At 60.8% G+C, this 98,572-nt stretch carries 89 protein-coding genes, 8 tRNA genes and 4 pseudogenes; 73 read left to right on the plus strand and 28 right to left on the minus strand.

From position 1 onward, the window contains the following. The first annotated feature begins 235 nt into the window (after positions 1–235). The 8 genes from BM300_RS13450 to BM300_RS13485 all read left to right on the plus strand — a co-directional run bounded on the left by BM300_RS13450 (position 236) and on the right by BM300_RS13485 (position 10,367). Entirely contained in the window at positions 236–718 is a 483-nt protein-coding gene (locus BM300_RS13450) for a sigma-70 family RNA polymerase sigma factor (RefSeq protein ID WP_058546861.1), read from the plus strand. A gap of 145 nt (positions 719–863) precedes the next feature. Further along, positions 864–2,198, plus strand: a complete 1,335-nt coding sequence (locus tag BM300_RS13455; RefSeq protein WP_092149209.1) for a lysine N(6)-hydroxylase/L-ornithine N(5)-oxygenase family protein — start codon at positions 864–866, stop codon at positions 2,196–2,198. Positions 2,199–2,473: 275 nt separating this feature from the next. Beyond that, positions 2,474–5,674: a transporter substrate-binding domain-containing protein gene (locus BM300_RS13460; protein ID WP_092463121.1), complete on the plus strand. Its 3,201-nt coding sequence runs from the start codon at positions 2,474–2,476 to the stop codon at positions 5,672–5,674. 127 nt (positions 5,675–5,801) lie between these two features. Then, positions 5,802–6,236: a response regulator gene (locus BM300_RS13465; protein ID WP_092149215.1), complete on the plus strand. Its 435-nt coding sequence runs from the start codon at positions 5,802–5,804 to the stop codon at positions 6,234–6,236. Positions 6,237–6,311: 75 nt separating this feature from the next. Next, positions 6,312–6,965, plus strand: coding sequence for a response regulator transcription factor (locus tag BM300_RS13470; protein ID WP_170845957.1), 654 nt, complete (start codon positions 6,312–6,314; stop codon positions 6,963–6,965). Between the two features lie 153 nt (positions 6,966–7,118). Continuing rightward, positions 7,119–7,985: a pirin family protein gene (locus tag BM300_RS13475; protein WP_063320281.1), complete on the plus strand. Its 867-nt coding sequence runs from the start codon at positions 7,119–7,121 to the stop codon at positions 7,983–7,985. 194 nt (positions 7,986–8,179) lie between these two features. Continuing rightward, positions 8,180–9,622 carry a mechanosensitive ion channel family protein gene (locus tag BM300_RS13480; protein WP_092149218.1) on the plus strand — a complete coding sequence of 481 codons (1,443 nt, stop codon included), beginning with the start codon at positions 8,180–8,182 and terminating at the stop codon, positions 9,620–9,622. 304 nt (positions 9,623–9,926) lie between these two features. Continuing rightward, the gene (locus BM300_RS13485; protein WP_092222556.1) at positions 9,927–10,367 is read left to right on the plus strand and encodes a carboxymuconolactone decarboxylase family protein; all 441 of its coding nucleotides are present in this window, start codon (positions 9,927–9,929) and stop codon (positions 10,365–10,367) included. A 12-nt stretch (positions 10,368–10,379) separates the two neighbouring features. On the opposite strand, the gene BM300_RS13490 is transcribed toward BM300_RS13485, so the two are convergent. After that, positions 10,380–11,144, minus strand: a complete 765-nt coding sequence (locus BM300_RS13490) for an AraC family transcriptional regulator (RefSeq protein ID WP_092149224.1) — start codon at positions 11,142–11,144, stop codon at positions 10,380–10,382. A gap of 99 nt (positions 11,145–11,243) precedes the next feature. Here BM300_RS13490 and BM300_RS13495 point away from each other — a divergent pair, with 99 nt between their 5' ends. From BM300_RS13495 to BM300_RS13510, 4 genes are all read left to right on the plus strand, one after another. Beyond that, positions 11,244–12,392, plus strand: coding sequence for an MFS transporter (locus BM300_RS13495; RefSeq protein WP_092463123.1), 1,149 nt, complete (start codon positions 11,244–11,246; stop codon positions 12,390–12,392). Positions 12,393–12,510: 118 nt separating this feature from the next. Next, positions 12,511–13,011 (plus strand): sigma-70 family RNA polymerase sigma factor, encoded by a 501-nt coding sequence (locus BM300_RS13500; protein WP_092149230.1) that lies wholly within the window; start codon positions 12,511–12,513, stop codon positions 13,009–13,011. A 37-nt stretch (positions 13,012–13,048) separates the two neighbouring features. Next, positions 13,049–14,032, plus strand: coding sequence for a FecR family protein (locus tag BM300_RS13505; protein ID WP_092463124.1), 984 nt, complete (start codon positions 13,049–13,051; stop codon positions 14,030–14,032). Positions 14,033–14,129: 97 nt separating this feature from the next. Continuing rightward, positions 14,130–16,568, plus strand: a complete 2,439-nt coding sequence (locus BM300_RS13510; RefSeq protein ID WP_092463126.1) for a TonB-dependent siderophore receptor — start codon at positions 14,130–14,132, stop codon at positions 16,566–16,568. Positions 16,569–16,772: 204 nt separating this feature from the next. Here the strand turns inward: BM300_RS13510 and BM300_RS13515 are convergent, their stop codons facing one another. After that, entirely contained in the window at positions 16,773–17,924 is a 1,152-nt protein-coding gene (locus BM300_RS13515; RefSeq protein WP_092463128.1) for an MFS transporter, read from the minus strand. A gap of 179 nt (positions 17,925–18,103) precedes the next feature. Between BM300_RS13515 and BM300_RS13520 the strand changes: the two genes are divergently transcribed. Continuing rightward, positions 18,104–19,105, plus strand: a complete 1,002-nt coding sequence (locus BM300_RS13520; RefSeq protein ID WP_092463129.1) for a diaminopimelate epimerase — start codon at positions 18,104–18,106, stop codon at positions 19,103–19,105. A gap of 56 nt (positions 19,106–19,161) precedes the next feature. Here the strand turns inward: BM300_RS13520 and codA are convergent, their stop codons facing one another. The 5 genes from codA to BM300_RS13545 all read right to left on the minus strand — a co-directional run bounded on the left by codA (position 19,162) and on the right by BM300_RS13545 (position 24,463). Beyond that, positions 19,162–20,409: a cytosine deaminase gene (gene codA / locus BM300_RS13525; RefSeq protein ID WP_072345859.1), complete on the minus strand. Its 1,248-nt coding sequence runs from the start codon at positions 20,407–20,409 to the stop codon at positions 19,162–19,164. 12 nt (positions 20,410–20,421) lie between these two features. Then, positions 20,422–21,693 carry a cytosine permease gene (gene codB / locus BM300_RS13530; protein ID WP_072345861.1) on the minus strand — a complete coding sequence of 424 codons (1,272 nt, stop codon included), beginning with the start codon at positions 21,691–21,693 and terminating at the stop codon, positions 20,422–20,424. A 186-nt stretch (positions 21,694–21,879) separates the two neighbouring features. Then, on the minus strand, positions 21,880–22,710 hold the full coding sequence (locus BM300_RS13535; protein ID WP_092347654.1) for an alpha/beta fold hydrolase: 831 nt from the start codon (positions 22,708–22,710) through the stop codon (positions 21,880–21,882). 232 nt (positions 22,711–22,942) lie between these two features. Next, positions 22,943–23,299 (minus strand): 6-carboxytetrahydropterin synthase QueD, encoded by a 357-nt coding sequence (queD, locus tag BM300_RS13540; protein WP_003203918.1) that lies wholly within the window; start codon positions 23,297–23,299, stop codon positions 22,943–22,945. Positions 23,300–23,383: 84 nt separating this feature from the next. Further along, positions 23,384–24,463, minus strand: a complete 1,080-nt coding sequence (locus BM300_RS13545) for a hypothetical protein (protein WP_092149248.1) — start codon at positions 24,461–24,463, stop codon at positions 23,384–23,386. A 143-nt stretch (positions 24,464–24,606) separates the two neighbouring features. Here BM300_RS13545 and BM300_RS13550 point away from each other — a divergent pair, with 143 nt between their 5' ends. From BM300_RS13550 to BM300_RS31750, 7 genes and pseudogenes are all read left to right on the plus strand, one after another. Continuing rightward, positions 24,607–24,915 (plus strand): PepSY domain-containing protein, encoded by a 309-nt coding sequence (locus BM300_RS13550; protein ID WP_063320292.1) that lies wholly within the window; start codon positions 24,607–24,609, stop codon positions 24,913–24,915. Beyond that, positions 24,915–25,226 carry a PepSY domain-containing protein gene (locus BM300_RS13555; RefSeq protein ID WP_063320293.1) on the plus strand — a complete coding sequence of 104 codons (312 nt, stop codon included), beginning with the start codon at positions 24,915–24,917 and terminating at the stop codon, positions 25,224–25,226. Before BM300_RS13550 ends, BM300_RS13555 begins: the two co-directional genes overlap by 1 nt. After that, complete coding sequence (locus BM300_RS13560) at positions 25,226–25,894, plus strand: response regulator transcription factor (RefSeq protein ID WP_063320294.1); 669 nt, start codon at positions 25,226–25,228, stop codon at positions 25,892–25,894. The genes BM300_RS13555 and BM300_RS13560 overlap by 1 nt, the downstream gene beginning before the upstream one ends. Further along, positions 25,891–27,204 (plus strand): sensor histidine kinase, encoded by a 1,314-nt coding sequence (locus BM300_RS13565; RefSeq protein WP_063320295.1) that lies wholly within the window; start codon positions 25,891–25,893, stop codon positions 27,202–27,204. The genes BM300_RS13560 and BM300_RS13565 overlap by 4 nt, the downstream gene beginning before the upstream one ends. 163 nt (positions 27,205–27,367) lie before the next feature. Then, entirely contained in the window at positions 27,368–28,684 is a 1,317-nt protein-coding gene (locus BM300_RS13570; RefSeq protein WP_161951748.1) for a Na+/H+ antiporter family protein, read from the plus strand. Positions 28,685–28,943: 259 nt separating this feature from the next. Further along, positions 28,944–29,765, plus strand: a pseudogene (locus tag BM300_RS31745) (cache domain-containing protein); the annotation flags it as partial. 102 nt (positions 29,766–29,867) lie between these two features. Then, complete coding sequence (locus BM300_RS31750; RefSeq protein ID WP_371856978.1) at positions 29,868–30,623, plus strand: methyl-accepting chemotaxis protein; 756 nt, start codon at positions 29,868–29,870, stop codon at positions 30,621–30,623. A gap of 186 nt (positions 30,624–30,809) precedes the next feature. On the opposite strand, the gene yegQ is transcribed toward BM300_RS31750, so the two are convergent. Beyond that, on the minus strand, positions 30,810–32,141 hold the full coding sequence (gene yegQ / locus BM300_RS13580) for a prephenate-dependent tRNA uridine(34) hydroxylase TrhP (protein WP_092149341.1): 1,332 nt from the start codon (positions 32,139–32,141) through the stop codon (positions 30,810–30,812). A 147-nt stretch (positions 32,142–32,288) separates the two neighbouring features. Here yegQ and BM300_RS13585 point away from each other — a divergent pair, with 147 nt between their 5' ends. Beyond that, the gene (locus BM300_RS13585; protein ID WP_092347648.1) at positions 32,289–33,350 is read left to right on the plus strand and encodes an AI-2E family transporter; all 1,062 of its coding nucleotides are present in this window, start codon (positions 32,289–32,291) and stop codon (positions 33,348–33,350) included. On the opposite strand, the gene BM300_RS13590 is transcribed toward BM300_RS13585, so the two are convergent. The 3 genes from BM300_RS13590 to BM300_RS13600 form a co-directional block, all read right to left on the minus strand. Beyond that, positions 33,347–33,529 (minus strand): hypothetical protein, encoded by a 183-nt coding sequence (locus tag BM300_RS13590; RefSeq protein ID WP_003203898.1) that lies wholly within the window; start codon positions 33,527–33,529, stop codon positions 33,347–33,349. The genes BM300_RS13585 and BM300_RS13590 overlap by 4 nt on opposite strands. A gap of 90 nt (positions 33,530–33,619) precedes the next feature. After that, the gene (locus BM300_RS13595; RefSeq protein WP_003203896.1) at positions 33,620–33,814 is read right to left on the minus strand and encodes a hypothetical protein; all 195 of its coding nucleotides are present in this window, start codon (positions 33,812–33,814) and stop codon (positions 33,620–33,622) included. 247 nt (positions 33,815–34,061) lie between these two features. Next, a tRNA-Asn gene (locus tag BM300_RS13600) sits at positions 34,062–34,137 on the minus strand. A 235-nt stretch (positions 34,138–34,372) separates the two neighbouring features. On the opposite strand from BM300_RS13600, the gene BM300_RS13605 reads away from it, so the two are divergent. Continuing rightward, a complete protein-coding gene (locus tag BM300_RS13605) occupies positions 34,373–34,600 on the plus strand; it encodes a hypothetical protein (protein ID WP_063320300.1) in 228 nt (75 codons plus the stop codon). A gap of 212 nt (positions 34,601–34,812) precedes the next feature. On the opposite strand, the gene BM300_RS13610 is transcribed toward BM300_RS13605, so the two are convergent. Then, positions 34,813–36,009 (minus strand): amino acid aminotransferase, encoded by a 1,197-nt coding sequence (locus BM300_RS13610; protein ID WP_014337444.1) that lies wholly within the window; start codon positions 36,007–36,009, stop codon positions 34,813–34,815. Between the two features lie 331 nt (positions 36,010–36,340). Here BM300_RS13610 and uvrB point away from each other — a divergent pair, with 331 nt between their 5' ends. From uvrB to BM300_RS13665, 11 genes are all read left to right on the plus strand, one after another. After that, entirely contained in the window at positions 36,341–38,356 is a 2,016-nt protein-coding gene (uvrB, locus tag BM300_RS13615) for an excinuclease ABC subunit UvrB (protein WP_063320302.1), read from the plus strand. Between the two features lie 224 nt (positions 38,357–38,580). After that, entirely contained in the window at positions 38,581–40,062 is a 1,482-nt protein-coding gene (gltX, locus tag BM300_RS13620; protein WP_014337445.1) for a glutamate--tRNA ligase, read from the plus strand. Between the two features lie 146 nt (positions 40,063–40,208). Then, positions 40,209–40,284, plus strand: a tRNA-Ala gene (locus BM300_RS13625). Positions 40,285–40,363: 79 nt separating this feature from the next. Continuing rightward, positions 40,364–40,439 (plus strand) — tRNA-Glu (locus BM300_RS13630). A 53-nt stretch (positions 40,440–40,492) separates the two neighbouring features. After that, positions 40,493–40,568: transfer RNA gene (locus tag BM300_RS13635), tRNA-Ala, on the plus strand. A 75-nt stretch (positions 40,569–40,643) separates the two neighbouring features. After that, positions 40,644–40,719: transfer RNA gene (locus BM300_RS13640), tRNA-Glu, on the plus strand. A gap of 181 nt (positions 40,720–40,900) precedes the next feature. Next, positions 40,901–41,440, plus strand: a complete 540-nt coding sequence (locus BM300_RS13645) for a TetR/AcrR family transcriptional regulator (RefSeq protein WP_092463131.1) — start codon at positions 40,901–40,903, stop codon at positions 41,438–41,440. 28 nt (positions 41,441–41,468) lie between these two features. Continuing rightward, complete coding sequence (locus BM300_RS13650) at positions 41,469–42,302, plus strand: alpha/beta fold hydrolase (RefSeq protein WP_092463133.1); 834 nt, start codon at positions 41,469–41,471, stop codon at positions 42,300–42,302. A 45-nt stretch (positions 42,303–42,347) separates the two neighbouring features. Next, complete coding sequence (locus BM300_RS13655) at positions 42,348–42,797, plus strand: acyl-CoA thioesterase (RefSeq protein ID WP_063320305.1); 450 nt, start codon at positions 42,348–42,350, stop codon at positions 42,795–42,797. A 113-nt stretch (positions 42,798–42,910) separates the two neighbouring features. Further along, positions 42,911–43,870 (plus strand): tRNA dihydrouridine synthase, encoded by a 960-nt coding sequence (locus BM300_RS13660; protein WP_092463135.1) that lies wholly within the window; start codon positions 42,911–42,913, stop codon positions 43,868–43,870. A 120-nt stretch (positions 43,871–43,990) separates the two neighbouring features. After that, the gene (locus BM300_RS13665; RefSeq protein ID WP_063320307.1) at positions 43,991–44,443 is read left to right on the plus strand and encodes an Hsp20 family protein; all 453 of its coding nucleotides are present in this window, start codon (positions 43,991–43,993) and stop codon (positions 44,441–44,443) included. Between the two features lie 237 nt (positions 44,444–44,680). Here the strand turns inward: BM300_RS13665 and BM300_RS13670 are convergent, their stop codons facing one another. Then, the gene (locus BM300_RS13670; RefSeq protein ID WP_063320308.1) at positions 44,681–47,959 is read right to left on the minus strand and encodes a sensor domain-containing protein; all 3,279 of its coding nucleotides are present in this window, start codon (positions 47,957–47,959) and stop codon (positions 44,681–44,683) included. Between the two features lie 69 nt (positions 47,960–48,028). Continuing rightward, the gene (locus BM300_RS13675) at positions 48,029–48,919 is read right to left on the minus strand and encodes a LysR family transcriptional regulator (RefSeq protein WP_092149266.1); all 891 of its coding nucleotides are present in this window, start codon (positions 48,917–48,919) and stop codon (positions 48,029–48,031) included. 157 nt (positions 48,920–49,076) lie between these two features. On the opposite strand from BM300_RS13675, the gene leuC reads away from it, so the two are divergent. The 18 genes from leuC (at position 49,077) to BM300_RS13765 (ending at position 68,141) form a co-directional block, all read left to right on the plus strand. After that, positions 49,077–50,495 carry a 3-isopropylmalate dehydratase large subunit gene (gene leuC, locus BM300_RS13680; RefSeq protein WP_092149269.1) on the plus strand — a complete coding sequence of 473 codons (1,419 nt, stop codon included), beginning with the start codon at positions 49,077–49,079 and terminating at the stop codon, positions 50,493–50,495. A gap of 11 nt (positions 50,496–50,506) precedes the next feature. After that, entirely contained in the window at positions 50,507–51,151 is a 645-nt protein-coding gene (leuD, locus tag BM300_RS13685) for a 3-isopropylmalate dehydratase small subunit (RefSeq protein WP_003203864.1), read from the plus strand. Between the two features lie 138 nt (positions 51,152–51,289). Then, the gene (locus tag BM300_RS13690) at positions 51,290–52,054 is read left to right on the plus strand and encodes a class I SAM-dependent methyltransferase (protein ID WP_092412843.1); all 765 of its coding nucleotides are present in this window, start codon (positions 51,290–51,292) and stop codon (positions 52,052–52,054) included. Between the two features lie 62 nt (positions 52,055–52,116). Further along, complete coding sequence (leuB, locus tag BM300_RS13695; RefSeq protein ID WP_063320312.1) at positions 52,117–53,199, plus strand: 3-isopropylmalate dehydrogenase; 1,083 nt, start codon at positions 52,117–52,119, stop codon at positions 53,197–53,199. A 54-nt stretch (positions 53,200–53,253) separates the two neighbouring features. After that, positions 53,254–54,366, plus strand: a complete 1,113-nt coding sequence (gene asd, locus BM300_RS13700; RefSeq protein ID WP_063320313.1) for an aspartate-semialdehyde dehydrogenase — start codon at positions 53,254–53,256, stop codon at positions 54,364–54,366. A 153-nt stretch (positions 54,367–54,519) separates the two neighbouring features. After that, positions 54,520–55,530, plus strand: a complete 1,011-nt coding sequence (locus BM300_RS13705; RefSeq protein ID WP_092463137.1) for an aspartate-semialdehyde dehydrogenase — start codon at positions 54,520–54,522, stop codon at positions 55,528–55,530. 210 nt (positions 55,531–55,740) lie between these two features. Next, on the plus strand, positions 55,741–58,335 hold the full coding sequence (locus BM300_RS13710) for a FimV/HubP family polar landmark protein (protein ID WP_092149278.1): 2,595 nt from the start codon (positions 55,741–55,743) through the stop codon (positions 58,333–58,335). Between the two features lie 372 nt (positions 58,336–58,707). Next, positions 58,708–59,532 carry a tRNA pseudouridine(38-40) synthase TruA gene (gene truA, locus BM300_RS13715; RefSeq protein ID WP_018610821.1) on the plus strand — a complete coding sequence of 275 codons (825 nt, stop codon included), beginning with the start codon at positions 58,708–58,710 and terminating at the stop codon, positions 59,530–59,532. Positions 59,533–59,595: 63 nt separating this feature from the next. Then, the gene (locus tag BM300_RS13720; protein ID WP_092463139.1) at positions 59,596–60,228 is read left to right on the plus strand and encodes a phosphoribosylanthranilate isomerase; all 633 of its coding nucleotides are present in this window, start codon (positions 59,596–59,598) and stop codon (positions 60,226–60,228) included. 252 nt (positions 60,229–60,480) lie between these two features. Continuing rightward, positions 60,481–61,401, plus strand: a complete 921-nt coding sequence (gene accD, locus BM300_RS13725; protein WP_058546590.1) for an acetyl-CoA carboxylase, carboxyltransferase subunit beta — start codon at positions 60,481–60,483, stop codon at positions 61,399–61,401. Continuing rightward, on the plus strand, positions 61,398–62,705 hold the full coding sequence (gene folC, locus BM300_RS13730) for a bifunctional tetrahydrofolate synthase/dihydrofolate synthase (protein WP_092463141.1): 1,308 nt from the start codon (positions 61,398–61,400) through the stop codon (positions 62,703–62,705). Before accD ends, folC begins: the two co-directional genes overlap by 4 nt. Beyond that, on the plus strand, positions 62,689–63,363 hold the full coding sequence (locus tag BM300_RS13735; RefSeq protein WP_092463143.1) for an SPOR domain-containing protein: 675 nt from the start codon (positions 62,689–62,691) through the stop codon (positions 63,361–63,363). Before folC ends, BM300_RS13735 begins: the two co-directional genes overlap by 17 nt. 89 nt (positions 63,364–63,452) lie before the next feature. Next, the gene (locus BM300_RS13740; RefSeq protein ID WP_030142022.1) at positions 63,453–64,013 is read left to right on the plus strand and encodes a CvpA family protein; all 561 of its coding nucleotides are present in this window, start codon (positions 63,453–63,455) and stop codon (positions 64,011–64,013) included. A gap of 41 nt (positions 64,014–64,054) precedes the next feature. Continuing rightward, positions 64,055–65,560, plus strand: a complete 1,506-nt coding sequence (gene purF, locus BM300_RS13745; RefSeq protein ID WP_063320319.1) for an amidophosphoribosyltransferase — start codon at positions 64,055–64,057, stop codon at positions 65,558–65,560. Positions 65,561–65,618: 58 nt separating this feature from the next. Next, positions 65,619–66,830 carry an O-succinylhomoserine sulfhydrylase gene (locus BM300_RS13750; RefSeq protein ID WP_092463145.1) on the plus strand — a complete coding sequence of 404 codons (1,212 nt, stop codon included), beginning with the start codon at positions 65,619–65,621 and terminating at the stop codon, positions 66,828–66,830. Next, positions 66,827–67,600 (plus strand): SDR family oxidoreductase, encoded by a 774-nt coding sequence (locus BM300_RS13755; RefSeq protein WP_063320321.1) that lies wholly within the window; start codon positions 66,827–66,829, stop codon positions 67,598–67,600. Before BM300_RS13750 ends, BM300_RS13755 begins: the two co-directional genes overlap by 4 nt. Positions 67,601–67,768: 168 nt before the next feature. Further along, positions 67,769–67,844: transfer RNA gene (locus tag BM300_RS13760), tRNA-Val, on the plus strand. Positions 67,845–68,064: 220 nt separating this feature from the next. After that, positions 68,065–68,141: transfer RNA gene (locus BM300_RS13765), tRNA-Asp, on the plus strand. A 207-nt stretch (positions 68,142–68,348) separates the two neighbouring features. Here the strand turns inward: BM300_RS13765 and BM300_RS13770 are convergent. Continuing rightward, the gene (locus BM300_RS13770; protein ID WP_092347624.1) at positions 68,349–69,632 is read right to left on the minus strand and encodes an NAD(P)/FAD-dependent oxidoreductase; all 1,284 of its coding nucleotides are present in this window, start codon (positions 69,630–69,632) and stop codon (positions 68,349–68,351) included. A gap of 183 nt (positions 69,633–69,815) precedes the next feature. On the opposite strand from BM300_RS13770, the gene BM300_RS13775 reads away from it, so the two are divergent. Continuing rightward, a tRNA-Val gene (locus BM300_RS13775) sits at positions 69,816–69,892 on the plus strand. Positions 69,893–69,977: 85 nt separating this feature from the next. Next, a complete protein-coding gene (locus BM300_RS13780) occupies positions 69,978–70,622 on the plus strand; it encodes a hypothetical protein (protein WP_092222580.1) in 645 nt (214 codons plus the stop codon). Positions 70,623–71,077: 455 nt separating this feature from the next. On the opposite strand, the pseudogene BM300_RS13785 reads toward BM300_RS13780, so the two are convergent. Continuing rightward, positions 71,078–71,494, minus strand: a pseudogene (locus BM300_RS13785) (type II toxin-antitoxin system HicB family antitoxin); the annotation flags it as partial. 544 nt (positions 71,495–72,038) lie between these two features. Beyond that, on the minus strand, positions 72,039–72,908 hold the full coding sequence (locus BM300_RS13795) for an AraC family transcriptional regulator (protein ID WP_092463149.1): 870 nt from the start codon (positions 72,906–72,908) through the stop codon (positions 72,039–72,041). Positions 72,909–73,235: 327 nt separating this feature from the next. Here BM300_RS13795 and BM300_RS13800 point away from each other — a divergent pair, with 327 nt between their 5' ends. Next, the gene (locus tag BM300_RS13800; RefSeq protein WP_092463179.1) at positions 73,236–73,508 is read left to right on the plus strand and encodes a hypothetical protein; all 273 of its coding nucleotides are present in this window, start codon (positions 73,236–73,238) and stop codon (positions 73,506–73,508) included. A gap of 127 nt (positions 73,509–73,635) precedes the next feature. On the opposite strand, the gene BM300_RS13805 is transcribed toward BM300_RS13800, so the two are convergent. From BM300_RS13805 to BM300_RS13815, 3 genes and pseudogenes are all read right to left on the minus strand, one after another. Continuing rightward, a complete protein-coding gene (locus tag BM300_RS13805; protein WP_038858737.1) occupies positions 73,636–73,944 on the minus strand; it encodes an addiction module antidote protein in 309 nt (102 codons plus the stop codon). 2 nt (positions 73,945–73,946) lie between these two features. Continuing rightward, positions 73,947–74,239 (minus strand): annotated as a pseudogene (locus tag BM300_RS13810) (type II toxin-antitoxin system RelE/ParE family toxin). A gap of 156 nt (positions 74,240–74,395) precedes the next feature. After that, positions 74,396–75,232 carry a hypothetical protein gene (locus BM300_RS13815; RefSeq protein ID WP_139232362.1) on the minus strand — a complete coding sequence of 279 codons (837 nt, stop codon included), beginning with the start codon at positions 75,230–75,232 and terminating at the stop codon, positions 74,396–74,398. Positions 75,233–75,592: 360 nt separating this feature from the next. On the opposite strand from BM300_RS13815, the gene BM300_RS13820 reads away from it, so the two are divergent. Both BM300_RS13820 and BM300_RS13825 read left to right on the plus strand, forming a co-directional pair. Further along, complete coding sequence (locus BM300_RS13820; RefSeq protein WP_092347459.1) at positions 75,593–75,982, plus strand: Rap1a/Tai family immunity protein; 390 nt, start codon at positions 75,593–75,595, stop codon at positions 75,980–75,982. Positions 75,983–76,184: 202 nt separating this feature from the next. Further along, positions 76,185–76,730 (plus strand): DUF4410 domain-containing protein, encoded by a 546-nt coding sequence (locus tag BM300_RS13825; protein ID WP_092347456.1) that lies wholly within the window; start codon positions 76,185–76,187, stop codon positions 76,728–76,730. Between the two features lie 175 nt (positions 76,731–76,905). On the opposite strand, the gene BM300_RS30265 is transcribed toward BM300_RS13825, so the two are convergent. Continuing rightward, positions 76,906–77,571: a hypothetical protein gene (locus BM300_RS30265; RefSeq protein ID WP_139232363.1), complete on the minus strand. Its 666-nt coding sequence runs from the start codon at positions 77,569–77,571 to the stop codon at positions 76,906–76,908. A gap of 418 nt (positions 77,572–77,989) precedes the next feature. Here BM300_RS30265 and BM300_RS13830 point away from each other — a divergent pair, with 418 nt between their 5' ends. From BM300_RS13830 to BM300_RS13845, 4 genes are all read left to right on the plus strand, one after another. Then, on the plus strand, positions 77,990–78,190 hold the full coding sequence (locus BM300_RS13830) for a hypothetical protein (RefSeq protein WP_072339873.1): 201 nt from the start codon (positions 77,990–77,992) through the stop codon (positions 78,188–78,190). Between the two features lie 197 nt (positions 78,191–78,387). After that, positions 78,388–78,825, plus strand: coding sequence for a hypothetical protein (locus BM300_RS13835; RefSeq protein WP_063320330.1), 438 nt, complete (start codon positions 78,388–78,390; stop codon positions 78,823–78,825). A 361-nt stretch (positions 78,826–79,186) separates the two neighbouring features. Continuing rightward, positions 79,187–79,693, plus strand: a complete 507-nt coding sequence (locus tag BM300_RS13840; RefSeq protein ID WP_092347446.1) for a P-loop nucleotide/nucleoside kinase family protein — start codon at positions 79,187–79,189, stop codon at positions 79,691–79,693. A gap of 63 nt (positions 79,694–79,756) precedes the next feature. After that, positions 79,757–80,194, plus strand: a complete 438-nt coding sequence (locus BM300_RS13845; RefSeq protein WP_256575832.1) for a GNAT family N-acetyltransferase — start codon at positions 79,757–79,759, stop codon at positions 80,192–80,194. 127 nt (positions 80,195–80,321) lie between these two features. Here BM300_RS13845 and BM300_RS13850 read toward each other — a convergent pair whose 3' ends face one another. Then, positions 80,322–81,206, minus strand: coding sequence for a LysR substrate-binding domain-containing protein (locus tag BM300_RS13850; RefSeq protein WP_092463155.1), 885 nt, complete (start codon positions 81,204–81,206; stop codon positions 80,322–80,324). Positions 81,207–81,312: 106 nt separating this feature from the next. On the opposite strand from BM300_RS13850, the gene BM300_RS13855 reads away from it, so the two are divergent. Both BM300_RS13855 and BM300_RS31055 read left to right on the plus strand, forming a co-directional pair. Further along, the gene (locus tag BM300_RS13855) at positions 81,313–81,762 is read left to right on the plus strand and encodes a PACE efflux transporter (RefSeq protein WP_092463157.1); all 450 of its coding nucleotides are present in this window, start codon (positions 81,313–81,315) and stop codon (positions 81,760–81,762) included. Positions 81,763–82,237: 475 nt separating this feature from the next. Then, a complete protein-coding gene (locus BM300_RS31055; protein WP_170862055.1) occupies positions 82,238–82,390 on the plus strand; it encodes a hypothetical protein in 153 nt (50 codons plus the stop codon). Between the two features lie 100 nt (positions 82,391–82,490). Here the strand turns inward: BM300_RS31055 and BM300_RS13865 are convergent, their stop codons facing one another. After that, on the minus strand, positions 82,491–82,919 hold the full coding sequence (locus BM300_RS13865; protein WP_092463159.1) for a DUF2628 domain-containing protein: 429 nt from the start codon (positions 82,917–82,919) through the stop codon (positions 82,491–82,493). Between the two features lie 294 nt (positions 82,920–83,213). Further along, on the minus strand, positions 83,214–84,128 hold the full coding sequence (locus BM300_RS13870; RefSeq protein ID WP_092463161.1) for a LysR family transcriptional regulator: 915 nt from the start codon (positions 84,126–84,128) through the stop codon (positions 83,214–83,216). Positions 84,129–84,237: 109 nt separating this feature from the next. On the opposite strand from BM300_RS13870, the gene BM300_RS13875 reads away from it, so the two are divergent. The 4 genes from BM300_RS13875 to BM300_RS13890 all read left to right on the plus strand — a co-directional run bounded on the left by BM300_RS13875 (position 84,238) and on the right by BM300_RS13890 (position 87,201). Then, on the plus strand, positions 84,238–85,323 hold the full coding sequence (locus BM300_RS13875; protein WP_092463163.1) for a TauD/TfdA family dioxygenase: 1,086 nt from the start codon (positions 84,238–84,240) through the stop codon (positions 85,321–85,323). 4 nt (positions 85,324–85,327) lie between these two features. Continuing rightward, positions 85,328–86,092 carry a sulfite exporter TauE/SafE family protein gene (locus BM300_RS13880; RefSeq protein ID WP_072339857.1) on the plus strand — a complete coding sequence of 255 codons (765 nt, stop codon included), beginning with the start codon at positions 85,328–85,330 and terminating at the stop codon, positions 86,090–86,092. A 93-nt stretch (positions 86,093–86,185) separates the two neighbouring features. Then, a complete protein-coding gene (locus tag BM300_RS13885) occupies positions 86,186–86,896 on the plus strand; it encodes an AzlC family ABC transporter permease (protein ID WP_092463165.1) in 711 nt (236 codons plus the stop codon). Further along, the gene (locus BM300_RS13890; RefSeq protein WP_063320341.1) at positions 86,893–87,201 is read left to right on the plus strand and encodes an AzlD family protein; all 309 of its coding nucleotides are present in this window, start codon (positions 86,893–86,895) and stop codon (positions 87,199–87,201) included. The genes BM300_RS13885 and BM300_RS13890 overlap by 4 nt, the downstream gene beginning before the upstream one ends. Positions 87,202–87,254: 53 nt before the next feature. Here BM300_RS13890 and BM300_RS13895 read toward each other — a convergent pair whose 3' ends face one another. Beyond that, the gene (locus BM300_RS13895; protein WP_027912993.1) at positions 87,255–87,461 is read right to left on the minus strand and encodes a hypothetical protein; all 207 of its coding nucleotides are present in this window, start codon (positions 87,459–87,461) and stop codon (positions 87,255–87,257) included. A 232-nt stretch (positions 87,462–87,693) separates the two neighbouring features. Continuing rightward, positions 87,694–88,905, minus strand: coding sequence for an MFS transporter (locus tag BM300_RS13900; protein WP_092149328.1), 1,212 nt, complete (start codon positions 88,903–88,905; stop codon positions 87,694–87,696). Between the two features lie 128 nt (positions 88,906–89,033). On the opposite strand from BM300_RS13900, the gene BM300_RS13905 reads away from it, so the two are divergent. Beyond that, positions 89,034–89,540: an anti-virulence regulator CigR family protein gene (locus BM300_RS13905; protein ID WP_092222598.1), complete on the plus strand. Its 507-nt coding sequence runs from the start codon at positions 89,034–89,036 to the stop codon at positions 89,538–89,540. A 33-nt stretch (positions 89,541–89,573) separates the two neighbouring features. On the opposite strand, the pseudogene BM300_RS31755 reads toward BM300_RS13905, so the two are convergent. Together BM300_RS31755 and BM300_RS13915 are read right to left on the minus strand one after the other, a co-directional pair. Beyond that, a pseudogene (locus BM300_RS31755) lies at positions 89,574–89,663 on the minus strand (metal ABC transporter ATP-binding protein); the annotation flags it as partial. A 215-nt stretch (positions 89,664–89,878) separates the two neighbouring features. Next, complete coding sequence (locus BM300_RS13915) at positions 89,879–91,723, minus strand: sigma-54-dependent Fis family transcriptional regulator (RefSeq protein WP_092463169.1); 1,845 nt, start codon at positions 91,721–91,723, stop codon at positions 89,879–89,881. Between the two features lie 355 nt (positions 91,724–92,078). Between BM300_RS13915 and BM300_RS13920 the strand changes: the two genes are divergently transcribed. From BM300_RS13920 to BM300_RS13945, 6 genes are read left to right on the plus strand one after another with little or no spacing between them, the layout of a single operon-like run. Further along, positions 92,079–93,173, plus strand: a complete 1,095-nt coding sequence (locus tag BM300_RS13920) for an ABC transporter ATP-binding protein (protein ID WP_092463171.1) — start codon at positions 92,079–92,081, stop codon at positions 93,171–93,173. After that, positions 93,173–94,282, plus strand: coding sequence for an ABC transporter ATP-binding protein (locus tag BM300_RS13925; RefSeq protein ID WP_092222602.1), 1,110 nt, complete (start codon positions 93,173–93,175; stop codon positions 94,280–94,282). Before BM300_RS13920 ends, BM300_RS13925 begins: the two co-directional genes overlap by 1 nt. Further along, positions 94,279–95,145, plus strand: a complete 867-nt coding sequence (locus BM300_RS13930; RefSeq protein ID WP_092463173.1) for a carbohydrate ABC transporter permease — start codon at positions 94,279–94,281, stop codon at positions 95,143–95,145. The genes BM300_RS13925 and BM300_RS13930 overlap by 4 nt, the downstream gene beginning before the upstream one ends. Positions 95,146–95,155: 10 nt before the next feature. Next, positions 95,156–95,956 (plus strand): carbohydrate ABC transporter permease, encoded by an 801-nt coding sequence (locus BM300_RS13935; RefSeq protein WP_063320346.1) that lies wholly within the window; start codon positions 95,156–95,158, stop codon positions 95,954–95,956. A 10-nt stretch (positions 95,957–95,966) separates the two neighbouring features. Next, the gene (locus BM300_RS13940) at positions 95,967–96,239 is read left to right on the plus strand and encodes a DUF2160 domain-containing protein (protein ID WP_063320347.1); all 273 of its coding nucleotides are present in this window, start codon (positions 95,967–95,969) and stop codon (positions 96,237–96,239) included. A 48-nt stretch (positions 96,240–96,287) separates the two neighbouring features. Then, complete coding sequence (locus BM300_RS13945; RefSeq protein ID WP_063320348.1) at positions 96,288–98,030, plus strand: ABC transporter substrate-binding protein; 1,743 nt, start codon at positions 96,288–96,290, stop codon at positions 98,028–98,030. The last annotated feature ends 542 nt before the right edge of the window (positions 98,031–98,572 follow it).

Genomic DNA, 98,572 nt, shown 5'->3' on the forward strand with positions numbered 1-98,572 from the left:
CTCAGGTTTCAGGGCCGCTTCGCGCCCCAGCGGGAGCAAGCTCCCTCGCCACAAAAGCCAGGGGCCGACGCCTCGTCAACTGAACGAATCAGCCCTGATACAAACCAAAGCTTTAAATCTATATGAGAATTACTATAAATTACGCGATTGAATCTGCCACTATCGTGCCATTGCCTTTCCCGGGCATGCCGAGTGGGCACAGGGATAGCTGGCGCAGCCATTGCGCACGGGAGTCATGTTGGAAAACTACTATCGCGAGCTGGTGTGTTTCCTGAACGCCAGGCTAGGCAACCGCCAGGCGGCCGAGGATGTGGTGCATGACGCCTATGTGCGGGTGCTGGAGCGCGCCAGCGACACGCCCATCGAACAGCCCCGGGCGTTCCTGTATCGCACGGCATTGAACCTGGTGATCGACGGGCATCGGCGCAATACCTTGCGCCAGGTCGAATCCCTGGAGGTGCTGGACAGCGAAGAGCGCTTCTTCACCCCGTCGCCCCAGACCAGCCTCGACCACGGCCAGCGCCTGGACATGCTCCAGCGTGCCCTGGCCGAGCTGCCACCGCTGTGCCGCGAGAGCTTCCTGCTGCGCAAGCTCGAAGGCCTGTCCCACCCGCAAATCGCCGAGCGCCTGGGCATTTCCCGGGCATTGGTGGAAAAACACATCGTCAACGCCATGAAGCACTGCCGCGTTCGCGTGCGGCAGTGGGACGCACATTAATCTGCCTACGCCGGTCGTCTCGCGGTAAATTTTTTTTCATTGTCCTCGTTCCTCTCAACACACGACTTGTTGGCCCCCTAAACGCTGGGCAGGTCACCCCAGGCTTTTCGCGCCCTGTTGAGGGCTTTTCCAGAGGACACTGGACATGACACAGGCAATTGCATCGCCCATCGTTCACGACTTGATCGGCATCGGTTTCGGCCCCTCGAACCTGGCGCTGGCCATCGCATTGCAGGAGCGCGGGCCGGTCCAGGGTGAACTGGACGTGCTGTTCCTCGACAAGCAGGCCGACTACCGCTGGCACGGCAACACCCTGGTGACCCAGAGCGAGTTGCAGATTTCCTTTCTCAAGGACCTGGTGACCCTGCGCAACCCCACCAGCCCGTATTCGTTCGTCAATTACCTCAAGCACCATGGCCGCCTGGTGGACTTCATCAACCTCGGCACCTTCTACCCGTGCCGCATGGAGTTCAATGACTACCTGCGCTGGGTGGCCGGGCATTTCACCGAACAGAGTCGCTATGGCGAAGAAGTGCTGCGCATCGAACCGCTGCTGCACAATCAGCAGGTCGAAGCCCTGCGGGTGATTTCCCGCGGCCGCCAGGGCGAAGAATTCGTACGTACCACCCGTTCGGTGGTGGTCAGTGCCGGTGGTACGCCGCGGATTCCCGAGGCGTTCAAGGTGTTCAAGGACGACGCGCGGGTGTTCCACCATTCCCAGTACCTGGAGCGCATGGCGGGCCAGCCGTGCGTGAAGGGCCAGCCGATGAAGATCGCGATCATCGGCGGTGGGCAAAGTGCGGCGGAGGCCTTCATCGACCTCAACGACAGCTTCCCTTCGGTGCAGGTCGACATGATCCTGCGCGGCTCGGCCCTCAAGCCGGCGGACGACAGCCCATTCGTCAACGAAGTGTTCTCGCCGGAGTTCACCGACCTGGTGTTCCAGCAACCCCACAGCGAGCGCGAGCGCCTGGTCAACGAGTACCACAACACCAACTATTCGGTGGTGGACATCGACCTGATCGAGCGCATCTACGGGATTTTCTATCGCCAGAAAGTCTCTGGCATCGCCCGTCATGCGTTCCGGACCCTCACTACGGTGGAGAAGGCCACGGCCACCGACGCCGGCGTGGAACTGGCGGTGCGCAACAACGCTACTGGCGAGTTGACCGTGCGCCGCTATGACGCCGTGGTGCTGGCCACAGGATACGAGCGGCAGATGCACCGCACCTTGCTGGAGCCGCTGGCGCAATACCTGGGGGATTTCGAGGTGGATCGCAACTACAAGCTGATCACCGACGAGCGCTGCAAGGCGGCGATCTACATGCAGGGCTTCTGCCAGGCCAGCCATGGCCTGAGCGATACCTTGCTGTCGATCCTGCCGGTGCGTGCCGATGAAATTGCCGGCTCGCTGTATGAGCACGGGAGCAATCGCGGGCAGGCGCGTCCGGTGCGCGATCAGTTGCTCGCCGCCGTATAGGCCCTGTGGGAGCGAGTCACTCGCAGGAAATCTATTAGCCAACGCAACCCTGTGGGGGCGAGCAAGCTCCCACAGGCCATAGGCCCGGTCTCTGGTCACTCGCAGGAAATTCTTCAGAAATTTCCTACACTCACTTCACAGCCTCCTGCTGTTTGACAGGCTCGGTTCGCTGTTCCCTCGTATTGGCAGTCTGAACCCTTCAGCCGGTCCACCCTGACTGTATGTGCAGTCGGTGTGAGCCGGGCCGACTACGCCAAGCGAAACACCCTGACCAGATGATGTTGCTTTTACGCACAGGCCTGGTGGCGCTGTTGCTGGGCTCATTGAGTGTGGTGCCACCAGTGGGCGCGGCCCCCGAGGCGCTGCGGGTGCTCGGGCGCTCCAATGTGAGCGATTATTCGGTGTCCCTGGACGACGCCGACTGGACCTGGCTGCGCCAAAAGGGCACGTTGCAGTTGGGCGCCTCGGCGCCGGACTACGCGCCGTTCAGCATCACCGGCAATGGTCGCGACTATGAAGGCCTGACCGCCGATTATGCGCAATTGCTCGGGCAACTCCTTCACATCAAGGTGCAGGTCCAGCGCTACCCATCCCGTGCCGAATCGCTCCAGGCCCTGCGCGGCGGCGAGATCGATATGCTCGGCACCGCCAACGGCTTCGAAGCCAGCGACCCGGACCTGGCGATGTCCCAGGCCTATGCCGATGACCTGCCCACCCTCGTGGCGCGCATCAACGACAGCCAGGACTTGCCCAGCGACCTGGCGGGCAAGCGCGTGGCGATGCTGTATCACTACTTGCCGCCGGAGACGGTCGAGGCGTTTTACCCCGAAGCCTCCTTGCAGCTGTTCCCCTCGACCTTGAGCGCCATCGGTGCCGTGGCGTTTGGTCAGGCCGATGTTTATCTGGGGGACTCGATCAGTTCCAACTACCTGATCAGCAAGAATTACCTGAACAATATTCAACTGGCCGATTTTTCGCGCATGGAAGTGCAGCCGTTCGCCTTCGCGGTCAGCCGCGACAACGTGCGCCTGTTGCGCATCATCAATGCCGCGCTGCAAGCCATCCCCGCCAGCGAACAGATGAGCATCCTGAGGCGCTGGAGCGCTGGCGGCGCGAGCATGCCGGGTCAGCAGGCGCTGCATTTCAGCGTCAAGGAGCAGCGCTGGCTGGATGCCCACCCACGGATCAAAGTCGCTGCCAACGAAAACTTCTTGCCGCTGACGTTCTTCGATGAACAAGGCCATTTGCACGGCATCGGCGCCGATGTGCTGGCGAGGATCAGTTTGCGCACCGGTTTGAAATTCGATGTGCAGCGTGGCGACTCGGTTGATGATTTGATCGGGCAGATCAAGAGCGGCAAGGTCGACGTCCTGGCGACCGCCATACCCAGCACCGAACTCGAAGACGAGTTGCGCTTTACCCGACCGTACCTGACGAATCCGTTCGTGCTGGTGGTGCCCGCGCGGGCCAAGGGGCCGCTAACCCTGGACCAGATGGCCGGCAAGCGCCTGGCGCTGGTGCGTGGCAACGTGTTGCGCGAGTTCCTGCTGGAGCAGTTCCCCCGCGTGCAGTTGGTGACGGCACAAAACACCGCCGATGCCATGGCCATGGTCGCCGCCGGCAGGGCGGACGCTGCGGTCAATCCGCTGATCAGCGCCCGCTACATGATCTCCCGCCAGTACCGCGACACGCTGCAGGTCACCAGTACCGTCGGCACCTTGCCCGCGCGCGTTGCGTTGGCGACGAACCGGGGCGCATTGGAGCTTTACTCGATTCTCGACAAGGCGCTGTTGAGCATTTCTCCCGAAGAGATGGACGAGCTGACCAACCGCTGGCGCAGTGAGGTAGTGATCGACGACAGTTACTGGCTGCGCAACCGCACCACGATTCTCCAGGGGTTCACCGTCGCTGCGCTGCTATTGCTGGTGACCTTGGGCTGGGTCATTTACTTGCGGCGCCTGCTGGAGCAATTGCGCGTCGCCAAGGAAAGCGCTGACGACGCCAACCGGGCCAAGACCACCTTCGTGGCGACCATGAGCCATGAGATCCGCACACCGATGAACGCGGTGATCGGCCTGCTGGAACTGGCCCTGAAAAAAGCCGACCAAGGCATCGTGGACCGGGTCGCCATCGAGGTCGCGTCGGGGGCCGCCCATGGCATGCTGGACTTGATCGGCGACATCCTCGACATCGCCCGCATCGAGTCGGGCAAGCTGTCGCTGGCGCCGCAACGGGCCAATCTGCACGAATTGACCGAGTCGGTGGCGCGGATTTTCGAGGGCCTGGCCCGGCAGAAACACCTGCGCCTGCAACGGGTGCTGGACACCGGGGTCAACCATGACGTGTTGATCGACCCGTTGCGCTTCAAGCAGATCGTCTCGAACCTGTTGAGCAACGCCATCAAATTCACCGACCAAGGCGAGGTGCGCCTGAGTGTGCGCGGCGAGCCGGACATTGAACACAGGCGCCTGGGCATTTGCCTGCGAGTCGAGGACACCGGCTGCGGGATTTCGCCTGAGGACCAGCGCCGCCTCTTCAGCCCCTTTACCCAGGCCAGCCACACGACCCAGTCGGCCCGCAGCGGTTCCGGGCTGGGGCTGGTCATCAGCCGCACCTTGTGCGAAATGATGGGCGGCACCCTGACGTTGCGCAGCGTGGCGGGGGCGGGCACGCAGGTCGAGATCCTGCTGGACCTGCCCCTGCTCGACGCCTTGCCGACCTCGCCGCCTGTCGAGGCTGAGGCGCTGGTGCCGGGCCCGGCGCTGAGTATCCTGGTGGTCGATGACTACCCGGCCAATCGCTTGCTGCTGTCCCAGCAACTGGCCTACCTGGGCCATCGTGTCCAGGAGGCGCAGAACGGTGTCGAAGGCCTGAACGCCTGGCGCAGCGAGCACTTCGATGTGGTCATCACCGATTGCAACATGCCCTTGATGAGCGGTTATGAACTCGCGCGGGCCGTTCGCGACGAAGAGCATGCGCAAAACCTGTCGCCTGGGTTGATCCTGGGGTTCACGGCCAACGCCCAGCCTGAGGAAAAGGACCGCTGCGCCGAGGCCGGGATGGACGATTGCCTGTTCAAACCCATCAGCCTTCGGGCGCTCAATGCGTGCCTGGTTTCGGTCACGCCGGACGTGGGGGCGCCTCAGCCCGACGATGGCATCGACTTGACCAGCCTGGAACAACTGACCGGTGGCGACACGACCGCCATCAGGGCACTGCTGGAGGAACTGGTCAGCAGCAATGCCGACGATCAGGCGCGACTGTTGCACTTGTCCAGCCGACAAGACTTGCCGGGCCTGGCGGACCTGGCGCACCGGATCAAGGGTGGGGCGCGGATCGTCCAGGCGCAACGGCTGATCGCCGCCTGCGAGGCGCTGGAAAGCGCTTGTCGAGGCGGCGATACGTTGCTGCTCGCCCAAGCCGTGGAAGATATTCGCCAAGCCATCGAGCACGTGGCGGAGCAACTGAAGACCTAACAAGGGCTTCGTCTGGCTTCATTTTGGGAATAATCCTACATCGTCTTTCAAGCGCTTCCTCTAGCCTGACGGCCTTTAATGTTCTGAGCCGGTTTCTACCTGGCGCGTTGCTATTGGAAAGCTTGCCATGCCGAACAAAGCACTCCGTATCCTGATTGCCGACCCACACCATGCTCATCGAATCGTGCTGGAGCGCCTGTTCAATCAACAGGGCTATTTCCGGATTGTCCCCGTCAGCCATGTGCAAGAGTTGCTGACGCTGGTGGAGTACGGCAGCGAGCCCTTCGACCTGATCGTCGTCAATGCCGGGCTGACCAGCGGGGCGTTGGACTTGCACGATTTTGTTATCTATAACCCACAGGTTCGTCACGGGATGATTTACAACGCGCAACCGGCCAGCCTGTCGCCGGTGCCGGTCGCGCGCCGATCGAGCATGCACCTGAGCCAGGCGCCACTGCCTGACCTTGTCTCCCTGCGGCGCCTGATGGAGCAGGTCGACCCTCAAGCCCGTGAGTCGCTGCAACCGTGGACGCACGCCCTCAGGCAGGGCCATGGACGCTGAGAAAGACCGTTGGTCTGCACTGTCGGATCTGACAGGTGTCTGGGCCTGGCGCTTGTGCAAGAGTCCGGTGCAGTCATGGCGCCGGTGCCGTTTGTAATGACCTGGGGAATTGCCTTGAAAGACGTGTTGATCGTGGATGACCACCCTGTCATACGAGGGGCGCTGCGGCTTATTTGCCAGAATGAGGCGTTCACCCACATCCGAGACGCCAGCGGCGTGGCCGATGCCAGGGCCCTCATCAAGGAGTGCGTGCCAGACCTGGTGATCCTCGACCTGGTGATGAACGGTTTCGATGGCCTGGACCTGCTGGTCTGGATCATGGCCCAATTCCCTGAGTGCAGTGTGCTGGTGTTCACTTCCCAGGATGCGCAGCACTTCTGCAACCGCTGCATCTCGGCCGGGGCCCGGGGTTTTGTGACCAAGAAAAGCGACCTCAAGGAACTGACCAAGGCCATCCAGGCCTTGAAGTCCGGTTATGCCTATTTTCCGCAGATGTCCGTCAGGCTGGATTTTCAGCAGCGCAGCGAACAGCAGGCGCTGGAAAGCCTCTCCACCCGCGAGCTGTCCATCCTGCGCATGCTGGCCATGGGCATGCGCGGCAAGGACATCGCCGAAAGCCTGTTCCTGAGTCCAAAAACCGTCAGCACCTACAAGACTCGGCTGCTGGAAAAGCTTGGCCTGCAATCCTTGGTGGGGCTGTCGGAGTTTGCCAAGCGCAATCACCTTTGAATGACACCAGAACCTGTAGGAGCGAGCTCCTACAGGTTTTTCAGTCGTTCTCTAAATAGAACGCTAAAGCTGATTTTTGCAGTCTAGTGTTGCAAAGGTGTCGGTTCTAAGCTGTGTCCATTGAATCGCAGTACCTGATTTTGGAGACACAGCATGAAAAACATCATCGGCCTCTACACCAGCCCACGGCCCCATTGGGTTGGCGATGGCTTCCAGGTTCGCACGCTGTTTTCCTACGACAACCTGGGCAAGCACGTCAGCCCGTTCTTGCTGCTGGACCACGCCGCCCCGACTGAATTCACGCCCACCACCGAGCGTCGTGGCGTCGGCCAGCACCCGCATCGCGGTTTCGAAACGGTGACCATCGTCTACCAGGGTGAACTGGAGCACCGAGACTCCACGGGCAGCGGCGGCAAGATCGGTCCCGGCGACGTGCAATGGATGACCGCCGCGTCCGGCATCATCCACGAAGAGTTCCACTCCGAAGCTTTCGCCCGGCAGGGCGGGTTCATGGAGATGGTCCAGTTGTGGGTCAACCTGCCTGCCAAGGACAAGATGGCCCCGGCCGGCTACCAGACACTGCTCAAAGGCGACATTCCGAACATTGCGCTGAAGGACGATGCCGGCAGCCTGCGGTTGATCGCCGGGCGCTTCGAGGGGCATCAAGGGCCCGCGAAGACTTTCACCCCCATCGACGTCTGGGACATTCGCTTGAAGGCCGGTAAAGACCTGGTCCTTGACCTGCATGAAGGCCACAACACCGCCCTGGTGGTGCTGCATGGCTCGGTCCAGGTCAATGGCCGCGAACGGGTCGAGGCCGGCCAGCTAGCGCTGTTCGACCGGGCTGGCGACCAATTGAGCCTGCAAGCCAATAACGATGCCGTTGTGCTGCTGCTCAGTGGCGAGCCGATCGACGAACCCATCGTTGGCCATGGCCCGTTCGTGATGAACAGCGAGCAGGAAATCCACCAGGCCTTCAACGATTTCCACTCGGGGCGTTTTGGCCGGATGGACGATTGAACGCGAAAACAACAGCCACGCCGCACCCACTGTGTGGGAGCTTGCTCGCGATAGCGGTCTAACAGTCCAGGCATCATTGACTGACGCACCGCAATCGCGAGCAAGTACGCTCCCACATGGAGATCTGCGGGGATCTCTACAGCTTGGTCATTCTGTGCCAATCTTCGCCTCATTGATCTTTCTGGAGCCGTCCGATGCTGTCTCTGATCTCCGAGCACCCGCTGCTCTGTGCCCTGGCGCTGCTGGTGCTCGACATCCTGATATGGCGGCTGGTGAGTGCGGATCGGACCTACTGGAAAATCGGCGCGCGGCTGGTGATTTTTTCCTTGTTCAGCATGTTGCTGTTCAACGAGGGCCTCAACCCCATGGAGCCGGCGCAGTGGGTCGACGACGTGCCACGGCACCTGGCGGCCACCGGGTTGCAGATCGCCTGGTGGCTGCTCGCCGCGCGAACCCTGACGGTGATGATGGGCGCGGTGATGATGCAGCGGGTCGGTCACACCGGGCGCTTGTTGCAGGATTTGCTCGGCGCGGTGATTTTCCTGATCGCCGTCATCGCAGCGCTGGCCTATGTGCTGGACCTCCCAGTCAAGGGCGTGCTGGCGACGTCCGGGGCGATGGCGATCATCGTCGGCCTGGCGTTGCAGAGCACCCTCAGCGACGTGTTTTCCGGGATCGTGCTCAACACCACCAAGCCTTATCAGCTCGATGACTGGATTTCCATCGACGGCACCGAAGGCCGGGTCACTGACATCGACTGGCGGGCCACGCGGTTGCAGACCGCCCAAGGCAGCATGGCGGTGATCCCCAACTCACTCGCGGCCAAGGCCAAGGTCATCAACTTCAGTCGACCCAGCGATGTCCATGGGTTGTCCATCAGCGTCCAGGTCAGCCCTCACGCGCGGCCACAAACCGTGATCGACGCGCTGGAGCGAGCGATGATCGGCTGTCGGACCTTGCTCGCCAACCCGGCACCCTGCGTGACGCTCAAAAGCAGCAGCAGTGATGGGGCGGAATACGAGATCAGCGGGTTCGTCGCCTCCAGGGCCCAGAAGCGCGAGGTGCGCAACCAGCTGTTCGACCTGGCGTTCCGGCATTTGCAGGCCTCGGGCGTGAGCCTGTTGTCCAACAGTGAAAGCGCCACCGCCAAGGATGCGTCGCGGCCTCGGGCGTTGCTGGAAAGCTCGAACATCTTCTCCACCTTGCGCCAGGACGAGAAAGATACCTTCAGCCAGAACATGACCCTGCAGACCTTCCGCGCCGGCGACATGATTTTGCCGGCGGGGGAAGTCAGCGATCATTTGTTCATCATTGAATCCGGTGTGGTCAGCGTGACCCTTGTGCGTAACGGCCAGCCATTCGAGGCCGGACGCATGGGGCCGGGAGAGGTGATCGGCGAAGCCGGGATCGTTTCCGAACAGGCCGCGCTGGCGAGTTTTTCGGCCAAGACCTTCTGCACCCTTTATCGCATCGAGAACAGCTACCTCAAGCCTTGCCTCGACGCCCGTCACGACATCAACGACGCCATGAAAAACCTGTTGGACGTACGCATCCACCTCGCCCAGAACCTCACCCGCGAGCTGCCCAAGCCCGTCGCCAAGAAGCGCTTCCTGCAGTGGCTGCGCAGCCGGGCCTGAACCTGCCCCGAAAACACCCCCTGTGGCGAGGGAGCTTGCTCCCGCTGGGTGGCGCAGCCGCCCCAAAATGGCCTACACCGTTCCCCAGGCAGACCGCGTCAGTCGGGTGACGACTGCTTCGCAGCCGAGCGGGAGCAAGCTCCCTCGCCACAACAGCCCGTAGGGTTGGACTCCCTTGAAAAGGCCAATACCCGGTCACGTCTTGCGGCGCCATTGGCCACCCGAACTTCCCAACAATTGGCTATTTGTACCGCGCCACTGCACGGCTAACGTAGCGCTACACCCCATTGTTCTGGAGCTCATCATGCAACCGCGTATCGATTTCTACACCGCCTCCCCAGACGCCTTCAAAGCCATGCTGGCCCTGGAAAATGCCGTCTCGAAACTGGGCCTGGAAAAGTCCCTGCTGGAGCTGGTCAAGCTGCGTTCCTCGCAAATCAACGGCTGCGCCTTCTGCATCGACATGCACACCGCCGATGCTCGTAAGGACGGCGAGACCGAACGTCGCCTCTACGCCGTGACCGCCTGGCGCGAAGCACCGTTCTTCACCGGCCGCGAGCGCGCCGCTCTGGCCTGGACCGAAGCCCTGACCCGCCTGAGCGACACCCACGCGCCGGACGCCGACTATGCCCTGCTGAGCGAGTATTTCAGCCCCAAGGAAATGGTCGACCTGACCCTGGCGATCAACGCCATCAATGGCTGGAACCGTTTGGCGGTGGGCTTTCGCAAGATGCCTGAGGCGTAAACCGGCCGGCAATCAACCCAAGTAGGCTTTTGGCGTAAAACCGGTCATTTGCTTGAAGAAGGCGATGAAGGCGCTGTCGCTGGCAAAGCCCAATTCGAAAGCGCTGTAACTCAGGCCGCGGCCGGTGGCGAGCAGTTCAATGGCGCGCATCAGGCGCCATTGCTGCCGCCATTGCTGATAGCCCATGCCGGTTTCCCGTTGAAAGATCCGGCCGATGGTCCGGCCACTGGCCCCGATTTGCTCTTCCAATACGTTCAATGTCGGCGGCAAATGCTGCAGTGCCGCGAGCAGAGGTGCCAGGCGTTTGTCCTGAGGCAGCGGCAGCAGCATCGGCTGTTGCGGTGCCTCGCGGATTTCATCCAGGCACAACCCCAGCAGGTGCTTGTTACGGCCTTGCGTCCAGTCGCTGTCGAACGCTGCGTCGGTGATCGGTTCGAGTACGGCGCGTAGCAGTGGCGATACATCGATGATGCACACGTGTGAAGGTAAGTCAGCGCACAGTGATGCCTTCAGGTAGATCGATCGATAATCCACGCTCTGTTGCATCACGGCGCGGTGGGGTATCAACGGCGGAATCCAGGCAGCTCGCGATGGTGGCAGCAAGCACAGTTGCTGCGCCAGGGTGATGCGAGTACAGCCCTGGCGTGTGAACAACAGTTGCCCGCGCTGATGTCGATGTACGCCGGAATCGTGATGACCCAGCGTTGCGGCGAGACCGATGACCGGCGCGTCATGGCGGTCGGGGTCGAATAGGGCATGAGCGTCGAGCCAGGCCATGACTTGTCCGATTTCGAGGATTATTTGTCAGGCTTCGGATAATACGACAGCCAATGGCTTCGTAGACTGCTCGCCCGTCTTCGAACGAGCTTGGCTTGCATGATTTCGCGACCTTTCCTTTGCCTGGCGATTGCCTTGGTGATGTTCCCGCAGATTGCCCAGACCCTCTACAGCCCAGCGTTGGCAGACATCAGCGCGAGTTTTGCCGTCAGTGCAGAAATGGCCGCGCAGCTGTTATCCACGTTTTTCTTGGGTTTCGCCCTGGGTGTAGCGGTGTGGGGGCGTGTGTGTGACCGCATCGGTCGCCGGCCCGCCATGTTGAGCGGGTTGGCCTTGTATGCTGCCGCAACGATGCTGGGGTTGAATGTCGACACCTTCGATGCGCTGCTGGCCGTTCAGGCCCTGGCTGCGTTTGGTGCGGCAGTTGGTTCGGTGGTGACCCAGACGGTCCTGCGTGATCGTTATCACGGTGTACAACTGGGCCAGGTTTTTTCAGTGATCGGTATTGCCCTCGCGGCCAGCCCAGCGATGGGTTTGCTCAGTGGCGCCAGCCTGGTAGGACTCTTTGGTTACCAAGGCGTATTCGGCGGCCTATTGATGCTGTCGTTGGTTTTACTGGTGTGGTGCGCACGCGCCTTGCCCGAAACCCTGCCGGACCGTCTCCCTGCGCAACCCCTATCGAAGACACTGTGGCGCATGCTCAAGGACCCCTCCATCTGGTGTTCGTCGTTTCTTGTCGCCGCCTTCAATGTGGCGCTGTTCAGTTACTACAATCTCGCTCCGTTTCAGTTCGAACGGCTCGGATTGAGCCCCGAGTTGTTCGGCTACAGCGGCGTGATCCTGGCGCTGGGCTCGGGCTTGGGGGCTTGGCTGAACAAGCGTCTGTTGGCGCGAGGTTACGACGGTGGCCAGTTGTCGGCGGTGGCGGCAGTGGTGCTGCTGATCGGTGGCGTGAGTGTTCAAGGCTTGCTCGACAGCGGCGGTTTTGTTGTGGCGATGCTGCTGATCGTGTTGGCGTTTGGCATGGCAATACCCAACGTGCTGGGCGCCGCGTTGGTTCGCTATGGCGACTGCCTGGGTACTGCCGGGGCGTTGTTTGGCTTGTTCTATTACGTGTTGATTAGTGGTGCACTGATGCTCGCTGCCTGGTTTCAGGCGCTGGGCTGGACCTTGATCCTGTGTGGCGTTCTAGCGGTGTGCTTGGCGGGAAACCCAGCGCGACCCAAGTCGAAAAACCAGTCTGTTTGAGTCACCACAGGAATCTATCGTCGGCTGGGACAGCTTCGGACGACAGGCACCGCAATAGGTTTGCTTCGTATTAATAGGAAGCATTACTATTCACACCCCGTTTCCACAGCGCGCCGCGATGACCCCCAAGTTGCCCCGCAGTCCCGGCTTTTTCGAGCATTACGAAGAGTTGATCGGCACCTGGACCCGTCGCCTGCGCAATCGCCAGCAGGCCGAGGACCTGGCCCATGACACCTTCGTGCGGGTGCTTGAGTCCGATTCGAGCGGGGTCGAGCAGCCACGGGCCTATTTGCATCAGACGGCGCGCAACATTGCAGTGGATGGCTATCGGCGCGAAGATCGACGGGGGGCCATGGAGGAGGCGGCCGTCGACCATAGCCAGTCGCTGTCGGGCGACCCGGAGCACTACATGCACGCGATCCAGCTGGCAGACTCCATCGAGCGAGCGCTTGCCGAGCTGCCGGCCAACTGCCGTACGGTGTTTGTCTGGCAGAAGATCGAAGGCCTGACCCAGGCGGAAATCGCCGAGCGTTTGGGCCTGTCCAAAAACATGGTGGAAAAATATATGATCCGCACCCTGCGGCATCTGCGCGATTGCCTGGACGGGCCTGGCCAATGATCCGTCGTCCTCTTCCACCTGAGCCACAGGACCTTCCATGATGGATAGCCGTGAATGCCCGTGCGGGCAGGACAGGGTTCGCGACGCGGCGGCGCAATGGTTCGTGCGCCTGCAAGCGCCCGCCATGAGTGTCGAGGAGCGCCAGCGTTTCGAAGCCTGGCTGGACGAACATGCCAACCACCGTGACGAAATTCAATTGCTCCAGGGTATCTGGAGCGCCACGGACCTGCTGCCCAAGGAACGCCTGCGAGCGCTGTGCGAACCTCCCGCCAAACGTCCCAAGCGTCGGCCACTGCTGCGCTATGCCGTCGCCGCCGGACTGTTCGCAGTGGCGCTGGGGTTGGGGCTGTTCAGCGGTTTGAGTTCTTCCACCGACTACAGCGGCGAATACGCCACCGTCCTCGGCGAGCGTCGGCATATCGCCTTGCCGGACGGTTCGATGATCGACCTCAACAGCCGCAGCCGGGTGCGTATTCAATTCGCACACCGTCAGCGCCGGGTGGAACTGGTCGAGGGCGAGGCCCTGTTCAGCGTCGAACACGATGCTGGCCGGCCATTCACCGTCGATGCGGGCAACGGCCAGGTGACGGTGACCGGGACGCGCTTCGATGTGCGCCGCGATGCCGACAAGACCCGGGTGGCGGTGGCGCAGGGCAGCGTCAAGGTCCAGGGACGCGCCGCGCCCCCGGCTCAGTTGGCCATACTGACAGCGGGTCTCGGCACCCAGATCGATGCCCAGGGCAAAGTCGCCACACCTTACGCGGTCAACGCCGAGGCGCTCACCGCCTGGCGCAACGGCAAACTGGTGTTCAACAACGCGCCGCTCAAGGAAGTGGCCGAAGAGGTTTCCCGTTATCGCACTCGCCCCCTGCGGGTCGGCAGCGCGGCGGTGGGCGACCTGCGCCTGACCAGCGTGTTCCGCGCCGACGATCCTGAGGCACTGCTCAAGGCGCTGCCGAGCATTCTGCCGGTGGCTGTGCGCAACCTGGATGACGGCAGCCAGGAAATAATTGCGCGATAAATTCAGGTTTTTTTCGAGTTCTTCGTCTTCTTGTCCAACTGCAACTGGTTTGCATTAACAGACGCGTATTCTTGCGATCAACAGGACAAGGTTCGACGTGAAAACAACCGCCAAAAACAACAACCGTACCCACGTACGCTGGCTGCCCCTGGCCCTGACCCTGGCGGTCAGCGCCGCTGTGCCCCAGGCGTATGCCGATCAGGCTACCACCGCCATTCACATCCAGGCGCAGCCGTTGGGGCAAGCCTTGAGCCAGCTCGGCCAGCAAACCGCGTTGCAGGTGTTCTTCAGCCCCGAACTGGTGGCCGGTAAACAAGCGCCGGCCGTGGACGGCACCCTGTCCCCGGAAGCGGCCTTGCACCAACTGCTGCAGGGCAGTGGCCTGCAATACCGGATTGATGACGGTTCGGCGACCGTATTGCCGGCGCCTTCGGCCTCCAGCGCCGGCCCGCTGGAGCTTGGCGCTACTGAAATCCAGGTGGTCGGTGACTGGCTCGGCGACGCCAATGCGGAGGTGGTGCAGAACCACCCCGGCGCGCGGACGGTGATCCGCCGCGAAGCGATGGTGGAGCAGGGCGCGATGAACGTCGGCGACGTGCTGCGGCGTGTGCCGGGGGTGCAGGTGCAGGACGCCAACGGCACAGGCGGCAGTGACATCTCCCTGAACGTCGGCGTGCGCGGCCTGACTTCGCGCTTGTCGCCACGCTCCACGGTGTTGATCGACGGCGTGCCCGCAGCGTTCGCGCCCTACGGCCAGCCGCAACTGTCCATGGCGCCGATTTCCTCGGGCAACCTGGACAGCATCGACGTGGTGCGCGGCGCCGGTTCCGTGCGCTACGGGCCACAGAACGTCGGCGGGGTGATCAACTTCGTGACCCGGGCGATCCCGGAAAAAGCCACCGGTGAAATCGGCAGCACCCTGGAAACCTCCCAGCGCGGCGGCTGGAAGCACATCGACACGGCGTTTCTCGGCGGCACGGCGGACAATGGCCTGGGCGTGGCGCTGTTGTATTCCGGCGTCAACGGCAACGGTTATCGCCGGAGCAACAACGACAACGACATCGACGACGTCATCCTCAAGACCCATTGGGCACCCACCGAGGTGGACGACTTCTCGCTGAACTTCCATTACTACGACGCTAAGGCCGACATGCCCGGTGGCCTGACCCAGGCCCAGTACGACGCGGACCCGTACCAGTCCGACCGCGACTGGGACAACTTCAGCGGCCGGCGCAAGGACGTGTCGTTCAAATGGTTGCGCCAGATCGACGACCGCACCCAGGCCGAAGTGCTGACCTATTACTCCGACAGTTACCGGGGCAGCACCATCGCTTCCCGGGACCAGCGCAACCTGGTGTCCTACCCGCGCACCTATTACACCTTCGGCATCGAGCCCCGGGTGTCCCACGTGTTCGACCTGGGCCCCACCACCCAAGAGGCCAGCGTGGGTTATCGCTACCTCAAGGAAGGCATGCACGAAGAGGCCAGTCGCCTGGCGTTGCGTGATAACGAACCAGTGGTGCGTCCGGGGGCCGACGGTCACGTCTACCAGGACCGTACCGGTGGCACTGAAGCCCACGCGGTGTATATCGATGACAAGATCGATGTCGGCAAGTGGACCATCACCCCGGGCATCCGCTTCGAAAGCATCAGCACCGAATGGCATGACCGCCCGGTGCTCGACACCGCCGGTCGCCCGGTGCAGGAAAAACGCCGCAGCATCGACAGCAACGAACCGCTGCCGGCCCTGAGCGTGATGTATCACCTGTCCGATGCCTGGAAGCTGTTCGCCAACTACGAGACCTCGTTCGGCAGCCTGCAGTATTTCCAGCTCGGCCAGGGCGGTGACGGCAACAACACCGCCAATGGCCTGAGCCCGGAAAAGGCCAAGACCTACGAGATCGGCACGCGCTACAACGATGACGTGTGGGGCGGGGAAGTGACGCTGTTCTACATCGACTTCGACGACGAATTGCAGTACATCAGCAACGACGTGGGCTGGACCAACATGGGCGCGACCAAGCACCAGGGGCTGGAGGCTTCGGTGCATTACGACATGGCCGCGCTCGACCCACGTCTCGAAGGCCTCACCGCCAATGCCGGTTTTACCTACACCCGTGCGACTTACGAAGGCCAGATCCCGAGCTTCAAGGGACGTGACCTGCCGTTCTATTCCCGGCAGGTGGCCAACGTGGGCCTGCGCTACGACGTCAATCGCTGGACCTACAACCTCGACGCCTTTGCCCAGTCCAAGCAGCGCTCACCGGGCAACAGCGTGAACGCCGATGGCAGCTTCAGCGACGACTACATCACCGATGGCAGCGCCGATGGGCAGTTTGGCGACATGCCGGGCTACGTGCTCTGGAACGTGCGCGCCGGTTATGACTTTGGCGCGCAGCTGTCGAACCTGAAAGTCGGCGCCGGGGTGAAGAACCTGTTCGACCATCAGTACTACACCCGTTCCAGTGACAACAACTCGGGCATGTACGTGGGCGCACCGCGTACGTTCTTTGTGCAGGCGAGTGTGGGGTTCTGATCGAGGACCAGGCCCTGTAGCCTGGAACACAATGCCAGGGGCTGAAATACAATCCAGTGGCGAGGGAGCTTGCTCCCGCTGGGTGGCGCAGCCGCCCCAAAATGGCCTGACGCCGTTTTCCAGGCAGACCGCATCGGCTGGTTTACGACTGCTGCGCAGCCGAGCGGGAGCAAGCTCCCTCGCCACAGAGAGCGGTGTGAGGCCTCAGACTTTCAACACTTTGCCACTGGCCGCCACCGCCACCAGCGATATCGCAATCAACCCAAACGCAAAGCTCAAGCTGCTGCCATGGGCGACGAAACCAATCAGCGCCGGGCCGGCAAGGATGCCGGCATAGCCGATGGTGGTGATGGCCGGCACAGCGATGGCCTCTGGCATCAAGGTCTGTTTGCCGACGGCGGTGTACAGCACCGGCACGATGTTCGAACACCCGGCGCCCACCAACCCATAGCCCAGTAGCGCGGCTTGCCACATCGGTGCGAGGGTCGCCAACAGGAACCCGGCTGCCGCGATCGATCCGCCATAGATGATCACGCGTTTGGCTCCGAGGCGATGTACCACTGAATCGCCGGTCAGCCGGCCGACGGTCATGGTCAGCGCGAAGGCGGCATAACCCAGCCCGGCATAGGCGGTATCCACCGCGCGTTCGGTGGCCAGGAATACGGCGCTCCAGTCCAGCACCGCGCCTTCGGCCAGGAATACGATGAAACACAGGATGCCGATAAACAGCACGACGCCGTGGGGAATGGCGAACGCCGGACCCGAGCTTTCACTGCCGTAGGGCAGCAGGTGCGGCGCAGCCTTGAACAACGCTACCAGCAGCACGCCATTGACCACCAGCGTCGCCCCCAGCGGCGAAAGCCCCAGGCCAAGCAGGGCACTGACACCCGCCGCGCCAATGATCCCGCCGAGACTGAACATGCCGTGGAAACCCGACATCATGGTCTTGCCACTGGCCCGTTCGACGATCACCGCTTGCAGGTTCACGGTCGAGTCCACGGTTCCGAGCCCGGCGCCAAACAGGAACAATGCGGCCACCAGCCAGGGCAGGGAGGTCATCGTCGCCAGCAACGGCAACGCCAGGCAGATCAGAAGCGTGCCGCCGCTGAGCACCCGCCGGCAGCCGAACCGCGTCGCCAGCGCACCGGAAATCGGCATCGCCAGGATCGACCCGACCCCCAGGCACAACAGCAGCAACCCGAGGGTGCCTTCATCCAGGTTCGCCCGCACCTTGGCGTAAGGCACCAGCGGCGCCCAGGCGGCGATGCCGATGCCGGCGATGAGATAGGCGATGCGGGTGGACATCTGTTCCAGGCGTCCGGGGATAAAGGTGGGCGGGGGCGTAATGGCAGTCATGAAACGTCCTTGGCTTACGTGCGATGCGGTGGTGCAGGCAGGAGCCTATGCTTGCATATCCACTGACCGCACCGCGACCCCAAGGTGCCGACGCGAATATCCGGTTGCCAGCAAGCTTTGCTCCCTGGCCTTTGCCGACATAAAGTAGCGGTCCTTGCTGGCTGATACCGGACAGATCCATGACGAAGTTTTATGACGCGCGCGGCAATATCTATGGCGTCATTTCCCCTCGGCAGGTTCGAGACCACGGCATCGCGCTGCCTCAGTCGGCTGCCCAGGCCGCGCAGACACGCGAGTCTTGGGCAACGGCTGCCGTGCACGCGTTCTGCGCCTGGGCGCCGGGCGAAGCGCCGCCGGATGCCAAGGCTCATCGCAGTGACGGTTTGCTGATCGGCCCGTTCCAGAACGAACCGCCCTTTGATCTGTTGATCGTCAATACCGACGGCACCCTGGCCGAGCGCAGTGGCAACGGCTTGACGATTTTCTCCCAGGCCTTGCAAGAGCAGGGCTTGATGGCAGGGACGGGTCATTGCTTGCTGCAGGTCCATCACGATAAACCCGACGGTTTGTCACCGCTGCAAACCTCGGTTCGCGCTGCTGAATTCGAAGGCGCCCAAGGCTTCTGGCTGGACCTGGGCAAACCGCTGTTCGGGCCCGGCGCCGTCGGTGCCCAGGACGTCGAGCGTGTGATGTTCAACCAGTGCGATGTCAGCCGTGTGGCGGCGCTTGAACGGTTGAACCCGGCGTGGGGCAACAGCCAGTTCGTGAACATTGGCAACCCGCATTGCGTGACGCTGGTGGACAGTGCCGAGGCGCTGCCGAGCAATCCGCAGATGCGTGCGCCGGCGCTGTGCCAGAGCCTGACCCGCATCGCCTATGCTCCGCCGGGTGGGGCTGGAATGCCGTGCCCTATGGGGGTGAACCTGCAATGGGCCTGGCTCGAAGCCGAAGGGCGAATCGCCGCCCGGGTGTTCGAGCGGGGTGAAGGTCCCACCGCATCCTCGGGCACCAGCGCCAGTGCCGTGGCCAGTGCGGCATGGCGGGTGGGTTGGGTGCAGGCGGGGGCGGTGAGTGTGATGATGCCAGGGGGGACTGCGCCGATTTTGCTGGAAGAAGAGGCGGGTGAGTTGGCGCGGGTCAGGTTGTTTGGGACGGCGCGGTCTGTGCCTAGAGCTTTCTGAAGGTTTGTGGCGTGGCCGATGCCGCTATCGCGAGCGCGCCCGCTCCCGCAGGGACATCAGCCTGGCTGGTGCGCAAACTCCACCACCGGCATCTGCCGCTTCATCAGCACTTCACCGTTGCGAATCGAATAGAGCGGCAAGCCCTGGCTGCGGATCACTTCGTAGTCACTGTCCGCCGACAGGATCAGCAGGTTAGCCGGACGCCCGGGTTCCAGGCCATAGCGCTCGCCCAGGGCCATGGCCTTGGCGCTGTTGTCGGTGACCAGGTCGAGAGCGCTTTGCAGGTTGCGGTAGCCGAGCATGTGGCAGATGTGCAGGCCGGCTTCGAGGACTCGCAAGATATTGCCGTTGCCCAGCGGGTACCACGGGTCGACGATGGAGTCCTGGCCGAAGCACACATTCATCCCGGCCTCGAGCAGTTCATTGACCCGGGTGACACCGCGGCGTTTGGGGAAATTATCGAAGCGCCCTTGCAGGTGAATGCTTTCGGTCGGGCACGAGACAAAGCTGATGCCCGAATGCCCGAGCAGGCGGAACAGCTTGGCGCAGTAGGCGTTGTCGTAGGAGCCCATGGCCGTGGTGTGGCTGGCGGTGACACGCGCGCCCATGTCGCGGCTGCGGGCTTCTTCGGCGAGCACTTCGAGGAAACGTGAGTGCGGGTCATCGGTTTCGTCGCAATGCACATCCACCAGGCAGCCGGTGCGCTCGGCCAGGTCCATGAGGAATTTCACCGAGCTGACGCCCTGGTCGCGGGTGTACTCGAAGTGGGGAATGCCGCCCACCACGTCGGCGCCCATGCGGATCGCTTCTTCCATCAGCTCGCGGCCGTTGCGATAGGACTCGATGCCTTCCTGGGGAAACGCGACGATCTGCATGTCGATCAGGTGACGGCTTTCCTCGCGCACTTGCAGCAGGGCCTTGAGTGCCGTGAGCTCGGGGTCGGTCACGTCGACGTGGGTGCGCACATGCTGGATGCCATGGGCGGCGAGGGCCTGGATGGTTTTCTTGGCGCGGGTCTTGGTGTCTTCCTCGGTGATGGTGGCCTTGCGCTCGCCCCAGCACTCGATGCCTTCGAACAGCGTGCCGCTCATGTTCCAGCGCGGTTCACCGGCGGTGAGCGTGGCGTCCAGGTGGATGTGTGGTTCGACGAAGGGCGGGACCACCAGGTTGCCGCCGGCATCGAGGTCTTCCGGGCCGAGGCTGGGTGCCTCGGTCTGGCGGGCGATGTTGGCGATCAAGCCGTTTTCCAGGTGCAGTTCATGCAAGCCTTCACGGTTACGCAGACGGGCGTTGATGATGTGCATCAGGCGAATCCTTTAGAGGTTTTGTAGGGACGCATCAGCGGTGCGAGTACCCATTACGCTGATCAATAGCACATACGTTAGCGCGCCGGCAGCGATTCCTACCAGCGGCGCGACCCAGGGTGAATTGAACGCCGCGACGGTGCCAACCCCATAGGCCAACAGCCCGGGCCAGTTGAACGCCGGCAGTTGCGCCTCGGCCAGGCGCGGATAACGACCACGCCAGCGGAAGAAGAAATCGGCCATGATGACCCCGCCGATGGGTGGGATGACGGTGCCCAGCAGGATCAGGTATGGCACCAGCAGATCGTACATGCCCAGCAGCGCCAGCAACGTGCCGATCACCGCGCCGCCGAGGGTTACGGTCTTGCGCCGACGGGTGCGCAGCAGGTTGCAACCGGCCACGGCGAAGTTGTAGATGGTGTTGTCCTGGGTGCTCCAGATGTTGAGCAGCAGCATCGCCATCGCCGCCATGGCGAAGCCCTGCAGCAGCAACACTTCGACCACGTCCGGTTGTTGATAGACGATGGCCCCGTAGGCGCCGATCAGCACCATCAGGCCGTTACCCAGGAAGAAGCCGATTAGGCTCGCCAGCACCGCGACCTTCGCCGAGCGGGAGAACCGCGTCCAATTGGTGGCCTGGGTCGCGCCGCTGACGAAGGTGCCGAACACCAACGTGATGGCGGTGGACCAGTCGAGGCTGCCCGTCGGCACCACCGCCAACAAGCCTTCGAAGCCGCCGACCTTCACCGTCGCGACCCACATCGACAGCATCAGCAGCAACATCATGGCCGGCACGGCAATGTAGGAGAGGATTTCCAAGCCGCGATAACCAATGTAGGCCGTGGCGCAGAACCCCAGGCCGAACAGCACCATCAACCCGAGCACGGTGCTCTCGCTCAACTCGAAATACTTGCCCAACACCACCGCGGCAGTCGCCGTGCCCCAGGCGTACCAGCCGATCTGGGTGAACCCCAGGATCAAGTCACTGAGCTTGCTGCCCACCTCGCCGAAACAGAAACGCCCCATCAACACCGAATTGAGCCCGCTCTTGAAGGCGATATAGCCCAGGCCTGCGGCGTAGAGGCCCAGCAGCAGATTGCCGATGACGATGACCGTGAGCATCTCGGCAAAACCGAACGCTACCCCCAGCTTGCCGCCGGCAAACATGGTGGCGGTGAAAAAGGTGAAACCCAGCAGCACCATGGCCGTGGAGGCCAGGCCCTTGCGAGCGTGCATCGGGACTTCGCTCAAGGGATAGTCATTGCCCGGATCGTTCTGAGTCATGTGGCGGTCCTTGCGGATGAGGGGGATATCGCAAACGTGCAGCGCCCGTGCCAAGCGAGTGATCGCGAGGTTATTTATAGACAATCCTGGGGATTGGGTGGGCGCAGGGACCAAAAGCGGTGCAAGAGTGATTCAAGTTGGAACACGGATCTCACTCGCAGGGAATCCCCTGTGGGAGCGGTTTCTTCAGGGACCAAGATGCAATGGCAGGAACCGCAACACCGCCGCGACGATGGCCTCCGGCGCGTCTTCCTGGACCAGGTGCCCGGCATTTGGAATGGGATGAAATTGTGCCCCTGGGATCATCCGTTGCAGGGCCCGGCCGCGCTCGATGGGAATCCACTGATCATCCTCGCCCCACAGGATCTGGGTCGGGCAGCGCACGTTCGGATACAGCCCCTCGGCTTCCCGGGTGTAGCGTTCGTCCATCTGCGCGATCTGCCGGTAGAACGCCGCCTGGCCCGGCTCGCCAAGCCACGGCTGCACGTAGGGCGCCAGTTCCGCGTCCGGGATGTCCCGTTTGATCGCGCCGCGGACATAGGTCGGCACGATGGCCCGCTGAATGTAGTCGGGCAGGCCGCTGAAGGCCGCTTCATGCTGGCGGACATGCTGCACAAAGGGCGAACCCCAGGGTGACAGCGCCACGGGGTCGATCAGGGTCAGGCTGCGGTAATCCTTGCCGTTTAGCAGGTGCGTGCGCAGGGCCGTGGCACCGCCAAAGTCATGGGCCACCACATCCGGGCAATCCAGGCGCCAATGCTCCAGCAATTGTGCGAACAACAGGTTTTGCACGCCGAGGGACACGTCGGCATCGGGTTGCGCGGATTGGCCATACCCCAGCAGGTCGAAGTAATGCACCCGGTGGGTGGCGAAGAACAGCGGGGCGATCCGGTGCCACACGTAGGAAGAGAAAGGAGTGCCGTGGACAAACACCAACGGCGGGCCATCGCCGTGGATGGCGTAGCGGATGCAGTGCCCGTTGAAGTCGTATGTTTGATCCAGCGTCCAGTGGGTCATGATCGATACTCCCCAGAAAATGGCTCAGGGGCTAGAGCATAGGCCAATGCCATTGAGCAGGGGAGACACCCTTGTGGCGAGGGAGCTTGCTCCCGCTGGGCCGCGAAGCGGTCCTCAAGCCTGAGATTGCGGTGTATCAGGTTGAATCGAGTCGCTGCTTTTGGGGCTGCTGCCCAGCCCAGCGGGAGCAAGCTCCCTCGCCACAGAAGCTCCCTTGCCACAAGGAAAGGGGTTATTCGCCGTGGTAGATGCAACCGCTGGTGCAGGTCTCATGGATGCGGATGGCGCTGAGTTCCGGCAGCAATGGCTTCAATTCATTCCAGATCCACTTGGCCAGGACTTCGCTGGTAGGGTTTTCCAGGCCAGGAATGTCGTTGAGGTAGTTGTGGTCCAGGCGCTCGTAGAGCGGCTTGAAGATCGCCTTGATTTCCGAGAAGTCACGAATCCAGCCCGTGTGCGGATCGATGTCGCCGCTCAGGTGGATCGCCACTTTGAACGAGTGGCCGTGAAGGCGGCCGCACTTGTGGCCGTCCGGCACGTGGGGCAGGCGGTGAGCGGATTCGAAGGTAAACTCTTTGAAGATTTCCACAGGTTCGGGCTCTTTGAAGGTAGCGGTCGCGAGGCAGGCGGCGGAGTTTATCAGTTTGATAACGGTGTTGCGCGACCGTGCTGACTAAAGGGTCAGCAAACGCTCGCCCAAGCCACCGTTGGCCGTCAGCTCCAGGAACTCGTCACCGAGCCGGCGGCTCTCGTCCATCGCCGTTCGCCAGTACTTGCGGCGGCTCGGGTCATCGCCCATGAAGCGCTTGAAGTCGTTGCGGTCCGGCAGTTTGCCGTAGGGCAGGCGCGCCAGGTATTCACGGGACGGTGCCAGCAGCAGCACGTCTTGCAGGCGGTCGACGTTGCCCCGGCGCCACGGCAGGCCCTTGTCGAACCAGCCGGGGATGACCCGGTCGGTGAAATGCGGGTAGAGCACGATGTCCTCGCCGCTGTAGGGCAGGTCGAGGTGGTAGTCCAGCAGACCGCCGTCGCGGTAGGTACCGGCACCGGCGCCCGGCAGGTCGCGCACGCCTTCCATCACCATCGGGATCGAGCCCGAGGCCAGCAGGGCCTGGCGCAGGTTGCCGGCCGCCAGCGGAACGAAACGTGACGGAAAGTCATTCAACGGGTGCAGGGGCGGGGCCAGGCGCGGGTCATGGATGATCAGCCGTTCGAAATGCCGCGACAGCCGTGCCCGACCTCGCAGGTTGTCGGCAATCACCGACGACAAGCCCAGGCCCAGTCGGCCGCGATGATCCTGGGCCAGCAGGCCGTGGCTCTTGACCACCATGATGTTGAGCCGGTATCGCGGGTTATCGAGGATCGACGCATCGCGGCCGTCGAGCAAATCATCGAGCATGCGTTGCGAGCTCTGGCTGACCCCGGCCATGGTCACGCCTTTGGCAAAGCTTTGTTCGTTGTACAAGGTGCCCAGGCGCCGGATGCCCTCGGCGGCATCCGGCAGGCAGGCGCTGGCGAAGCGCCAGGCACCCACCGAGGCCCCGATCAGCGAGCGCTCCCGGGGCGCGGCGGGCAGCCATTCGTCGAACAGCGCCAAGTCCAGCCCCTGGATGCCCAGGGCCTTGGGACCACCGGCAGCGCCCGGCAGGATGCCGACGTCGGCGGCGTTCAAGCCGGCCTGGCGAATCCGCGCGAACGCACGGGGGCCGGCCTTGAGGGTGAGGGCGGGAAACTTGATGTGGATGGCGGTCATACCGGTCTCGAATGCGGGTAAGCGGCTGATTATAACGACACAAAACCTTGTTATTGATGTGGGTCCCATGATGGCCATTCAGTTTCAGTTAAGTTCACCCCGATACAGTCGCCCCGGTAAAGATTATAAGAAGGAGATACCCCATGAACCGCCTGACTGCCTTTTTTATCGCGACCCTGATGGCACTGGGAACCAGCCTGGTTCACGCACGAGACCTGGACACGGACGAAGCCCGCAAACTGCAAGACGCTGGTACCATCCTGTCCTTTGAAAAACTCAACGCCGCTGCCCTGGCCGAACACCCTGGCGCCACCTTGACCGATACCGAGCTGGACGAAGAGTACGGCAAGTACATTTACCAGGTGGATTTGCGCGATACGAAGGGCATTGAGTGGGATCTGGAATTGGACGCCACCAACGGCAAGGTGCTCAAGAATCATCAGGATACGTAATGAAGCTTAATCTGCGCGCCCATAATCGATGGGCGCTGGCGCTGCTGGCGTTTTGTTCGCTGGCCGTGGCCCGGGACCTGGATCAGGACGAGGCCCTGCAACTGCGCCAGCAGGGTGTGATCTTGCCGCTGGAGCAACTGCTGCAACAGGCGCTGGACCTGCACCCGGGCGCCAAACTGCTGGAAGCCGAGCTGGAGGAGAAACACGGCGTCTATATTTATGAGGTCGAGTTGCTGGACACCGACGGCGTCGTGCGCGAATTGGACCTGGAGGCCGCGACCGGCCGCTTACTCAAAGATAAGGAAGACTGATGCGCCTGCTTCTGGTGGAAGATCACGTGCCCCTGGCTGATGAATTGATGGCCGGGCTTGCACGCCAGGGCTACGCCGTCGACTGGCTCGCCGATGGTCGCGACGCGGTGTACCAGGGCAGCAGCGAACCCTACGACCTGATCATCCTCGATCTCGGCCTGCCGGGCGTGCCGGGGCTTGAGGTGCTCGCCCAATGGCGTGCCGGTGGTTTGAGCACGCCAGTGTTGATCCTTACCGCGCGCGGTTCCTGGGCCGAGCGCATCGAAGGCCTCAAGGCCGGGGCCGACGATTACCTGACCAAACCTTTTCATCCTGAAGAGCTGCAGTTGCGGATCCAGGCGTTGCTGCGCCGCTCCCACGGCCAGGTCAACCAGCCGACGCTGAAGTCGGCCGGGTTGCACCTGGATGAGAGTCGCCAGTGCGTGGTCCGCGACGGCACCGACATCCAGCTCACGGCCGCCGAGTTCCGCCTGTTGCGCTATTTCATGCTGCATCCCGAGCAGATCCTTTCTAAAAGCCATCTCGCCGAACACCTGTACGACGGTGAGACCGAGCGCGATTCCAACGTGCTTGAAGTCCACGTCAATCACTTGCGGCGCAAGCTGGGCCGCAGCGTGATCGAAACCCGTCGCGGCCAGGGTTACCTGTTCGGCGGGCAGGCGCAGTGAGATCCATCCAGCGGCGCCTGAGCCTGGGGTTGATCGGTGTGATGGTGGTGGTCGGCCTGGTTCTGGCACAGACCAGCCTGTGGTTGTTCGAGCTGGGCTTGCAGCGTTACCTGGAAGCCGGGCTGCGCAACGACAGCGAAAACCTGCTGGTGGCCCTGGTGCGCGGCCCGCAGGGGCTGCAACTGGATGAACGACGCTTGTCGCCGGCCTATCAGCGGCCGTTTTCCGGACATTATTTCCGTATCGACTTTGCCGATGTGCACTGGCGCTCCCGCTCCCTGTGGGACCAGGAATTGCCCCGGCTCGATCACCCGGGCCTGCACAGCAACCTGCAACTGGGGCCTGAGGGCCAGAAGCTGCTGGTGCTACGCACCGACTATCGACGGCTGGGCCAGGCGATCTCCATCAGCGTGGCCCAGGATTACACGCCGGTGCGTGACAGCTTCCGCCGAATGCAGCAGATCGGCCTGGGGCTCGGGTTGGCGGGGTTGCTGTTGATTCTGTTGCTGCAACGCATCACCGTGCGCCGCGCCTTGCGTCCGCTGGACCGGGCGCGGGAGCAGATTGCCCAGTTGCAGCGCGGGCAGCGTTCGCAACTCGACGAACAGGTGCCACGGGAGCTGGAACCGCTGGTGGCGCAAATCAACCATCTGCTGGCCCACACCGAGGACAGCCTCAAGCGTTCACGCAACGCCCTGGGCAACCTCGGCCATGCCTTGAAGACCCCGCTGGCGGTGCTGCAAAGCCTGGCTTCGAACGAGAAGCTCGATCCGTATCCCGAGTTGCGCAAGCTGCTGCTCGATCAACTGGAGCAGGTCCGCCAGCGCCTGAACCGGGAACTCAACCGCGCCCGCTTGTCCGGCGATGCCTTGCCCGGCGCGCACCTGGACTGCGATGCCGAGCTGCCGGGATTGCTCGCCACACTGAACATGATCCACGGCGAACACCTGCACCTGAGCTACGCCGCCCCGCCGGGCCTGCACCTGCCCTGGGATCGTGAAGACCTGCTGGAACTGTTGGGCAACCTGTTGGACAACGCCTGCAAATGGGCCGATGCCGAAGTGCGCCTGACCATGACCGAGACAGCCGACGGATTCAGTCTGGCCGTGGAAGACGACGGCCCGGGCATCCCCAGGGATCGCCGCGACCAGGTGTTCAGCCGCGGCACGCGGCTGGATGAACAGACCGATGGACACGGCCTGGGCCTGGGCATCGTGCGGGACATCGTCGACACCTGGGGCGGCCTGCTGGCGTTGGACGACAGCGAGTGGGGTGGATTGAAGGTCGTGATTGAGTTGCCCAAGCGCTGACCTCTATCGCATGGCGCCGCCCTCCTGTGGGAGCGGTAGTGGTAGTCAATATTGCGAGATTTGAAAACCCGCCCCACGGCCCTTGCAGCTTGCCGCCGCTTGCTGCAAAGTCGCGACCTTTTTGTCCGGTGGCTTTCCATCGCTGTGCTTTGAGGTAATGATGATAAATGCAGTAATTGCCGCGGTTGGCGTCATGCTGGTGCTCAGCCTGGCCCGCGTGCATGTGGTGATCGCGCTGATTATCGGTGCGTTGGTGGGTGGCCTGACGGGTGGCCTGGGGATCGAGGCGACGCTCAAGGCGTTCAACGCCGGCCTGGGTGGTGGTGCGACGGTGGCGCTGTCCTACGCCTTGCTCGGCGCGTTCGCCGTGGCGATTGCCAAGTCCGGCATGGCCCACGCCCTGGCGGACAAAGCCCTGGCCCTGGTGGATCGCCAGGACACTGCCGGCGGCAGGGGCGTCAAATGGGTGCTGATCGGTTTGCTGGGAACGGTCGCGGTCGCCTCCCAGAACATTTTGCCGATCCATATCGCTTTCATTCCGCTGCTGGTGCCGCCGCTGCTCTATGTGCTGACCAAGTTGCAGCTGGACCGCCGGTTGATCGCCTGCGTCATGACCTTCGGCCTGATCACCCCCTACATGTTCCTGCCGGTTGGTTTCGGCAATATCTTCCTCAACGAAATCCTCCTGGCCAACATCGCCCGCAGCGGCGTGGACGTCAGCGGCATCAACGTCACCCATGCCATGGGCATTCCGGCGCTGGGCATGGTGTTTGGTCTGCTGTTGTCGTTGTTTTCCTACCGCAAGAAGCGCGTCTATGACCTGAAGAAAATCGCCCGGGTCGAGCAAGTGGCGGTGCGCTACAACCCACTGAGCCTGATGGTGGCCGGTTTTGCGGTGGCGGCGGCGTTTGCGGTGCAACTGCTGGTGGACTCGATGATCATCGGCGCCCTGGTCGGGTTCCTGATTTTCTCGCTGTCGGGGGTGGTGCGCTGGCGCGAGACTGACGACCTGTTCACCGAAGGCATGAAGATGATGGCGATGATCGGCTTCATCATGATCGCGGCCTCAGGCTTCGCCGAAGTGATGAAGGCCACCGGCGAAGTCCAGAGCCTGGTGGAGTCTTCGGCGGCCTGGATCGGCCACAACAAGGGCATTGGCGCGCTGATGATGTTGCTGGTGGGGCTGTTGGTGACCATGGGCATCGGCTCGTCGTTTTCCACGGTGCCGATCCTGGCGACGATTTTCGTGCCATTGTGCCTGCAACTGGGCTTCAGCCCGCTGGCGATCGTCTGCATCGTCGGTACCGCCGGCGCCCTGGGCGATGCCGGCTCGCCCGCCTCGGACTCGACCCTGGGCCCGACCTCCGGCCTGAACATCGACGGCCAGCACCATCACATCTGGGACACCGTGGTCCCGACCTTCATCCACTACAACCTGCCGCTGCTGGTGTTTGGTTGGGTGGCGGCGATGGTGTTGTAAGGCTGATTCAACAGGGCTCAAGGACCGAGTCGCATCCTTCGCGAGCAAGCCCGCTCCCACACTGGATCCGCAATGAACACAGAATATGTGTGCACCAGCGATCCCTTGTGGGAGCGGGCTTGCTCGCGATGAGGCCTTTGAATCCCGCGAAGAAGTTGCTGCCTGTACGCGATAGCCGGTTAAACCTGTCCTACAGTTTTGCCGTGCGGTGCCGTTAATACAGCTAACCACGCCAATAACACCTACAAGAGTGAACAGCATGCGCCTGAGCCTGAAGGCTAAAGTCCTGTCCCTTGCGATACTGCCGGTATTGCTGTCCGCCGTGATCATCAGCCTGACCACGGCTTTCATCTTGAAGGAGCAAGCTAGCAAAGAGGTCCAGCAGACCCGCGAACGCCTGCTCAGCGAGGCCAAGGCCACGCTGCAGAACTATGTGGCAGTGGGCCTGACCGCCATCAAGCCGCTCTACGATGCCGCTGCGCCTGGCGATAATGAAGCGCGTGCCCAGGCGATCAAGCTGCTGTCGAACATCAGCTACGGCAAGGACGGCTATTTCTTCGGCTACGACTCCGAGACCATTCGTCTGTTCAAGGCCAACAGCCCCGATGGCGTTGGCAAGAGTTTCAAGGACAACCGCGACCCGAACGGTGTCTACGTCAACCGCGACCTGGTGAAAGTCGCCAAGGACGGAACGCATTATCTGGAATACAGCTCGCCACTGCCCGGCAGCCAGGACTTGGTGCCCAAGCTCGGCTACACCGAGTACCTGTCCAAGTGGGACCTGGCAGTCGGTAGCTCGGTCAACCTGGACGGCATCGAGGCCCAGGTGGCCCTGGTGGAAGCCAAGGTCCACGATCGTGTACAAGGCGTGATATTGAGCATTGTCGGGATCGCCGCCGTGGTGTTGCTGGTGATCGCGGTCGTGGGCCTGTTGCTGGCCAATGCGATCCTGCGTCCCCTGCACCTGATGAAAGACAACCTCGACGACATCGCCGCGGGCGAGGGCGACCTGACCCGTCGGCTGACCATCACCAGCCAGGACGAGCTCGGCCAACTGGCCGGTTCGTTCAACCGCTTCGTCGACAAGATCCACGGCCTGGTGCGGCAGATCACCGACATGACCTCGCAACTGACCGGGCTGGTGACACAAGTCTCCGAGCAGGCCCAGCGCTCCGAGCAGGCCATGGAACGCCAGCGCCACGAAACCGATCAGGTCGCCACGGCGATCAACGAGATGTCCTCGGCGGCCCAGGAAGTCGCCCGCAGCGCCCAGGGTGCCGCCGTCGCGGCCCAGCAGACCGACGAGGAAGGACAATCGGCCAAGCGTGTGGTGGCCGGCAGCATCCAGCAGATTCATGCGTTGGTGAACGATATCCGCAGCAGCGGCGTGTCCCTGGACAGCCTGCAGCAGGACGTGGCCTCGATCGTCAGCGTGCTCGGAGTGATTCGTTCGATTGCCGAGCAGACCAACCTGCTGGCCCTCAACGCCGCCATCGAGGCTGCGCGTGCTGGCGAGGCAGGGCGTGGGTTTGCCGTGGTGGCCGATGAAGTACGGGCCCTGGCCAGCCGGACCCAGCAGAGCACCCAGGAAATCCAGGGCATGATCGATCGCCTGCAATCAGGCACCCACGCGGCGGTGGAAGCGATGCGCCGTTCCAGTGAGGCCGGCGACGGCACCTCGGAACGGGCCAACGAGGCGGGCGCCTCCCTGGACACCATGGCGCAACTGATCGGCACCATCAACTCGATGAACGCCCAGATCGCCAGCGCTGCCGAAGAACAGACCGCGGTGGCCGAGGAAATCAACCGCAGCGTGCATCAGATTGCCGTGGCCGTGGACAGCGTCGCCGACGAAACCCAACTCGGCGCCCAGACCTCCCGCAGCCTGGCTGACCTGGGCCAGCGCCTGGGCAAGCTGGTGGGGCAGTTCCGGATCTGATCCCATCGCAGCAGGAGCTGCCGAAGGCTGCGATCTTTTGCTCTCGATCCAGATGTTTTCACCCGGGCAACCGGGTCTTATCGAGAAAGAAGGATCGCAGCCTTCGGCAGTTCCTGCCGGGTAAGTGGCGAGGGAGCAAGCTCCCTCGCCACATTGCCACATTGCCACATTGCCACATTGCCATAATCAGGCAGGCAACTCGCGCACATCGCGCATCAACAACCCAAACCGCAGGTCCACCGCATCCGGGATGGGCAGGTACACCACGTGTCCATCCCCCGGTGCCACCTCGATGCCCTGGCCTTTGGCATTCTGCAACTGATGCAGGTCGAAGTGGAAATTGCCCTTGGGGGTCATCAGTTCCATGTGATCCCCCAGGCCAAAGCGGTTCTTCACCCGCACTTCGGCCAGGCGTTCGCGCCGTTCGCCGGTCAGTTCGCCGACGAACTGCTGGCGCTCCGACACCGAGCTGCCGTTCTGGTAGTTCTGGTATTCGTCGTGCACGTGGCGCCTCAGAAAACCTTCGGTGTAGCCGCGCTGGGCCAGGGACTCCAGGTCGGTCATCAGGCCACGATCGAATTCCCGCCCGGCCACCGCGTCATCGATGGCCCGGCGATACACCTGGGTGGTTCGCGCGCAATAGAAGTGCGACTTGGTCCGGCCTTCGATCTTCAGCGAATGCACGCCCATGCGCGCCAGGCGCTCGACGTGTTGTACGGCGCGCAGGTCCTTGGCATTCATGATGTAGGTGCCGTGTTCGTCCTCGAAGGCCGGCATGGATTCTTCCGGGCGGTTGGCTTCCTGGAGCAAAAACACTTGGTCGGTGGGCGCGCCGAGGCCCAGGGTCGGCTCGGGCTGATAGCTCTGCACAATGTCGCCCACGGTATTTTCCACCGCCGGTTGTGCCGCATATTTCCAGCGACAGGCATTGGTGCAACTGCCCTGGTTGGCGTCGCGCTTGTTCAAATAGCCGGACAGAAGACAGCGCCCGGAATAAGCCATGCACAGCGCTCCGTGGACGAACACTTCCAGTTCCATGGCCGGCACCTGCTCGCGGATCTCGGCGATTTCCTCCAGGGACAGTTCCCGGGACAGGATGATCCGGCTCAAGCCCTGCTGCTGCCAGAACTCGACGCTCGCCCAGTTCACCGTGTTGGCCTGCACCGACAGGTGAATCGGCATCTGGGGGAAGTGCCGGCGCACCAGCATGATCAGCCCCGGGTCGGACATGATCAGCGCGTCCGGCGCCATGGCGATCACCGGTTCAAGGTCTTTGAGGAAGGTGCGCAGCTTGGCGTTGTGCGGGGCAATGTTCACCACCACGTAGAAGCGCTTGCCCATGGCCTGGGCCTCGGCAATACCCAAGGCCAGATTCGCATGGTCGAACTCGTTGTTGCGCACCCGCAGGCTGTAGCGCGGCTGGCCGGCATACACCGCATCGGCACCGTAGGCGAAGGCATAGCGCATGTTTTTCAGGGTACCGGCGGGAGCCAGCAGTTCGGGGGCGGCGAGGGTCATGATGGCGTCGGATCGCAAAAGGCGGCGAGGGTAGCCCATGGTCGGCCAGGCCTTATTGATCTGAATCAATGCACGGCGCAAACGAGAAGGCACTCCCACGAGTCCTGGCTGACTAATGTTTATCCCGCCTTAGGACATGGAAAGCTGATGAATCGAAAGATGCTGCAAAACAAAGCCCAGATGCTGCTCCTGGTGTTGGTCACCATCGCGTTCATCTGGATTCTGCTGCCGTTTTACGGCGCGGTGTTCTGGGCGGTGATCCTGGGCATCGTCTTTGCGCCGATGCAGCGCCGCCTGCAGTTGAAATTCGGCTGGCACCGCAATGTCACCGCGCTGTTCACGTTGAGCATCTGTGTGGTCAGCGCGATCTTGCCGGTGATCATCATCAGCACGTTGTTGGTCCAGGAAGGCGCGGCGCTGTACAAGAGCCTGGAAAGCGGAGAACTGGACATTGCCGATTACCTGGCCCGTTTCAAGGATGCCTTGCCGCCGTACTTTCAGCACCTGCTGGACCGCTTCGGCCTGGGCAACCTGAACGGCTTGCGCGACAAGATCGTCAGGAGCGCGATGCAGGGCAGCGAGTTCTTCGCCACCCAGGCCTTCAGTTTCGGGCAGGGCACCTTTCAGTTCATGGTCAGCTTCTTCGTGATGATCTACCTGCTGTTCTTCTTTCTGCGCGACGGCGCGGAGCTGGTGCGCAAGGTGCGCATGGCCATTCCCTTGGCGGAACACCAAAAGCGCCGCCTGCAGCTGAAGTTCAATCGAGTGGTGCGCGCCACGGTGAAAGGCAACCTGCTGGTCGCCATCAGCCAGGGGGCGCTGGGTGGGCTGATCTTCTGGGTCCTGGGGATTCCGACGGTGTTGCCCTGGGCGGTGCTGATGGCGTTCCTGTCGTTGTTGCCAGCGGTGGGGGCGGGCCTCGTCTGGGCGCCAGTGGCGGTGTATTTCCTGCTTTCCGGGGCGATCTGGCAGGGCGTGGTGCTGACGCTGTTCGGGGTGTTCGTGATCGGCCTGGTGGACAATTTCCTGCGCCCGATCCTGGTGGGCAAGGACACCAAGATGCCCGACTACATGGTGCTGGTCTCGACATTGGGCGGGCTGGCGGTGTTCGGGCTCAATGGCTTCGTGATCGGGCCGCTGATCGCCGCGCTGTTCATGTCGAGTTGGGCCCTGTTCGTCGAAACCACGCCGCGGGTGCAGTTGCCCTAGGCGCTCAGCAGGTACGGGCCGATGCGTTGCGACAGGGCCTGGGCGGCGGGCAGTGAAGTCAGCGGGCCGCTGATGGTCACGCCGTCTTGCACCAGATACCAGCAGGCCAGCAACCCGAGCTCCCGGAGTGGGGCAGGGACGGCGCTGCCAATGACAGACATGATTTGAACCTTGGGCATGGGACACCTCCATCAATCGATGGGGGTTACCTTACGACTCAGTGGGGGTAACGAAAAATCAACCGGCTCAATAGTAGGAATCGATGCCGCTCAATCGACGACCAGATCGAGCATGTGCACCACTTCCTGCTCGTTGAGCAGGCCCTTGCGCACCAGGTTTTCCGCCAACAGGGAAAGGAACTTGGCGCTGCGGTGGCCTTCGAGTTGCTTGAGTTCGGTCAGCACGTTGTACACCTTGCTTGAGGTGCACAGGCCGACGATGCGATGGGGGTTTTGTGTGGGCATACCTTCGTCCTTGTTCTTATGAAGCTGTTGTTGGCGGACAGAGCCAGTTTGCGGCCCTGTCATGACGCTCACGTGACAGCTTGGGTTGTTGGAAAAAAGAAAGCAGGATTCAGACCATAATGCCTTTTTGGCGCCGGATTATTGTTCCTGTAGCGACCTCGGCAAGTCTTTTCAACCAGCTGCGCTTTATTTTTCCCACAAAAAAGCCCCTGAACCTTTCGATTCAGGGGCTTGATTGCTTGCTATCTGGCTCCACGACCTGGACTCGAACCAGGGACCCAGTGATTAACAGTCACTTGCTCTACCAACTGAGCTATCGCGGAATGGCGCGTATGTTACTGATTGGAAAAGAGAAGTCAAGCGTCCATTGGCGGGCGGCGCATTCCTGGTGCCCTTTGATGGTCAATCAACGATTGGCAGTTACCGTCAGGGCAGGAGAGGACTACCATGGTCGCCCGGAAGTGGCAGGATGCGCTGCCGGCCATTCGCCGACATTAAGGTACGCGCCATGAACCACCTGTTACCTCTTCTCAGTGCCCGCCGCGCCGAGGTGCTCTTGTGAGTACCGCCCAGATCAGCTTGCCCAAGGGTGTGGGGCCTCATGCCGAGAAACTGTACGACGCCATCACCCAGGCCAGCACGGCTGAGGAATTGAACCGTGCCGGGGGCAAGGCCGAGGGTTTTGTCCTGGGGCTGGAAAGTACCAAGGCGATCAAGAGCCAGGTGGCCGAGTCGCTGTACGTCGTGTACGACGATGCGGCGAGCCAGCGGGCGACGGAGTTGTAGTCCTGGAGGCTTTTTGTGGCGAGGGAGCTTGCTCCCGCTGGGCTGCGTAGCAGCCCCAGGAAATGCTTGAGCCAATCAGTCTGACACACCGCGGTGGCTGGCTTTAGGGCCGCTTCGCAGCCCAGCGGGAGCAAGCTCCCTCGCCACGGGTCGGTGTGCGGGCTCAAAAAAAACGGGAAGCCATGGCTTCCCGTTCTTCATTACAGAGACCTTCAGATCACCTGGACGATGGCCTTGGTCACCGCATCGATGTTGTTCTGGTTCAGCGCGGCCACGCAGATGCGGCCGGTGTCCAGGGCATAGATGCCGAACTCGTTGCGCAGGCGCGTCACTTGTTCAACGGTCAGGCCGGAGTAGGAGAACATCCCGCTCTGGCGTGCGACGAAGCTGAAGTCGTGGTGCGGGGCGGCCTTGGCCAGCATGTCCACCATCTGGATGCGCATGCCGCGAATGCGCAGGCGCATTTCGGCCAGCTCGGCTTCCCACTGGGCCCGCAGTTCCGGGCTGTTGAGCACGGCGGCGACGATGCTGGCGCCGTGGGTCGGTGGGTTGGAGTAGTTGGTGCGGATCACGCGCTTGACCTGGGACAGCACGCGGGCACTTTCTTCTTTCGATTCGCTGACGATCGACAGGGCGCCGACGCGCTCGCCGTACAGGGAGAACGACTTGGAGAACGAGCTGGAGGCAAAGAAAGTCAGGCCCGACTCGGCGAACAGGCGCACGGCTGCTGCGTCTTCGTCGATACCGGCGCCAAAGCCCTGGTAGGCCATGTCCAGGAACGGAACGTGGTTCTTGGCCTTGACCACGGCCAGCACGTTTTTCCAGTCTTCCGGGCTCAGGTCCACGCCGGTCGGGTTGTGGCAGCAGGCGTGCAGCACAACGATCGAGCGGTCGGGCAGGGCGTTGAGGTCTTCCAGCAGGCCGCTGCGGTTCACGTCGTGGGTGGCGGCGTCGTAGTAGCGATAGTTCTGCACCGGGAAACCAGCGGTTTCGAACAGGGCGCGGTGGTTTTCCCAGCTTGGGTCGCTGATGGCGACGACGGCGTCAGGCAGCAGTTGCTTGAGGAAGTCGGCACCGATCTTCAGTGCGCCGGTGCCGCCCACGGCCTGGGTGGTGATGACGCGACCGGAGGCGATCAGCGGCGAATCCTTGCCGAACAGCAAGGTCTGCACGGCCTGGTCGTAGGCGGCAATGCCGTCGATCGGCAAGTAGCCACGGGAAACGTGCTGAGCCACGCGAGCCGTCTCGGCCTCGACAACGGCGCGCAGGAGTGGAATACGCCCCTCTTCATTGCAGTAAACACCTACACCCAGGTTGACCTTGTTGGTACGGGTGTCGGCGTTGAAAGCTTCGTTGAGGCCCAGGATGGGGTCGCGGGGTGCCAATTCGACAGCGGAAAACAGGCTCATTATTGCGCGGCTCTAATGGAGAGTGAGGGGAGGTGTGGCGCTCCAGCCGAATGCACTAGAGCGGTGCACAAACGGGGAGCTAGTATAGAGGCCATCACTCGGCACGGCGACAGGCGATTCGGCTTTCAGGCTAAGTTTTTTCGATTTTTTTCGACCGTTAGTCCTTTCGCCGCGTCAAAGTCTTCAAGGCGTGTAGGACGTTCGTCTTGAAAGCGAAGGCATTCACCTCCACATTGTGTGCATCCCAGCTTTTTCCTCGGGCGACACCCGTCGTTTCGGTCTTTCTCGTTCCTGTCGGCTGGCCGACAGGGGTGAATCCAGAGGTTATGTCATGTCTGAATTCCAGCTAGTCACCCGCTTCCAGCCCGCCGGCGATCAGCCGGAAGCCATCCGCCTGATGGTCGAAGGCATCGAGGCCGGGCTGGCGCACCAGACGTTGCTCGGTGTGACCGGTTCGGGCAAGACCTTCAGCATCGCCAATGTGATCGCCCAGATTCAGCGCCCGACCCTGGTACTAGCGCCGAACAAGACCCTGGCGGCGCAGCTGTACGGCGAGTTCAAGGCGTTTTTCCCGAATAACGCCGTGGAATACTTCGTTTCCTACTACGACTACTACCAGCCCGAGGCCTACGTGCCGTCGTCGGACACCTTCATCGAGAAGGATGCCTCGATCAACGATCACATCGAACAGATGCGACTGTCGGCGACCAAGGCCTTGCTCGAGCGCAAGGACGCGATCATCGTCACCACGGTGTCGTGCATCTACGGCCTGGGCAGCCCGGAAACGTACTTGAAGATGGTGCTGCACGTGGACCGTGGCGACAAACTCGACCAACGCGCCTTGCTGCGGCGCCTGGCGGACTTGCAGTACACCCGCAACGACATGGATTTCGCCCGGGCGACGTTCCGGGTGCGTGGCGATGTGATCGACATCTACCCGGCGGAATCGGACCTGGAAGCGATTCGCATCGAGCTGTTCGACGATGAAGTGGAGAGCCTCTCGGCGTTCGACCCGCTGACCGGTGAAGTGATCCGCAAGTTGCCACGCTTCACGTTCTACCCCAAGAGCCACTATGTGACGCCCCGGGAAACCCTGCTGGACGCCATCGAAGGGATCAAGGTCGAGTTGCAGGAGCGCCTGGAATACCTGCGTTCGAACAACAAGCTGGTGGAAGCCCAGCGTCTGGAGCAGCGGACCCGGTTCGACCTGGAGATGATCCTGGAGCTGGGCTACTGCAACGGCATCGAAAACTACTCGCGCTACCTGTCGGGCCGTCCGGCGGGCGCGCCACCCCCCACCTTGTATGACTACCTGCCAGCCGATGCCCTGCTGGTCATCGACGAGTCCCACGTCAGCGTGCCCCAGGTCGGCGCCATGTACAAGGGCGACCGTTCGCGCAAGGAAACCCTGGTGGAATACGGTTTCCGCCTGCCCTCGGCGCTGGACAACCGGCCGATGCGCTTCGATGAATGGGAAAGCGTCAGTCCGCAGACGATTTTTGTCTCGGCCACGCCCGGCAACTACGAAGCCGAGCATGCCGGGCGGGTGGTCGAGCAAGTGGTGCGACCGACCGGGCTGGTGGACCCGCAAGTCGAGGTGCGCCCGGCGCTGACCCAGGTGGACGACCTGCTCTCGGAAATCTCCAAGCGCGTGGCGCTGGAAGAGCGAGTGCTGGTCACCACGCTGACCAAGCGCATGGCCGAAGACCTTACCGACTACCTGGCCGACCACGGCGTGCGGGTGCGTTACCTGCACTCGGACATCGACACGGTGGAGCGGGTCGAGATCATTCGCGACCTGCGCCTGGGCACTTTCGATGTGTTGGTGGGGATCAACCTGCTGCGCGAAGGCCTGGACATGCCGGAAGTGTCGCTGGTGGCGATTCTCGACGCCGACAAGGAAGGTTTCCTGCGTTCCGAGCGTTCGTTGATCCAGACCATTGGTCGTGCGGCACGTAACCTCAATGGCCGGGCGATTCTGTATGCCGACCGCATCACCGGCTCCATGGAGCGGGCCATCGGCGAGACCGAGCGCCGTCGCGACAAGCAGATCGCCTTCAACCTGGCCAACGGCATTACCCCCAAAGGCGTGTTCAAGGACGTCGCCGACATCATGGAGGGCGCCACCGTGCCCGGCTCGCGCAGCAAGAAGCGCAAGGGCATGGCCAAGGCGGCCGAAGAGAGCGCTCGTTACGAGGCCGAACTGCGCTCGCCAAGCGAAATCACCAAGCGCATCCGTCAATTGGAAGAGAAGATGTACCAGTTGGCCCGGGACCTGGAGTTCGAGGCGGCGGCGCAGTTGCGCGATGAGATTGGCAAGTTGCGCGAGCGTTTGCTGGTTGTCTGAGGTTGTGTGGCGACCTTAAGGGCGTCATCGCGAGCAAGCTCGCCCCCACAGTTCGATCGAATCGCCCAATGATCCCTTGTGGGAGCGGGCTTGCTCGCGATGGGGGCGATTCGGTCTGACGACTGGCGACACAAATCCCGCTCTCACTGGAGCCCGCCCGCCATCGCCTGTTACCATTCGCCCCCTGTTTGATCTTCGCTTTTATATTCTTTCCGAGACATGCCATGACCACCGTCCGCACCCGCATCGCGCCTTCGCCCACTGGCGATCCCCATGTCGGCACCGCCTACATCGCTTTGTTCAACTATTGCTTTGCCAAGCAGCATGGCGGCGAGTTCATTCTGCGGATCGAGGACACCGACCAGTTGCGTTCGACCCGCGAGTCCGAACAGCAGATATTCGACGCCCTGCGCTGGTTGGGGATCGACTGGAGCGAAGGCCCGGACGTCGGCGGCCCGCACGGTCCGTATCGCCAGAGCGAGCGTGGTGACATCTACCAGCAGTATTGCCAGCAACTGGTGGACATGGGGCATGCGTTCCCGTGTTTCTGCACCGCCGAAGAGCTGGACCAGATGCGCGCCGAGCAAATGGCCCGTGGCGAAACCCCGCGCTACGACGGCCGGGCGCTGCTGCTGTCCAAGGAAGAAGTCGCTCGTCGCCTGGCGGCTGGCGAGCCTCATGTGATCCGCATGAAGGTGCCAACCGAAGGCGTCTGCGTGGTGCCGGACATGCTGCGTGGCGATGTCGAGATCCCGTGGGATCGCATGGACATGCAAGTGCTGATGAAGACCGACGGCCTGCCAACGTACTTCCTGGCCAACGTGGTCGACGATCACCTGATGGGCATCACCCACGTCCTGCGCGGTGAAGAGTGGCTGCCGTCGGCGCCGAAACTGATCCTGCTCTACGAATACTTCGGCTGGGAGCAACCACAGCTGTGCTACATGCCGCTGCTGCGTAACCCGGACAAGAGCAAGCTGTCCAAGCGCAAGAACCCGACCTCGGTGACGTTCTACGAGCGCATGGGCTTCATGCCCGAGGCGATGCTCAACTACCTGGGACGCATGGGCTGGTCGATGCCGGACGAGCGCGAGAAGTTCTCGCTGCAGGAAATGGTCGAGCATTTCGATCTGTCGCGCGTGTCCCTGGGCGGGCCGATCTTCGACGTCGAGAAACTGTCGTGGCTCAACGGCCAGTGGCTGCGGGACCTGCCGGTGGAAGAGTTCGCCGCACGTGTGCAGAAGTGGGCGTTGAATCCTGAGTACATGATGAAGATCGCGCCTCATGTGCAGGGCAGGGTAGAGACCTTCAGTCAGATCGCCCCGCTGGCCGGTTTCTTCTTCGCCGGCGGCGTGACGCCGGATGCGAAGTTGTTCGAATCCAAGAAGCTTTCGGGCGACCAGGTGCGCCAGTTGATGCAACTGATCCTGTGGAAGCTCGAAAGCCTGCGTCAGTGGGAGAAGGACAGCATCACCGCGACCATCCAGGCCGTGGTCGAATCGCTGGAGTTGAAACTGCGCGATGCCATGCCGCTGATGTTCGCCGCCATTACTGGCCAGGCCAGTTCGGTGTCGGTGCTCGATGCGATGGAAATCCTCGGGCCGGACCTGACCCGTTTCCGCCTGCGCCAGGCCATCGATCTGCTCGGTGGTGTGTCGAAGAAGGAAAACAAGGAGTGGGAAAAACTGCTGGGCGCGATCGCGTAAGCGTTCAATGAGGCAGGACATACCCCGGTTTTCCGGGGTTTGTCGGTAAGTGATTGTTATCCCGGCAAAAAATTTTCAAATTTGTTGAAAATAAATTTGACAGCCCTCCGATACGCCCTTAAGATTCGCCCCGTCCTCAGCGATGAGGGGCTATAGCTCAGCTGGGAGAGCGCTTGCATGGCATGCAAGAGGTCGACGGTTCGATCCCGTCTAGCTCCACCAATTTACACTTCAGGGCCTGGCCACACCGGTCTTGAAGCGATCAACACTCAGCGTTGATCAGTTGTATAGAAGGGTTTGCGTCCCCTTCGTCTAGTGGCCTAGGACACCGCCCTTTCACGGCGGTAACAGGGGTTCGAGTCCCCTAGGGGACGCCAGTTTTACAGAAGCGATGTTGCAAGATGTCGCTCCGCCGCGAGGCGAAAAATCCGGGGCTATAGCTCAGCTGGGAGAGCGCTTGCATGGCATGCAAGAGGTCGACGGTTCGATCCCGTCTAGCTCCACCAATTACAGGTTCAAGGTCTGGCCACACGGTCCTTGAATCGATCAGTTCTCAGCACTGATCAAGTCAGAAGGTTTGTGTCCCCTTCGTCTAGTGGCCTAGGACACCGCCCTTTCACGGCGGTAACAGGGGTTCGAGTCCCCTAGGGGACGCCACGATTACCCGCTCTGCGGGATTTTATAAGGGTCATTCAATTCTTGAATGGCCCTTTTGTTTGTCTGGCGTTCGGCCAATTCCCTTGTCCTTGAAAATAGACTTCTGACCGGCGGTCAAAATTTCCGCTTGCGGAAAATTATTATAGGAATAATATTTCAATCGTAATATTCGGAGGCGACGATGAGCGATAAAAAGGCACAAACCCGTGAACGCATTCTCAAGGCCGCCAGCGACGCGCTGATCCAGCGTGGGCCGGCTGAGCCGAGCGTGGGCGAGGTGATGGGCGCGGCCGGCCTGACGGTGGGCGGTTTTTATGCCCATTTCGAAAGCAAGGAGGCCTTGATGCTGGAGGCATTCAAGCACTTGCTCAGCCGGCGTCGCGGCCTGATCGCCGACATGGATGGCGAGCTGACAGGCGAAGAGCGGCGCGCCCTGGTGGCGGCGTTCTATCTGTCGCGCAAGCACCGCGATTCCACCGAAAACGCTTGTCCGATCCCGGCGTCGGTCGGCGAGCTCGGCCGGCTGCCGGATGCGTTCCGTGAGGTACTCAATGAGCATATCGAGCTGATGACCGCGCAATTGGCGGCCAGCCCGGAAGACGCCGACAAAGTCTTGGCCGACATTGCCTTGATGGTGGGTGGCCTGGCCCTGGCACGGGCATTGGGCCCGGGAGAGTTGTCGGATCGTTTGCTGCGCGCCGCCAAGTCGGCGGTGCGATGAGCTAAGGCGCAAGCCCTGGAGATGAGCGATGAACAGGTTGAGCTGGATTCGTAGCGTCAATGGCACGCTTGGTTGGGTGGCTCCGCGCCTGGTAGCGAAGAAGATGCGTGGGATGTTCATGCAGCCCCGGAACCTGCCGCCCCGCGACTGGGAGTTGCCGCTGCTGGCCAGTTCTGAGCGCATCACCTTGCGTTTCGGTCTGTCGGCGTTACGTTGGGGCAGGGGCCCGGTCGTCCTGCTGATGCACGGCTGGGAAGGGCGGCCCACTCAGTTCGGGGCGTTGATCACTGCGTTGGTGGACGCCGGCTACATGGTGGTGGCGCTGGACGGCCCGGCCCATGGTCGCTCTCCTGGTCGCGAGGCGAATGTCTTGCTGTTCGCCAGGGCCATGCTTGAAGCAGCGGCTGAATTACCGCCGCTGCAAGCCGTGATCGGGCATTCCATGGGCGGTGCCAGTGCCATGCTGGCGGTTCAGTTGGGGTTGCGTACCGAGACCCTGGTCAGTGTTGCCGCGCCCGGCCGCATTCTTGGCGTGTTGCGCGGGTTTGCCCGAATGATGGGGTTACCACCCAAGGCACGTTCGGCCTTCATTCGCGAAGTGGAGCGTGACGTCGGCATGCGGGCCGCAAAGATGGACGTCTCCCACTACCAGCTGGATCTGCCTGGGCTGATCGTCCATGCCGAGGACGACACATTCGTCTCGGTCAAGGAATCGCAACTGATCCACGAAGCCTGGTTCGACAGCCGCTTGCTGCGATTGCCCGAGGGTGGGCACCAGCGGGTGCTGGCCGATCCTCGTGTCATTGATGGGGTGTTATCACTGCTGGCCGGGCGCAGCCTGCAAGCGCGGCAATCGGCTTGATCATCCGTTACACTGCCCCGATCCACATTCGACCGGGAGAGGGGCATGGGCTGGGATCGCGCAACACCGTTCATTATTGATCTTCAGGTAAATGCCGAAGACATCGACGGGCTGGGGCACGCCAACAACGCGGTGTACGTTACCTGGCTCGAGCGCTGTGCCTGGCGTCATTCCCAGCGCCTGGGGCTGGATCTGGTGGAGTACCGGCGCCTCGACCGGGCCATGGCAGTGGTGCGGCATGAAATCGATTACCTGGCAGCCGCCTATGAAGGCGACGAGCTGCAATTGGCGACCTGGATCGTCGACTGGGACCAGCGGTTGAAGATGACCCGGCATTTCCAGCTGATTCGGCCAAGCGACAACACTACGTTGCTGCGGGCCCAGACCACCTTCGTTTGCATCGAACTGTCCACTGGCCGGCCCAAGCGTATGCCGCAGGAATTCATCGAGGGTTATGGTCCCGCCCTGGAACCGTCCGGCATCCTCGTGGACTGATCCACCGCCATCGCGAGCAAGCTCAGCTCCCACAGGGATTGATGGTGAATTCCGATGTCATGGGCAAAATCCGGTAAACTGCCGCACGTTTTTTCCTTGAGTGTGTCTTTTTCATGCAAATTGCCCTGGCGCCCATGGAGGGGTTGGTCGACAACATCCTGCGGGATGTCCTGACCCGTGTTGGCGGGATCGACTGGTGTGTCACCGAGTTCATCCGTGTCAACGACCGCCTGCTCACGCCGGCCTATTTCCATAAGCTCGCCCCTGAGTTGCTGACCGGTGCCCAGACGGCTGCCGGCGTGCCGTTGCGGGTGCAGTTGCTCGGTTCCGATCCGGTGTGCCTGGCGGAAAACGCGGCGTTGGCGTGCGAGTTGGGTTCCCAGGTTATCGATCTGAACTTCGGTTGCCCGGCCAAGACCGTGAACAAATCCCGGGGTGGGGCGGTGTTGCTCAAGGAACCGGAGTTGCTCAACCAGATCGTCGAACACGTGCGCCGCGCGGTGCCCAGGCATATCCCCGTTACCGCCAAGATGCGCCTGGGTTTCGATAGTCCGGACGGTGCGCTGGTGTGTGCCACGGCGCTGGCCGAAGGTGGCGCGGCGCATATCGTGGTGCATGCGCGGACCAAGGTCGACGGCTACAAGCCTCCGGCCCACTGGGAGTGGATTCCGCGGGTGCAGGAAGTGGTCAAGGTGCCGGTGTTCGCCAACGGCGATATCTGGAGCGTGGACGACTGGCGCCGTTGCCGCGAAATAAGCGGTGTCGAAGACATCATGCTCGGTCGCGGTCTCGTTTCCCGTCCTGACCTGGCCCGGCAGATCGCCGCCGCTCGAGCCGGTGAGGAGGTGGTCGAGATGTCCTGGGTCGAACTGCAGCCGATGCTCCACGACTTCTGGGTGCAAGTGGTCGAGCAACTGACACCGCGCCAGGCCCCGGGCCGGTTGAAGCAGTGGCTGGCGATGCTGATTCGCAATTACCCCGAAGCGGTGGCGCTGTTTAGCGCTTTGCGCCGGGAAACCGACCTGGACGCGGTGGGCCATTTGCTGGGTGTGCAGCGCACCGAAGCGGCCTGAAAAAAATTTCAGAAAAAGCTCTTGAAAAGTTTTTGGCGGTCCCTAGATAAGGGTTACGCGATGCCGAATTCGGGTCGCGGAGACAAAAAAACTTGCTGAATTTTTCAGGAGATTTGAATCATGAGTACTGCATTTTCGCTGGCCCCTCTGTTCCGTTCCTCGGTAGGTTTCGACCGTTTCAATGACTTGTTCGAAACCGCCCTGCGCAACGAGCCGGGCAGCAGCTATCCACCCTACAACGTGGAAAAACATGGTGATGACGAGTACCGCATCGTGGTCGCCGCCGCCGGGTTCCAGGAAGAAGACCTGGACCTGCAAGTGGAAAAAGGTGTGCTGACCATCAGTGGTGGCAAACGTGAAGCCAGTAACGACAGCGTCACCTACCTGCACCAGGGCATCGCCCAGCGTGCGTTCAAGCTGTCCTTCCGGTTGGCCGACCATATCGAGATCAAGTCCGCCGGCCTGCGTAACGGTCTGTTGAGCATCGACCTGCTGCGAGTGGTTCCGGAAGAGGCGAAAGCCAAGCGCATCCCGATCAACGGTGCGCAGCAGCAACCTGCGCTGCAAAACTGATGCATCGCAACTGAAGAAGGGCGCCAGATGGCGCCCTTTTTCATTTTGCAGATCAGTGGAGGATTAATTGTGGTGAGGGGATTTATCCCCGCTGGGCTGCGAAGCGGCCCCAAAACCAGCCGCCTCGGTATGTCAGGTGGGTCAGTGTCGTTCAATTCCTTTGGGGCTGCTGCGCAGCCCAACGGGGATAAATCCCCTCGCCACAGTGTCATGGACAAGGGTTTGTTTCATAGCGTATTACGGCAACAACCGCTCAAACGCCTCCAGCGGCAGCGGTCGGCTATGCAAATAACCCTGGTATAGATGGCAATCGAGCCCTTGCAGGAAGTGCAATTGCTCCAGCGTCTCCACGCCTTCGGCAATCATGATCAGGTTGAGGCTGCGGGCCATGGCGACGATGGCGCGGATGATTTCGGCGTCGTTGGGGTCGCTGGTGGCGTCGCGCACGAATGACTGGTCGATTTTCAGCGTGTCCACCGGCAGGCGCTTGAGGTAGGTCAGCGACGAATAACCGGTGCCGAAATCATCCATGGCGAAGCTCACCCCCAGTTTCTTGAGCCGGCGCATCTTGGCAATGGTGTCGTCCAGGTTCTGGATCACGATGCCTTCGGTGATCTCCAGTTTCAGCAGGGAGAAGGGCAGGCCATGAGTGACGAGGCTATTTTCGATGCGTTCGACAAAGTCGCTCTGGCGGAATTGCCGTGGGCTGATGTTCACGCACAGGCTGAATTGCTGGGGATCGATCTTGCCCTTGGCGATCAGTTGCTTGAAGCCGTCGCAGGCTTCATCGAGGATCCAGGTCCCGACTTCCAGGATCAGGCCACTGTCCTCCAGCACTTTGATGAATTCGTTAGGCGATTGGGCGCCCAGGTCCGGGTGGTGCCAGCGCACCAGGGCTTCGGCGCCGATGATGCGGTTGTCCCGGGCATCGACCTGAGGCTGGAAATGCACGCTGAACTCGCCACGGGCCAGGGCAAGGCGCAGATCGGTCTCCATGCGCAGTCGTTCGCTGGCGGCTTTTTGCATGGTGGTGTGAAACATCTGCGAGGTGTTGCGCCCTGAGTCCTTGGCGCGGTACAGCGCAATGTCGGCGCGCTTGAGCAAATCGGTGGGCGTGGAACCGTGGTCGGGAATCAGCGCTATACCGATGCTCGGCGTGACCTGCAGTCGCTGGCCATCGAGGAACATCGGCTCCGAGAGCAATTCGCGCAGGGTGTTGGCCAGGGTCTGCACTTGCTTGCTGACATCGCTGCGCGAGCCTTCCAGGCCGCTGAGCAGCACCACGAACTCATCGCCACCCAGCCGTGCGACGGTGTCTTCCAGGCGCACGCTGGCCTCCAGGCGTGCGGTGATGATCTTCAGCACGGTGTCGCCCACCGGGTGACCGAGGGAGTCGTTGATGTGCTTGAAGTGATCCAGATCGAGAAACAGCAGGGCGCCGCGCAAGTTGTGGCGCTTGAGCAGGGCGATCTGCTGGCTCAGCCGGTCCATCAGCAAGGCGCGGTTGGGCAGGTTGGTCAGCGGGTCGTGGTAGGCCAGGTGGCGGATCTGGGCTTCGGCATTGCGCAGCAGGCTCACGTCCCGGGCGGTCAGCAGCAGGCACGCCGTTTCATTGAGGGTGATGGGCTCGACCGAGACCTCCACCGTAAGGATTTCCCCCCGTTTATTGCGCCCGAGCATCTCCTGGTGAACGACGCGGCCCTTGAGTCGCAGTTCGGCCAGCAAGGCGGCTCGCTGTTTTTCTTCGGCCCAGATCCCCACTTCGTAGACGGTGTGCCCGATCACTTCGTCGGCGCGGTAGCCGGTCAGCCGGCAGAAGCCGTCGTTGACCTCGAGGTAGCGACCGCTTTCGAGCTCGGTGATGGTGATGGCGTCGGGGCTGGAATGAAACGCCTTGGCGAATTTCTCTTCACTGGCCTTGAGGGCGGCTTCGGAGCGTTGTTGCTGCGTGATGTCCCGCAAGGTCGTGACGATGCAGGGCTGGTTGCCGACGTTGATTTGCCGGCTGGAAATCACACAGGTCAATGGCTGGCCGTTCTTATGGTGAACGACGATGGCGACATTGTTCAGCGATTGTTCGCGGATCACCCGTTCGATGCGTTGCAGGCTGCTGCCCGAGGCATCCCATAGGCCGATTTCGTCGGCGTCGAGACCAATCACGTCGCTGGCGGTCCAGCCGAAGGTCTGGGTGAAACTGGAATTGATCTCAAGGAACCGGCCGCTGTCCTGGTGAGTGACGCAGATGGGGTCGGGGCTGACCTGGAACAGTGTGGCGAATTTTTCCTCCGAGGCGGCCAGGCTCTGTTCGCGCTCCACCTGGTCGGTGATGTCGAGCAAGGTGCCGGCCATGCGCAAGGGGCTGCCGTCGTCGTTGCGGTAGAGGCGGGCGCGGCTTTCCAGGTAGCGCGAGCTGCCGTCCGGCAGTTGCACGCGGTAGGTCAACTGATAGTTGCCCGCCGGGCCTTCGCGCAGGCTGCGATAGGCATTGCGCATGTTGTTGCGTTCTTCAGTGGGGACGCCTTCGAAAAACGCATCGAACGATTCGTGGAACGGCTTGGGCTCCAGGCCATGGAGCTGCGCGGCCCGGGCCGAGCCGTAGAGCATGCCGCTGGGAATGTGCCAGTCCCAGGTGCCCAGTTGCGCCGAGTCGAGGGCCAGGTCCAGGCGTTCCTGGCTGTCCTTGAGGGCCTGTTCGGCGAGTTTGTGCTCGGTGGTGTCGAGGAAGGTACTCAACAGGTAGGGCTGGCCCTCCAGCTCGACTTTCTGTGCGCTGAGCAGGCCGGTGTGGATCTGGCCGTTGCTGGCCCGCAGTTCCACCTCCATGCTCGCCAGTTCGCCCCTGGCCTTGATGACCTCCAACAGTTTTACCCGTTGCCCGGGGTCGACCCACAGGCCCAGTTCCAGGGTGGTCCGGCCAATCACATCGTGCAGCGGCCAGCCGAACAGGCTTTCGAAATACTGGTTGGCCTCGCTGATCATCCCGTCTTCCTGGCGGGTCAGCAGCACCATGTTCGGGCTCAGGTGGAACAGCGTGGCAAAGCGCTTTTCCGAACTGCGCAGCGCCTGTTCCCGCTCGCGCTGATGGGTGATTTCGCGGATCACCCCGATCATGCGCGGGCGCCCGTGCTTGTCGGGCAGCACGCTGCCGCTGATCTCCAGCCAGTGCAGGCTGCCATCGGGCCAGACGATGCGGTGGTGCATGGCCTGTTCCAGCGGCGCTCCGGCCACTGCCGCGTGAAAGGCGCGCACGGCCCGGGCCCGGTCTTCGGGTAGTAACAGGTCCAGATAATCCACATCCGCTGGCAATGGCTGCCGCGGATCGAAGCCGAACAGCGCCTGGGTGCCCCGGGACCAGCTGATCTGTCCGCTGTCGATGTCCCACGACCAGGCCCCCAGCCGTGCACCGTTCAGGGCGGCCAGCAACTGCTGCGCGCTGTCCCAGCTTTGTTCGGACCGTTTCGGGTCGAGCGCCTGGATGCGTGGCAAGGGCGGAAGGTGGTCAGCGGGTTTGGGCATTATCTCGCGAGCCTTGAGCGGGTTTGGGCATAAAGCACAAGCGTTCGGGCCCTACAGGCGCGGCACAACCTATGCCCTTGTCCCTGGCAAATCGATTTGTGCGTCCAGTAAGGCCATGAAAGCCCGTGCGGCATTCGATAGCGTCCGTTCGGTGTGCAAGATATAGCCTAGCTGGCGACTGAGTTGTATGCCCGGCAAAGGAATGCGCGCCACCTGTTCGTCGAGCATGGTGCGGGGCAAGACGCTCCAGGCCAGGCCGATGGAGACCATCATTTTTATGGTTTCCAGGTAATTCGTGCTCATGGCGATGTTCGGCGTCAGGCCCTGGGCTTCGAACAGCCGTTGCACGATGTGATGGGTAAACGTGTTGCCCCCCGGGAAAACCGCTGGATGCAAGGCAACGTCCGCCAGGCTGACCGCGCCGTTTTCCAGCAGCGCATGCTCCGGGGCGACCACGAAATCCAGGGGGTCGTCCCACACTGGCTTGGCCCGTACCAGCGTATGGGGTTCGGGGGCGAGGGTGATGACGGCCAGTTCCGCCCGACCATGGAGGATTTCTTCGTAGGCCACTTCCGAATCCAGGAACTGGATATCCAGCGCCACCTGGGGGTAGCGTCGGGTGAATTCCCGCAATAACGGCGGTAGGCGGTGCAGGCCTATGTGGTGGCTGGTGGCGAGTGTCAGGCGCCCTGTCACTTCGCCGGTCAGGTTGGTCAGGGCGCGGCGGGTGTCGTCCAGCACGTTGAGGATCTGATAGGCCCGAGGCAACAGGGCCCGGCCCGCCTCGGTCAGGCCCACTTCACGACCGAGACGGTCGAACAGGCGTACTTTGAGCTGTTGTTCGAGGCCGGCAATGCGCTTGCTGATGGCCGGCTGGGTCAGGTGCAAGCGTTCGCCGGCGCCGGAGAAACTGCCCGTCTCGGCGATGGCTATAAAGGCATTGAGGTTGGCGAGGTCCATGGCGGTTCCGGTTGAATTCCAGTTGGTTATGCAAAGTATGAAAAATATGAATTTGAGTTATTTAATGTAACCCCATAGGATCAGCCTCACAAGCCAAGGGGTTATTGATTCGTTCAGGGCCCGGGGCATAGAAACAAGCTGATGAGGAAACCGTCTGATGGCCGGCAAAACGCTCTACGACAAGCTCTGGGATTCGCATTTGGTCAAGCAGCGCGACGATGGCTCGGCGCTGATCTATATCGACCGTCACATCATTCATGAAGTGACGTCGCCGCAAGCCTTCGAAGGCCTGCGCCTGGCCGGGCGCAAGCCTTGGCGTATCGATGCCAACATCGCGACCCCGGACCACAACGTACCTACCACCCCGGAGCGCAAGGGCGGCATCGAAGCCATTGTCGACCAGGTCTCGCGCCTGCAGGTCCAGACCCTCGACGATAACTGTGACGAATACGGCATCGTTGAATTCAAGATGAATGATGTGCGTCAGGGCATCGTCCACGTCATCGGCCCGGAGCAGGGCGCGACCTTGCCTGGCATGACCGTGGTCTGCGGTGACTCGCACACCTCGACCCACGGTGCTTTCGGCGCCCTGGCCCATGGCATCGGCACCTCCGAGGTGGAGCATGTGCTTGCCACCCAGTGCCTGGTCGCCAAGAAAATGAAAAACATGCTGGTGCGCGTCGAGGGCAAGTTGCCGTTCGGCGTGACCGCCAAGGACATCGTCCTGGCGGTGATCGGCAAGATCGGCACCGCCGGCGGTAACGGCCATGCCATCGAGTTCGCGGGCAGCGCGATCCGTGACTTGTCCGTCGAAGGCCGCATGACCATCTGCAACATGTCCATCGAGGCCGGTGCCCGCGTGGGCCTGGTGGCCGCCGATGAAAAAACCGTGGAATACGTCAAGGGCCGTCCGTTCGCCCCGAAAGGCGCCGAATGGGACATGGCGGTCGAGGCCTGGAAAGACCTGGTCTCCGACGCCGATGCCAAGTTCGACACCGTGGTCGAGCTCGACGCAACGCAGATCAAGCCGCAAGTCAGCTGGGGCACTTCGCCTGAGATGGTGTTGGCGGTGGACCAGAACGTACCGGATCCGGCCAAGGAAATGGACTTGGTCAAGCGCGACTCCATCGTCCGCGCCTTGAAATACATGGGCTTGAGCGCCAACCAGGCGATCACTGATATTCAGCTCGACCGCGTGTTCATCGGCTCCTGCACCAACTCGCGGATCGAAGACCTGCGCGCCGCAGCAGTGATCGCCAAGGGCCGCAAAGTCGCCTCGACCATCAAGCAGGCCATCGTGGTACCGGGCTCGGGCCTGGTGAAGGCCCAGGCGGAAGCAGAAGGGCTGGACAAGATTTTCCTCGAAGCTGGTTTCGAATGGCGGGAGCCGGGCTGCTCGATGTGCCTGGCGATGAACCCGGACCGTTTGGAGTCGGGCGAACATTGCGCCTCCACCTCCAACCGTAACTTCGAAGGCCGTCAGGGCGCCGGTGGCCGTACGCACCTGGTGAGCCCGGCCATGGCCGCGGCGGCGGCTGTCAACGGCCGTTTCGTCGACGTCCGCGAATTGATCTGAAGGAGCGCAGCATGAAAGCTTTTACCCAGCACACCGGTCTTGTCGCGCCTTTGGATCGTGCCAACGTCGACACCGACCAGATCATTCCCAAGCAGTTCCTGAAGTCCATCAAGCGCACCGGCTTCGGCCCGAACCTGTTCGACGAGTGGCGCTACCTGGATGTCGGCCAGCCGTACCAGGACAACTCCAAGCGCCCATTGAACAAGGATTTCGTGCTCAACGCCGAGCGTTACCAAGGCGCCAGCGTGCTGCTGGCCCGTGAGAACTTCGGCTGCGGCTCGAGCCGTGAGCATGCGCCATGGGCCCTGGAAGAGTACGGTTTCCGCAGCATCATCGCGCCGAGCTATGCCGACATTTTCTTCAACAACAGCTTCAAGAACGGTTTGCTGCCGATCATCCTCAGCGATGCTGACGTGGATGAGCTGTTCCAGCAGGTCGAGGCCAACCCGGGCTATCAGTTGCAGATCGACCTGGCCGCCCAGACCGTGACCCGTCCCGACGGCAAGGTGCTGGGTTTCGAGATCGACGCGTTCCGCAAGCATTGCCTGCTCAACGGCCTGGACGATATCGGCCTGACTTTGCAGGACGGCGAGGCGATTGCTGCGTTCGAGGCCAAGCACCGGGCGAGCCAGCCTTGGTTGTTTCGCGATGCTTGATTTTGCGTAAGGCGTAAAGACACCATCGCGAGCAAGCTCGCTCCCACATTGGATTTGCGGCGTTCACAAAGCCCCCGTGGGAGCGAGCTTGCTCGCGATGGGGCCGGCCCAGGCAAGACAAAACCACAAGGACATCCCATGACCAGCACCGCCCACAGTCAGGTTGTACAAAAGCAATTCGGTGAACAGGCCTCGGCCTATCTGAGCAGTGCCGTGCACGCCCAGGGTGCTGAATTCGCGCTGCTACAAGCTGCATTGGCCGGTCGTGGCGATGCCCGGGTGCTGGACCTGGGGTGCGGTGCCGGCCATGTGAGTTTCCACGTGGCGCCGCTGGCCGGTGAAGTAGTGGCTTATGATTTGTCCCAGCAGATGCTCGACGTGGTTGCCACGGCGGCTGCCGAGCGTGGCTTGGGTAATATCGGCACGGTACGGGGCGCCGCCGAGCACCTGCCGTTCGCCGACGCTGAGTTCGACTTCGTGTTCAGCCGTTACTCGGCGCATCATTGGAGCGATCTGGGCCTGGCCTTGCGGGAAGTGCGTAGGGTGCTCAAGCCGGGCGGCGTGGCGGCGTTCATCGATGTCCTGTCGCCTGGCGCGCCGTTGCTGGACACGTACCTGCAAAGCGTCGAAGTGCTGCGCGACACCAGCCATGTACGCGATTATTCGGCCGGTGAGTGGTTGCGGCAGGTCAGCGAGGCGGGGCTGCACACCCGCAGTACTTCGCGTCAGCGCCTGCGCCTGGAGTACCGCTCGTGGGTCGAGCGCATGCGTACCCCCGAGGTGATGCGGGCGGCGATTCTCCAGCTGCAGCGCTCGATGGGCGACGAAGTGCGTGAATATTTTCAGATTGAGGCCGATGGTTCGTTCAGTACAGATGTACTGGTGCTGTGGGCCGAGCGATAGCATTTTTCCCGGCCCGCCAGGGACACAAAGCCTGGCGCGCCGATAGCGCAAACGAGGAACGCATGAGCAAGCAGATTCTGATTCTCCCCGGTGACGGTATTGGCCCGGAAATCATGGCCGAAGCGGTCAAGGTCCTGGAGCTGGCAAACGACAAGTATGGCCTTGGCTTCGAACTCAGCCACGACGTGATCGGCGGCGCCGCCATCGACAAGCACGGCGTGCCCCTGGCCGATGAAACCCTGGACCGTGCCCGTGCAGCCGATGCCGTGCTGTTGGGTGCCGTGGGCGGCCCGAAGTGGGACAAGATCGAACGCGACATCCGTCCTGAGCGCGGCCTGCTGAAGATTCGCGCGCAACTGGGCCTGTTCGGCAACCTGCGTCCGGCGATTCTTTATCCGCAACTGGCCGATGCGTCGAGCCTGAAGCCGGAAATCGTCTCGGGCCTGGACATCCTCATCGTCCGCGAGTTGACCGGTGGTATCTATTTCGGCGCCCCGCGTGGCACTCGTGAGCTGGAAAATGGCGAGCGCCAGGCCTACGACACCCTGCCGTACAGCGAAAGCGAAATCCGCCGTATCGCCCGGGTCGGCTTCGACATGGCTCGCGTGCGTGGCAAGAAGCTGTGCTCGGTGGACAAGGCCAACGTACTGGCTTCCAGCCAACTGTGGCGTGAAGTGGTCGAGCAGGTGGCCAAGGATTACCCGGACATCGAACTGAGCCACATGTACGTCGACAACGCCGCCATGCAACTGGTGCGTGCGCCGAAGCAGTTCGACGTGATCGTCACCGACAACATGTTCGGCGACATCCTGTCCGACGAAGCGTCGATGCTCACCGGCTCCATCGGCATGCTGCCGTCGGCTTCCCTGGATGCCAACAACAAGGGCATGTACGAGCCGTGCCACGGTTCGGCGCCGGACATCGCCGGACAGGGCATTGCCAACCCGTTGGCGACCATCCTGTCGGTGTCGATGATGCTGCGCTACAGCTTCAACTTGAACGATGCCGCCGACGCGATCGAAAAAGCCGTCAGTGTGGTCCTGGACCAAGGCTTGCGCACCGGTGACATCTGGTCGCAAGGTTGTACCAAAGTCGGTACGCAGCAAATGGGCGATGCAGTAGTCGCCGCGCTGCGGAATCTGTAATCTTTCGGGCCCACCGCTCCGACGGTGGCCCACTTTTGTATAGGTGTAGTTGCGATGAAACGTGTAGGTCTGATCGGTTGGCGCGGCATGGTCGGTTCCGTGCTCATGCAGCGAATGCTGGAAGAGCAGGATTTCGATCTCATTGAGCCGGTGTTTTTCACCACTTCCAATGTCGGTGGCCAGGGCCCGTCCGTGGGCAAGGACATCGGTGCGCTCAAGGATGCCTACAGCATCGAAGAGCTCAAGACCCTCGACGTGATCCTGACCTGCCAGGGTGGCGACTACACCAGCGAAGTCTTCCCCAAGCTGCGTGAAGCCGGCTGGCAGGGTTACTGGATCGACGCCGCTTCCAGCCTGCGCATGCAGGACGACGCGGTGATCATCCTCGACCCGGTCAACCGCAAGGTCATCGACCAGCAGCTGGACGCGGGCACCAAGAACTACATCGGCGGCAACTGCACCGTCAGCCTGATGCTGATGGGCCTGGGCGGCCTGTTCGAAGCCGGTCTGGTGGAATGGATGAGCGCCATGACCTACCAGGCGGCGTCCGGTGCCGGCGCGCAGAACATGCGCGAGCTGATCAAACAGATGGGCGCCACCCACGCCGCCGTCGCCGATGACCTGGCCAACCCGGCCAGCGCGATCCTCGACATCGACCGCAAGGTCGCCGAGGCGATGCGCAGCGATGCCTACCCGACCGAGAACTTCGGCGTACCGCTGGCCGGCAGCCTGATCCCCTGGATCGACAAGGAACTGCCTAACGGCCAGAGCCGCGAAGAGTGGAAGGCCCAGGCCGAAACCAACAAGATCCTCGGTCGCTTCAAGAGCCCGATCCCGGTGGACGGCATCTGCGTGCGCATCGGCGCCATGCGCTGCCACAGCCAGGCGCTGACCATCAAGCTGAACAAAGACGTGCCGATCGCCGACATCGAAGGGCTGATCAGCCAGCACAACCCTTGGGTCAAGCTGGTGCCGAACAACCGCGAAATCAGCATGCAGGAGCTGAGCCCGACCAAGGTCACCGGCACCCTGAACGTACCGGTGGGCCGTCTGCGCAAACTGAACATGGGTTCGCAGTTCGTCGGTGCCTTCACCGTCGGCGACCAACTGCTGTGGGGCGCGGCCGAACCGCTGCGTCGCATGCTGCGGATCCTGCTCGAACGTTGATCGATTGCTGCTGTGAAAGAACCCGTGCCTTGTGAGAGGTGCGGGTTTTTTTATCTCGGTCGGGTGAGTGCCACAGGTTCTCTTGTGTTCAATTGCTTGCCCGCCAGCCACCCGGTAAAGTGCCGCTCCCCACGTTTTACCTGAGGTAGACCCATGAGCCAGTCCTTTGATATTGCCGTGATCGGCGCCACCGGTACTGTCGGCGAAACCCTCGTGCAGATTCTCGAAGAGCGGGACTTCCCGGTCGGCAACCTGCACCTGCTGGCCAGCAGCGAATCGGCAGGCAGCTCGGTGATGTTCCGCGGCAAAAACGTGCGGGTGCGCGAAGTCGACGAGTTCGATTTCAGCAAGGTCCAACTGGTGTTCTTCGCCGCTGGTCCGGCAGTGACCCTGAGTTTCGCCCCGCGGGCCACGGCGGCTGGCTGTGCGCTGATCGACCTGTCCGGGGCCTTGCCGCCTGAACAGGCCCCGCAGATCGTGCCGGAAGCCAATGCCCAGATGCTCGCCGGCTTGGGCAAGCCGTTGCAGGTCAGCAGCCCCAGCGCTTCGGCCACGGCCTTGGCGGTGGTGCTGGCGCCGCTGCGCGAATGCCTGGACTTGCAGCGCATCAGCCTGACCGCGAGCCTCGCTGTGTCGGCCCAGGGCCGCGTGGCGGTGAGCGAGTTGGCGCGCCAGACCGCCGAGCTGCTCAACGCCCGTCCGCTGGAGCCGAAATTCTTTGATCGACAGATGGCGTTCAACCTGCTGGCCCAGGTCGGCACCCCGGACGAGCAGGGTCATACGCAGCTGGAAAAGCGCCTGGTCCGCGAGTTGCGCCAGCTGCTGAATCAACCTTTGTTAAAGATTTCCGTAACTTGCATTCAAGCCCCGGTGTTTTTTGGCGATAGCTTTAGCGTGACTGTGCAGTCTGCGAGTCCCGTCGACCTGGTCAAGGTCAACGCGGCGTTGGAAGCGGCACCCGGTATCGAGTTGGTGGATGCGGGCGATTATCCGACGGCGGTGGGCGATGCGGTGGAGCAGGATGTGGTCTACGTTGGTCGTGTGCGCGGTGGGATCGACGATCCGGCGGAACTAAATATGTGGCTGACGTCAGATAACGTGCGCAAGGGCGCGGCACTCAATGCCGTGCAGGTGGCTGAGTTGTTGATAAAAGACTTGCTGTAAAAGATACTTGGCATCAATTTGTCGAATGATTCTAGCTGGGCGCTATGCTTGGTCGGAGTGCTGAAGGCGAACATCCCTCTGGGCGACTTTCCCGGGGCATGAGTGAAATGATCGCGCGCACCGTCGCATCGGGGCTGCGCGCAATGCCTTACGGCAGCGGCATCAATACCTTCTCGCTGGCCGAGGAATGTTCAAACAAAGGAAGAGGCTATGGTTCAAGTTCGCAAACTGGTGTTAGCAATAGCGGCCGCCTCGGCGCTGTCCTCCGGTATGGCGCAAGCGCTCGGGCTCGGGGAATTGACCCTGAAGTCGACGCCGAACCAGCCTCTGGTCGCCGAGATCGAGTTGCTCGACGTCCAGCAACTGACCGCTGCCGAAGTCGTGCCGAGCCTGGCCTCGCCCGATGACTTCGCCAAGGCCGGCGTCGACCGCCAGGCCTTTCTCAACGACCTGAGCTTCACCCCGGTGATCAACGCCAATGGCAAGAGCGTCCTGCGGGTAACGTCCAGCCGGCCGCTGTCTGAACCGATGGTCAAGTTCCTGGTGCAGGTGATGTGGCCCAACGGCCGTCTGCTGCGCGACTACAGCGTATTGCTCGATCCTTCCAAATTCTCGCCACAGGCCGCTGACGCGGCCCGGGCGAAACCGCCCCAGGTCGTGGCCACGCCGGTCACCGGGGCCACCAAGCCTTCCCAATACACCACCACGCCGCGCGATACCCTGTGGGAAATCGCCGCCAAGGTGCGTAATGGTGGGTCGGTCCAGCAAACCATGCTTGCGATCCAGGCGTTGAACCCGAACGCATTCATCAACGGCAACATCAACCTGCTCAAGACCGGTCAGGTCTTGCGCCTGCCCGACCCGGTGCAAAGCACTGCACTGCCGCAACCCCAGGCCATCGCTGAAGTGGCTGCGCAGAACGCCGCCTGGCGCTCGGGTCGCCGTGGCGTGGCGGGTGCTGGCAAGCAGCAGTTGGATGCCACCAAGCGTGGCCGTGGCGAAGGCGCGCCGGCGCAGGCTGCCGGTCGCGACAACTTGAGCCTGGTGTCGGCCGACTCGGCGAAGGCGGGCGGCAAGGGCAAGGGCGCTGCCGGCGATGCCCAGGCGCTTAGCAACAAGCTTGCAGTCACCCAGGAAAGCCTCGACTCGGCTCGCCGGGATAACGAAGAACTGAAAAGTCGCATGGCAGATCTGCAGAGCCAACTGGACAAACTGCAGCGCCTGATCGAGCTGAAGAACAACCAACTGGCCAAGATGCAGGCCGAAGGTGCTGCCGTTCCTCCTGCTGGCGAGGCACCTCCTGCAATGTCCGCAGAGTTGACCCCTGCGCCAGCGGCACAGGCCCCGACGGCTGCGCCTGCGCCAGAGGCGGCCCCGGAAGCGACGCCGCCTGCCGCTCCGGTCGAGCCGACGCCTGCCGCGTCCAACGAGCAAAAATACAATGACCTGCTGACCAACCCGATCCTGCTGGGATTGATTGGCGGCGGCGCGGTGCTCCTGCTGTTGCTGCTGTTGTTGCTCGCCCGTCGCCGCAAGGCTCAACAGGAAGCGGAAAAGCATTTGCGCATGGCTCGAGCCCTCGAGGAGGAGGCTGACTTCTCCCCGGAGCTCGATCTGCCCCCGAGCAGCTTCGAGGGCATTGATGTTCCACCGCCAAGCGTGAAACTCGAGCCAAAACCCGCGCCTGCCCCTGCGCCAGTACCCAAGCCGGCTCCGGTGGTCGCGCCTGTGGTGGTCACACCGCCTATCGCGGCGCCATTGGTGGCTCCGGCTGCCGAGCGCTCCGACGACGTGCTGCCCCAGGCCCAGTCCCATATCGACCGCGGTCGCTTGAACCAGGCCGCTGACTTGCTTGAGCAAGGCATCAAGGCCGAGCCTCAGCGCAGCGACCTGCGCCTGAAGCTGATGGAAGTCTACGGTCAGCAGGGCGACCGCGACGCTTTCGTCGCCCAAGAACGCCAATTGGTGGCCAATGGCGAGAATTTCGCCCAGGTCGAACAGCTGAAAAGCCGTTTCCCGGCCATGGTGGTCGCCACCGCCGCAGGCTTGGCCGCCGCGACCGTGGCAGCAGAGCTGGACGCGCAGTACGTCAAGGACCTGCTGGAAGACAAGACGCCGACCGACGAGGAGTTGGACAACGCTTTCGACCTGAGCCTGGATGACCTGGAAGCGACCCCGGTTGCGCCGGCGCCAGAGCCTGTCGCTGAGCTGGACGCGTTCCCGGAAGATGACGACCTGAGTTTCGAGTCGGTGCTCAAGCAGCAGACTGAAGCCAACGAAAGCCTGGACGACCTGTCGGAATTCGACCTGGACCTGGGCGCCGAGGCGCCGACGCCGGTTGCGGCGCTCGACGATGAAGACTTCCTGCTGGACTTGGACGACGACCTCAAGGGCCTGGATCTGCCTGCGACTGAAACGCCAGCCTTGGCCGACATCCCAGCCGACGATCTCGAACTGCCAGCGGATTTCGATCTGTCCCTGTCTGACGAAATGGACGCGCACGATGCGCCCAAGGATGCCTTCGAGTCCGAGCTGGACGATGTGAACGCCGAGCTGGATCGCCTGTCCGACAGCCTGGGCCAGCCGACGTTTACCGCCGAAGATGCCTTGGTCGGCGCCGAAGACGAACCGGACTTCGACTTCCTTAGCGGTACCGATGAAGTGGCGACCAAGCTCGATCTGGCCCAGGCCTACATCGATATGGGCGACAACGACGGCGCCCGCGACATCCTCGGCGAAGTCCTCAGCGAAGGCGACGCTACCCAGAAGAGCGAAGCGCAGGAGATGTTGTCGCGCCTGGCGTGAATCAGCGGTTATACAAAAACGGCAGCCGGTGAGGCTGCCGTTTTTTTTTGCGGGTGATTCGCACCGCTCTTGGTGGCGAGGGAGCTTGCTCCCGCTCGAGTGCGCAGCGCTCGCAAAAGTGCTCGACGCACCATGGAGGGGGTCTGCTTCGCAGCCCAGCGGGAGCAAGCTCCCTCGCCACAAGGACTTGTCTTGGTCTGGAAAATCACCTGAGCCTCTGTGGGAGCGAGCTTGTTCGCGATAGCGCCAGCCCATTCAACACAGGATCACCCGCCGGAGTGGCATCCCAAGCCATCGGCCTTATAATGCCCGCCTTTGCGTACTTCAGCAGGCTGTAATTTCTTGGCAAACATAGACAACCCGGCCGCCGAAATGGCGGCCGACGGCTTTTTCCGGATCGCCTTGGGCGTTGAATACAAAGGCTCGCGCTATCGTGGCTGGCAGCGCCAGGCTTCCGGTGTGTTGACGGTGCAGGAAACCCTCGAAAACGCCCTGTCCAAAGTCGCTGACTCGCCCGTGTCGCTGCATTGCGCCGGCCGTACCGATGCCGGCGTGCATGCCTGCGGCCAAGTGGTGCATTTCGACACCCAGGTCGAGCGTTCGATGAAGGCCTGGGTGATGGGCGCCAACATCAACTTGCCCCACGACGTCAGCGTCAGTTGGGCGAAGGTGATGCCGGCGCATTTCCATGCACGCTTCAAGGCCATCGCCCGGCGTTATCGCTACGTGATCTACAACGATCAGATCCGCCCGGCGCACCTGAATGAAGAAATCACCTGGAATCACCGCCCGCTGGACGTCGAACGCATGGCCGAGGCCGCGCAATACCTGGTCGGTGTCCATGATTTCAGCGCCTTCCGTGCCGGCCAGTGCCAGGCCAAATCGCCGATCAAGGAGTTGCATCACCTGCGCGTGACCCGTCACGGCAAGATGATCGTGCTCGACATCCGCGCCAGCGCGTTCCTGCATCACATGGTGCGCAACATTGCCGGCGTGCTGATGACCATTGGTGCTGGCGAACGGCCGGTGGAGTGGATCAAGGAAGTGCTCGACAGCCGTGTCCGTCGCTCCGGTGGCGTCACCGCGCACCCGTTTGGCTTGTACCTGGTACAGGTCGAATATCGCGATGAATTCGAGCTGCCGGAGCGTTACATCGGGCCACATTTCCTCACGGGCTTCTCGGAACTCGACGGCTGACGCCCTCCGCAGCATTTGCTACCATCCGGGACTTTCACGGATTTGCCTGAGGTTTTACCCACCATGCCGGTCGTTCGCAGCAAGATTTGCGGGATTACCCGCGTCGAGGACGCGTTGGCGGCTGTCGAGGCCGGGGCCGATGCCATCGGGCTGGTGTTTTACGCCAAGAGCCCGCGCGCGGTGACGGTGCAGCAGGCGAGGGCGATTATCCAGGCCTTGCCGCCGTTCGTGACGCCCGTGGGCCTGTTCGTCAACGCCAGTCGTTGCGAGTTAGGCGAAATACTCGATGCGGTGCCGCTGGGCCTGTTGCAGTTTCATGGCGACGAGGCCCCGGCCGATTGCGAAGGCTGGCATCGCCCGTACATCAAGGCGTTGCGGGTCAAGGCCGGGGATGACATTGCCGCCAGTTGCGCAGCGTTCGCCAGTGCCAGCGGCATTTTGCTGGACACCTATGTGGAAGGCGTTCCCGGAGGGACCGGCGAAGCGTTCGATTGGTCGCTGGTGCCCCAAGGCCTGGACAAACCGATCATCCTGGCCGGTGGCCTGACCGTGGACAACGTGGCCCAGGCCATTCGCCAGGTTCGCCCTTACGCGGTGGACGTGAGCGGAGGTGTGGAGCAGGGCAAGGGCATCAAGGACCCTGCAAAGATTCGTGCATTCATGGCCGCTGTGCGCAGCAGCCAGTCGTCAATGTGACGGCTGGCAGACTGCCGCCGTCCATACCAGCACTGTACAAAGCAGGCAGGTGCCGCCTCCGGGTGGGCCGATAGCGAAGTGGTAGCCGCCGTGCGGTTGCCGGGATGGCTGAGGAAGGTTGGGTTGCACGCAGGTCATGTTTTGCACTGACCGTGGTGGCCCCTCGACTCGCCGCACAATGAATTTAGCTCAAGGGCATACGCGGGGCCGCGAACCAAAGCGTTCGGGCCGCCGGTACTGGAGAAAGAAAGCATGAGCAACTGGTTGGTAGACAAACTGATCCCTTCGATCATGCGTTCCGAGGTGAAGAAAAGCTCGGTGCCTGAAGGTCTGTGGCACAAATGTCCATCCTGCGAAGCGGTGCTGTACCGCCCCGAGCTGGAAAAGACCCTGGACGTTTGCCCCAAGTGCAACCATCACATGCGCATCAGTGCGCGTGCCCGTATCGACATTTTCCTCGATGCAGAAGGCCGTGTTGAGCTGGGTGCCGACCTGGAGCCAGTGGACCGTCTGAAATTCCGTGACGGCAAGAAGTACAAGGATCGCCTGACCGCTGCCCAGAAGCAGACCGGCGAAAAAGACGCGCTGATATCCATGAGTGGCACCCTGCTGGGCATGCCGGTGGTGGTGTCGGCCTTCGAATTTTCCTTCATGGGCGGCTCCATGGGTGCCATCGTCGGTGAGCGCTTCGTTCGTGCCGCCAACTACGCTCTGGAAAACCGTTGCCCGATGATCTGCTTCGCCGCTTCCGGCGGTGCGCGGATGCAGGAAGCGCTGATCTCCCTGATGCAAATGGCCAAGACCTCCGCGGTGCTGGCGCGTCTGCGCGAAGAAGGCATTCCGTTCATCTCGGTGCTGACCGACCCGGTCTACGGTGGTGTTTCCGCCAGTCTGGCCATGTTGGGCGACGTGATCGTCGGCGAGCCGAAAGCCTTGATCGGCTTTGCCGGCCCGCGCGTGATCGAGCAGACCGTGCGTGAAAAACTGCCGGAAGGCTTCCAGCGCAGTGAGTTCCTGCTGGAGCACGGCGCCATCGATATGATCATCCATCGTCAGGAGTTGCGTCCGCGCCTGGGCAATCTGCTGGCGCAACTGATGGGGCTGCCGACGCCGAAATTCGTCGCCGCGCCGATCGAGCCGATCGTGGTTCCGCCAGTGCCTGCCGGACTATGACCCAACGCACCCTGGGCGACTGGCTTGCCTACCTCGAGCAGTTGCATCCTTCGGCCATCGACATGGGGCTGGAGCGGTCGCAAGCGGTAGCGTCCCGGATGGGGCTGTCCAAGCCGGCGCCCCGGGTCATCACCGTCACTGGCACCAACGGCAAGGGTTCGACCTGCGCCTTCGTGGCTTCGCTGCTGCGGGCCCAGGGGCTGGGCGTCGGTGTCTACAGCTCGCCGCACCTGCTGCGCTACAACGAGCGGGTGCAAGTGAACGGCGTCGAAGCCACTGACGTCCAGCTGTGCGAAGCCTTTGCCGCGGTGGAAGCCGGGCGAGGCGATACAACCCTCACGTATTTCGAGATGGGCACCCTGGCGGCGTTCTGGTTGTTTGCCCGTGCCGGTCTCGATGCGGTTGTACTGGAGGTCGGCCTGGGCGGACGGTTGGATACGGTCAACCTGGTGGACGCAGACATTGCACTGGTCACCAGCATTGGTGTGGACCATGCCGATTACCTGGGCGATACCCGCGAATCCGTGGCCTTCGAGAAGGCCGGCATCTTTCGCCGGTGCGCGCCTGCGCTTTGCGGCGATCTCAATCCCCCCCAGCCGTTGCTGGACAAGGTGCGCGAATTGAGCTGCCCGTTCTTTCTGCGCGGGCGGGATTTCGACCTGGCGATGACCGAGCAGCATTGGCAATGGCGCGGCAGCGACCTGCAGGGCAATCCAGTGGAGTTGCACGATCTGCCCTTGCTGGACCTGCCGATGGAAAACGCCGCGCTGGCGCTCCAGGCCTATCTGTTGCTGGGCTTGCCATGGGATGCCGGGCAAATCGTCCAGGCGCTGCAGGCGACCCGTGTGGTCGGGCGCCTCGATCGTCGTCAGTTCGACTGGCAAGGCAAGCGTCTGAACCTGTTGCTGGATGTCGGCCATAACCCCCACGCGGCGCAGTACCTGGCCGAGCGCCTGGCACGGCGACCCGTGGTGGGGCGGCGCCTGGCGGTGTTCGGGCTACTGTCTGACAAGGATCTGGATGGCGTTGTCGAGGCGTTGGGTGCTAGTGTCCAGCATTGGGCGGTGACGCCACTGGATTCGCCGCGCTCGCGTACCGCGGCGCAGTTGCAGGAAGCCTTGCAGCGCCATGGCGCTTCAGTGCAGGCCTACGCTAGCGTGGCCGCCGCGCTGGAAGGGCAGTGCGCCCTGGCGACGGCCGATGATGAAATCCTGCTGTTCGGATCATTTTTTTGTGTTGCCGAGGCCCTTCAATGGTTGGCCCGGCGCTCCACGGAGGAGGCTGCAGATGGCATTGCTGGATAAGGCGTACAAGCAGCGCATGGTCGGGGCCCTGGTGTTGGTGGCCTTGGCGGTGATTTTCCTGCCGATGCTGTTTTCCCGTCAGGACGAGCAACGCCAGGTCACGGTCGACGCGCCGGCCGCGCCCCAGGCACCTTCGGTGCCGCCGGTGCAAGTCGAGCCAGTGGCGGTGCCCGAGCCCCAGGCGTTGCCTCAGGAACCTGTCCCGAGCGACGAGGAATTGGCCGAGCAATCGGCGCCGTCGATGCCGATTGCGCCTGTACCCGCAACGCCTGCGTCTGCCGCACCGACCAAGCCGTCAGTCGCTCCGACTCCAGCTCCCGTTCCGGCTGCTCCAGCGGTCAAGCCGGCCCCAAGCCAGCCGATTACCGCCGCCACGACCAAGCCTGACACCACGCAAAGCCGCGTGGATGCCAATGGCCTGTCGGTCAGCTGGTCGGTGCAGCTGGCCAGCCTGACCAGCCGTGAAAGTGCCGAGAACTTGCAGAAAACCCTGCGCAGCCAGGGCTACAACGCCTACATCCGTTCCGCCGATGGCAAGAACCGGGTGTTTGTCGGGCCGCTGATCGAGCGCGCCGAAGCCGATCGCCTGCGTGATCTGCTCAGCCGCCAGCAGAACCTCAAGGGTTTTGTGGTGCGCTTCCAGCCAGAGCGCGGCTGACAGCGATTTGGCTGATTTGAATCGTGCAGCTTACCGACAGCCCTGCGCTCTGCTAAAATGCGCCGCCTTATCCGTCTGTAGGCTGCACCGTGCCATTTACCTGGGTTGACTGGGCGATCGTTGCGATCGTCGCCATCTCCGCATTGATCAGTCTGAGTCGCGGCTTCGTCAAGGAAGCCCTCTCGCTGCTGACCTGGATCATCGCGGGAGTCGTAGCCTGGATGTTTGGTGGTTCGCTGTCCCAGTACCTCGCCGGATACATCGAAACTCCGTCGGCTCGCGTGATCGCGGGCTGTGCCATCTTGTTTATCGCCACCTTGCTGGTTGGCGCAATGATCAATTATCTGATCGGCGAACTGATTCGCGTCACCGGGCTTTCCGGGACGGACCGGTTCCTGGGCATGGCCTTTGGCGCGGCGCGTGGCGCGTTGCTGGTGGTCGTGGCCGTCGGGCTCTTGAGCCTGGGGCCGGTACAGCAGGATACGTGGTGGCAGGAGTCCCGGCTCGTGCCACAATTTCTATTGGTCGCAGACTGGTCCAAAAACCTGATCCTGGGTTGGAGTAGTCAGTGGCTTGCCAGCGGTATCAGCGTACCCGCTGAAATACCGTTCAAGGAACACCTCTTGCCGACGGCCAAAACGCCGCAGTGAGTGTTGTTCAGTTCAGATCCATTAAGTAGGGGTTGCGTCGCATGTGTGGCATCGTCGGTATCGTCGGTAAGTCGAACGTCAATCAGGCGCTGTATGACGCGCTAACCGTGCTCCAGCACCGCGGCCAGGACGCTGCCGGTATCGTGACCAGCCATGACGGCCGGTTATTCCTGCGCAAGGACAACGGCCTGGTGCGTGATGTGTTCCACCAGCGCCACATGCAGCGCCTGGTCGGCCACATGGGTATCGGCCACGTGCGCTACCCGACCGCGGGCAGCTCGACGTCGGCTGAAGCCCAGCCGTTCTACGTCAACTCGCCGTACGGCATCACCCTGGCGCACAACGGCAACCTGACCAACGTCGAGCAACTGGCCAAGGAGATCTACGAATCTGACTTGCGCCACGTCAACACCAATTCCGACTCGGAAGTGATGCTCAACGTGTTCGCCCATGAGCTGGCCCAGCGCGGCAAGCTGCAGCCGACCGAAGAAGACGTATTTGCCGCCGTGACCGACGTGCACAACCGTTGCGTCGGCGGCTATGCGGTGGTGGCAATGATCACCGGCTACGGCATCGTCGGTTTCCGCGATCCCCACGGCATCCGCCCGATCGTGTTCGGCCAGCGCCACACCGACGAAGGCGTCGAATACATGATTGCCTCCGAAAGCGTGTCCCTGGACGTGCTGGGCTTCACCCTGATTCGCGACCTGGCCCCGGGCGAAGCGGTCTACATCACAGAAGACGGCAAGCTGCACACCCGTCAGTGCGCGACCAACCCGTCCCTGACCCCGTGCATCTTCGAACACGTCTACCTGGCGCGTCCGGACTCGATCATCGATGGCGTCTCGGTCTACAAGGCCCGCCTGCGCATGGGTGAGAAACTCGCCGACAAGATCCTGCGCGAGCGTCCGGACCATGACATCGACGTGGTCATCCCGATCCCGGACACCAGCCGCACCGCGGCCCTGGAGCTGGCGAACCACCTGGGCGTCAAGTTCCGCGAAGGCTTCGTGAAGAACCGCTACATTGGCCGGACCTTCATCATGCCAGGCCAGGCTGCACGGAAAAAATCCGTACGCCAGAAGCTCAACGCCATCGAACTGGAGTTCCGCGGCAAGAACGTGATGCTGGTGGACGACTCCATCGTCCGTGGCACCACGTGCAAGCAGATCATTCAGATGGCCCGTGAAGCCGGCGCCAAGAACGTGTATTTCTGCTCTGCGGCCCCGGCCGTGCGCTACCCTAACGTCTACGGCATCGACATGCCGAGTGCCCATGAGCTGATCGCTCATAACCGTACCACCCAGGATGTGGCCGACCTGATCGGCGCCGACTGGTTGATCTACCAGGACCTGCCGGACCTGATCGAAGCGGTCGGTGGCGGCAAGATCAAGATCGAGCACTTCGATTGCGCGGTATTCGACGGCAAGTACGTCACCGGCGACGTCGACGAGGCCTACCTGAACAAGATCGAGAACGCACGTAACGATGCGTCCAAGGCCAAGACTCAGGCGGTCAGCGCGATCATCGATCTGTACAACAATTGATTAACCAACCGGCCCTGAGGGGCCGGTTTGCGTTTAAACCGATTTCAGGAGTGACAGCATGAGTCAGGATTGGGATGCCGGTCGGCTGGACAGCGACCTTGAAGGCGTAGCGTTCGATACCCTGGCGGTTCGCGCGGGTCAGCACCGTACACCGGAAGCCGAACATGGCGATCCGATGTTTTTTACCTCCAGCTACGTGTTCCGCACTGCTGGCGATGCAGCCGCACGGTTTGCCGGTGAAGTGCCGGGCAACGTTTACTCGCGTTACACCAACCCGACCGTGCGGGCCTTCGAGGAGCGCATCGCCGCCCTGGAAGGCGCCGAGCAAGCGGTGGCCACTGCCACCGGCATGGCCGCGATCATGGCCGTGGTGATGAGCCTGTGCAGCGCTGGCGACCACGTGCTGGTGTCGCGCAGCGTCTTCGGCTCGACCATCAGCCTGTTCGAAAAGTACTTCAAGCGCTTTGGCGTGGAAGTCGATTACGTGCCCCTGGCGGACCTGTCTGCTTGGGATGCGGCAATCAAGGCCAATACCAAGTTGCTGTTCGTCGAGTCGCCTTCCAACCCTCTGGCCGAGCTGGTGGACATCGCCGCGCTGGCGGAAATCGCCCACGCCAAGGGCGCCATGCTGGTGGTCGATAACTGCTTCTGTACCCCGGCGCTGCAACAACCGCTGAAAATGGGTGCGGACGTGGTGGTGCATTCGGCCACCAAGTTCATCGACGGCCAGGGTCGTTGCATGGGCGGCGTGGTGGCCGGTCGTGGCGAACAGATGAAAGAAGTCGTGGGCTTTTTGCGCACCGCAGGCCCCACCCTCAGCCCGTTCAACGCCTGGATCTTCCTCAAGGGCCTGGAAACCCTGGGCCTGCGCATGAAAGCCCATTGCGCCAATGCCCAGGCCTTGGCCGAGTGGCTGGAGCAGCAGGATGGCATCGAGAAGGTGCATTACGCCGGCCTAAAGAGCCATCCGCAGCATGACCTGGCCTTGCGTCAGCAACGCGGTTTCGGCGCGGTGGTGAGCTTTGAGGTCAAGGGGGGCAAGGAGGGCGCCTGGCGCTTCATCGACGCGACCCGGTTGATTTCCATCACCGCCAACCTGGGTGACAGCAAGACCACCATCACCCACCCGAGCACCACGTCCCACGGTCGCCTGTCGCCCCAGGAGCGTGAATCGGCGGGTATTCGTGACAGCTTGATCCGCGTTGCAGTCGGCCTGGAAGACGTGGCTGACCTGCAAGCCGACCTGGCCCGCGGGTTGGCGGCCTTGTGATCGAGCTGGCAACGCCACCGAGCGGCACTCATGGCCGGGTTGCCCTGGTTACGGGCGCCGCACGGGGCATCGGCCTGGGCATCGCTGCCTGGCTGATCTGTGAAGGCTGGCAGGTGGTGCTGACCGACCTGGATCGCGAACGCGGTTCCAAGGTGGCGAAGACCCTGGGCGACAATGCCTGGTTCATTGCCATGGACGTGGCGGACGAGGCGCAGGTCGCCACCGGTATCGCCGAGGTGCTTGGGCAGTTCGGGCGGCTCGACGCGCTGGTGTGCAACGCGGCCATCGCCGACCCGCACAACATCACCCTGGAAAGCCTGGACCTGGCTTATTGGAATCGGGTCCTGGCGGTGAACCTGGGTGGGCCGATGCTGCTGGCCAAGCACTGCGCGCCGTATCTGCGCGCTCACAACGGCGCCATCGTCAACCTGGCCTCGACCCGCGCTGCGCAATCGGAACCCGACACCGAAGCCTATGCGGCGAGCAAGGGCGGCTTGCTGGCCCTGACTCATGCCCTGGCCATCAGCCTCGGGCCGGAGATCCGGGTGAACGCCGTCAGCCCTGGCTGGATCGACGCGCGCGATCCCTCACAGCGTCGTGCACAGCCGCTGACCGACGCCGATCACGCCCAGCATCCAGCGGGCAGGGTAGGCACGGTAGAGGACGTGGCGGCGATGGTGGCGTGGCTGTTGTCGCGTAACGCCGGTTTTGTCACGGGGCAGGAGTTCGTGGTGGACGGCGGCATGACCAAGAAAATGATTTATGAGTGAGGAGCAGCTGCAAGTGGCGAGCTGCATGCTGCAAGCGACTATGCGGTGTTGGTGCTTCTGACTTGTAGCTTGAAGCTTGCCGCTCGAAGCTGTTTTTGAAAAAAAACCAACCCTGCTATTGACTTAGCTTCGGTACCTGCGTAAATTTCGCGGCCTCAACGAAGCAAAGGGTGATTAGCTCAGCTGGGAGAGCGTCTGCCTTACAAGCAGAATGTCGGCGGTTCGATCCCGTCATCACCCACCATGTTTTACGAGAGTTTTGCGAAAGCAAGACGGAAGCTGTCAAAAGCCTCCACCGACGCGCAGCGGTAGTTCAGTCGGTTAGAATACCGGCCTGTCACGCCGGGGGTCGCGGGTTCGAGTCCCGTTAGGAAAAACTTCCGAAGCAGGTTCGCCTGGTTCGAGATCCAAGCTCAAAGGGGTTGGGTCAGACGAGTTAACTGGACGCAAGTCCATAGCGATACGCAGCGGTAGTTCAGTCGGTTAGAATACCGGCCTGTCACGCCGGGGGTCGCGGGTTCGAGTCCCGTCCGCTGCGCCATATCTGCTTTGAGGCCCACTGAACGCCTTGAAGCTAAGAAGAAAGCTGCAAAGCTACTTCTAATCGATAGCAAAGACCCTGGTCGAAAGACCGGGGTTTTTTGTTTTTGGCGAAATGACATTGGAACAAACCCGTGGCGAGGGAGCTTGCTGTGGCGAGGGGATTTATCCCCGCAGGGCTGCGAAGCAGCCCTTGTTGTTGGTGGCTTCAGAACCCCAATTTATCCCGCAACCCGTAATACCAAGCCCCCATTGCCGCGAACGGCGTACGCAACAACTGCCCACCGGGGAAAGGGTAGTGGGGCAGGTCGGCAAACGCATCAAAGCGCTCAGCCTGACCCCGCAGTGCTTCCGCCAGAACCTTGCCCGCCAGATGCGTATACGTCACGCCGTGGCCGCTGCAGCCCTGGGAATAATAAATGTTATCCCCCAGTCGCCCGACCTGTGGAAGACGCGACAGCGTCAGCAGGAAATTTCCGGTCCAGGCGTAATCGATCTTCACATCCTTGAGCTGCGGGAAGGCCTTGAGCATCTTCGGCCGAATGATCGCCTCAATGTTCGCCGGATCCCTCGCGCCATATACCACGCCGCCCCCGAAGATCAGGCGCTTGTCGCCGGTCAGGCGGTAGTAATCAAGCAGGTAGTTGCAGTCTTCAACGCAATAATCCTGCGGCAGTAGGCGGCGAGCCAGCTCATCACCCAGCGGCTCAGTGGCGATGACCTGGGTGCCGCACGGCATGGACTTGGCGGCCAGCTCCGGCACCAGGTTGCCCAGGTAGGCATTGCCCGCCACGATAATGAACTTGGCCCTGACCTTGCCCTGTGGTGTATGCACCACCGGGCTGGCGCCTCGTTCGATACGCACCGCAGGCGACTGTTCATAAATCACCCCACCCAGCGACTCCACCGCCGCCGCTTCGCCCAGCGCCAGGTTGAGCGGATGAATATGCCCGCCGCTCATATCGAGCATGCCGCCCACATACTCATCGCAAGCCACCACCTCGCGAATACGCCGCTGATCCAGCAACTCCAACTGGGTATGCCCGAAACGCTCCCATAAGCGCTTCTGCGACTCCAGGTGGCCCATCTGTTTAGCGGTGAGGGCGGCGAATACGCCGCCGTCCTTCAAATCACACTGAATCTGATACTTCGCCACCCGCTCACGAATGATCCGTCCACCCTCAAACGCCATGTTGCCCAGCAACTGCGCCTGCTGAGGGCCAACGCTGCGTTCGATCACATCAATATCGCGGCTATAACTGTTAACGATCTGCCCGCCGTTGCGACCCGAAGCCCCAAAGCCGACCTTCGCCGCCTCAAGCACGGTGACTTTGAAACCGTTCTCCAGCAAAAACAGTGCAGAGGACAGGCCGGTGTAACCAGCGCCGATCACGCACACATCCGTCTCGACGTCATCCTGCAGGGTAGGGCGCGGAGGAGTGGGGTTGGCCGACGCGGCGTAATAGGACGCTGGATAGGATGTGTTCGCCATTCTGCAACCTCTGTTTTATATTTTTTACGAATGCAGCGATCCTACCCGAGATAAAAATCGGCCGCCAGCCACCGCCAAGTCTTCGTCGCATCGGCGAAATTAAATATTTTGCATATTCATAGGGTTAGGTGAAAAAAAGGTGTTGACACCCCTCCGGAATTCCGTAGAATGCCGCCTCACAGCAGGCACGTAGCTCAGTTGGTTAGAGCACCACCTTGACATGGTGGGGGTCGTTGGTTCGAGTCCAATCGCGCCTACCAAACAAAATCCGCTCTGCTGGGCGGTCTAGAAGGGCCCACCGAAAGGTGGGCCCTTTTTTGTTGGCGTACACATAAGGACATGGTCATGCGGGTTGTCACTTCCATAACTTTTCTTGCTTTAGCACTTGCTGGTTGCTCTGGAATACCTTCAGTTCCATACGAAGAGCCTGCTCAATCAGAGGGCGTGGCGCGTGTTCGCGTTATCACGAACTCCGATGTGTATGGAGATAGCATCGTCGGCAGTTGTGCTCCTGCTACCCGGCATAAGATGGCAGAAGCCGGACGTTTCGGGCAGGACGGTACGGCGAGCATCAACTACCCGCAGTATCCCCTGAAGTCGGCGAGCATTGGCATACCGAAAAGAGTTTGGCCCAGTCTTATCCAGTACGTCCCTGCAATTCGGATGGGGGAAGGGGCTTACAAAGAGGTCGTGACCGAGTATCGCGTCAGGACGGATCTGCCATTCCAAATTGCAACCCTGGGCGCGACCATTGCGGGCAATGGCAGCTCTTACCGGACCTGTGGTGGCCAGGCGCTCGTTTACAAGCTGGAACCCGGGAAAGACTACGAAGCAGTGGTAGGGGTGGATGGCAGACCAAGCAAAGATGGCGAGCCAGCGCTTATTTGCATGTTGGCGGTTCTTGAAGTTACCACTTTGCCTGGCACTTCGATTGTGATCCCCCAAAAGCTGACGCCTGCTGCGCCTCCGCAGGTGGTCTGCAAAAACTGATAGGCACAGCCCGCCATTGAGCGGGTTTTGCGTCTAGCAGAAACGAGAAAGCCCCGACTTGGATCGGGGCTTTTGCGTTGCGGCGGATAACGAGAGGCATAGGCGCCTCTACAGTAATCGGGGCCTTTTCGTTTTCAGCCACGCTGGGTTTTTTGTTGCTTCAAATCCTCGTCATGAGTAGGGCCCAGGTCTTCATGTTTCAGTCTCGCAAGGCTAAAAGCGTCCCAGCCAAAGTTGCTGAGGCGTTCAGAACTTTCACTGAGCCACCAGAACTTATCGTCGTCATCGTCTAGAACTACGGTTGCGAGCTTTGGTGGAACGGCGGCGTACTCCTGTGCCAGTCCAATTGGCAGGCTCAATTCATCCAAGCCTTTATTTGCAAGATGCACGAGGTAACGGGTGGCCGTCGGCTCTTGAATTTGGCGAATCAACAATTTGGTTGGGTTCTGGCTCATTACCTTGACATCAACGTAGAGTTCAAGAGCATCCAGGGCGCGCTCGACCTGATCCATTTTGGAGGTGTGAAGAAAGTCGACCAAGCGATCGCCTTGGGCCTGATGCACACCGAGCAGTCGGCACAAGTCGGCCTTTCGCATATCTCGCTCCATCATGGTGTTCCAAAGCGCGATCTTCGCCACGGTCACCGCAGGTAGATGAACAACGTGTTCGCCTTCCAGCGGGGCGGACGCCGGCGGAATCGAGCGGCGCTCATCGACGTAGATGGAGAGGGTGGATTCAATCCCGTCCAGGGCTTCGCGGATAGCGTGCTTCCGATCATCGCCGTAGCTGTTCAGCTCTGGCAGGTCGCGGCAGAACACGGCAACGCCTGGGGCGCTAACGTCCTGTTCGAATCGGATTGGATAGTCGTACATCGTCACTCCTTGGAGGTGATAGTCCAGTGCTCAGGCGTGGTGAAAGGGCTCTTCAGAGCCCAGTTGTTTAATGATCGCCTTACCGGTCGGTTCCGGCTTTTCCTTGGAACTGTGATCCGCGAGGTAGCCTTGTTGCCGTGGGTGGACTTTGAAGTGGCTTCCTTTGCCTGCTTCGAAGGCCATCCTTTGGGTCTTCAACCATCGTCTGAGCTCGCTGAGCTTCATCACTTCGCTTGGTTGCTTGGATGAGTCCACTCTACAACATTTCTGTGTTAATACAACACTTGTGTGTTGTTTGGTTCGAGCAGTGCCCGGGCCATGCAGGCCACTTTTATTCTGAAATGACGATGGACCCTACTGATCTCGGCACAGGCACAGCTACCTGGATGAACTGACGAGCAAAACGAGCATCGCGCAGACCAGCTGTTTGCAGTTGATGGATGTAAGCGGGTGCCTCTCAGCTGTGTTGCGTCGACCGGTTGAATCCACAACCCTGAACGGACATTCATCGACGTCAGTTCAGGGTCGAAAACTGCTTGCTCCGCTATTGCAGCGGAACATACACATCAGTTTGCCAGTGATCCTGCGGTGTCTCGGGATAGATGCTCAAGTAATGGAAGAACAGCGGCTGGTCACGAAGTTCCTCTCCACTGCCAGGAAGCCAATCGCGGTAAATCGGATAGATCGTTTCGCCGATGTGATCCGGTGACCCCTCATGTCGCACCACGACACAGCGACCGCCGGGAATGACGATTTCGCGCACGCCGAACTCATTCGGCGCCACGGCCTCGTGAATCTCGCCGCAGATTGCGAAGCGGAATGCTTGCGCAGGTGTCGTGTCGGGGTTGCCATAGGGAATGCCAAAGCTGCGACTCGACGCCACCGGCGACTGTCCGCTCTGCTTACGCCACTCGATGAACTTACGCACGCTCTCATTGACGAGCCCGGCGGGCCCGCAGTGTTCAAATGCTGCGACCTTGACTTCAGGGAATTGCACGATTCGTATTTGCATGATGATAGTCCTGGAAAAATGAGGGATTGAGAACACCGCATTCCAGACCTGCCAGTTCGGCTCTTTCCTGAACGCACTTGGCGTCATACCGAACGCCCGCCTGAACGCCCTGCAAAAAGCCTCCGGACTTTCGAAGCCGGCACCGAGTGCGGCCTCCAGTACCGAGTGATCAGCGGTGGCGGCAAGGCGATGCGCCGCGCGTCGTAATCGCATCAGTTGCACATAACGTGAAACAGGCACGCCTACGAACGCGGTGAATTGTCGATGGAAGTGAAATGCCGAAAAGTTCGCCACATGGCTCAACGTATTCACCGACAGATCACCTTCGAGATTCTCATTAATGTAGGCGAGGACGGCGTTGAAGCGTTTTGCGTAAGCGAAGTTGGTCGACATGTCAGACACTTGGAAAAGGCTCCTGGAAGTACGGTCGGCAATAGAGTCGACTATAGCGCCGTGAACGCGCCTAGCCGCGTTTGCTCAAGGCACGTTTTGGGTTGGCACGTCCGATCTCTTCCAGGACGATGTGAAGGTCGGGGGGGGCATGTCAGGCGTTCACTTCTGGCCGTTCTCTGCCGGTGCTCACTGCTTGGTTTGCTGGTCAAGTCGAATGAGAAAGGAAAAAAGGATGAAAAAATTCTCAGCGCACAGATGGCGATTCGGGTTTGGCGACTCGATTGAATGAAGCGCAGAAGCTCCTGCTCCTAAATCAATTGAATGAAGGTACTGCTCATGCCCCGATACATGCCCATCACTGGCATCGACTGCATCCCCGCGACCCTGCTCATCGACACCGAAGCGCCTCTAGACGTTCTTTTCGAAACCGCCGATTACCGCATCCGCACGGTGACCCAAGTCTTGGAAAATATCGCGTTTCGCTCGGACATCAACTCAGACACGGTGGTGCTGACTGATTTTTGTAAATTGCTGACTACATCGTTACGCGATGGTTGTGATGTGATGGATGTGATTGGAAGACGATTGCGGGCACAGGCGGCGGAATAATGAAGACGGGCGACTTATAAGCCGCCCGTTTCATAAGCGGAGAACAGGGACAGACTACGATTATGAGACCGGCCAATTTTACAAGCGAACTCAAAATCGTGGTTTGTCCCGGTGTCTAATCCGTTCGTCAGGCAGGTGAATGATTAGCTGCATGCCCAGGCTGCGCATGAAGATCAATGCCTAGCGCATGAATGACCTTGAGTACGGTATCGAATCTCGGCTTTGATCCGGGTGCGAACGCCTTGTACAAGCTTTCTCGCCCCATGCCAGAGTCCTTGGCGATCTGCGCCATGCCGCGGGCCTTGGCGACATAGCCGATCGCTCGGAGAAACTCCTCGCTATCACCGTCAGCCAGCACTTGGGAAAGGTATTCACTGATGGCTTCGTCGCTATCGAGTAGTGCCGCCATGTCAAATGTCGTCAGGTGTTGGCTCATGTTCAAATCTCCTTTGCCAATTTCTTCGCTCGCCGGATATCAGCACTCTGTGAAGACTTGTCACCACCCGCCAGTAGCACGATGACCACTCCACCGCGCATGGTGAAATAGACCCGGTAGCCAGCGCCTACATCCACACGCAACTCTGAAATACCATCACCGACAGGTTTCACATCGCCTAGGTTCCTGCTGCGGCGCGATCAATGCGGCGGGCGATAGCGATTTTTGTTCGCAGATCACGGACCGATGAATGCCAAGCAGTGAACGTCTGCGTTTGCTGGATGAGATAATTCATGAGTGGGCCGTATCCAGTTGGATACTGGAAGTCAAGATGCTGATGCTGGTCGTCCCCAGTATCTTCAATCCGGGTGGCGGGGTGAGGAAGAAAATGGGAACAGATTACGATCTTGAGCGAACTCAAAACCGTGGTCTGCCCCCAGCTTCTTCGGCCTTACTTGTCGCTTTTACGGATAAGCGTGGACTCGAAGCGGTGGGTTCCTTTGATGAACGTTATTTGCTTAAGCGTCCCGTCTTCGTTGATAGCAATCACGTTCGGTGTCTTGGACTTATGATAGGGGTGGTCATAGAGGTCGGGCTTATTGCTGTAGGCGAAGGCGGTAAAGTGAAGACCGTCGCTTTTCCAACTAACACCGTTGAACAGGTAGACCCAGTTCTCGCTGTTTGATTGATAGAGATATGCGTCGCCGCCTTTGTCCATACGGACCTCAAGCTGGACATCCCCTTGCTCATTTGCCCACTGGCCGATGTATCGGTTCAGGTCGGTGTGTGGAGGTACAGTAGGCGCGGGAACGAAATCCTTCACTTGGTACGGAGACTTCCTGGCTTCTTCTGCAGTGTCTACTACGTACGAAGCGCACAATGGGGCGATTTTTTGCACCTTCTGATAGCTAAAGATCAGGGGGTAGCCTGACAGCGTCATGCTCAGGCGCATGGCAGTCGGCGTCAGCGAAAGAACCTCAAGATCGAAGGTATCGTTCGGCGACTCGATATGGATCGACTTACCGTCATGAGCAAGGGTGTACTTGGATACTTCAACCTCCCCTGGGACGTTTGGCTCGGTGCAGTTGAATGAATGCAATGCCACTGTTCCATCTGGTAGATATTCCGCTACGTTGGCGATGCCGTTGCGTAGGGGCGCCATTGCCCAGGCTCCTAGTAGAACCGTGTGGTCGGCTTTCACCGATGAACCGACCGCAGGATCTGATGCTTGCATTGCATGAGCGCCCCAAGACAGGGCCGCGAAAATCAAGGGGTAAAGCTTCTTCACTGGGTACTCTTCCATAGTGGCGTAAAAGACGTTCCTGAGCCGAAACACACACACCATTTCGCATGAGTTGTACGTTTGAAAAGCGGGGCTGTTCGATGTTCGGTTTTCCACTGTGTCGGTAGAGCCAATGTCATCTTTAGTCTCGACCGCAGGCCCGGTAAGCGTACCGGTAATGAGGTGGGCTGATTACAGGCGAACTCAAGATCGTGGTCTGTCCACAGTCTCGTGCCCCTGGTTTCACTCAAGTAGGGGGAAAGGGGCAGACCACGATATCAAGCGGGCCGATTACAAGTGAACTCAAGATTGTCGGCTGTCCCCCCGGTTCCCCAGGACTGTGAATCGCACATTGAGAGAGTCACCATGAAGGTAGAGTTAGCGGCAGTGATTGTACTGGTTGGGATGTTGGCAAGTGGTACGGTCAATGCTGAAGATGGTGGGGAGGGACTGAAGTTTTTAAACGGCTGTAAGGGCCTGCTTAGCTTCTGGGATGGAAAACTGTTAACAGCAGACGCTGATGTAGCGGCTATGGGCTACTGTGTGGGCGTGGTGAATGGGGTCCGTGGAACGCTGCAAAACCTCAATGGGTGGATGAAAAATGATCATGCCAAACTGTGTTTACCTGCCGACTACGTTGAGAGCATGGGCGTAAAGACTGTCGTTAGATTCTTGGAAAACCACCCTGACAAGCTGAAGAGTAATGCGGTGTCGATAACAATGCTTGCGCTACAAGCTGAGTACCCTTGCCACTAGCCGGCCAGTCATCTTCTCGTCCACGTGACCCAGCAGCGCCGGGGTTAGTCCTGCGGGAAATCCTGATGCTCACTGCGTCTCGTCCTTGGCTCGTAGCAGCGAAGTATTGGTGCTAAATTCTGCGCGTCCAGCCTGCGGGCCCATCTGGCTCGGCGGGATATTTAACGCCTCTCTCAACCGATTTTGTGGATATGGAAATTCAATGAGCACATTCAAGCTTTCGATTACGCTGTCCTGCGCTGCAGCTGTTTTGATGTTGAGCGGATGCGCTGCCTCTGTAAAAAGCGGCGGGACTGAAACGCTCGTCATTCAGGAGTCAGCCAAGCAGAACCTGGTCGTAAACTTTCAAGGCAATAGCAAGGTTCAACAAAACGAGGACTGGCCTCGCTTGAAGCAAGAGTGGAATGACGCCCTGCACGTCGAAGCGACTCGCGCCGGCTACAGCCTTAAAGAGGCTCAGGCATCAAGCCTCGAGGGCAAGGACGGTGTCGGTATCAAGATCAACGTAACCAATTTCCGTTACCTGACCCCTGGCGCGCGCTACGGAGCCGGGGTCATGGTGGGAAATGCGTGGGTCAATTCCAGTGCAGACTACTCGGACTTGAAATCGGGTCGCCTGATTGGAACTCGCACCTATGACACGTCTTCGTCGGCTTGGGAAGGTGTCATGTCGGCTATGACCAAAGAGCAGGTCCAGGCTATTTCTCAGAAAATCATCAGTGATATCAAGAGCGCAAAAGCCAAGTAATGCGATCCTGGCTAATCAGCGGCGATGACCGGGGCGGTGTCAATCTGATGCACGCCGCTGTTGATCTTTCGGAAAGCGGATAGGTAACAGGGAAAACGGGGACAGGTCACGATTATGAGATTCAGATGAATTCAAAATCGTGGTCTGTTCTAGTTTTTAGTGCGTGGCTAGTCCTCTATTCTAGTTTTTCAATGTCTCCGTTTGAAGTTTTGAAGTAGCTTATTATGTCTTTCGGTTGCAAGCCGGAGATTATTTTCATATCGTTGAGGCTGTTGAAATGAAAAAGCTTTAGTTCTTCTGCGTATGTGGCGACAATGGTTTCGTCATTTTCAAGGTGGCATACATACATGTTGTGAAATGGGGGGCGCGTTTCGGGCCAGTCATGGGGCTTGGTGGTGGTGGATGGTATTGGGCCAGCGAACGTTTGATTGTTTCCTGATTTGAAGTCTTCAGTTAGATTTCCTGTATAGAATTCTAGGTGGCCGATAACGTACTCTATTTTTCGAGTGCGAGGTGATGCGGACGGAAAGTGATAAAAGTCATTAAAGTCTCGGACTAGACAAGAGTCCGTGTCGCTGTAGTTTCCTGCGGCCTGGTTCCCCTTGAAAACTTTCCATGATTCCCAGTAGGTTATAGTTTTGTTTGGGGTTTTTTCTATAAAGACTTTGTCTACCAATGAGAATTCTCTTGTTGTAATGGTGACTTTTTGTACTAGATATCCATCTGATGTGGGGTTGTTAATGGCAAATGAGCATTTCCAACTTACATCTCTTCCTTGTGTTCTGCTAGGCAAGTCCAGAGAAACTATTGCGATTCTAGGTTTGTCTTTCATCAATTCCATATGTGCGATCTCCAGGAGGTATTACTTTTCGGACTCCAAGAACCTTAGCTGACTCATGGTTGAACGCCTGATCACCGGTGGAGTAGACCAAGGCTCCAGTATGATCGATACCACGACAGGTCACGAACGCTGGTGTCTTGTGAGAGTGGTCCTTAGCTATCCAACTCTCCGAACTGGGAGCATAGCTGCGTATGGAAAAATCGTAAGGCTGCGATCGTGGGGCGAGCCGATTGCAAGTGAGCTCAAAATTGTGGGGTGTTCCCAGTTTTCTTTTTTGCTCGAAACCTTGTCGCCCAGTCTTGTACCGAGAGCGCGAACGGTTGGCCGTTAGCCGGGTCTGGACACCTGCGTAGTGTTCTGGCGTGTGATGTAATCGCGTCGAAGCTGATGAAACAACGGGCCCGAGGAAGGTTAATCAATGCCAAAGAAACAGCAGGAAAGCAAAGCAGCGACGGCTGCTGACATTGAGCGCTCTATCCAGGCACTGAACAAGATGGCTGAACGCCTCTGGGGCGATGGTCGGGAGGCTGAGGCGAAAGCCCTGCTCGATGCCTTGGATGCTTTAAACAGGGCGCTCGATAGGATCAGGATTGGGGAGAGCCGCAGGGTTCTTCATTGAAGTGCGAAGGAAAATGGGACAGACACGATATGAAACGGGCCGATTGCAAGGGGCTAGAACCGTAGTCTGTCCCCCAGTTCCATCCCCTCCAACCACTGGGCTTTTGTCCTTGGTGGATGCCTGGCCAGTCTGTTGGCGTTTTATCAAGCCCATGCAAGTCGTGATATCGTTCTGCTACTTAGCAATGGAGGCAAGCGATGAAAGTCGATAATTGGCAAGGCTGGGAACCCGAGTGGCTTAGGCTGACTGAGCATTTCCTCAATGCACCGGCGGCACCCGGCGCCTACATAATCTGTGCAGACCACGAGATTCGCCGAGCTGTCGGTTCCGACGAGCACGGTATCTTGACTATTGGCGAATCGGACAATTTACGGCGGCGTCTTGCTGCGTTTGTGCGCTGCGCAAGGAATCCCGGAGTCTCAGGGCATATGGCGGGCTGGCGGTTTAATTACGCCTCTTTCGAAACCGTTTTCCCTTTGGACACACTTTGGGTTAGCTGGTGTCCGACTCTCGATAAGACAGCCGCCTATGCAAAAGAAGGGGAGATGTTGGCCCTCTATTTGGCCCAGCATTTCGAGCTGCCTCCTCTCAACTACAAATTTAACTGGCCAAAGCTGGAAGTGGCAGTGCTTTAGCCCCAGGGGAAAGCGGGAGAAAACCACGATTATGGGACGGACTGATTACAGATAAACTCAACATCGTGGATTGTCACCGGTTTCTAGGCGTCGACCTACCTTTGGCACGCAAAGAAAAGCCCGACTGGGGAGGCCGGGCTGAAAGGGTTTCACTAGGAGCTGAGATGACCATAGGCGCTCGGCTGTGAAAGGGATGTGAAAGATTGCGTTCAGTACGAGTTTTAAAATCGTGGTGCCCCTGGTTCCATTAAAGAAATGTTGATCCAGCTGTCGACGTGGCGAGCGAGTGAGATCGACCAATCGCTGCCGCATAACCGGCTGCCGCCTACACTGGATTAGCTCATTAATCGAAGGACATGGAATGCTCATCGTCTTCAGCGGCCTTCCCGGCACCGGAAAAACGACTATCGCCAATGATCTCGCCGCTACGACAGGCGCTGTGTACCTGCGGATCGATACGATTGAACAGGCGATTCGAAACTCGGGTGTTCTTGCGCAAGATGTGGGGTGCAGTGGTTACATGGTCGCCAATGAGCTTGCCCTGAGCAACCTTCGTTTGGGGCGGACAGTCATCGTTGATTGTGTCAATCCCGTCCTCGAAAGCCGAGTCGCGTGGAGCGAAATCGCCTCACAGGCGGGTATTCGATTGGCAAATATCCAGGTGGTTTGCTCCGATAAACATGAGCATCAGCGCCGGGTCGAAACACGGATGGTTGATATTCCCGGCCTGACTCCACCAACTTGGCAGTCTGTGCTGGATCATGAATATGAGCCGTGGGATGAAGCTCCGTTTTGCATAGACACAGCCTCGACCTCTCCGGTGCAAGCGGTCTCGATGATCATCAACCGATTTTTGTCCAGTGAGTAGCATCCCTGTGCCGCTCGGATACAAATGATGGGCGAGCCTATGCAATACCCAGTTGAGAACAACATGAAAGTTCGAAAAGCCTTACTAGCCGATGCAGAATCGGTGTCCAAACTCCTAGGCCAGTTAGGCTACCAAGCCTCGCCAAAGCTAATCCGAGATAAGCTTGAGGCTTTAGAACTTAGCGCTCGCGATACCGTGCTGCTGGCACAAGACGGTAAAAATATTGTCGGTGTCATAAGCTTGCACGTACTTGAGCTGTTTCATCAGTCGGGTAGGCTCGGACGCATTACCTCCCTTGTCATCAATGAAGACTTTCGAGGGCGGGGAGTGGGGGCAATGCTTGTTTCCGCTGCTGACGCGTTTTTTACAGAGCAACTTTGCGTACGGGCTGAGGTGACTAGCAGTGACCACCGAATACAGGCTCACACTTTTTATCAGCAGCAAGGTTATGTGGTCGACGAGCGTCGTTTTGTCAAACGGTATGATTCTTCCGGGGCATAGTAAAAATTGGGGAAAGACCACGATTATGAGCCGGGCTGGTAACAGGTGAGCTCAAATCGTGGCCTGTCCCCGATTCTACCCCGAGGCTGCAAGCGTCCCGATTCGTGGGGACGCAGGCAGAACTAATTCAACCAATACTCCGCCCCAACAACCACTCACTAAACCCCCGCACCGCCACCTGCCGCTCCCGCCCCGGCACGCACACCAACGTATACCGCGCACCCGCCAAGCGAACCTCAGGGCGATATTCAACCAGCTCCCCACGCGCAACAGCCTCAGCAACCAACACATTGCTGGCAAGCACCAGCCCGTGCCCGGCGATCGCCGCCTGCAGGGCGTGTTGTTCCTCGTCATAACGCCGAAAACGCGCGTTCTCCAGCCAGCCTAGGGTGCCGGCCTTGGCACACCATGCAGGCCAGTCGACTGCAACGTTTGCGCTGCTCAGCCATGGCACGTCGATCAGTTCGACGGGTGAGCCCGCCGCGGGTGGTTGCCAACCGGGGCGGCAATAAACGCCAAAGTGCTCATCCAACAGAGGCTGTTCAAACAGCTGTGGGGCCGGCCTGAAGAGGGCGCGGATCGCCAGGTCGATGCTGGCGTCACGCTGCAGGTCGACCACGTCGTTGCTGGTATGCAGCCTGACGTCGATCTCCGGGTACAACCGATGAAAATCCCCGAGCCGCGGTATCAGCCACAGGCTGGCGAATGCCGGCGTCGTGCTCACCACCAGAGACTGTGCCGTACAAGGTGGTGACAGCACCTGCAGGCCATGTTGGATATCAAGCAGGGCGCGGTGCATGAAAGGGTGAAGGCGCTCGCCATCGGCGCTCAGGCGCACGTTTTGGCTGGAGCGTTCGAACAGTCGCACGCCAAGGAAGGCTTCAAGACTTTTGACTTGATGGGAGATCGCCGCCGGGCTGACATTCAGTTCCAGGGCTGCTGCCTTGAAGCTGCCTAGCCGTGCGGCAGACTCGAAGCCACGCAAGGCGGTGAGGGGCAGTTTGGCGAACATGGGCGGGTAGGTTACTCAGGTTGAGCGTGGCTCAATTTAGCTCAATTGTGCGCGAGGGCTCAACTTGCCAGGCTGGGGTCTTCCAAACCGGCTCAGGAGCCCAGCGATGCAAGGTACGCCCCGTAAAATCCTCCAGGCCATCCTCTACGAAGCCGGTGGCGTGCTGTTCGTGGCACCGGCGCTGGCGCTGACTTACGGTCAAGGCATGGGTTATTCAACCCTGCTGTCGCTGGTGATTTCCGCCGTCGCGCTGGCCTGGAACATGCTTTTCAACGGCCTGTTCGAGTGGTGGGAGCGCCGCCAACCCAGTCGCCATCGTAACTGGCAGCGGCGACTACTCCATTCTCTGGGATTTGAAGGCGGCTTGACGTTGATTCTTACCCCGGTGATTGCCGCGTGGTTGGGCATCAGCCTGTGGTTGGCGCTGGTGACCAATCTGGGGTTGTTTGTATTTTTCTTTTTTTACGCACTGGTTTTTCAATGGCTGTTCGATCGAGTGTTCGATGTTCCGCTTTCTGCGCAGACCGATCAGGGGGCTGCGTCCAGCGCCCGCTGAGTCAGTTGCACGACGTGACATTGCGCCTGGTTGTTGCTGATCGTCAGTCATAACCGGGTGCCGATGCTAAAAAACTCATCCAGAAGCCGATAAAAATAAATTCTATCCCGATCAACCTCGATCACTCCATATCGCCGCAGAAACGGCGCTACCCATTGTTCTCCCAACCCCTCGGCAATGTCCCGAGTTGCCAGCGCCAGGTCTTGGTATCGATGCGTGTAACGGGGTGGTGGTTGATTCGTCCTGGGGGGCACCGCAGCTCCTTGGAAGGTCTGGGTCGACCGTCATGAAACCACACATTGGCCCGCCGTGGCAGGGTGTCATTGGTCGGCGACTCGTCTAGACCGGGGGTTTATGCCGGGTCAAGGGTTGCCACTCAGGTTGTTGGCGACTACCCTGAAAATGTTTGGATTGTTACGAGAAAATTCAAGCGTGGCAATTTTCGGTCAACCGACTTAAGGATGAGGTGAACACAATGTTTTCTCATGAAGGTGCTGCAATAGAGGTGCTTCTATTCATTTTTGGCTTTGCCGGGTTTGCCCTGGCACTGTGGTTTGTTCACGCCTATTTTGAGCGAAAGACTAAAAATGGTGTAAAAAAACAACATTCAGCTCATCGGGGCAGTTGAGCGTTGGCTGATACTGCTTCCCAAGAATTTTTAATCCTCAGAAACAACAAGCCCGCACACTCATGATGAGTTGCGGGCTCTTGATGACCCAGGCCTGCAATCAGAGACGCATGCCTTTGAACGGGCTCCAGCCTTGCTCGCCTTTCACTTCCTTGAGGTAGTAGGCGTAGTTGGCCATGAGTGCGTACATCATCGACAGGGCGATGCTCAGGCCTGTACTCAACGGCCGCGGAAACTCCATGCCGAGGATCGCGAAAATCACGCTCAATGCGATATTGATCGCCAGGAAAATACCCAGCAGGGCGAGGTTTTTCTTCCAGAGGCCGAGGACGAACAGGTAGATAGGGCCAAAGAAAAAAGCAATCACGTTGGCGTTGATGAGGATTTTCTTCTTGACGCCTGGCAGCGTCTTGACGGCTTCCTTATAGCGCGGGTCGTTTGGTGCGCCATAGGTTTCAAAGAAGTCAAAGCGTTCCTGCCACTTGGCGCTGTATTTACCCGTGCTTTGTACTTGTTCAGTTGTGCTCATTTTGCAAGGCTCCTGCTTTCCATTAGTAATTTTTCTTTCTTCCAAGAAATCCTGTGCTCTGTTTCTAGCGCATTGATTGCTTTGATCTTTGACAAAGGGCGCGAGTGAGTCGCCTGAGGTGTTTATTTTGCCGTTTTATGGGCCTTGGTGTGGAACATTCCGCACTGGCCGCTGGAACGGTCGCCTGGTCTGTGACGTGCTTCACCCTATTTTTTCAATGGGGCCCCCGGTGTGCTGAATCCGGATCGGGAGCAGCAGGTCGAGAACAGAGCAGCACAACTAGACGGTTGACCTTCAGGAGCGGCTGACGCGGTCACCGTAGACACGGATCATGTCCAGCAGGTTCTTGACCCGCAGCGGCAGGTTGCCGGCTGGATAGACCGCATGCATGCGCGGGTCTTCACCCGTGCTGGAGGTTAGCTTGTACTCAGGGAACACCCGCACCAGGCGTCCCGCAGCCACTTCCGGCTCCGCCAGCCAGTCGGCCAGGCGGGCAATCCCGGCACCGGCCAGCGCAGCCTGAAACACCGCCGTGCCGGAACTGAAGCGAAACTTGGGGTGCACGCGAAAGCTGCCGGTCTGGCCCGGCCCACGAAAATTCCATTCCTTGAGAATCCGCGGCGCCGTGTGCAGGATCAATGCGTGCTGTTCCAGCGCCTCGATGGATGTCGGCAGCCCGCATCGCTCCAAGTAGCCAGGGCTGGCATAGAGGTAGCGCGAATAGCTCCACAGCGGGTAGCCGATCAGGTCGCTGGATTGTGGGAAGGCGCCGCGAATCGAAAAGTCCAGCTTGCCCTCGACCGGATCGACCGCCGCATCGGTAAAGATCACATCCACGCTGACATCGGGATAACGCTGGCTGTACTGGGTGATCAACTGGGGGACCACCGTGTGGGCCAAGGATTGCGGTGCGGAAAAGCGGATCCAGCCGGTGGCCAGGCCGCTGAGCCCGGCCAGGTCCTCGTCCGCCTCACGTTGCAGATCGAGCATTCTGTGGGCGTGGGGCAGTAGCCGCTCGCCGGCCTCGGTCAGCGTCACGGCATTGGCCGAGCGATTGAACAGCTTGACCCCACTGCGTTCTTCCAGCCCTTGAATGACGCGGGTCAGCGAGCTGGGGGAGCGCCCCAGGCTACGGGCTGCGACGACAAAGCTGCGCTTGCGGGCCACCGTCGCAAAGGCTTCAAGATCAGCCAACATATCCAGTGCCACCGGCTACCTCATTGCACTTTTCACAATATGACATTGCAACACAAAAAAGCCCCTTCCGTTAGCCTTCCCGTTCTCAGCACAAGGACGTAGGTAGACAGGAGCAATGGATATGTCAACGCTGGATGAAACGCTCAGAAAAGCAACCGCCCTTGCGGGCGAAGCGACCCACGAATGGCTGGTGCCAAAAGCCCCCCTCTCGACAGAAAAGCCTTTGGTCGAATTACAGCTTTCCTACGAAGAAAAAAGAAAACTCCACAACGAACTCAGGCATCTCGCGATCGGCGACAGCGCCAGCGGCCTGCGGCAGATGCCCGCCCTCGGACGCTGCCTGGAACAACTGCTGGCTCCGGAAAAATCCCGCTTGCTGCGTGATTTCCAGCACTGCGACGAGGTGGCGCTGGTGATCCGTGGCCTGCCGGTCGACGCGCAGTTGCCGGCGACGCCTTACGGTGGCAACCCGGATATTGCCGAACTGCCGGTGGTCGCCGGGGCGATCCTCGCGGTACTCGCCGTGCTCGGCACCTGCCCGGTGGGCTACCAGGGCGAGAGCGAGGACAGCATATTTCGCCATGTCTCGCCCAAGCAGCAGCGGGAAACCGAGAGGAGTTCTTACGGCTCGCGCCTGGACCTGGGCATGCATGTCGACAATCCACACCTGCCGCTCAGTTGCGAGGCCGTGCAGCAGTTGTCTGCCTGCCCCGAGTACCTGAGCCTGACCGGCTTGCGCTGCGAACTGACGGTGCCGACGCGGATTGTCGCGATTGCCGACGTGCTCAACATGCTGCCGGACTTCGTCGAGCAGGAGCTGCTGCGCCCGAGCTTTTCGGTCCGCCGGCCGGACTCGTTCGCCCGCCAGGACACGGTCCTGGAACAAGTCCCGCTGCTCTACCGGCCCAGCAGCGGCGGCCTGCACTGTCGCTACAACATGGCCAGCATCAGCGCTCACTGCGAGCACTCGCGACTGGCCCTGCAACTGTTCGCCGCCGCCGCCAATCACCCCGACGTGGTCCGCTCGGTACTGCTGCAGCCCGGCGACATGCTGATCTTCAAGAACCAACAGACCCTGCACGCACGCGATGGCTTCGCGCCGCGCTACGACGGCCTGGACCGCTGGATGCTGCGGGTCTTCGGCGTCAACGACCGCAAGCGCCTGCTCCCGTTTTCGGCCACCCACCCCTTTATCGCCAGAGCCTGATCCAATGTTCGATATCGTCCTGCTATGTGTCTTCGCCTTCGCCGCCGGCCTGATCGATGCGGCCGTCGGCGGCGGCGGCCTGATCCAGATCCCGGCACTGTTCAATGTGCTGCCCGGCGCCCAGCCCGCCGCCCTGCTCGGCACCAACAAGGTCGCGGCGGCCTGCGGCACAGCCTTTGCTGCGCGCTCGTTCGTGCGCAAGGTGGTGATCGACTGGAGCCTGGTGGTTCCTGCCGCCGGCGCGGCCTTTGTCATGGCCTTCGCTGGCGCGGCGACGGTATCGCTCGTGCCGCAGGCCGTGATGCGCCCGGCGGTATTGGTGCTAATCGTGCTGATGGCGATCTACACCTTCTGGAAAAAGGACTTCGGCAGCCTGCACAAGCCCATGCGCATCGGCACCAAGGAGAAGCTGCTGGCGGTACTGGTCGGTGGCGCCATCGGTTTCTACGACGGGTTGTTCGGACCGGGCACCGGCAGCTTCCTGATCTTCCTGTTCATTCGCTGCTTCGCCTTCGACTTCCTGCACGCCTCGGCGTCGGCCAAGCTGGTGAATATCGCCACCAATGTCGCGGCGCTGCTGTTCTTTATCCCGAGCGGCAACGTGCTCTACTTGGTAGCGCTGCCGATGGCGCTGTTCAATATCCTCGGCGCGCTGACCGGCACCTGGCTGGCGGTGCGCAAGGGAGTGCCCTTTGTTCGCGCGTTGTTCCTGGTGCTGCTGGTGATTCTGATCAGCAAGCTGTCCTATGACCTGATCTCGGTGGGTTGAGTTGCCCATAGCCCCGCCAAAAAGTGTTCGGCAAGCAGATTCAGCCCCATACTCTCGGTTTTTGCACCGCAGATATCCAGATGAGGCCCTGTTTTGTCGAATGTTGAACCCCAGTTGCACGCGCTGACGTTGAATCACATCTATGACGGTTTCAAACAGCTGATCCCAATCGCTCTTTTCGTCGTCGTGTTCGGCGTTGCTTTCGGCCTGGCGGCTGCGCAAACGGGCTTGAGTGATACGTCAGCGGTACTCATGAGCACGCTGGTTTTTGCCGGCGCTTCTCAATTTGCCGCACTGGATCTGTGGGGGCAGCAAGTGCCGGTCGTTCCCCTGATGATCACCGTCTTCGCTATCAACGCCCGGCACTTGTTGATGGGCGCGACGCTTTACCCGTGGCTGCGGGAGCTGCCCGTTGCCAAACGCTACGGTGTCATGCTGGTTGTTTCTGACGCCAACTGGGCCATGGCGATGCAGGCGCTCAGTCGTGGCAAGCCGGGGCTCGGGCTTTTATTCGGCGGTGGCATTGCGCTCTGGGTCGCGTGGATCCTGGGCAGTTGGCTGGGACTTCATTTCGGCAGCGCCATTGAGAACCCGGTCAGTTTCGGGCTCGATATGGTGATGGGCTGTTTCTTGTTGGCGATGGTCGTGGGCGGGAAGAAAAACCTGCGCATGTTCATTATCTGGACCGTGGCGGCCTGCTCATCGCTGTTGGCTTACTGGTACTTGCCGGCGAACAGTCATGTCGTGGTCGGCGCTTTGGCGGGGGGCATTCTGGGTGCGCTGTGGATGGAGAAAACACAATGAGCATTGAAACGGCGGGTTACGGCACCCTGATTGTCATATTGATAATGGCCGCGGTGACATTGGCGACTCGGTGGGGCGGTGTTTTCGTGATGTCGTTCGTGCCGATCAACTATCGGGTGCAACAATTCATCACGGCCATGTCCGGTTCGGTGTTGGTGGCGGTGTTGGCTCCGCTGGCGGTTAAAGGTGATAACGGCGCACGCCTGGCTTTGCTGACTACGGCGATCGTCATGCTGATACTGAAAAAACCGTTGCCGGCAATTGCGGCCGGCATACTTGCAGCGGCTTTAGCCAGGCAGTTCTGAATGGTCGAGTCGCCCGCGAACAAGCGAGCGACGAAACCCCATCAACACCCAGGTCAAAAACTCAGCGCCGCCGCTTCCCCAAACGAGTGATCCTGTACACCCGTCATAAAGTGCAGCGACATCTCCTGTGGCGCCTCGATGGGCGGAATTTCAAAACTCCCCACCACCTGCCCCTGAAGCGCACTCAGCCGCATCGACTCTTCTTCCTTTAACTTTGCCATTCTCGCGTGATTCGCTGCGATTTCGTTGAGAGTTGACACGGTACATCTCCGTTTGCTGACCAAGCATTGATTAATTTGCCGCCGCGTCAGAATTGCGTCGTTCTTGGCTGCTGAGACAAGTCAGTGCAAGCCCTGAGCCAGACGTGGCCGCCTGTTGGCTCCGCCACTGGACAGGTGACGAATGGCGGGGCAGACGTGCATTGACGGCGGCAACGTTGCAACCATGCCTCAACAATAAGTCACTGATAATACAAACCGCTCCCCGGCAGGGTCAGTCGGTCTCGGCGCTGTAGATGCTTGACCGGTGTGTCGAATACCTGTGCACCACAACCACCCCGGCTCCGATCAGGCTGGTGGTCACCGCCAGCAGCAGAATCACCTGCTGCGTTCCAATAGGCGCGGCCAGCACCGCGACCAGTAGGCCTGCGAGTGGTTGCGACAGGTTGTTGAGCAGCGTGATGACGCCGACGGTCTTGCCGAAGTCCTGGGGCGGAATGACTTGCTGGCGGAGGGTGCGGAAGTAGACGTTGAACATTTTGTCGAAACCGACAATCAGCAAGAAACCGACGACGTAGCCCCCTGTGTTCGGGCTGAGCGCAGTGATGAAGGCGCCGACGGCAATCAGCGTGTAGGAGAGGGCGCCCAGCAGTTTCAAGGGCAGGGTCAGCCGGGCGAGGAGGAACAGAATGAGGATGGTGGTTACGGCACCGGCTGCCTGTAGGCCTGCGTAGTCATCCTTGCCGGCGCCGTAATGGCCGATGACCATGGCCGCCGAGGTGGCGAGGGTGACGCCGATGATCAGGTTGACGCCCACTGCCAGGCTGATGATTTTTTTCAGTTCTGCCAGGTTGCGGATGTGGCCGAAGGCAATGCGCAGCGGGTTCAGCCAGAGGTCATGATGCTGCTCGAAGGTTTCCAGGGTGACCGAACTGATGCGCTGCCAATACAGCATCGCCAGGTCTGCCAGCAGGAACAGCCCGGCAATCGCTAGCACCACCCAGTGCCACGCCCACACCTCAAGCAGCAGCGCAGCGATCAGCGGGCCCAGCACCAAGCCGGTCTGGTCGGCTATTTGCGAGTAGGACAGGGTCTTGGTGTAGGTGTAGTGCTTGAAGATGTACGGCATCACCACTTCGCGGGCCATGATGCCCTGGGTGGTCAGCACGCCGCACAGGGCCGAGAGCGCGACGATCCAATAGATCCCGCCGAAGACGCCATGGAGCACGACCGCCACCCCGCAGGCGACGGCGCGATAGACCTGGCTGATGTGCAGGATGCGAATCGGCGAGAACTTGTCGCACAGCGCGCCGCAGATCGGGAACGACAGGTAGCGTGGCAGGGACTCGACGAAGAACGCCAGGCCTGCCCAGGAGACGCTGTTGGTGGTCTGGAAAACAATCAGCGGGACGATGAACAGCAGAATCTGGTCGGCCAACCGGGAGAGGAACATCGAGACGAAAAAAGCCAGGTAATCCTTGCGCATGAAACTCCTTGATTGCTGTGTTCAGGTGCATCCGGTCCAGGCAAGCGGCGCGCAGTGTGATATGGAACTAATATCACCGTTAGTCTCTATATCTTTACAGGGGACATCCCTTTTTTGAGAGAACTGCCATGTTCAAATCGCGCTCGTTGATTGCTGCAGTGACGTGTTTCGCCCTGGCGGCTGGCCCAGGCATTGTTGTCGCGGACCCGGGCAACGGCAAGGGGAATGCTCAATTCGATCAAGGTCCTGGCCAGGGAGGCAAAGGCGGGCAAGGCAACAAGGGCGGTCAAGGAAATCCCGGTAACAAGGGGAACCAGGGCGGCAAAGGCAACCAAGGTGGTGGCGGCGGCGATTGGCATAACGGCCCGAGCCTCGACCGCAGCGGCATCCTGGGTGTGATTGGCGGATATCGCGATTACTGGAGCCCCGGCCCGGCGTTGCCGCCAGGCATCCAGAAAAATCTTGCACGAGGCAAGCCGTTGCCACCCGGTATCGCCAAAAAGCTCGATGGGCGACTGCTGGGGCGGTTGCCGCACTATGACGGTTATGAGTGGCAACAGGTCGGTACGGACCTGATCCTGGTGGCGATTGCCACTGGCATCATCTATGAAGTGCTCAATGGTGCGTTCGACTAAGTCGGAGTAATGCCAATCAGTTAAGCAAAACGCCTGTGGGAGCGGGCTTGCTCGTGAAAGCGGTGGGTCAGCTAGCGATGATGTTGGCTGTGCCGACGCCTTCGCGAGCAAGCTCGCTCCCACAACTGGATTGGAGTATGACTGGGAGAGCCAGGCCGGCTGTCAGGCCACCTCGCGGTGGACGTTGATCTCGGCGCCCCGTTAACCATGTGTCCGGTCCGTACACGCTTTTCGAAAGTGACCCGCCGTCAGGGCGGAACCCTAAGTGGCCGTTACCGCAGCAATGGATATGTACTCAATCAACAAGAGCAAGCCCACCCACTCCCACAGGTTTCGTATCAGCTTTCAAGTTGCCGCAGCCGTTTGTACAAGGTATTGCGGCTGACCCCCAGCCGTCGCGCCAGGTGTGAAATGTTCCCGCCCACTGCCTGCAACTGACGGTTCAGGTCCTCGGCATCGTTCAGGTCCACCGTCAGGGGCTCAGGTGTTTCCACCGGTTCCATTTCAAGGTCGACAAAGAAGTCGTCGGGCAGGTGTTCCGGGCGGATCGGCTGTTCCTCGGCCATCGCCAGGGCCACTTGCAGCACGCTGCTGACCTGTCGCAGGTTGCCCGGCCATGGATGGCGTTCGAACAGGTCCAGTACCTCGCGGCTCAGGCCGGCCCATTGGGTCGGTTCGCGGTGGTGTTCCCAGAGGCGTTTGAACAGGGCCTGTTTGTCGCTGCGTTCGCGCAGCGGTGGCAGCTCCAGCGTCAGGCCGCCGATGCGGTAGTACAAGTCTTCGCGAAACCGCCCCAGTTGCACCTGTTCACGCAGCGAGCGGTTGGTGGCGGAGATGATGCGGATGTCCACTGGGAACAGCTCGGCGCTGCCCACCGGTTGTACGCAACGTTCCTGCAAGACCCGCAGCAACCGGGCCTGGGTTGGCAGGGGCATGTCGCCGATCTCGTCGAGGAACAACGTACCCCGGTCGGCCTTGCGGATCAGGCCGATGCTGCCTTTCTGGTTGGCACCGGTGAAGGCGCCTTTTTCGTAGCCGAACAGTTCCGACTCCACCAACTCGGCGGGGATCGCTGCGCAGTTGACGGCAATGAACGGCTGCTTGCAGCGTGAACTGGCCTGGTGCAGCGCTTTGACGAAGACTTCCTTGCCGACACCGGTCTCGCCGTGGATCAGCAGCGGAATGTCCTTCTCCAGCAAGCGCTCGGCCTGGCGCACGGCTTTCTCCACGCGGCTGTCACCGAAGTGCAGGGTGTTGAGGCTGATGGTGTTGCTGGCGGGGGCCGGCGCAGGTGCTGTTTCGGTGAACACGCGAGCCTTGATCGACACCTGGCTTGGGCGCCTGAGCAAGCACTGGAACCGGTTGCTGCCGGATGCTTGCAGGGCGAACGGCAGGCCGTCGGGCTGGTTCAGCAGTTCCAGCAGCGAGACCTTGAACAGGCTTTCGATACTGACCCGTGACAGGCTCAGGCCCAGCAGGTTGTCGGCCCGACGGTTGGCGGACAGGACCTGGCCGCTCTCATCGAAGATCAGCAGTCCGGCCCATTGGCTGTCGAGGTTGTTCAGGCCGGTGTTGAAGGTCAGTTGGAAGTGTTCACCGCGAAACAGGTTGAGGATCAGCCGGTTCTCCACGGTCTGGCTCATCATCTTGACCATGCCCAGGGTGTGGGAGGGCGGCAGGTAGCTGTCGCTGGAGACGTCGAGCACGGCGATGACCTTGCGCTCGGCATCGAAGATCGGCGCGGCCGAGCCGGTCATGAAGCGGTTGGCCTTGAGGAAGTGTTCATCGTGTTCGATGTGCACCGCCTGTTCGCAGGCCAGCGCGGTGCCGATGGCGTTGGTGCCGGTGCAGCGCTCCATCCAGCTCGCCCCGGCGCTGAAGCCATGGGCCAGTTTCGGCTCGATGAAACGCTGGGTGCCCCAGGAGGTCAGCACTTGGCCCTGGTTGTCGGCCAGCATGATCAGGCAGTTGGAGTTGCTCAGGATGTTTTCGTAGTACGGCAAGACTTCCTGGTGGGTGGTCTGCACCAGCGAATGCTGGCTCTCCAGCAACTGGGCGATGCCTTGGGCGGGCAACTGGTCGAAGGCCGGCACGCTTTGATGGTTCAGGCCGAAGGCGCGGCAACGGGACCAGGAGGCCTGGATGATGGCCTCGTGGGACAAGGCTGGAGCAGGTGCGGCCATGGGGCACTCTCGCAGGAGCTGTTTTTATTGTTGTGGCAAGTCTCGCACAGACTCCTTGTGCTGGGGCAGGCCTGAATACCACTTCATACACAAGCCCTTGTGGGAGCGAGCAAGCTCCCACAAGGGCATGGCCAGGCTAGCCGAAAACGTTCTTTCAGTGTTGTTCAAAATTGTTCATTGTCAACCCGTGAGTTGTTCAGTTGTTCAGTCGTGGCTGTTCACTTGTGTTCATCTGCGAACGTGGCTTTCTCAAGTTTTCTGAAAAAAACAAGCCAGATCAGCGGCTTGTCATTTCTGGCACGGCTTTCGCTTTCTAATTCGGGTCGCTTGACTCCAATAATAAAAAGGCCGAGCCATGTCATTAAAGCTTGAGCACATCTGTCGCACCGTCGAAGGCCAGACCTGGATCGACGATGCCAATCTGAGTTTCGAACCCGGATCCTTCAACGTCCTGTTGGGCCGTACGCTGTCCGGCAAGACCAGTCTCATGCGCCTGATGGCCGGTCTGGACAAGCCCGACAGCGGCCGCATCCTGATGAACGGCGTCGACGTCACCCACCGCCCGGTGCGGCTGCGCAATGTGTCGATGGTTTACCAGCAGTTCATCAACTACCCGACCATGACTGTTTTCGAAAACATCGCCTCGCCGTTGCGCCAGGCCGGTGTGTCCAACGAGGTGATCCAGAGCAAGGTGCTGGAAACCGCCAGGATGCTGCGCATCGAGAAATTCCTGCCGCGCCATCCGCTGGAATTGTCCGGCGGCCAGCAGCAGCGCACGGCCATGGCCCGGGCCTTGGTCAAGGACGCCGAACTGATCCTGTTCGACGAGCCACTGGTGAACCTGGACTACAAGCTGCGTGAAGAGCTGCGCCAGGAAATGCGCGAGCTGTTCCAGGCCCGCCATACCATCGCTGTCTACGCCACCACCGAGCCCAACGAGGCGTTGGCCCTGGGTGGCACCACCACGATCCTGCATGAGGGCCGGGTGATCCAGAGCGGCAAATCGTCCTCTGTGTATCACCAGCCGCAAACCGTGCTGGCCGCCGAGTTGTTTTCCGAACCGCCGATCAACCTCATGCCGGGGCGTATCGCCGGCAACGAAGTCAGCTTCGCCAATTTCGTGCACTTTCCGCTGAATGTCGACCTGCGCCCGGTGGGCGAGGGTGAGTTCCGTTTCGGCGTGCGCCCCAGCCACATTTCCCTGGTGCCGAGCAACGACGACGACCTCGAACTGGCGGTGACCGTCGAGGTGGCCGAGATCAGTGGCTCGGAGACCTTCCTGCACGTGCGCAATGAACATTTCCTGCTGGTGCTGCACTTGCCAGGAGTGCATGAGTACGACGTGGATGCGCCGATCCGCATCTACATTCCGACCCACAAACTGTTTGTCTTCGACGCCCAGGGCAAGCTGGTCCAAGCCCCAGGGCAGCGTATCGCGAGGGTTGCCTGATGGCCGAAATTCGTTTGCAGAACCTCGCCCACAGCTACACCAGCACCCCGGCGGGCCCCGAGGACTACGCGATCCGCGAGATGAACCACATCTGGGAGCAGGGCGGCGCCTATGCGCTGCTCGGACCTTCGGGCTGCGGCAAGTCCACCTTGCTCAACATCATTTCCGGACTGCTCAGCCCCTCCGAAGGGCAGGTGATGTTCGACAGCAAAGTCGTCAACGACCTGACCCCGGAGCGGCGCAACATCGCCCAGGTGTTCCAGTTCCCGGTGGTGTACGACACCATGACCGTGTTCGACAACCTAGCGTTCCCGCTGCGTAACCAGGGCATGGCCGAGGCCAGGATCCACACCAAGGTCCAGGAAATCGCCGAGGTCCTGGACCTGCAGAGCCTGCTGGACAAAAAGGCTCGCAACCTCACCGCCGATGAGAAGCAGAAAGTCTCCATGGGCCGCGGGCTGGTGCGCGACGATGTGTCGGCGATCCTGTTCGACGAGCCACTGACCGTGATCGACCCGCACCTGAAATGGAAACTGCGGCGCAAGCTCAAGCAGATCCATGAGCAGTTCAACATCACCATGGTCTACGTCACCCACGACCAGTTGGAAGCCTCGACGTTCGCCGACAAGATCGCGGTGATGTACGGCGGCCAGATCGTGCAGTTCGGCACGCCCCGGGATTTGTTCGAGCGCCCGAGCCACACCTTTGTCGGCTACTTCATCGGCAGCCCGGGGATGAACCTGATCGAGGTCACGGCGCAGCCTGGCGGTGTCGGTTTCGCTTCGACGCACTTGCCGCTGTCGGAAACCTTGCAACGTCGTGTCGCCGAAGCCGAAGGTAAAAGCCTGAAGGTCGGTATCCGCCCCGAGTTCGTGCATGTCTGGGATGGCCCTTACGACGACGCGATGCGGGCTGACGTGGTCCACGTCGAAGACCTGGGCACCTACAAGATCCTGACCCTCAACCTCGATGGCGTACCGCTGAAAGTACGGCTGGCCGAAGACAAGCCCGTGCCTGAAGGCACGGCGTACATCAGTTTTCCGGGCCAATGGCTGATGGTCTATGCCGATGAATACCTGCTGGAACCGTTGAGCGAGGTGCAGCCATGAACAAGGTGCAGAACAACAAGGCGTGGTGGCTGGTATTGCCGGTGTTCCTGCTGGTGGCCTTCAGTGCCGTGATCCCGATGATGACGGTGGTCAACTATTCGGTGCAGGACATCTTCGACCAGTCCAGCCGCTACTTCGTCGGCGCCGACTGGTACAAGCAGGTGCTGCTCGATCCACGGCTGCACGATTCGCTGCTGCGCCAGTTCATCTACTCGGCGTGCGTGCTGCTGATTGAAATCCCCCTGGGCATCGCCATCGCCCTGACCATGCCGACCAAGGGCAAATGGTCGTCCCTGGTGTTGATCATCCTCGCGATCCCACTGCTGATCCCGTGGAACGTGGTGGGCACCATCTGGCAGATTTTCGGCCGCGCCGACATCGGTTTGCTGGGCTCGACCCTCAACGGCCTGGGTATCAACTACAACTATGCGGCCAACACCATGGACGCCTGGGTCACCGTGCTGGTGATGGATGTCTGGCACTGGACTTCGCTGGTGGCGCTGCTGTGCTATTCGGGGCTGCGGGCGATTCCCGACGTGTACTACCAGGCCGCGCGGATCGACCGGGCGTCGAACTGGGCAGTGTTCCGTCACATCCAGTTGCCGAAGATGAAAAGCGTGCTGCTGATCGCGGTGATGCTGCGTTTCATGGACAGTTTCATGATCTACACCGAGCCGTTCGTACTCACTGGCGGCGGGCCGGGCAACGCCACCACGTTCCTCAGCCAGACCCTGACGCAGATGGCCATCGGCCAATTCGACCTGGGCCCGGCGGCGGCGTTTTCCCTGGTGTACTTCCTGATCATTCTGTTGGTGTCCTGGCTGTTCTACACCGCCATGACGTACTCCGACGCCAACCGTTGAGGCCCGCACGATGAGCAAGAGAAAGCTGATACCCCTGCTGATCTACATCCTGTTCCTGCTGGTGCCCATCTACTGGCTGCTGAATATGTCGTTCAAGAGCAACACCGAGATCCTCGGCAGCCTGACCCTGTGGCCGCAGGATTTCACCTTCCACAACTACAAGGTGATCTTCACCGACCCGAGCTGGTACACCGGTTACTTGAACTCGCTGTACTACGTGAGCCTGAACACGGTGATCTCCCTGGGCGTCGCGTTGCCGGCCGCCTATGCGTTTTCCCGCTATCGGTTCCTGGGGGACAAGCACCTGTTCTTCTGGCTGCTCACCAACCGCATGGCGCCACCGGCGGTGTTCCTGTTGCCGTTCTTCCAGCTGTATTCGTCCATCGGGTTGTTCGACACCCACATCGCCGTGGCCCTGGCCCACTGCCTGTTCAACGTGCCATTGGCGGTGTGGATCCTCGAAGGCTTCATGTCCGGGGTGCCGAAAGAAATTGACGAGACCGCCTACATTGACGGCTACAGTTTCCCCAAGTTCTTCGCCAAGATCTTCATTCCGTTGATCGGCTCCGGCATCGGCGTCACGGCGTTCTTCTGCTTCATGTTTTCCTGGGTCGAATTGCTGCTGGCGCGCACGCTCACCTCGGTGAATGCCAAGCCGATCGCAGCGGTCATGACCCGTACGGTGTCGGCGTCCGGTATCGACTGGGGCGTGCTGGCGGCGGCGGGGGTGTTGACCATCCTGCCGGGCATGCTGGTGATCTGGTTCGTTCGCAACCACGTGGCCAAGGGCTTTGCCCTGGGCCGGGTCTGAGGAGTCGATGATGGAATGGATGAACTGGACCGCCCCCACGGCGGCGTTCTTTGGGGTCATCGCCTTGCTGCTGGCAGGCATGACCACGTGGGAATTGCGTTCGCCGAGTATCCCTCGGCGTGGTTTCCTGCCGATTGCCACCACCCGTGGCGATCGGTTGTTTATCGGTCTTCTCGGTAGCGCCTATCTGCATCTGCTGGTGATTGGCGTTACCGACTGGAGCATCTGGATAGCGTTCGCGTTGTCTGTGGTGTGGCTGTTGGCAGTGATGCGGTGGGGCTAATCGCGACAATTCGACGATCAGGCTCTTAAACCCAAACAGGAGGTCTCTATGTTCGATAAAAACAATAAGCTGCGACATAGCGTTTCATTGGCAGCCATGCTGGCACTCAGCGGGCTGAGTGCTGCGGCCTGGGCCGACGCCTATGAAGACGCCGCTAAAAAGTGGATCGGCAGTGAATTCAAGCCGTCTACCTTGACAGCCGAGCAGCAGCTCGAAGAACTCAAATGGTTCATCAAGGCCGCCCAGCCATTTCGTGGGATGAAAATCAACGTGGTGTCGGAAACCATCGCCACCCACGAATATGAATCCAAGGTGTTGGCCAAGGCCTTCAGCGAAATCACCGGGATCCAGCTGACCCACGACCTGCTCCAGGAAGGCGACGTGGTGGAGAAGCTGCAGACCCAGATGCAGTCGGACAAGAATATCTATGATGGCTGGGTCAACGACTCGGACTTGATCGGTACGCACTTTCGCTATGGTAAGACCGAATCGATCACCGACCTGATGGCCAATGAAGGCAAGGACTTCACCTCGCCGACCCTGGACCTCAAGGACTTCATCGGTATCTCCTTCACCACCGCGCCGGACGGCAAGGTCTATCAACTGCCCGACCAGCAATTCGCCAACCTGTACTGGTTCCGCGCTGACTGGTTCGAGCGTGCGGACCTGAAGGCCAAGTTCAAGGAGAAATACGGCTACGAGCTGGGCGTGCCGGTGAACTGGTCGGCCTATGAGGACATTGCCAAGTTCTTCTCCGAAGACGTCAAGGAAATCGACGGCAAGCGCGTCTATGGTCACATGGACTACGGCAAGAAAGACCCGTCCCTGGGTTGGCGCTTCACCGATGCCTGGTTCTCCATGGCCGGCGGCGGCGACAAGGGCCTGCCCAACGGTTTGCCAGTGGACGAGTGGGGCATTCGCGTCGAGGATTGCCATCCGGTCGGTTCCAGCGTGACCCGTGGCGGCGACACCAACGGTCCCGCGGCTGTGTTCGCGACCACCAAGTATGTGGATTGGATGAAGAAATACGCACCGCCGGAAGCAGCGGGCATGACCTTCTCCGAGTCCGGCCCGGTGCCGTCCCAAGGCAACATCGCCCAGCAGATTTTCTGGTACACCGCTTTCACCGCCGACATGACCAAGCCGGGCCTGCCGGTGGTGAACGCCGATGGCACGCCGAAATGGCGCATGGCACCTTCGCCACGCGGCCCGTATTGGGAAGAGGGCATGAAGCTGGGGTATCAGGACGTGGGTTCCTGGACGTTCATGAAGTCCACGCCGGAGAAGCAGAAGCTCGCGGCCTGGCTCTATGCGCAGTTCGTGACGTCCAAGACCGTGTCGCTGAAGAAAACCATCGTTGGCTTGACGCCGATTCGTGAGTCGGACATCAACTCCCAGGCGTTGACCGACCTGGCGCCGAAACTCGGTGGCCTGGTGGAGTTCTACCGCAGCCCGGCCCGCGTGCAATGGACCCCGACCGGGACCAACGTGCCGGACTACCCGCGCCTGGCTCAGCTGTGGTGGAGCCACATCGCCGAAGCCGCCAGTGGCGAGAAGACCCCGCAGCAGGCCCTCGATGGCTTGGCCAAGGACCAGGATGCGATCATGACGCGCCTGGAACGCTCCAAGGCCCAAGCCACCTGCGCCCCGAAAATGAACCCCGAGCGCGACGCGCAATACTGGTTCGACCAACCGGGCGCACCGAAGCCGAAACTGGCGAACGAGAAGCCTAAAGGTGAAACAGTGAGCTACACCGAGCTGTTGAAATCGTGGGAGGCAGCACGCAAGTAAAGCCCCAAGCGTGAAAACGAACGGCACCGAAAGGTGCCGTTTTTTTTGGTGCGCCAGGCATGGCGCGTTGCGCGCAAGCGCAACCAGCTTGGCTGTGGTGGTCACGCTGGTGACTTGGAGGTGAAAGTCCTCTACACACCCGGCAAGGGGAAGTGTTAGCCAGAGGCAAGGGTGTCGCGGGTGACTGCGAATCTGAAGGAAGCCCGAGGCAAAATGCTGGCCTGACGAACAGGAAGCGGATTAGGCGGTGCAGCGGGGTAAGGTAGCCAAAATTGCCAAAGCCCAATACTTGCACGGAACGCTGTGACGTAGATCCGACAGGCATAAGCAGGAAGGTCGCGCGAATTACCCTGGGAGATCTGCCCGTTTGCCAGTGTGCTACCGAGCGTCGAGAGGCGACGGGATGAACGTGTAGAAGTCAGCCGAAGCCGTAGTAAGTGGCGGTTAACCGCGTCACCAAGGGCCGAACAGGTTGTGCCGCCGGTAGGCGTCAGAGTCTCGTTGAATACCGAAATGCAGAAATTTCTCCCAGAGAAGACTGT

The sequence above is a fragment of the Pseudomonas sp. NFACC46-3 genome, from assembly GCF_900114515.1.
Classification (GTDB): Bacteria; Pseudomonadota; Gammaproteobacteria; order Pseudomonadales; family Pseudomonadaceae; genus Aquipseudomonas; species Aquipseudomonas fluorescens_Q.

Excerpts from the sequence above, each read along its gene's own strand:
- BM300_RS13720 (WP_092463139.1), top strand. The coding sequence starts at position 59,596 with ATGCCGGTCGTTCGCAGCAAGATTTGCGGGATTACCCGCGTCGAGGAC.
- accD (WP_058546590.1), top strand. The coding sequence starts at position 60,481 with ATGAGCAACTGGTTGGTAGACAAACTGATCCCTTCGATCATGCGTTCC.
- BM300_RS13920 (WP_092463171.1), top strand. The coding sequence starts at position 92,079 with ATGTCATTAAAGCTTGAGCACATCTGTCGCACCGTCGAAGGCCAGACC.
- BM300_RS13945 (WP_063320348.1), top strand. The coding sequence starts at position 96,288 with ATGTTCGATAAAAACAATAAGCTGCGACATAGCGTTTCATTGGCAGCC.
- truA (WP_018610821.1), top strand. The coding sequence starts at position 58,708 with ATGGCGGCCGACGGCTTTTTCCGGATCGCCTTGGGCGTTGAATACAAA.
- BM300_RS13500 (WP_092149230.1), top strand. The coding sequence starts at position 12,511 with ATGACCCCCAAGTTGCCCCGCAGTCCCGGCTTTTTCGAGCATTACGAA.
- codB (WP_072345861.1), bottom strand. The coding sequence starts at position 21,693 with ATGACTCAGAACGATCCGGGCAATGACTATCCCTTGAGCGAAGTCCCG.
- leuD (WP_003203864.1), top strand. The coding sequence starts at position 50,507 with ATGAAAGCTTTTACCCAGCACACCGGTCTTGTCGCGCCTTTGGATCGT.
- BM300_RS13550 (WP_063320292.1), top strand. The coding sequence starts at position 24,607 with ATGAACCGCCTGACTGCCTTTTTTATCGCGACCCTGATGGCACTGGGA.
- BM300_RS13905 (WP_092222598.1), top strand. The coding sequence starts at position 89,034 with ATGTTCAAATCGCGCTCGTTGATTGCTGCAGTGACGTGTTTCGCCCTG.
- BM300_RS13735 (WP_092463143.1), top strand. The coding sequence starts at position 62,689 with ATGGCATTGCTGGATAAGGCGTACAAGCAGCGCATGGTCGGGGCCCTG.
- BM300_RS13925 (WP_092222602.1), top strand. The coding sequence starts at position 93,173 with ATGGCCGAAATTCGTTTGCAGAACCTCGCCCACAGCTACACCAGCACC.
- BM300_RS13490 (WP_092149224.1), bottom strand. The coding sequence starts at position 11,144 with ATGGCCTGGCTCGACGCTCATGCCCTATTCGACCCCGACCGCCATGAC.
- asd (WP_063320313.1), top strand. The coding sequence starts at position 53,254 with ATGAAACGTGTAGGTCTGATCGGTTGGCGCGGCATGGTCGGTTCCGTG.
- BM300_RS13610 (WP_014337444.1), bottom strand. The coding sequence starts at position 36,009 with ATGAGCCTGTTTTCCGCTGTCGAATTGGCACCCCGCGACCCCATCCTG.
- yegQ (WP_092149341.1), bottom strand. The coding sequence starts at position 32,141 with ATGACCCTCGCCGCCCCCGAACTGCTGGCTCCCGCCGGTACCCTGAAA.
- BM300_RS13675 (WP_092149266.1), bottom strand. The coding sequence starts at position 48,919 with ATGGACCTCGCCAACCTCAATGCCTTTATAGCCATCGCCGAGACGGGC.
- leuC (WP_092149269.1), top strand. The coding sequence starts at position 49,077 with ATGGCCGGCAAAACGCTCTACGACAAGCTCTGGGATTCGCATTTGGTC.
- BM300_RS13770 (WP_092347624.1), bottom strand. The coding sequence starts at position 69,632 with ATGGCGAACACATCCTATCCAGCGTCCTATTACGCCGCGTCGGCCAAC.
- BM300_RS13475 (WP_063320281.1), top strand. The coding sequence starts at position 7,119 with ATGAAAAACATCATCGGCCTCTACACCAGCCCACGGCCCCATTGGGTT.
- BM300_RS13865 (WP_092463159.1), bottom strand. The coding sequence starts at position 82,919 with ATGAGCACAACTGAACAAGTACAAAGCACGGGTAAATACAGCGCCAAG.
- BM300_RS13890 (WP_063320341.1), top strand. The coding sequence starts at position 86,893 with ATGAGCATTGAAACGGCGGGTTACGGCACCCTGATTGTCATATTGATA.
- BM300_RS13520 (WP_092463129.1), top strand. The coding sequence starts at position 18,104 with ATGACGAAGTTTTATGACGCGCGCGGCAATATCTATGGCGTCATTTCC.
- BM300_RS13935 (WP_063320346.1), top strand. The coding sequence starts at position 95,156 with ATGAGCAAGAGAAAGCTGATACCCCTGCTGATCTACATCCTGTTCCTG.
- BM300_RS13835 (WP_063320330.1), top strand. The coding sequence starts at position 78,388 with ATGAAAGTCGATAATTGGCAAGGCTGGGAACCCGAGTGGCTTAGGCTG.
- BM300_RS13900 (WP_092149328.1), bottom strand. The coding sequence starts at position 88,905 with ATGCGCAAGGATTACCTGGCTTTTTTCGTCTCGATGTTCCTCTCCCGG.
- BM300_RS13555 (WP_063320293.1), top strand. The coding sequence starts at position 24,915 with ATGAAGCTTAATCTGCGCGCCCATAATCGATGGGCGCTGGCGCTGCTG.
- BM300_RS13660 (WP_092463135.1), top strand. The coding sequence starts at position 42,911 with ATGCAAATTGCCCTGGCGCCCATGGAGGGGTTGGTCGACAACATCCTG.
- BM300_RS31055 (WP_170862055.1), top strand. The coding sequence starts at position 82,238 with ATGTTTTCTCATGAAGGTGCTGCAATAGAGGTGCTTCTATTCATTTTT.
- BM300_RS13800 (WP_092463179.1), top strand. The coding sequence starts at position 73,236 with ATGCCCCGATACATGCCCATCACTGGCATCGACTGCATCCCCGCGACC.
- BM300_RS13825 (WP_092347456.1), top strand. The coding sequence starts at position 76,185 with ATGAGCACATTCAAGCTTTCGATTACGCTGTCCTGCGCTGCAGCTGTT.
- BM300_RS13585 (WP_092347648.1), top strand. The coding sequence starts at position 32,289 with ATGAATCGAAAGATGCTGCAAAACAAAGCCCAGATGCTGCTCCTGGTG.
- BM300_RS13915 (WP_092463169.1), bottom strand. The coding sequence starts at position 91,723 with ATGGCCGCACCTGCTCCAGCCTTGTCCCACGAGGCCATCATCCAGGCC.
- BM300_RS13820 (WP_092347459.1), top strand. The coding sequence starts at position 75,593 with ATGAAGGTAGAGTTAGCGGCAGTGATTGTACTGGTTGGGATGTTGGCA.
- BM300_RS13670 (WP_063320308.1), bottom strand. The coding sequence starts at position 47,959 with ATGCCCAAACCCGCTGACCACCTTCCGCCCTTGCCACGCATCCAGGCG.
- BM300_RS13780 (WP_092222580.1), top strand. The coding sequence starts at position 69,978 with ATGCGGGTTGTCACTTCCATAACTTTTCTTGCTTTAGCACTTGCTGGT.
- BM300_RS13505 (WP_092463124.1), top strand. The coding sequence starts at position 13,049 with ATGATGGATAGCCGTGAATGCCCGTGCGGGCAGGACAGGGTTCGCGAC.
- BM300_RS13840 (WP_092347446.1), top strand. The coding sequence starts at position 79,187 with ATGCTCATCGTCTTCAGCGGCCTTCCCGGCACCGGAAAAACGACTATC.
- codA (WP_072345859.1), bottom strand. The coding sequence starts at position 20,409 with ATGCACATCATCAACGCCCGTCTGCGTAACCGTGAAGGCTTGCATGAA.
- BM300_RS13930 (WP_092463173.1), top strand. The coding sequence starts at position 94,279 with ATGAACAAGGTGCAGAACAACAAGGCGTGGTGGCTGGTATTGCCGGTG.
- BM300_RS13655 (WP_063320305.1), top strand. The coding sequence starts at position 42,348 with ATGGGCTGGGATCGCGCAACACCGTTCATTATTGATCTTCAGGTAAAT.
- BM300_RS13480 (WP_092149218.1), top strand. The coding sequence starts at position 8,180 with ATGCTGTCTCTGATCTCCGAGCACCCGCTGCTCTGTGCCCTGGCGCTG.
- uvrB (WP_063320302.1), top strand. The coding sequence starts at position 36,341 with ATGTCTGAATTCCAGCTAGTCACCCGCTTCCAGCCCGCCGGCGATCAG.
- BM300_RS30265 (WP_139232363.1), bottom strand. The coding sequence starts at position 77,571 with ATGGAATTGATGAAAGACAAACCTAGAATCGCAATAGTTTCTCTGGAC.
- BM300_RS13855 (WP_092463157.1), top strand. The coding sequence starts at position 81,313 with ATGCAAGGTACGCCCCGTAAAATCCTCCAGGCCATCCTCTACGAAGCC.
- BM300_RS13470 (WP_170845957.1), top strand. The coding sequence starts at position 6,312 with ATGGCGCCGGTGCCGTTTGTAATGACCTGGGGAATTGCCTTGAAAGAC.
- BM300_RS13495 (WP_092463123.1), top strand. The coding sequence starts at position 11,244 with ATGATTTCGCGACCTTTCCTTTGCCTGGCGATTGCCTTGGTGATGTTC.
- BM300_RS13485 (WP_092222556.1), top strand. The coding sequence starts at position 9,927 with ATGCAACCGCGTATCGATTTCTACACCGCCTCCCCAGACGCCTTCAAA.
- purF (WP_063320319.1), top strand. The coding sequence starts at position 64,055 with ATGTGTGGCATCGTCGGTATCGTCGGTAAGTCGAACGTCAATCAGGCG.
- BM300_RS13710 (WP_092149278.1), top strand. The coding sequence starts at position 55,741 with ATGGTTCAAGTTCGCAAACTGGTGTTAGCAATAGCGGCCGCCTCGGCG.
- BM300_RS13560 (WP_063320294.1), top strand. The coding sequence starts at position 25,226 with ATGCGCCTGCTTCTGGTGGAAGATCACGTGCCCCTGGCTGATGAATTG.
- BM300_RS13595 (WP_003203896.1), bottom strand. The coding sequence starts at position 33,814 with ATGCCCACACAAAACCCCCATCGCATCGTCGGCCTGTGCACCTCAAGC.
- BM300_RS13450 (WP_058546861.1), top strand. The coding sequence starts at position 236 with ATGTTGGAAAACTACTATCGCGAGCTGGTGTGTTTCCTGAACGCCAGG.
- BM300_RS13455 (WP_092149209.1), top strand. The coding sequence starts at position 864 with ATGACACAGGCAATTGCATCGCCCATCGTTCACGACTTGATCGGCATC.
- BM300_RS13845 (WP_256575832.1), top strand. The coding sequence starts at position 79,757 with ATGAAAGTTCGAAAAGCCTTACTAGCCGATGCAGAATCGGTGTCCAAA.
- BM300_RS13535 (WP_092347654.1), bottom strand. The coding sequence starts at position 22,710 with ATGACCCACTGGACGCTGGATCAAACATACGACTTCAACGGGCACTGC.
- folC (WP_092463141.1), top strand. The coding sequence starts at position 61,398 with ATGACCCAACGCACCCTGGGCGACTGGCTTGCCTACCTCGAGCAGTTG.
- BM300_RS13665 (WP_063320307.1), top strand. The coding sequence starts at position 43,991 with ATGAGTACTGCATTTTCGCTGGCCCCTCTGTTCCGTTCCTCGGTAGGT.
- BM300_RS13690 (WP_092412843.1), top strand. The coding sequence starts at position 51,290 with ATGACCAGCACCGCCCACAGTCAGGTTGTACAAAAGCAATTCGGTGAA.
- BM300_RS13880 (WP_072339857.1), top strand. The coding sequence starts at position 85,328 with ATGTTCGATATCGTCCTGCTATGTGTCTTCGCCTTCGCCGCCGGCCTG.
- BM300_RS13705 (WP_092463137.1), top strand. The coding sequence starts at position 54,520 with ATGAGCCAGTCCTTTGATATTGCCGTGATCGGCGCCACCGGTACTGTC.
- BM300_RS13460 (WP_092463121.1), top strand. The coding sequence starts at position 2,474 with ATGATGTTGCTTTTACGCACAGGCCTGGTGGCGCTGTTGCTGGGCTCA.
- BM300_RS13750 (WP_092463145.1), top strand. The coding sequence starts at position 65,619 with ATGAGTCAGGATTGGGATGCCGGTCGGCTGGACAGCGACCTTGAAGGC.
- BM300_RS13940 (WP_063320347.1), top strand. The coding sequence starts at position 95,967 with ATGGAATGGATGAACTGGACCGCCCCCACGGCGGCGTTCTTTGGGGTC.
- BM300_RS13545 (WP_092149248.1), bottom strand. The coding sequence starts at position 24,463 with ATGACCGCCATCCACATCAAGTTTCCCGCCCTCACCCTCAAGGCCGGC.
- BM300_RS13830 (WP_072339873.1), top strand. The coding sequence starts at position 77,990 with ATGCCAAAGAAACAGCAGGAAAGCAAAGCAGCGACGGCTGCTGACATT.
- BM300_RS13650 (WP_092463133.1), top strand. The coding sequence starts at position 41,469 with ATGAACAGGTTGAGCTGGATTCGTAGCGTCAATGGCACGCTTGGTTGG.
- BM300_RS13645 (WP_092463131.1), top strand. The coding sequence starts at position 40,901 with ATGAGCGATAAAAAGGCACAAACCCGTGAACGCATTCTCAAGGCCGCC.
- BM300_RS13850 (WP_092463155.1), bottom strand. The coding sequence starts at position 81,206 with ATGTTCGCCAAACTGCCCCTCACCGCCTTGCGTGGCTTCGAGTCTGCC.
- BM300_RS13590 (WP_003203898.1), bottom strand. The coding sequence starts at position 33,529 with ATGCCCAAGGTTCAAATCATGTCTGTCATTGGCAGCGCCGTCCCTGCC.
- BM300_RS13515 (WP_092463128.1), bottom strand. The coding sequence starts at position 17,924 with ATGACTGCCATTACGCCCCCGCCCACCTTTATCCCCGGACGCCTGGAA.
- BM300_RS13465 (WP_092149215.1), top strand. The coding sequence starts at position 5,802 with ATGCCGAACAAAGCACTCCGTATCCTGATTGCCGACCCACACCATGCT.
- BM300_RS13805 (WP_038858737.1), bottom strand. The coding sequence starts at position 73,944 with ATGAGCCAACACCTGACGACATTTGACATGGCGGCACTACTCGATAGC.
- leuB (WP_063320312.1), top strand. The coding sequence starts at position 52,117 with ATGAGCAAGCAGATTCTGATTCTCCCCGGTGACGGTATTGGCCCGGAA.
- BM300_RS13875 (WP_092463163.1), top strand. The coding sequence starts at position 84,238 with ATGTCAACGCTGGATGAAACGCTCAGAAAAGCAACCGCCCTTGCGGGC.
- gltX (WP_014337445.1), top strand. The coding sequence starts at position 38,581 with ATGACCACCGTCCGCACCCGCATCGCGCCTTCGCCCACTGGCGATCCC.
- BM300_RS31750 (WP_371856978.1), top strand. The coding sequence starts at position 29,868 with ATGGAACGCCAGCGCCACGAAACCGATCAGGTCGCCACGGCGATCAAC.